Below are 94,841 nucleotides of genomic sequence, written 5' to 3'. Positions count from 1 at the left end.
TCGAGCAGCGTGTTGTTGACGATGTCGAGGGCCGGGGTGTCCTGGAGGGCCTGGTCGAGGTCGGCCTCCAGGCCGTTCTTCTCGCCGTCGATGATGCGGCGCTGGAGGCGCTCGTCCAGCGGCAGGGCGAGGAGTTCCTCGGCACGGCCCGCCTTCATCGACTTCATGTTGACGCCCTCGAAGAGCTCCATGAGCTTCTGCAGGGGGTCGTAGCCCTCGGCCCGCCGGTCGTGGATGAGGTCGAGAGCAACCTTGACCTGCTCCTCCTCCAGCCGGGCGATGGGCAGGATCTTGGAAGCGTGCACGATCGCCGAGTCGAGTCCGGCCTTGACGCACTCGTCGAGGAAGACCGAGTTCAGGACGACACGGGCGGCCGGATTGAGGCCGAAGGAGATGTTGGACAGGCCCAGGGTGGTCTGCACGTCCGGGTGGCGCTTCTTGAGCTCACGGATCGCCTCGATGGTGGCGATGCCGTCGCCCCGGGACTCCTCCTGGCCGGTGCAGATAGTGAAGGTCAGGACATCGATCAGGATGTCGGACTCGTGCACCCCCCAGTTGCCGGTGAGGTCGGCGATGAGGCGTTCGGCAATGGCGACCTTGTGCTCGACGGTGCGGGCCTGGCCCTCCTCGTCGATGGTGAGCGCGATCAGGGCGGCACCGTGCTCGACAGCGAGTTCGGTGACCTTGGTGAAGCGGGACTCGGGTCCGTCGCCGTCCTCGTAGTTGACCGAGTTGATGACGGCACGTCCGCCGAGCATTTCCAGACCGGCCCGCAGCACGGGCAGTTCGGTGGAGTCCAGGACGATGGGGAGGGTGGAGGCGGTGGCGAACCGGCCCGCCAGCTCCTTCATGTCGGCGACGCCGTCGCGACCCACGTAGTCGACACAGAGGTCGAGCATGTGCGCGCCCTCGCGGATCTGGTCGCGGGCCATCTCCACACAGTCGTCCCAGCGGCCGTCCAGCATGGCCTCGCGGAACTTCTTCGACCCGTTGGCGTTCGTCCGCTCGCCGATGGCGAGGTACGAGGTGTCCTGGCGGAACGGCACGGTCTGGTAGAGCGAGGCGGCGCCGGGCTCGGGGCGGGGCTCGCGGACGGCGGGGGTGAGCTCGCGGGCCCGCTCGACCACCTGCCGCAGATGCTCGGGCGTCGTACCGCAGCAGCCGCCGATCAGGGACAGTCCGTAGTCGTTGACGAACGCTTCCTGGGCCTCTGCCAGGCCCTGCGGGTCGAGCGGGAAGTGGGCGCCGTCCTTGGTCAGTACGGGCAGGCCCGCGTTCGGCATGCACATCAACGGCGTGCGCGAGTGGCGGGCCAGGTAGCGCAGGTGCTCGCTCATCTCGGCCGGGCCGGTGGAGCAGTTGAGGCCGATGAGGTCGATGCCGAGCGGTTCCAGGGCGGTGAGCGCCGCGCCGATCTCGGAACCGAGCAGCATGACGCCCGTCGTTTCGAAGGCGAGCGAACAGATCAGCGGCACGTTCACGCCCAGCGCGTCCATCGCGCGGCGGGCCCCGATGAGGCTCGACTTGGTCTGCAGGAGATCCTGCGTGGTCTCCACGATCAGGGCGTCCGCGCCGCCCGCGAGGAGGCCCTCGGCGTTCCGCTGGTAGCCGTCGCGCAGTACGTCGTAAGCGATGTGGCCGAGCGACGGCAGCTTGGTGCCGGGACCCACCGAGCCGAGCACCCAGCGCTGGCGGCCGTCCTCGGCGGTGAACTCGTCGGCGACCTCGCGGGCGATGCGGGCACCGGCCTCGGACAGCTCGACGATCCGGTGCGCGATGTCGTACTCGTTCGCCGCCGAGTGGTTGGCACCGAAGGTGTTCGTCTCCACACAGTCCACGCCGACCGCGAAGTACTCCTTGTGCACATTGCGGACGATGTCCGGGCGCGTGATGTTGAGGACCTCGTTGCAGCCTTCGAGGTCCTGGAAGTCCTCAAGGGTGGGGTCCTGTGCCTGGAGCATCGTGCCCATCGCGCCGTCGGCGACCACCACGCGGGTGGCGAGCGCCTCGCGGAGGGCTTCGATGCGGGTGCGGCTGTCGATGGAGGGGCTCGGCGACGAGGCCATGAAAGTACTCCCGGGGCTGCGACGGCTGTCGGCTTTGCGCCCGCTGAAGGAGGGCGCACCCGGCAAGGGTAGCCGGGCGGACTCCGTTCCGGTGCGGCATCCCAGCGGGCGGACGGCATCCTGTCCACGGGAAGATCCGGGGCGCGCGGTCTTGACAGATCCTCTCGATGGAGAGAGAAGGTCGGCATCGACCGATAGTGTTCAGCATTGTCGAACGTAGTGGAGGTCCGGGTCCGATGGCGAAGAACATCCAGTCGCTGGAACGGGCGGCGGCGATGCTGCGGCTGCTCGCGGGTGGCGAGCGCCGGCTCGGCCTGTCCGAGATCGCCTCCTCGATCGGGCTGGCCAAGGGCACCGCGCACGGCATCCTGCGCACGCTCCAGGCGGAGGGCTTCGTCGAACAGGACGCCACCTCGGGCCGCTATCAACTGGGGGCCGAGCTGCTGCGCCTCGGCAACAGCTATCTGGACGTGCACGAGCTGCGCTCCCGCGCCCTGGTGTGGACGGACGACCTGGCCAGGTCCAGTGGCGAGAGCGTCCATCTGGGGGTCGTGCACCAGCAGGGCGTCCTGATCGTCCACCATGTCTTCCGCCCGGACGACAGCAGGCAGGTGCTCGAGGTGGGGGCCATGCAGCCGCTGCACTCCACCGCGCTGGGGAAGGTGCTCTCGGCGTACGACCCGGTGGCGCACACCGAGGCCGTGGAGGGCGACCGTACGGACTTCACCCCCCGGACGATCACCGAATTGGTGGAGTTCGAGTCGGTGCTCGACCTGACCAGGGCGCGCGGCTGGGCCGCGGACATGGAGGAGACCTGGGAGGGCGTGGCCGCGGTGGCCGCCCCCATTCACGACCGGCGGCGGATGCCGGTGGGCGCCATCGCCATCACCGGCGCGGTCGAGCGGCTCTGTCCGGCGGGCGAACTCCGCTCCGAGCTGGTCGCGGCGGTCCGTGAATGCGCCCGCGCGGTTTCCAGGGATATCGGCGCCGGGCGGTTCTGAACCGAATGCCGGATCATCGGTACTGATCGAGGTTTCGGCCACTGAACCCTTGACGCCGCTGCACCACGGGGCAAAACTGCCGTTCAACGGTCGGCATTGTCGAACACTTACCGGTAATACAAGTTAGTGTGTGACAACGCCAAGGGCCGGTAGCCCTCGCCCGAGGGCGCGGACCACTGGTATGCGCCGGCGGTTTGTCTTTCCCTGGACGAAGGAGTCTCGGGTGTCCAACTTCGACATCTTCATAGGTGAGGTCACGGGCACCGCCCTGCTGATCCTCCTCGGTGGCGGCGTGGTCGCAGGCGTTGTTCTCAAGCGGTCCAAGGCACAGAACGCGGGCTGGCTCGCCATCAGCTTCGGCTGGGGCTTCGCCGTCATGGTCGGCGCGTATATGTCGGCCCCCCTCTCCGGCGCTCTGCTCAACCCGGCTGTCACCCTCGGTCTGGCGATCGAGGGCGGCGTCAAGTGGGCCGATGTCCCGCTGTACATCGGCTCCCAGATGCTGGGCGCGATGATCGGCGCCTTCCTGGTCTGGGTGGCCTACCTGGGCCAGTTCAAGGCTCATCTGACCGACCCGGAGATCCTCGCGGCGCAGCCCGCGGTCGAAGGGCTCGTGGACCAGAAGACGGCGCCCAAGGCGGGGCCGGTGCTCGGTGTCTTCTCCACCGGACCCGAGGTCCGGAACGCCCTGCAGAACGTACTGACGGAGATCATCGCCACATTCGTCCTGGTCATCGCCATCCTCACCCAGGGCCTGAACAATTCGGGCAACGGTCTCGGCACGCTCGGTGTCCTGATCACCTCCTTCGCCGTGGTGGCCATCGGTCTCTCGCTGGGCGGCCCCACCGGGTACGCCATCAACCCGGCCCGGGACCTCGGCCCCCGTATCGTGCACGCGCTCCTGCCGCTCCCGAACAAGGGCGGCTCCGACTGGACGTACGCCTGGATCCCGGTGGTCGCGCCCCTGATCGGCGGCGCGCTGGCGGGCGGTTTCTACAACTGGGCCCTCGTGTAAGCCCCCTTCACCCCCGCATCGAACAGGAGCAGACACCGTGAGCGACACCACCACCACCGGAACCTCCTCCCACGGGACGGGGCCGTTCATCGCGGCCATCGACCAGGGCACCACCTCAAGCCGCTGCATCGTCTTCGATCGCGACGGCCGTATCGTCGCGGTCGACCAGAAGGAGCACGAGCAGATCTTTCCCAAGCCCGGCTGGGTGGAACACAACGCCAAGGAAATCTGGACGAACGTCCAGGAAGTCGTGGCCCGTGCCATCGAGAAGGCGGGCATCACCTCCGCCGACGTCAAGGCGATCGGCATCACCAACCAGCGCGAGACCACCCTCCTCTGGGACAAGAACACGGGCGAGCCCGTCCACAACGCCATCGTCTGGCAGGACACCCGCACCGACGCGCTCTGCCGGGAACTGGGCCGCAATGTCGGCCAGGACCGCTTCCGCCGTGAGACGGGACTGCCGCTCGCGAGCTACTTCGCGGGGCCCAAGGCCCGCTGGCTGCTCGACAACGTCGAGGGACTGCGCGAGCGCGCCGAGCGCGGCGACATCCTCTTCGGCACCATGGATTCCTGGGTCATCTGGAATCTGACCGGCGGCACCGACGGCGGGGTGCATGTCACGGACGTCACCAACGCCTCCCGCACGATGCTGATGAATCTGCACACCATGGCGTGGGACCCGAAGATCCTGGACTCGATGGAGGTTCCGGCCGCGATCCTGCCGGAGATCCGCTCCTCCGCCGAGGTGTACGGGAACGCCAAGGGCGGCGCCCTGGACGGCATCCCGGTAGCCTCCGCGCTCGGCGACCAGCAGGCGGCGCTGTTCGGCCAGACCTGTTTCGCCGAGGGCGAGGCCAAGTCGACGTACGGCACCGGCACCTTCATGCTGATGAACACCGCGCACAAGCCGGTCAACTCGTACAACGGCCTGCTGACGACCGTCGGCTACCGCATCGGGGACCAGCAGGCGGTGTACGCGCTGGAGGGCTCCATCGCCGTCACCGGCTCGCTGGTGCAGTGGATGCGCGACCAGATGGGCCTGATCAACTCAGCGGCCGAGATCGAGACCCTGGCGTCGTCGGTCGAGGACAACGGCGGCGCGTACTTCGTCCCCGCCTTCTCCGGCCTCTTCGCCCCGCACTGGCGCCCCGACGCCCGCGGTGTGATCGCCGGTCTGACCGGCTATGTCACCAAGGCGCACATCGCCCGCGCGGTGCTGGAGGCCACGGCCTGGCAGACCCGCGAGATCAGCGACGCCATGACCAAGGACTCCGGCGTCGAGCTGACCTCGCTCAAGGTCGACGGCGGGATGACCTCCAACAATCTGCTGATGCAGACGCTCTCCGACGTCCTCGACGCACCCGTGGTGCGCCCGATGGTCGCCGAGACCACCTGCCTCGGCGCCGCCTACGCCGCGGGACTGGCCGTGGGCTTCTGGCCGGACACCGACGCGCTGCGCGCCAACTGGCGCCGGGCCGCCGAGTGGACGCCGCGGATGGACGCGAACACCCGCGACCGTGAGTACAAGAACTGGCTCAAGGCCGTCGAGCGCACCATGGGCTGGCTCGACACCGACGACAGCTGACCGATCGTCGGCCGACTCGCCGGTGAGCCGGTGAGATCCGAAGAGGAGTGAAGAATGAGCACCCTGCAGCGCGTTCCCGCCCTGGGGACGCACCCGGCCGGCGGTTCCCTGCCGACCCGCGCCGAGACCCGGGATCAACTGTCCAACGCGACGTACGACCTCCTGGTGATCGGCGGCGGCATTCTGGGCATCTCCACCGCCTGGCATGCCTCCCAGTCGGGACTGCGGGTGGCCCTGGTGGACGGCGGCGACTTCGCCGGCGCCACCTCCTCGGCCTCCTCGAAGCTGCTCCACGGCGGGCTGCGCTATCTGCAGACCGGCGCGGTGAAGCTGGTGGCGGAGAACCACTTCGAGCGCCGTGCGGTGTCCCGGCAGGTGGCACCGCATCTGGCCAATCCGCTCACCTTCTATCTGCCGGTCTACAAGGGCGGACCGCACGGCGCGGCCAAGCTCGGCGCGGGCGTCTTCGCCTACTCCGCGCTCTCCGCGTTCGGTGACGGTGTCGGCCATGTGATCAGCCCGGCCAAGGCGCGACAGGCCGTGCCCGAGCTGCGTACGGACAATCTGAAGGCCGTTGCCGTCTACGGGGACGACCAGATGAACGACGCGCGGATGGCGCTGATGACGGTCCGCGCCGCCGTCGACTCGGGCGCCACCGTGCTCAACCACGCCGAGGTCACCGGATTGCGCTTCACCCAGGGGCGGGTGACCGGCGCCGACCTCAGGGACCGGCTGGACGGTACGGAGTTCGGCGTCGACGCCCGGCTCGTACTCAACGCCACCGGTCCCTGGGTCGACCATCTGCGGAAGATGGAGAACCCCGACGCGGCGCCCTCCATCCGGCTCTCCAAGGGCGCGCATCTGGTGCTCAGGCGCACCGCCCCGTGGAAGGCGGCGCTCGCGACCCCGATAGACAAGTACCGCATCACCTTCGCCCTCCCCTGGGAGGACATGCTGCTGCTCGGTACCACGGACGAGGAGTACGAGGGCGAGCCCGGGGATGTCGCGGTCAACGAGAAGGACATCCGCCAGATCCTGGACGAGGCGGCCTTCTCGGTCCGCGACCAGCAGCTGACCCGCGATCTGATCACCTACTCCTTCGCGGGTCTGCGGGTGCTGCCCGGGGGGCCCGGCGACACCTCCAAGGCCAGGCGCGAGACGGTGGTGACCGAGGGCCGCGGCGGCATGCTGTCGGTCGCCGGCGGCAAGTGGACGACCTTCCGCCATATCGGCCGTACGGTGCTCGCCAAGCTGGAGTCCCTGCCGGGCCATCCGCTCGGCCAGGGCATGGAGCCCGTCTCCCGGCTGCCGAAGAAGCTGCCGCTGCCCGGTATCGCCAGCCCGAACGCGGTCGCCCACCGGCTGCTGATCGACGGCGGCGGTACGGGGCCGTCGATGGCGGTGGACACCGCCCGCCATCTCGCCACCCACTACGGCTCGCTGGCCTTCGACATCGTGCGGCTGGCGAACGAGTACCCGGCGCTGAGCGAGCGGATCCACCCGGACGCCCCGGAGATCTGGGCCCAGGTCGTCTACGCCCGGGACCACGAGTGGGCCGAGACCGTGGACGACGTACTGCGCCGCCGTACGACACTGACGATCCGCGGCCTGGACACGGAGGACATCCGCAGCCGGGTCGAGACGCTGCTCGCCGAGCGGTGCGGACTTTGACGACACGCTCTGGGTGCATCCGTACGAGTTGAGGGGTGCTCCCCGCCGGGGAGTGCCCCTCCTGGGCGTTCGGGGACGCATAATGGGGGCCGATACATCGGATGTATGGAGGACGCCCATGGCTGTCACCGACGAGGCCATCGAGAAGATCAAGGGAATGATCGTCTCCGGCGCGCTGCGCCCCGGCGACCGACTCCCCAAGGAGAGCGAGCTCGCCGCCGAGCTGGGGCTGTCCCGCAACTCACTGCGCGAGGCGGTGCGCGCCCTGTCGCTGATCCGCATCCTCGACGTACGGCAGGGCGACGGCACGTACGTCACCAGCCTCGATCCCCAACTGCTGCTGGAAGCGCTCAGCTTTGTCGTGGACTTCCACCGGGACGACACGGTGCTGGAGTTCCTGGCCGTACGGCGCATCCTGGAGCCGGCCGCCACCGCGATGGCGAGCACCCGGATAACCGAGGCCGAACTCGACGTGCTGAACGCCCAGTTGGACGCTCTGGGAGCACGGCCCTCGGTGGAGCAGCTGGTCGCCGCCGATCTGGAGTTCCACCGGGGGATCGTGCAGTCGTCGGGCAACTCGGTGCTCTGTTCGCTCCTGGACGGGCTCTCCGGTCCGACCACCCGGGCCAGGATCTGGCGCGGGCTCACCCAGGAGGACGCGGTCAGCCGTACGCTCCACGAGCACCGGGCGATCCTGGCGGCGCTCAGGGACCGGGACGCCGAAGCGGCCCGGTCCTGGGCGACGGTCCATATCGCGAGTGTGGAGATGTGGCTCAGATCCACACTCTGAGATCCACCCTCCGAGGTCCACGCTCGGAGGTCCCGCACCGAGGTCCCGGACCAGGGCCCGCCCTCCGAGGCGGGCCCCGGCGGGTCAGTCCTGCTTCTCGCCGCTCGCGAAGCGCGAGATAACCAGCGCGACGATGATGATCGCGCCGTTCAGGAACTGGTTCCAGAGCGCGGGCACACCCCCGAGGGTCATCACATTGACCACCAGCTGAAGGGTCAGCACGCCCGTCAGCGCCCCGAAGAGCGTGCCGCGCCCGCCCTTCAGGCTGATGCCGCCGATCACCGCGGCGGCGAAGACCTGGAAGATCCAGCCATTGCCCTGGGTGGCCGCGACCGAGCCGTAGTGGCCGGTGTAGAGGATGCCCGCGAAGGCCGCGAGCAGCCCGCCGATGGCGAGCACGATCCAGGTGATCCGGTCCACCCGGATCCCGGCGGCGCGGGCCGCCTCCGGGTTGCCGCCGATGGCGTACAGCGAACGGCCGTGCCGCAGCCAGGCGAGGGCCGCGCCGCCGATCGCGAAGAGCGCCAGACAGATCCAGACGGCAGCGGGGGCCCCCAGCCAGTCGGTCTTGCCCAAGTACCGGAAGGACTCCGGGACATCGGTGATCGACTTGCCCTCGGTGATGCCGATGTGGAGTCCGCGCAGCATGGTGAGCATGCCGAGGGTGGCGATGAAGCCGTTGACGCGAAGCTTCAACATCAGGAAGCCGTTGACCGCGCCGATGGCCATGCCGACCAGCAGACAGGCGGGGATGGCCATCCAGACCGGCAGCAGGTCGAGCCCGGCGAACCGGCCGCCCTCGGAGGGCAGTACCAGCCACATGGCGATGACCGGCGCGATCCCGATCGTCGACTCCAGCGACAGGTCCATCCGGCCGCAGATCAGGATCAGCGCCTGGCCGAGCACCAGCAGGCTCAGCTCGGAGGACTGCTGGACGACGCTGATCAGATTGCTGGAGGTGAGGAAGACCGGCGAGACGATGAAGCCGATCACCATCAGCACCAGGATCACCGGCACCAGGGAGAAGTCGCTCCACCGGATGAGCCGGAGCCGGTTCACCGGGCTCGCGCCGTCGGCCTCCTCGGCTACCGGCGGACGCATCGTCTCGGTCATTCCCGCTCCCCCACACCTTCCATGGCGGCGACCAGTTCCCGGTCGGTCCACCCACTTCCGAACGAAGCCACCACACGCCCATGGAACAGGGCGAGTACCCGGTCGCACACCCGCAGATCGTCCAGCTCGTCCGAGACGATCACGGCCGCGCTGCCCTCGTCCGCCACCCGGCGCACCACTCCGAGCAGCGAGTCCTTCGATTTGACGTCGACGCCCGCGGTGGGCCGCAGGGCGATCAGCGCGCTGGGCCCGCGCGCCAGGGCGCGGGCGACGACGACCTTCTGCTGATTGCCGCCGGACAGCCCCGAGACGGGCTGCTCGGGGCCCTGGGTCTTGATGTCCAGCGACTCGATCATGGCTCTGGCGAACTCCCTGGTCCGCGAGGGCAGTACGGTCCCCCACGGGCCGAGCTGATCGGTGACGGTGAGCGTGGCGTTCTCGGCGACGCTGCGGTCCAGAACGAGCCCCTGGCGGTGCCGGTCCTCGGGTATGTAGCCGATGCCCGCGTCCAGCGCGTGCGGAACGCTGCCCGGCTTCACCGTACGGCCTCGTACGGAGATCCGTCCCGAGGTCGCCGCGCGCATCCCGGCGAGCGTCTCGCCGAGCGCGGTGTTGCCACTGGCCGCGGCCCCGGCCAGGCCGAGCACCTCACCGGGCCGTACGGCGAGATCCAGCGGCTCGAACTCGCCCTCCAGCGCCAGCGCTTCGGCCTTCAGTACGGGCTCGGCCGCCGCGTCCGGGGCGTCCGGCGGGTCCGGGGCGTCCGGCGGGTCCGTCGCGTCCGCGTGCGCGGCGTGCCAGGAGACGGCCGTCCCCGCGGACTCGCCGGTCATCGCCGTCACCAGCTCCGCCTTGGACAGCTCGGCGACCGGAGCGGTCAGCACATGGCGGGCGTCCCGGTAGACCGTGACGGCGGTGCACAGTTCGTACACCTCCTGGAGATGGTGGGAGATGAAGAGGAACGCCACGCCCTGGTCGCGCAGTTCCCGCAGCTTGTCGAAGAGCCGCTGGATGCCGCGCGCGTCGAGCTGCGCCGTGGGCTCGTCCAGGATGATGAGCCGGGCGCCGAACGACAGCGCCCGCGCGATCTCGACGAACTGCCGCTGCTCGACCGGGAGATCCTTGGCGCGGGCGTCGGGGTCGACCTCGACCCCGTACCCGGCGAGCAGTTCGCGCGCCTGCCGGCGCAGCCCCCGCCAGCTGATGAGACGGCGGGCGCCGGACCCGGATCCCCGCACCCCGTAGTCGTTGAGGAACAGGTTCTCGGCGACGGTCAGATCGGGCACGACCATCGACTTCTGGTAGACACAGGCGACCTTGGACTGCCAGGCCGAGGTGTCCCCGAAAGCGGGCGCGGGCTCGCCGCCGAAGGTCACCTCGCCCGCGTCCGGCCGGTGCAGCCCGGTGAGCACGCTGACCAGGGTGGATTTGCCCGCGCCGTTGCGCCCGACGAGCGCGTGGGACTCGCCGGGCCGTACGGTGAGCCGGACACCGTCGAGCGCCACCGTGGGGCCGAAGCGCTTGACGATGCCTTCCGCGTGGACCGCGGCGGGGGCCCGCTGCTGCTGTTCCATGGCTAGCTCTTCTTCTCCAGCTGATTGGCCCAGAGCTTCGGGTCGTCCACGTTCTCCTTGGTCACCAGCGGCGCGGGGAGCTGGTCCTCGAAGCCGTTCGGGATCTTGATGATCGTGGAGTCGTGGTCGGTCGGCCCTTCCTTGGGCGTGGTGCCCGCCAGCGCCTGCTTCGCCCAGTACAGCGCGTACTTGGCGTACAGATCGGCCGGCTGGGAGACCGTGGCGTCGATCTTCCCCTCCCGGATCGCGTCCAGCTCCTCGGGGATGCCGTCATTGGAGATGATCGTGATGTGCCCCGCCTCGCCGGGCGCCTTGAGCAGCTTCTTCTGCTCCAGCAGGGCCAGTGTCGGCTGGAGGAAGACACCGCCCGCCTGCATGTAGATGCCGTTGATGTCGGGGTGGGCGGCCAGGGTCGACTGGAGCTTCGCCGAGGCCACATCGCCCTTCCACTCGGTGGCCAGCTCGAAGACCTCGATGCCGGGGAACTTCTCGTCCATGCAGGACTTGAACGCCTCGGAACGGTCACGGCCGTTGATGGAGGAGAGGTCGCCCTGGAACTCGGCGACCTTGCCCTTGCCCTTGAGCTGCTCGCCCAGGTACTCGCAGGCCTTCTCGCCGTACGCGCGGTTGTCGGCCCGTACGACCATGTAGACATCGCCCTTGTCGGGCCGGGTGTCGACGCTGATGACGGGGATCTTCTTCTCGCTCAGCGTCTGGAGCGTCTCGGCGATCGCCCCGGTGTCCTGCGGCGCCATGATGACGGCCTTGGCGCCCTGGTCGGTGAAGACCTGGACATTGGAGACGAGCTTGCCGATGTCGTTCTGCGAGTTGGTCAGGGAGAGCGCGTCGACCTCACCGTCCTTGACGCCCTTCTCGACGTACTGCTGATAGGAGTTCCAGAAGTCGCTGTCGCTGCGCGGCAGGTCGATACCGACCTTGCCGCCGCCTGCTGCGTCGCTGCCCTGGTCGCGGTTGCAGCCCGCCAGGGCGGTCACGGCCAGCAGCACGGCACAGGCCGAGGCGCTCGTCGTACGGAGTCTGCGAAGTGGGGGGCGCCCCACAGTGTGTCGCGGCATGGATTGTCCCGTCCTTTGTCCCTCATACATGCGTGAGTACGGCTCAGGTGGCGGGGCGCAGGCGCAGGCCCTGCATTCCGCCGTCGACCGCGAGCGCCGTGCCGGTGACGGCGGCGGCGGCCGGGCCGGCGAGATAGGCGACGGCGGCGGCGACCTCGTCCGCGCCGACCAGCCGTCCGGTGGGCTGGCGCGCTTCGAGGGCGGCGCGTTCGGCCGCGGGGTCCTGGGCCTGGTCGAGCAGTCTGCCGACCCAGGGCGTATCGGCGGTACCGGGGTTGACGCAGTTGACGCGGATGCCCTCGCGGACATGGTCGGCGGCCATCGCCAGGGTCAGCGAGAGGACCGCGCCCTTGCTGGCGCTGTACAGGGCGCGCTGGGGCAGCCCCGCGGTGGCGGCGATGGAACAGGTGTGGGTGATCGAGACGCAGCCGGGCCGCTCGGCCGCCGCACGCCGCAGATGGGGCAGCGCGTGCCGGGCGGTGCGGACCATGCCGAGGACATTGATGTCGAGGACTCGCAGCCACTCCTCGTCGGGGTTGTCCGCGACGGTGCCGACGGCGCCGATCCCCGCGTTGGAGACGACCGTGTGCAGCCCGCCGAACTCCTCGGCCGCCGCGTCGACGGCCGCCCGTACCGCCGCGTCGTCGGTGACATCGGCGGTGAGGGCCAGCGTTCCGGCGGGTGCTCCGGCACTCTCGCGGTCCAGCACGGCGACCTTGGCGCCCCGCGCGAGCAGCAGGGTCGCGACGGCCGCCCCGATCCCCGAGGCGCCACCGGTCACCAGCGCGCCGAGCCCCTCGAAATCCCGTACCTGTCCTGTCTCGACGGCGGTCATGCGCCGGCCTCCTCGGTGGTGCGACGAGCCTGCCAGACAGGCCCGTCCGGATAGCTGTGCGCGGCGATGGACTCGGGGAGCATACGGGCGGAGAAGCCCGGTGCGCTCGGTGCCAGATACCGCGCGGAGACGACCACCGCCGGATCGGCGAAGTGCTCGTGGAGATGGTCGACGTACTCGATGACCCGGCCCTCCAGGCTGCCGGAGACGGCGATGTAGTCGAACATCGAGAGATGCTGGACGAGTTCGCAGAGCCCGACCCCGCCCGCGTGCGGGCAGACGGGTACGCCGAACTTCGCCGCGAGCAGCAGGATCGCCAGATTCTCGTTGACGCCGGCGACACGGGCCGCGTCGATCTGGACATAGTCGACGGCGCCTGCCTGGAGCAGCTGCTTGAAGACGACCCGGTTGGCGACATGCTCGCCGGTGGCCACCTTGACCGGCTGGCCGGCCCGGATGGCGGCGTGGCCGAGGATGTCGTCGGGGCTGGTCGGTTCCTCGATCCAGTGTGGTTCGTACGGCGCGAGGGCCGACATCCAGCGCAGCGCCTCGGACACGTCCCAGCGCTGGTTGGCGTCGACGGCGATCCGGATGTCGGGGCCGACGGCGGCGCGGGCCAGCTTCATCCGCCGGACGTCGTCGTCGAGATCGCCGCCGACCTTCAGCTTGATCTGTTCGAAGCCGTCGGCGACCGCCTGCTCGGCGAGCGTCACCAGCTTGGCGTCGTCGTAGCCGAGCCAGCCGGGCGAGGTGGTGTACGCGGGGTAACCCTCGGCCCGCAGCCGGGCGGTGCGCTCGGCGCGCCCCGGCTCCGCGGCGCGCAGGATGTCCAGCGCCTCGTCCGGGGTGAGGGCGTCGGACAGATAGCGGAAGTCGACGAGCGAGACGATCTCTTCCGGCGTCATCGTGGCGAGGAACTCCCAGACGGGTCTTCCCGCGCTCTTCGCCGCGAGATCCCAGGCCGCGTTGATGACGGCGCCCGCCGCCATGTGCATCACGCCCTTCTCCGGGCCGAGCCAGCGCAGTTGCGAGTCATGGGTCAGCTCGGTGGAGAGCGCGGCCAGATCGGCCGCGGTGCGCGGGGCCGGGCGCCCGACGACATAGGGGCGCAGCGCCCCGATGGCGGCCGCGGTGACGTCATTGCCGCGCCCGATGGTGAAGCAGAGGCCGTGCCCCTCCGCGCCGTCGTCGGTACGCAGGACCACATAGGCGGCCGAGTAGTCGGGATCGGGGTTCATCGCGTCGGAGCCGTCGAGCTGTTCCGAGGTGGGGAAGCGAATGTCGTGAACCTCGAATCCCGTGACGGTCTGACTCATACACGCCCCTTGAAAAGAACATCGGATCTCTTTTGGTCATCCGATGTATAGCGTCGTAGTGGCCCGATCGTCCAGGGCCGGGACGAAAAATTACGATCACAGCTCGGATGAATCGTCGGTACGGGACCGCGATTCTTTGGGCTATGCCCCGGTACGGAGAAGTTCACCCTGCCGGGCACTGGGCTGCGGGCGGGCAGGTGTGAAGCCGTAAGGTTGGTGCGTACGAGAGGGAACTTCGGAAGGAGGCACTGGGTGATCGAGCTCGAGGGGGTTCCCGAGCTGATCGACCCGGTCATGGTGGCCGCGTTCGAGGGCTGGAACGACGCGGGCGACGCGGCCTCCACCGCGGTGGCGCATCTGGACCGGGAGTGGAAGGGCGAGGTGTTCGCGGCGCTGGACGCCGAGGACTACTACGACTTCCAGGTCAACCGGCCCACGGTCTATCTGGAGGGCGGCCTGCGGAAGATCACCTGGCCGACCACCCGGCTCTCCGTGGTGCGGGTCGGCGGTGAGAAGCCCCGTGATCTGGTGCTGGTCCGCGGGATCGAGCCGTCCATGCGCTGGCGCTCGTTCTGCAACGAGCTGCTGGGCTTCGCCCATGAGCTGGGCGTGGAGATGGTGGTCATCCTGGGGGCGCTGCTCGGCGACACCCCGCACACCCGGCCGGTGCCGGTCAGCGGGGTCACCTCCGACACGGACCTGGCCAGGACGATGGACCTGGAGGAGACCCGGTACGAGGGGCCGACCGGCATCGTCGGCATCCTCCAGGAGGCCTGTACGCACGCGGGTGTGCCCGCGGTGAGTCTGTGGGCCGCCGTACCGCACTATGTGTCGCAGCCGCCCAACCCGAAGGCCACGCTGGCGCTCCTCAACCGGCTGGAGGACCTCATCGGTCTCCGTATCCCGCAGGGTGAACTGGCCGAGGACGCACGGGCCTGGCAGCTGGGGGTGGACCAACTGGCCGCCGAGGACAGCGAGGTGGCGGAGTACGTCCAGTCGCTGGAGGAGGCGCGGGACACCGCGGAGCTTCCCGAGGCGTCCGGCGAGGCCATCGCCCGGGAGTTCGAGCGGTATCTGCGACGGCGTGACGGTGATCCCGGCCAGGGGCCGGGAAGCCATGCCTCGGAGAGTGGTGAAGGTCCGCCCTATCTGCGCGACGCTCCGGGTGGCAGGCGCCGCCCGCAGAAACCGCCGCGCGGTGGCCCCGACGCGGGCAAGGGCCCCGAGCAGGGTCCGGGACCCGAGCGGGGCTCGGGACCCGCGCCGGACGCCGGTCCTGACGGGGACACAGACCCCGAGGACGACGATCCGGCCGAGGACTGAGCGCGCCCGGGGACCGGGAAGTACGCCGGGACCCCGTGAGCAGGACACGAGAAGTACGCCGGGACCGGGAAGTACGGCACGAGAAGTACGGGAGCGGGGCGGCGCCTTCCCGGCACCGCCCCGCTCCCGTACCGCCGTACCACCCGGCTCCAACACCCGCCGGGACGAGGGTCCTTACAGCGCGACGCCCAGCAGCGCGTCGACCGCCCGCGACACCACTCCGGGCGCCCCCTCGTCCGTACCGCCCGCGGTGCCCTGAAGCGCCGCCCAGCGGTCGACGGCCGTGAGCGCCGTGGGGGCGTCCAGATCGTCCGCCAGCGCCGTACGGATCTCGTCGAGCACCACCTCGGCCGGAGGCCCGTCGGGCCGCGACACCGCGGCCCGCCAGCGCGCCAGCCGCTCCACGGCGTCCTGGAGCACCTGGTCCGTCCACTCCCAGTCGGAACGGTAGTGGTGCGAGAGGAGCGCGAGCCGGATCGCCGCCGGGTCCACGCCCTCGCGGCGCAGCGTCGAGACGAAGACCAGGTTGCCCTTGGACTTGGACATCTTCTCGCCGTCCAGGGCGACCATCCCGGCGTGCACATAGGCACGGGCGAACGGATATTCGCCGGTCAGCGCCTGGGCGTGGGAGGCGCCCATCTCGTGGTGCGGGAAGGCCAGATCGCTGCCACCGCCCTGGACGTCGAAGCCCATGCCCAGATGGTCCAGGGCGATGGCCACACACTCGATGTGCCAGCCGGGCCGGCCGCGGCCCAGGCTGCCCCCGTCCCAACTCGGCTCACCCGGACGCGCGGCCAGCCAGAGGATCGGGTCGAGGGGGTTCTTCTTGCCGGGCCGGCCGGGGTCGCCGCCGCGCTCGGCGGAGAGCAGCCGCATGGTCTCCGCGTCGAGGCGTGAGACCTCGCCGAAGTGCGGGTCGGCCTCCACCGAGAAGTAGACGTCACCGTCGAGTTCGTACGCGGCCCCCGCGTCGCGCAGCCGCTCCACCAGCGGCACGATGCCGGGTATCGCCTCCACGGCGCCGATGTAGTGCTGGGGCGGCAGCATCCGAAGGGCTGTCATGTCCTCCCGGAAGAGCGCCGTCTCGCGCTCCGCGAGCCCGACCCAGTCCTCTCCGTCGCGCTGCGCCCGCTCCAGCAGCGGATCGTCGACATCCGTCACGTTCTGGACGTACTGGACCTGCCGCTTGGTGTCGAGCCACACGCGCTGAACCAGGTCGAACGCGTTGTAGGTCGCCGCGTGACCCATATGGGTCGCGTCGTACGGCGTAATCCCGCAGACGTAGATACGGGCGACGGGACCGGGCTCAAGGGTGACTCGGCCATGGGTCGAGGTGTCGTGAATCCTGAGGTCGCGGCCTTTGCCAGGCAGGGCGGGGACCTCGGAAGCGGGCCAGGCATACATGTCATGAGCGTAACCGGATGGAGGTTCCGCATTCGAACCGGATGGGTGGTCCTGGCCGGTTGGGCACTCTTGCGCGATCCGCCGCCGGCTGATCCGGGCCTCCCGGCGGACCGGCGCCCGAGGTCACACGACCCGTGCCGGTGCCTGTCTCATGCCATGGTCAGACCGGCGGCCAGGGGATCGCGGGCCACTGGCCGGAGGGTTCCGGGTGGCGGCCCGTGTGGCGCAGTTCACCCACGCGCGACCGGATGGCGTCGGTCTCGGCCACGGTGAGCAGTTCGGCCAGCCGGGTGGCGAGGGGCGCGCCCTCCGTCAGGGCCTCCTCCAGCCTGCCGAGCACTTCCAGCACCGATGCGGGCAGGGGCTCGCCCGCCCAGCCCCACAGCAGGGTGCGCAGCTTGTCCTCGATGTTGAAGGTGACGCCGTGGTCGATGGCGTACAGCCGGCCCTCGGGCGCGGGCAGCAGATGGCCGCCCTTGCGGTCGCCGTTGTTGATCACCGCGTCGAGGACGGCGAGGCGCCGCAGCCGCTCGTCGTCCGCGTGCACCAGCAGGGCGGTCTCCCCCTCGCCGACCTCGGCGAGACCGACCGCCTTCCAGCCCTCGCCCGCCGCCTCCTCCTCGACGAGGGCCAGCAGCGGCGCCGCGGTCCCGTCCGTCTCCGCCTCGATCCACAGCTGGCACATGCCCTCGCCGTAGGGACCGTCGCGCAGCACGGTCGGGGGCACCAGCCCCCAGCCGGTCGCCTCGGAGACCTCGTACGCCGCCACCTCGCGCTGGGCCAGCGTGCCGTCGGGAAAGTCCCACAGGGGCCGCTCGCCCGCGACGGGCTTGTAGACGCAGTGGGCCTCCGCGCCCTCGTACGAGACGGAGCAGTAGAGCACCGCGTTGGACGCCTCGCGGATACGCCCGAGCACCGTCAACTCGCCCTTGGTGAGGAGATCGACCGCCGTCACGCTCCTCGGCGGTATCCGTTCTGGCGCGGGCATACGTGTCCTTCCGGATCGAGCGGCAGGCTGCACAGCGGGCACGGCGGGCGTCCGGCGTTGACCACGTCCAGGGCGCGTTTGGCGAAGGCCCTGGCCTGGGCGCCGGTCAGCCGGACGCGGAGCATCGGCGGACCGTTCTCCTCGTCCTGGAGCAGTCGCTCCTCGGCCTCGGCGAGATCCTCGTCGGTGTCGGCGTCCAGCTCGACGAGCGCCTGCGCCTCGACGATCATGCGCTGCTCGTCGCCGTCCCAGGCCAGCGCCATCGTGCCGACCCGGAACTCCTCCTCCACCGGGGCGTCGAGCGGCGCGGAGTCGGCGACGTCGGAGGGCGCCATGGCGGGTACGGGGGCATTGCCGCCGGTACGGCGTACGACCTCGTCGAGCAGCTCATCGATCCGCTCGGCGAGCGCGGCGACCTGGGTCTTCTCCAGGGCGACGCTGGTGACGCGCCCTGCGGCGGAAGCCTGCAGGAAGAACGTACGGCGTCCAGGCAGCCCGACCGTACCGGCCACGAAGCGGTCCGGCGGGTCGTAGAGGAACACCTGACGGGACACGTCCTGATCTCCCTTGGAAATCGTCGGTAACGGCACATCGGTCATGGCACTGGGCCGGGCATCGCGAAGGGCGGGCCGCGGGTCCCGGGAAGTCCCCGGATCGCGCGGACGGCGCGTCCACCCTACTGCGCTGAGCGATCACGGTGCTCCCGCTCCGCCTCCCACAACGCCGCTGCCGCCGCCGTTGTTCTCACGCGGCGCCAGCCCGGCGAGATCGCCGGTGTCGCCGAGCCGCAGCACGAACGGGCGCAGCCCGGTGTAGCGGACCGCCGTGACCGAGCAGGGATCCACATGGATCCGCTGGAAGAGATCCAGATGCATGCCCAGGGCGTCCGCCACGAGCGCCTTGATGATGTCTCCGTGCGAGCACATCAGGAAGGCGGCGTCCTCGCCGTGCTCCTCCTCGACGCGCGCGTTCCACTCCCGTACGGCCTCCACGGCGCGCGCCTGCATCGCGCGCATCGACTCGCCCCCGGGGAAGACGGCGGCCGAGGGATGCTGCTGCACGACCGTCATCAGCGGCTCGTCGGCCAGCTCGGCGAGCTTGCGGCCGGACCAGTCGCCGTAGTGGCACTCCCCGATCCGGTCGTCGGTCTGGAGCGCCAGCTCCGGCCGGGCGTCCAGCAGCGGCTGAAGGGTCTCCCGGCAGCGCTGCAACGGGCTGCTGACGACGGCGGCGATCGGCACCCCCGCGAGCCGTCCGGGCAGCCCGGCGGCCTGGGCGGCGCCGCGCTCGTCGAGGGCGACCCCCGGCGTCCAGCCGGCGAGCAGCCCCGCGGTGTTGGCGGTGGACCGTCCATGACGTACGAGGATCAACGTGGCCATGCCCGCCAGCGTAGGCGGTCGGTACGGCAGCGTCATGGGCGGTATATGTCCGGAGGATGCGCGCGGGAACCGGAAGAGGGAGAATGCGCGCCGTGATCGTGGACTGTGCCATCTACCGCGACGGACGCCGTACGGACGGCCCCGCCGACTTCTCCGACGCCCTCGCCGAGGCGCGCGCCACGGGTGACGCGTTCCTCTGGCTCGGGCTGCACGAGGCCACGGCGAAGGAGTTCGAGCTCGTGAGCAGCGAGTTCGGGCTGCATCCGCTGGCCGTGGAGGACTCGCTCACCGCCCATCAGCGGCCCAAGCTGGAGGTCTACGACGACTCACTGTTCGTGGTCCTCAAACCGGTGCAGTACGACGACGAGAACGACATCGTCACCTCCGGCGAGCTGATGGTCTTCATCGGCGACTCCTTCGTGGTGACGGTCAGGCACGGTGAGGGCTCTCCGCTGACCGCCGTACGGCAGCGGCTCGAAGCCGAGCCCGAGGTCCTCAAGCACGGCCCCACGTCGGTCCTGTACGCGGTCAGCGACGCGGTCGTGGACGACTACATCGAGGTGGCCGGGGAGCTCCAGGTCGATCTGGAGGAGCTGGAGGAGGAGGTCTTCACGCCGAGCGGGGGCGACGGCGGATCCAGGTCGTCGGGATCGGGGTCCGGGCCGGGCTCGGTGGCACCGACCGCGGAACGGATCTACAACTTCAAGCGGCAGGTGATGGAGTTCCGCCGGGCCACCGGCCCGCTGGCGGGACCGATGGCCCGGCTGGCGGGCCCCGGGGTGCAGTTCGTCGACGCGGGCTCGCAGCCGTTCTTCCGGGACGTCAACGACCATCTGCTGCACGCCAACGAGCAGGTGGAGGGGCTCGACCGGCTGCTCTCCGACATCCTGTCGGCGCATCTCGCGCAGATGGGGGTACGGCAGAACGGCGACATGCGGAAGATCTCGGCGTGGGCGGCCATGGCCGCCGTCCCCACGATGGTCGCGGGCATCTACGGCATGAACTTCGAGCACATGCCGGAGCTGACGTATGTGTGGGCCTATCCGGCGGTGATCGCCTTCATGGCGGTCGTGGTCTTCGGGCTGCACCGGGCGTTCAAGCGTCGGGGCTGGCTCTGATCCGCCGGTGCGTCAGGGTTCGCAGGACGCGGTGATGCGGAAGGCCGGCGCGGCTCGGAAGGGGGGCGCGGCTCGGAAGGCCGGCAAGGTTCAGAAGGCCGGCAAGGTTCAGAAGGCCGGCGCCGCGGTCGCGGTCCCGCCGAGTGCGTCGCGCCGCTCCGGCATCGCGAGCGAGACCATCCGGCGCCAGCCGATGAGCCGTTCGTACCCGTAGAGGGTGTGGATCCCCGCCGCGAGCGCCGCCGACTTGGGCGCGGGCCAGCCCAGGATCCGGCCCATCCGGCCCACCACGGCGAGGCTCACCTGACGGTAGACCTTGATCTCGGACAGCGCGCAGTGCCGTAGGGTGCGCTGGATCGTACGGCCATGGCCCGCGCGCGCCAGCCGCAGCAACTCCTCGTGGCAGTAGGCGAGATGGTTGTCCTCGTCATTGCTGATCATCTTGACGGCCTTGCCGACCTCGGGGTTGTCGCCGAAGTACCGGACGAGCATCACCATCTGGTCGGCGGCTCGCTGCTCGGTGATCCGGCTGTGCGAGAGATAGACGAGGATGTCCTCCTCGGTCAGCGGTTCCTCACGGCGCAGCTTGGTGTGGGTGAGCCCGATGCCCTGCCGCTCCAGCAACATGGTGTAGTCGGTCTCCGCGGGCACCGCGACCGGCTTGAGACCGCGCTTCCTCAGCAGTGCGTGGAAGATCCGCCCGTGCTTGTCCTCGTCGGCGCCGTGCCGGGCGATCTTCGGAGCGAGATCCCGCATGGACTCGGGCACCAGAGCGGCGATCCGGCCGTTCTCCCAGCCTCCCTGGGCCTCGCCGCTGGCCGCGATGGAGCAGAAGAGCCGGAAGGAACGATCGTTGTCCAGGATTTCCTGGAACAGGCTTCGGGCCGAGAGCATCACTGCCACCTCCGTGCAGACATCCACAGAAACCGAGTCAAATGGGGTGCGGGAGAACAGGCAACAGCTACGCCGGGCGGCTGAGCCGAAAGAAGGAGCGCGAAGGAAGCCCCCGCGCGTAACCGAGCGGGGCCCGGACGCGTTGTCGTACACGACGGCCGTGGCGGGGAAGACCCCCCGAGCCCCCACCACGGCCGCAGACTTCCGGCCGGGCCCCTTAGGTACGTCTCCGTGGACGTCGCGCAGTCGCGCGGGGGCACGTCGGCTCGGTAGCCCGTTCAGCCCGTGCCGACCGCCGCCGGGCAGGCGGGACCTTGAAGACAGGCCCTAGGACACCAGACCCGCGCGCTCCAGGGCTTCCGTGCCGACGCGGAGCGCCGCGATCCGCTCGTCGAGCGTGAAACCGCCCGGGGAGACGGTCAGCGTCGTGACACCGGCGGCGGCGTACGCCCCCATCCGGTCGGCGATCCGCTCCACGGAGCCGAGCAGCGTGGTCGAGTCGATCATCTCGTGCGGTACGGCCGCCGCCGCGCCTTTCTTGTCGCCGGCGAGGTACTTGTCCTGGATCTCGGTGGCCTCCTTCTCGTACCCCATGCGCCGCGCGAGCTGGTTGTAGAAGTTCTGCTTGCGGCTGCCCATCCCGCCCACATAGAGCGCGGTGTACGGACGGAAGACATCGGCCAGCGCGTTGATGTCGTCGCCGACCGCGATCGGCAGGGTGGGGCAGACGTCGAAGCCGTCCATGGACAGCCCGGCCTTCTCGCGGCCGGCCCGCAGATGCCGGATCGCCGTGTCCTCCAGATGCTCGGCGGACGGGAAGATCAGCAGCGCGCCGTCGGCGATCTCGCCGGTCTGCTCCAGGTTCTTGGGGCCGATCGCGGCGATGTAGAGCGGGATGTGCTCGCGCTCCGGGTGCACGGTGAGCTTCAGCGGCTTGCCGGGGCCGCCGGGCAACGGCAGCGTCCAGTGCTCGCCCTCGAACGACAGCCGCTCGCGGGCCATGGCCCTGCGGACGATCTCCACGTACTCCCGGGTGCGGGCGAGGGGCTTGTCGAACTTCACTCCGTACCAGCCCTCGGAGACCTGCGGTCCCGAGACGCCGAGGCCGAGCCGGAACCGGCCGCCGGAGAGGGAGTCGAGGGTGGCGGCGGTCATGGCCGTCATCGCGGGCTGCCGCGCCGGGATCTGGAGGATCGCGGAGCCGACGTCGATGCTCTCGGTCTGCGCGGCGACCCAGCTCAGTACGGTCGGCGCGTCGGAGCCGTACGCCTCGGCGGCCCAGCAGACGTCGTAGCCGAGCCGGTCGGCCTCCTGCGCGACGGCGAGGTTGTCGCCGTCCATCCCCGCGCCCCAGTACCCGAGGTTGATGCCGAGCCGCATAACCACTCCCTTACCGATGAGTAACGTCCCTGTGCCCCGGGACTCTAGCGCGCTGTACGGGGATCCGTCAGGGGCCGGTTGTCCACAGGCTCTCTCCGCGTGGGGCCATGGCCAGTAATCTCAGCAGCCATGGAGCAGAGGCATCTCGGCCGAACCGGCCTGCGCGTGTCCAGAATCGGGCTCGGCACCCTGACCTGGGGACGGGACACCGACGAGCACGACGCCGCCGACCAGATGAAGGCCTTCTGGGAAGCGGGCGGAACGCTGATCGACACAGCGGACGTGTACGGCGGTGGGGAGGCCGAATATCTGCTCGGTCAACTCGTCGAACGGCTCGTTCCGCGCCGCGATCTGATCATCGCGACCAAGGCCGGGAGTGTGCCGGATCCCTACCGGCGCTTCGACGGTTCGCGCGGGCATCTGCTCGCCGCGCTGGACGCGTCCCTGGAGCGGCTCGGCACGGACTATGTGGATCTGTGGCAGATCCACGCCTTCGACACCGGCACGCCCCTGGAGGAGACGCTCCACGCGCTGGACATCGCGGTCACCAGCGGGCGGGCCAGATACGCGGGGGTGTCGAACTTCTGCGGCTGGCAGCTGGCCAAGGCCGCCACGTGGCAGCTGGCCTCGCCCGGGATACGGACCCGGCTGGCCAGCAGTCAGATGGAGTACTCACTGCTGCAGCGCGGGGTGGAGCGTGAGGTGCTGCCGGCCGCGATCGACCTGGGGGTCGGGCTGCTGCCGTCGTCACCGCTGGGGCGCGGGGTGCTCACCGGCAAGTACCGGTACACCACACCGCCCGACTCGCGGGGCGCCTCCGAGCTGCTGGCCCCGTTCGTCGAGCCGTATCTGGACGAGGCGGCGAGCCGGATCGTGGACGCGGTCGCGACGGCCGCGGAGGGGCTCGCCACGACCCCGCTGGAAGTGGCGCTGGCGTGGGTCCGGGACCGCCCCGGGGTGGTGGCGCCGATCATCGGCGCGCGCAACGCGCAGCAGCTCACGGCCGCTCTGTCAGTGGAGAGCCTTAGTCTTCCTGACGAGATCTGCCAGGCGCTCGACGATGTGTCGGCGCCCGTGCACCGCTATCCCGACCAGGACTGGAGCACGCTGTGAGTACGGACCGCGACACCGCCGCAGGGGCGGCCGAGGGCGAGACAGCGGAGAGCGAGACGGCCGAGGGCGAGACCGAGACGGCCGAGGACGCGGTGACAGAGGACGCGGCGGCCGGGACCGCCGCGTCCGAGGTGTCCGAGGCCGCGGCCGAGCTGGCCGCTCAGCGGGAGCTGCGGGAGCGGATCGAGCAGCGCAAGGCGGAGAAGGCCGGCCCCATCGCCGCCGGTACGAAACTGAGCGGGCAGGCCGCCGATCTGCTGGCCGCCGTACGGGCCGTGGAGAGCGGCGCGCCCGTGGACCGGTCCCTGCTGGGCCCGCGCGCGTCCAACGCCCCTGAGCGCGCCCAGCCGTCCGCGCGCGCCGCTGAGCCCGCGTCGGCGCCCTCCACGGCTCCTTCCGCGGCTCCTGCGTCGGCGCCGCGGACCGTTCCGGCCGAGGCGGTGTCGGCCGTACGGGCCGTGCTGGCGGAGGGCGGTGCGCCGGAGGCGCTCGCCGGGCAGGCCGCCGCCGTCCTCGGGGAGCAGGCCGCGGAGGTGCTGCGCGAGGACCCGTGGCAGTTGCTCGCCGTCCCCGGGGTACGGCCCGAGCAGGCCGACGGGTTCGCGCGTGCCCTGCTCGGGGCGGCGTGCGGTCCGGGCGACGAACGGCGGGCCTCCGCGCTCGTCGGCTGGCTGCTGGAACGGGCCGCGCTCCAGGGACACACGGCGCTGGAGGCCGCGTCCGTACGGGGCACACTGGCCGAGCACGCGGTGCCCGACCCCCACGAGGCGGTGCGGCACGCGATCGCCGAGGGCGCGGTGCTGGTGTTCCAGGAGGGCGCGGAGGACCGCTTCGGAGGCGATTTCGAGGACGGCTTCGAGGACGGGTCGGACGATGGCGCGGATCGCGGCGGCGAGGCCGACGGGGCCGTGGGGGGCGAGCAGCCGACCGACGGTGCCGCGGACATGGCCGAGGCCGGTCCGCCGGCCCCGGTACTGCTCTGTCTCGACCGGTACGCGCTCGCCGAGGAGAGCCTCGCCGACGGGCTCGCGCGGCTGGTCAAGACCGGGCCCGACGACTCCTGGGACGAGGCCGCGGCGGCGGCCCCGCGCGCGGCGGCCGAGCTGATCCGCGCGGTCGCCGGCCATGGGCTGGTCCTGCACACCGGCGGTGAGGCCGCGCGCGCCGAGCCGGTCGCCCTCGCCGGGGCCGCCCGCGCGCTCGGGATGCGCGTGGTCGTCGCGGTCCACGGCGAGAACGGCCGTGAGCGGCTGGACGCGACGGCCGAAGCCGTCACCGTGGCCGGGCTGCTGGCGGGCACGGAAGGCCCCGGGCGGGACGCGGACGGCATGTTCGCGCTCGATCTCCTGGTCGTGCTGGACGCGCCACAGCTCGATGTGGAGACGGCCGCGATGATCGTCGAGTCGCTGCCCGACGGCAGCCGTCTGGTCCTCGGCGGTGACCCCGGAGTGCTGTGGTCGGCGGGCGCGGGCCGGGTGTTCGCCGATCTGCTGGCCGCCCGGGTGTGCCCGCAGCTCGCCTCCCGTACGCCCGACCCGGGGCCGATCGGCGAGCTGGTCTCGGGCATCGGCATCGGTGAGCTGCAGCAGGTCGAGGCCCCCGGCAAGGAGGTCGTGATCGTTCCGGTGCGGGACGCGGGCGAGGCGGTGCACCGCACGGTGCAGCTGGTGGCCGAGTCGGTGCCGCGCGCCTTCGGGGTGAACGCCGGGCAGACGCAGGTGATCACCGTGGGCCATGGCGGCTCGGCCGGCACCCGCGCCCTGAACGCGGCGCTCAAACAGCGGCTCAACCCCGGTCCCGGGCGGTTCGGCGGCTTCGATCCGGGCGACAGGATCGCCTACGTACCGTCGCCCGGCAGGACGCTCCAGGGGGCGGTGGTCTCCGCGGACGCCGAGGGGCTGCGCCTCGACTGCGGGGGCACGGAGGTCCTCGTCCCCAGGGAGCGGGTCGAGTCGGCCGTACGCCACGGCTGGGCGCTCACCGCACACCAGGCGGCGGGGATGCGCTGGCCCGCCGCGGTCGTGGTGCTCCCCGGCGATGCCGCACGGGGGCTGAGCCGCCCGTGGGTCTATACGGCCTTCAGCCGGGGAGAGCGACATCTGTCCGTGGTGCACGGCGTCGACCAGGCGCTGCCGCAGGCCGTGACGGACGTCCCGTCCCAGGAGCGGACGACCAGACTGCGCCCGCTGATCGAGAGCCTGCTGGCCCCGGCGGCGCAGCCGGGCTGACCCCAGCGGGGCTGACCCCAGCAGGGCTGATCCCGCGGCCGGGGGCCGACCGGGCCGGGACGTCCGTACCGCCCGCGCCGCGCCCACCAGGGCTCGGCATCCGCGCGGGCGGTACGGACGTCAGGCGTCCTGTTCCTCCAGGTCGTCGATGTCCGCGTCGAGATCGTCCTCGTCGAAGACCGCGCTGACGTCGAAGCGGCAGACGACCTGCTGGGGGTCGGCCTGGTCGAAGGGGGCCGAGAGCCACTCCCCCGGTTCCGGGAGGTCGTCCGCGGCCGACACCCAGAGGGTGGAGTCGCCCTCCTCAAGGCCGAACTCCTTGTGCCGGGAGGCGATCTCGTCCGGTTCGTACTCGCCGAAAAGCACACCGAGGGCGGCGTGCACACTGCCACCCGCCACTCCTCCGTTGTCGGTGTCCCCTTCCACATCGGCGATGCGCTGTGCCTGCGCGAGCAGCCGCTGCGGCTCCACGACCGCGTAGTCACGCCGGATCAGCACGCTGAGGGCGTTGGGCTCCTCGGGACCGTTGTAGGGCGGCAGTGAGTCGTCCGGGTCCGGGATCTCGAAGGGGGTGACTTCGTCGTACCGGTTGTAAAGCCGCTCGTCATAGACCTCGGCAGCGACGGCGAGGGCGTTGAACGCGTCGGAAACAGCCGGGTCGTCCTCACCCGTGCGGTGTTCGACCGCCGCGAGATGGCGGTCCAGAGCTACCTTGACCGCCTCGGCGGCAGCGCGTACCTCGGCAGCGGTGGGCTGCGCAGCATCAGACATAGTGCAGACGCTATCCGTACCAGGGCTCTGCCCGCACAATAGATGCGATGCCGGAATACGAATTTGTCGACGTGTACGTGCCGCGCGGGGTCTCCCGCAAGGAAGCGGCGCGTCTGCTCACCGACCACGCCGAGTACGGGCACTGGGAATTGGACCGTCTGAGCCTGCACCGGGACGGCAGCCGCAGAGTGCGGCTTCGCCGACGCATCATCCGTCAGGTGCGCGCCACCTGGTGAGGGTGAGGACGACGGAACGGGCCCCGCTGTTGCGAGGCCCGCCCCTGCCCTACCTTGTTCCGGTCCGGCTTGTTCCGGTCCGGCCTGCGTTCGCGCCGGCTCCCGTACGGTGTGCTGCCGCGTGACTACGCGACGGAACGGGACCGGGCGCGGCGGTAGAGGACGGTGCCCGCGAGCAGCAGTCCCGCGCCCGCCGGAATCGCGATCCCGAGCGCACCCGCACCGGTCTGCGCGAGGACGTCGGTGCCCTTGGGCTGTGCGACGGTCTGCGACTCGGGGGTGTTCGGGGCGCCGGGCTCACCCGGCGCCGGCGGGATCGCACGATCGGACGGCGGCGCGCCCGGCTCGTGTGGGGCGACCGGCTTCCCGGGCTTGCCTGGCTGCTCGGGCTCGGCCGACGGGTGGACGGGCGCGTCGTTCGCGCAGCCGTTGCCCATGGCGGGGTTGAGCAGGCCGATGACATCGACGGTGTTCCCGCAGGCGTTCACGGGGACGTCGATCGGCACCTCGATCGAGTTGCCGGAGCCGACACCGGGAGAGTCGGCCGCGCCGCCTCCCGCGTGGGAGCCGCCGTTGTGCGACCCGCTGTCGTGCCCGCCGCCGCCGTTTCCGCCGTCATGGCCCGAGCCGTGTGCGCCGCCGGCCGGTTTGCCGGACCCATTGGCGCAGTTGTTGCCGAAGGCGGGGTTGAGCACCCCGACGACATCGACGGTGTTGCCGCACACATTGACCGGGACATGCACCGGAACCTGAACGTTGTTGCCGGACAGCACTCCCGGGGAGTTCGCGGCGGTGCCACTCGCTCCCGAGTCCGCGTGTGCGTGGCCGCCGCCGAGCGCGAGTACGCCGCCTGCGGCCGCCACGGTGATCAGGCCCTTGCGCGTGACCTGTCTCATAGCTTCGATCCCTGCCTTCTGCCTTTCGGAGCTGCCCTGGCATCGGTGCCGGGGCAGGATGCCCAGTGGCCCCGGAGTGCATGGCGCGCACTCCGGGGCCACGTGGGCTCAGACCCTCACGGGTGAGAGAGGTACGACGTCAGTGGTTGATGCACACGTTGCCGAAGGCGGGGTTCAGCAGCCCGATCACGGAGATCGTGTTGCCGCACACGTTCACCGGAACGTGGACCGGAATCTGGACCACGTTGCCCGAGAGGACACCGGGAGAACCCACAGCGGCACCCTGCGCGCCCGCGTCGGCGACGGCCATGCCCGCACCCGCGAGCACCAGACCACCAGTAACAGCCGCAGCAGCGACGACCTTCTTGATCATTGTTCCTCCTTGTTGGCAAATGCGGTCCCAGCCGCGGACCGCACACCTGTAACGAAGAGGAAGTAATGAGGCTACGAGCGTATGGTCGCATTCACTCTTTTCAGTCGCGCGTGCACACGCTGTCGATTACCGGAACCCCCAACTCCCGTGTCAGCTGTGGTCGATGAAGCGGTCCAGCACCCGCACACCGAACTGAAGGCCGTCAACCGGTACGCGCTCGTCCACACCGTGGAACATCCCGGCGAAGTCCAGCTCCGGCGGCAGCTTGAGGGGGGCGAAACCGAAGCCGCGGATGCCGAGGTCGTCGAAGGACTTGGCGTCGGTGCCGCCCGAGAGCATGTACGGAACGGCCCGCGCGATCGGATCCTCCGCCGACAGCGCGGTCTGCATGGCGTCCACCAGCTTGCCGTCGAAGCTGGTCTCCAGGGCCTTGTCGCCGTGCACGTCCTCCCGCGTGACCCGCGGGCCGAGGATCCGGTCGAGGTCGGCCAGGAACTCCTCCTCGTACCCGGGCAGGAAACGGCCGTCGACATGCGCGGTCGCCTGGCCGGGGATCACATTCACCTTGTAGCCGGCGCCGAGCATGGTGGGTGCGGCGGAGTTGCGCAGGGTGGCGCCGACCATCTTCGCGATGCCGCCGAGCTTGGCGAGCGTGGCGTCCATGTCCTCCGGGTCGAGCGGGGTGCCCAGCGCGTCCGACAGCTCGTCCAGGAAGGACCGTACGGTCTTGGTCACCCTCACCGGCCACTGATGACGGCCGAGCCGCCCCACGGCCTCGCACAGCTCGGTGACGGCGTTGTCGTTGTTGGTCATGGAGCCGTGCCCGGCGGTGCCGTCCACGGTCAGCCGCATCCAGTGCATGCCCTTCTGCGCCGTCTCGACGAGATAGAGCCGCAGATTCTCGTTGACGGTGAAGGAGAAGCCGCCGACCTCGCTGATCGCCTCGGTGACGCCCTCGAAGAGCCCGGGGTGCTTGTCGACGAGATACCGCGCCCCGTACGTGCCGCCCGCCTCCTCGTCGGCGAGGAACGCCAGCACGATGTCGCGCGGGGGCTTGCGGCCGCTGCGCATCCTGTCCCGTACGACGGCGAGGGTCATCGCGTCCATGTCCTTCATGTCGACCGCGCCCCGGCCCCAGACGCAGCCGTCGGCGATCTCACCCGAGAACGGGTGGTGCTGCCAGTCCTCGGCGTTGGCCGGAACGACATCCGTGTGGCCGTGGATGAGCAGCGCGGGCCTGGAGGGATCCTCGCCCTCGATCCGGGCGACGGTGGAGGCACGGCCCTTGTGGGACTCGAAGATCTGGGGTTCGAGGCCCACCTCGGCGAGCTTCTCCGCGACATACTCGGCGGCGGCCCGCTCCCCGGGGCCCGAGTGGTCTCCGTAGTTGGTGGTGTCGATCCGGATCAGATCACGGCAGAGGTCGACGACCTCGTCCTCGCCCGAGACGGTCCTGCCCGCGTTCGGCTCGCTCACGCTGCTCACTCCCACGGTCGTTGCTGGTGGTTCTCGCTGCTGGTCCTCCATATACTCCCGCGCCCCGCCTCCGCACCCCAAGGCAGGCTCCGGCCTGACACACGCGCGTCACAAGGCCCGCCACCCCACCGCGCCCCATGGCCACCAACGGGCCGCTACCGTGCCGTCCCCCCGGATCGGGCCGTGATCGGGCACCGTCGAATGTTTGCTATGGTTTTCCACGTCGGAACGGCCCAGGGCCGCCCGGCAGACACCTGGTCCGGGTGGCGGAATGGCAGACGCGCTAGCTTGAGGTGCTAGTGCCCTTTATCGGGCGTGGGGGTTCAAGTCCCCCCTCGGACACAAGCGATACACCCACTTATGGTGCCGGCTGATTCTCGGTCGGCACCCTTTGTGTTTCTCGGACTGTGTTTCTCGGGCGAGCGGGAAGAACGGTAGCCCGGTCGCCCGTTGGGCACCCTGCCCCGGTTCGAGGCGCGGGGTCCCTCACGAGACGCGGCTTCCTCCGCCGACATCATCGCCCCCATGCGGTCGACTGCATACAATCGTAGCCGCGACCGTAGGCTGTCGGCGACGGATCATCTCAACGTGGAGGCGTCATGGGAGACTTGAACCCCGAAGTGATTCTCGCGATGGCGGCGGCAGCGCCCGACGGTCTGGTGATCGTCGATCGTGAAGGGCTGATCCGCTACTGGAACCGGGGAGCGGAGCGGATCTTCGGCTACTCGGCGGCCGAGGTCGCTGGTCGCAATCTGGATGTGATCATCCCCGAGAAGCACCGGCAGCGCCACCTGGACGGCTTCACGACGGCCATGGCGGCCGGCACCAGTAAGTACGGGGACGACGATCTTCTGGCGGTTCCCGCGCTGACGGCGGACGGTTCGACCGTCTCCATCGAGTTCAGCGTGGTGCTGCTGTCCGACTCCGAAGGCAACGCGAGCCATGTCGGGGCGGTCATCCGGGATGTCACCGCGCGGCGGGCCCAGGAGAAGGAGATACGCCGGCGGCTGCTGGAAGCCACACCGAACCACACGGCTCCCTGAACGTACTGGCGACCGTTCGGACAGGCGCCTCCGCCTTCGGTCACGGACCCGGGCCGCCACGTCGGCCGATGCGCACCGGCGGACGGGGACGCCCGTGACGGGGCGGTCAACGCACCCGGGGCGGCGGGGGTTTGGTACCGGCCATGAGGGGCGAGCGGGCCAGTTCCACACAGCCCGCCGCGATCAGCGCGACCCCGATGAGTTCGGGCAGCAGCCACCAGCCGGAGCGCAGGCTCTCGCCGAAGAGCGTCACCCCGTACGTGATGCTGATCAGCGCGTCGCCGAGGGTGAGCATCGGCTGGGACGCGACCAGCAAGCCCGCCTGGAGTGCGTTCTGGAGCAGGAACAGCGCCCCCACCCCGGCGACCGCCGTGCCGTAGAGCTGCCAGGCGGTCAGCAGTGCGAGGACGCCGCCGCCGCCGTCGAGCCGGGACACGGCGTCCTTCATCAGCGCGGCGGTCAGCGCGTATCCGCAGGCGGCGGCGAGACCGAGGAGCGCGGCACGGGCGTTGCCGCGCAGCCGCAGCGACCAGGTGATCAGCACGGCCTCGAAGACCCCGGTGAGGATCAGGGCGGGGATCCAGGCGTGCCCCGGGACGCTCTCGCTGCCACCGCCCGGCGCGGCGGCGGCCATGCCCAGGGCGAGACCGCAGGTCACCGCCGCCACTCCCAGCCAGGCGGACCGGCCCAGCCCGACACGGAAGACACAGCTCGCGATCAGCAGGGTGGCGGGCAGCTCGATGACGAAGATCGGCTGGACCAGCGCGATCGGTCCCGTGGCGAGGGCCACCGCCTGGCACACCGCGGCCACGAGCACCAGCCCGATCCCCGCCAGCCACACCTTCTTCCGCAGCAGGTGCTTGATCAGCGAGAGACGCATCGCCTCGGTGTCGGGCACGGTGGACGCGGCGCGGCGCTGGAGCACCGAGGCGGAGCCGTTGCTGATCGCGGTCAGTACGGCGAACAGGACACTGATCACCGGTCCATCATGCGGCTGACGAGTGCCTGGGCAGCTCTCATACCGGCGCGCGGGTCCGGGCGGGGGCCGAACGAGGGACGCCGGACGAGCTGCCTCCGGCCGTTCCGGCCGGTCGGGCGGCGGGGGGCCGTGTCCGGTCACGGCGAGACCTGATCGGCCAGGTCTCGCAGCAGATCGTCCAGCGCTGTCTCCTCCTCGACGCGGAGGCGTGGAGACGCGCGTGGTGAGATACGTGAAGGGAGCGTATTCGGTCCGTGCGGGTCGGTGGGCGACGTCGATGTCGTCGCCGGTCGTTCCCCCCGTTGGCGCGGGACGGCACACCGATCGCGCTCAAGGCACCGACCGCGAAAGACACAGGCCCCGTGGCACGCAGACACCGCACCCCGCCCCTCCCGCCCCTCCCCCAGCGGGACGGGATCGATCCGGTGCGGCTCCGGCTGCCCGTGGACGAGGCGGGTGAGTGGGCGACCGTGCGGGATCATCTGGTCGCGCGGTTCGGTGATGCCATCGGGGCCGGGCGGGTCGACGCGATGTTCCGGGAGGGGCGGTTCGTCGGGGTGGACGGGCCGGTGGGGGCGGCGGAGCCGTATGCCGCGGGGCGGTACCTCTGGTTCCACCGGGACTTCGCCGCCGAGGAGCCGGTGCCGTTCGGGATCGGGATCGTGTACCGCGACGAGCGGATCGTCGTCGCCGACAAGCCGCACTTCCTGGCCACCACCCCGCGCGGACGGCATATCACCGACACCGCGCTGGCCCGGCTCCGCCGGGATCTCGGGCTGCCCGCGTTGCAGCCCGCGCACCGGCTCGACCGGCTGACGGCCGGGCTCGCGCTCTTCGTCGTACGGGCCGGGGACCGGGGCGCGTACCAGACGCTGTTCCGGGACCGGCTGATGCGCAAGGAGTACGAGGCGGTCGCGCCGTACGACCCCGCCGTGGCGCTGCCGGTCACGGTGCGCAGCCGGATCGAGAAGGAGCGCGGGGTGCTGGCCGCGCGGGAGGTCCCCGGCGAGCCGAATGCCGAGAGCCGGATCGAGCTGGTGGAGCGGCGGGGCGGGTTCGGCCGGTACCGGCTGTCGCCGGCCACCGGCCGAACCCATCAGCTGCGGGTCCATATGAACCGTCTGGGGCTGCCGATCCTGAACGACCCGGTGTATCCGGTCGTCCGGGAGGCGGCGCCCGACGATTACGAGCGGCCGTTGCAACTCCTCGCGAAGGTACTGGAGTTCACCGATCCGGTGACGGGCGAGCCGCACCGGTTCGCGAGCCGGCTCACCCTGTCTCAGTGGCCGCGCTGAATCCACTCCGCCAGCTGCGGCGCCTCGGCGCCGATGGTCGTCGTATCGCCGTGCCCCGTACGGACCACCGTCTCCGGCGGCAGACCGAGCAGCCGGTCACGGATCGAGTCGATGATCGTCGGGAAGTGCGAGAACGACCGGCCGGTGGCCCCGGGGCCGCCCTGGAAGAGCGTGTCGCCGGTGAAGACCGATGACAGCTCGGGGGCGTACAGGCAGACCGCGCCCGGGGCGTGCCCGGGGGTGTGGAGCACGGTCAGGGTGATGCCCGCGACGGTGAGCGTGGCGCCGTCGGTCAGCTCGCCGTCCGGGACCTGCTCGGGGTACGTCTGCTTCCAGAGGGGCAGATCGTCGGGGTGCAGCAGTACGGGCGCGCCGGTGGCCGCGGCGAGAGCGGGTGCCGCGTCGATGTGGTCGTTGTGCGCGTGGGTGCAGACGATGGCGCGCAGTGTACGGCCGCCGAGCGCGGTCTCGATGGCGGCGGCGTCATGGGAGGCGTCGATGACGATCGCCTCGGAGTCGTCGCCGACGATCCAGACGTTGTTGTCGACGTCCCAGGTGCCGCCGTCGAGCGAGAAGGTGCCGGAGGTGACGAGATGGTCGATGCGGACGGTCATCAGAACACCACCACGGAACGCAGGACGTCGCCTTCGTGCATCCGGGCGAACGCCTTCTCGACATCGCCGAGTCCGATGGTCTCGGTGACGAACGCGCCGAGGTCGATCCGGCCCTGCTGGTGCAGGTCGACGAGCATCGGGAAGTCGCGGGACGGCAGACAGTCGCCGTACCAGGAGGACTTGAGGGAGCCGCCGCGGCCGAAGACGTCGAGCAGCGGCAGTTCGAGCGTCATCTCGGGGGTGGGGACGCCGACCAGGACGACCGTCCCGGCCAGATCGCGGGCGTAGAACGCCTGCTTGTACGTCTCCGGGCGGCCGACCGCCTCGATGACGACATCCGCGCCGAACCCGCCGGTCAGCTCGCGGATCGCCTCGACGGCGTCGGTGGAGCGGGAGTTGACGGTGTGCGTGGCGCCCATCGCCTTCGCCGTCTCCAGCTTGCGGTCGTCGATGTCCACGGCGATGATCCGGGCCGCGCCCGCGAGGCGCGCGCCGACGATCGCCGCGTCGCCCACACCGCCGCAGCCGATGACCGCGACCGAGTCGCCCCGGCCGACCTGGCCGGTGTTGATGGCGGCGCCGATGCCCGCCATCACGCCACAGCCGAGCAGCCCGGCGACGGCCGGTGAGACGCTCGGGTCGACCTTGGTGCACTGCCCCGCCGCGACCAGCGTCTTCTCGGCGAAGGCGCCGATGCCCAGCGCCGGGGAGAGTTCCGTGCCGTCCGTCAGTGTCATCTTCTGTGCGGCGTTGTGGGTGTTGAAGCAGTACTGCGACCGTCCGCGCAGACAGGCCCGGCAGTTCCCGCACACCGCACGCCAGTTGAGGATCACGAAGTCGCCGGGCTCGACCTCGGTGACGCCCTCCCCGACCGACTCGACCACGCCCGCGGCCTCATGGCCGAGGAGGAAGGGGAAGTCGTCGTTGATACCGCCCTGCTTGTAGTGCAGATCCGTGTGACAGACGCCGCACGCCTGCACTTTCACCACGGCCTCGCCGGGACCGGGGTCCGGTACGACGATCGTCTCGACCCGCACCGGCTCGTTCCTGCCGGGGGCGACGACCCCCTGCACCTGCTGCGCCATTGCCAGGACCTGCCTTTCCTCACACCGTCACGCGCTCGAACGCTCACACACCGAACGTTCCGTCATCCCCCACTATCCCGTGCCGAAGCGCCCTCCCGTGCGGGGGCGCGTGCGGAGGCGGATATGTGTGTGTCAGGGAGCCAGTACGTCCAACTCCTCCAGGGCGCCGACGGCGATCTCCCTGGTGAGTTCCTCGGCGCGGACGGCGTCGCCCTCCCGTACCGCCTCGGCGACCTGCACATGGAGGGTCACGGCGGCCGGGTCCGGGTCGTCGAACATCACCTGGTGGTGCGTACGGCCGGCGAGGACCTCGGCGACCACATCGCCGAGCCGGGCGAACATCTCGTTGCCCGACGCGTTCAGCACCACCCGGTGGAAGGCGATGTCATGGACGAGGTACTCCTCCAGCCGCCGCCCCCGGGAGGTGGCGACCATGCCGAGCGCCTGCTCGGTGAGAGCGGCGCACTGCTCGGGCGTGGCGTGCCGGGCGGCGAGCCCCGCGGCGACCGGTTCGACCGCGGAGCGCAGCACGGTCAGCGAGCGCAGCTGACGGGGCCGGTCGGAGCCGGCGAGGCGCCAGCGGATGACGCGCGGATCGTAGACGTTCCACTCCTCGGTGGGGCGTACGGTCACGCCCACCCGGCGCCGGGACTCCACCAGATGCATGGATTCGAGGACGCGGACCACCTCGCGGACGACGGTGCGCGAGACGTCGAAGCGCCGGGCCACCTCGTCCGTGCGCACCACACCGCCCTGCGGGTACTCGCCGGCGGTGATGGCGAGGCCGAGGGTGTCCAGCACACGGGTATGCAGGCCCCGGCCTTCAGTGGTCATGGGACAACCCTACGGGGCACGGCCCCGCCAAGGTTAAGTACGACGTTTTCATCACAACCCCTTGAATAAGTCGTACCTAATGGGTTTCAGTAGCGCGAGGCCCGACGCCCGGACCGCGACGGTCCCGATACCCGGGGCTGACTGAAGCCGATGTCGAGGAAGACAGCGAGGCATGCGATGAGCACCCCCCACGTCATCGTGGTGATGGGCGTGGCAGGAACCGGCAAGACCACGGTCGGCCCCCTGCTCGCCACCGCGCTGGGCGTCCCGTACGCCGAGGGCGACGATTTCCATCCGCCCGAGAACATCGCGAAGATGTCCGCCGGTATCCCGCTCGACGACGCCGACCGTTGGCCCTGGCTGGACGCCATCGGGGCCTGGGCGCACGGCAGGGCCGGGCTCGGCGGTGTGGTGAGCAGCTCCGCGCTCAAGCGCGCCTACCGGGACCGGCTGCGGTCGGCCGCGCCGGGCGCCGTCTTCGTCCACCTCACCGGCGACCGGTCGTTGATCGAACACCGGATGTCGGAGCGCAAGGGGCACTTCATGCCCACCGCGCTGCTGGACTCGCAGTTCGCCGCCCTGGAGGAGCTGGGCGCGGACGAAGCGGGCGTGGCCGTCGATGTGTCCGGTACCCCCGAGGAGATCGCCGAGCGGGCCGTCGCCGCACTGCGGAGGACTACGTCGGGCTGAGCGTCGGCCGGACGCTGAAGAGGCGGGTCACTCCTCTTTCCAGCGGGGGTGCTCCCGCTCCGCCCACGCGCGGTCCACCGAGCCGGTGCGCATCCCGCGCCGCGCCTGCGGATCGCCGTACGCCATCCCGATGTGCCCGACGAGCACGACGCCGATGGCCAGGGCCAGCCAGTCGTGGATGAACGTGGCGCTCGTGCGCCACAGGACCGGCGCGAGGCCGGTGAACCACATGAGCAGACCGGTGCCGAGCATCACCAGCACGGCGCCCGCGATCCACCCCGCGTAGAGCTTCTGCCCCGCGTTGAACTTGCCCGCCGGGCGCGCCTCGGGACGGGCGTCGCGCCGCCGTACCGCGCCCAGCCACTCCTTGTCGTACGGCAGGAACCGGTTGAGCCGACGCAGATCGGCGCGCAGAGCGCGGGAGACCAGGCCGAGCAGGAGCGGGACGGGCAGCAGCAGCCCCGACCACTCGTGGAGCGTGACGACGAGAGCGCGGCGGCCGACGAGTTCGGCGAGCTGGGGTACGTAGAGACAGGCCGCGGTCGCCACGCACAGCAGCATCAGCGCGCCGGTGACGCGGTGCACCCAGCGCTCCGCCCGGCTGAAGCGCCGTATCCGGCCGGCCTCGCCGGGAGCCGGGGGCTCAGACGGTGGGGGTGTCGCCTCGGCCGTTGGACCGGCCGACCCAGGCATCGACGTCATAGCCGCGCTCCTCCCAGTAGCCGGGCCTGACGTCGGAGGTGACGGAGATCCCGGAGAGCCACTTCGCCGACTTGTAGAAGTACATCGGCGCCACATAGAGCCGGACCGGACCGCCGTGGGCGTGCCCGATCGGGGCGTCCTTCATCCTGAGCGCCACCATCACATCGGCGCGGCGGGCCTGCTGGAGGGTGAGGCTCTCGCTGTACGTGCCGTCGAAGCAGGTGAAGCGGACCGCCCTGGCATCGGGCCGTACCCCGGCCGCGTCGAGGAGCCGCGAGAGCCGCACGCCCTCGAAGGGGGTGTGCGGGACGCGCCAGCCGGTGACGCACTGCACATCGTGCACGACCCGGGTCTGCGGCAGCGCGCGCAGCGCGTCGAGGGTGTAGGCGGCGGGCCGGTCGACCAGTCCGTCGACCGTCAGCCGGTAGGTGTCCGGGCCCTTGCGGGGCACGGAGGCCGCGACCGAGTAGTAGCGGAAGCCGCCGCCGTTGGGCAGCAGTCCGGTCAGACCGGTCGGGTCCTTGTCCGCGGCCGAGCCGAGGAAGGCTTCGAGACCGCGCTGGAGATACGGCGCCGTGACGAGTCCCGCGGCGCCGAGGCCGAGCATGGAGAGCACCAGGCGCCGTCCTACCGGCGCGCCCTCGGCCTCATTTGATTGATGGGTCACTTATTGAGGAGAACACCCGCGGCCCCGTGAAGCCAGGGACCGCGGGTGATCGTCATACTTTCGTCAGGAGCGTGCCACTGTCCGCCTCTCGGCGGGTCCGTCACGGCGGTCCGTCACGGCGGGTCCGTCACACCGTGCCCGCCCGTTACCTGACGGCTTTCGCGGCCGCCCGGCCCGCCGTACGGCCCGAGAAGATGCAGCCGCCGAGAAACGTGCCTTCCAGGGAGCGGTAGCCGTGGACGCCACCGCCGCCGAAGCCGGCGGCCTCGCCCGCCGCGTAGACGCCGGGCAGCGGTGCGCCCGCGGCGGTGAGGACGCGGGACGACAGATCGGTCTCCAGCCCGCCGAGCGACTTACGGGTCAGGATGTTCAGCCGTACGGCGATCAGCGGGCCCGCCCCGGGGTCGAGCAGGCGGTGCGGGGCGGCCGTACGGATCAGCTTGTCGCCCAGATACTTCCGGGCGCCCCGGACCGCCATGATCTGGAGGTCCTTGGTGAAGGGGTTGGCTATCTCGCGGTCGCGCGCGATGATCTCGCGGCGCAGCCCGTCCTCGTCGATCAGCCCTTCCCCGGTCAGGGCGTTCATTCCGCGCACCAGCGCGCTCAGGTCCTTCTCCACGACGAAGTCGGCGCCGTTGTCCATGAACGCCTTCACCGGTCCCGGGACATCGGCGCGCGCCCGCCCGATCACCCCGCGGACCGACTTCCCGGTCAGATCGGGGTTCTGCTCGGAGCCCGAGAGCGCGAACTCCTTGCCGATGATGCGCTGGTCGAGGACGAACCAGGTGTACTCGTGGCCGGAGCGCATGATGTGTTCCAGCGTGCCGAGCGTGTCGAAGCCGGGGAAGAGCGGTACGGGCAGCCGCCGGCCGCGCGCGTCCAGCCAGAGGGAGGACGGGCCGGGCAGGATACGGATGCCGTGCCCGGCCCAGATCGGGTTCCAGTTCGCGATGCCCTCGGTGTAGTGCCACATCCGGTCCCGGTTGATGTGCCGGGCGCCCACCGCCTCCGTGATGCCGAGCATCAGTCCGTCGACATGCGCGGGGACGCCGGAGAGCATCGTGCGCGGCGGCGTGCCGAGCCGCTCGGGCCACTGGGCGCGTACCATCTCGTGATTGCCGCCTATGCCGCCCGAAGTGACGATCACCGCCTGCGCCTTGAACGCGAAGACGCCGGTGGCCGTACGGCTGCTCGCGGTGCCGCGCGCGGCCTCGCTCGGCTCCAGGATCTCGCCGCTCACGGTGTCCACCACGCCCGCGGTGGTGGCCAGGGCGGTGACGCGGTGCCGGAAGCGGAACGTCACGAGCCCCTTCGCGACTCCCGCGCGCACCCGCCGTTCGAACGGCTCGACCACTCCGGGCCCGGTGCCCCAGGTGATGTGGAAGCGCGGCACGGAATTGCCGTGTCCGGTCGCGTCGTACCCGCCGCGCTCCGCCCAGCCCACCACCGGGAAGAACCGCATCCCCTGCCCGTGCAGCCAGGCCCGCTTCTCGCCCGCCGCGAAGTCGACGTACGCCTCGGCCCACTTGCGCGGCCAGTGGTCGTCCTCGGGACGGTCGAATCCCGCCGTGCCGAGCCAGTCCTGCAGGGCCAGTTCCCGGCTGTCCTTGATCCGCAGCCGGCGCTGCTCGGGCGAGTCCACGAGGAACAGCCCGCCGAAGGACCAGTGCGCCTGTCCGCCGATCGACCGCTCGGGCTCCTGGTCGAGGACGATGACGGAGCGGCCCGCGTCCACCAGCTCGGCGGTGGCGACCAGGCCCGCGAGCCCCGCCCCGATCACGATCACATCAGCGTCGTACGCCATGACTGCCATCCTTCACGGGCGGGATCGGTGAGGTCCTGTACGGGTGGTCCGATCTTCCGTACGCGCGAGTAACGCGTCAACTGGTTGGATGGTGTTCATGAGCGCTGCTGACGAGATCCTGGACATCGTCGACGAGGACGACCGCGTCGTCGGGCGGGCGCCACGCGGTGAGGTGTACGCGCGCGGCCTGCGCCATCGCGGCGTCCTCGTGCTCGCGCGGGACGCGGAGGACCGCGTCTTCGTCCATCGCAGAACCCCGGTGAAGCTGATCTTCCCCTCGCTGTACGACATGTTCGTGGGCGGTGTCGTCGGCGCGGGCGAGAGCTATGACGAGGCGGCGCTGCGGGAGGCCGAGGAGGAGCTGGGGGTGTCGGGGCTGCCCCGGCCCGTACCGCTGTTCACCTTTCTGTACGAGTCGGCGGACGGGACCGGGAGCTGGTGGTCGCGGGTGTACGAGGTGCGCTGCACGCTGCCGGTGCGTCCGCAGACGGAGGAGGTCGCCTGGTACGGCTTCCTCCCGGAGCCGGAGCTGGAACGCCGGGTCGCACAGGAGCCGGGCGGCTGGGAGTGGGTACCGGACGGGCTGGCGGCGTACGAGCGGCTCCGCGCGCTCCGCGCGTAGGGTGCGGCACGTGAGCGACTTTCTGCGCGGCATGCGGCTGTGGTTCACGCCCCGGCGTGTCGCCGACGAGGGCGAGACCCCCGACTACCGCTTCTCGCTTGCCAATGAGCGCACCTTCCTGGCCTGGATCCGTACGGCGCTCGCGCTGGTGGGCGGCGGGTTCGCGGTCGATCAGTTCCTGCCGGACCTGCGCTGGGGCGTACGGGTCGGGCTCGCGGTGGCGCTGCTCGCGGCGGGCGCGCTGTGCGCGCTGCGCGCGGTCAATCACTGGGTGCGGTGCGAGCGGGCGATGCGGCGCAAGGAGGATCTGCCCGTCTCCGCCTTTCCGACGCTGCTGAGTCTGGCGGTGGGTCTGGTCGCCGTCACGATGCTGGTCATCGTGGTGCTGGGGCGGGCCGGCTGATGACCGCACCGGCCGGGGACGGGGACGGGGACGGGAACGGGGCTCCGGTCAGGGATCCGGGGCTCCAGCCCGAGCGGACCCGGCTGGCCTGGCGGCGTACGACGCTCTCCTGCACGGTGGTCGCCGTGCTCGCGGCCCGGCAGGCGGTCCATGGCGGCGCCACGGCCGCCGGGCTGGCCGGCGCCGCGCTCAGCGCCCTGGTCTGGCTGGCCTTCCTGGGTGTGGCACACCGCCGCGCGCTGGCACTGGACGCCGCCGCGCCGGGGCCGCTTCCGCTGCGCGCGGCGATCGCCACGGCGGGCTGCACGGTCCTGCTGGCCCTGTTCGCGGTGGCGGTACTGGCCTGAAGATCGGGGCGGTGCGGTACGGGCCCGACGGTACGGCGGCGCCCCCTGGCACGCCCTCAGCTGGCAGGCTCGGAGCGTCCGTTCACTCGTGAGCCAAGGGGCCCCGATGCCTGCCACCGATCCGTATCTCGTCCGACTGGCACCCGAGGTGCACGCCTATGTCCAGCCGGACGGCGGCTGGTGCCTCAACAACGCCGGTTTCGTCAGCGACGGGGAGACGACACTCCTCATCGACACCGCCGCCACCGAGCGTCGCGCGCTGCTGCTGCGCGAGGCGATCCTGACGACCGGCGTCCCGCTCCCGCGTATCGTCGTCAATACGCACCACCACGGTGATCACACCTACGGCAACGGCCTGTTCGTGCCCGAGGCCACCGTCCTCGGCCATGACGCCTGTCGCGAGGAGCAGTCCGCCGCCGGCCATGAGCTCGGGCTGGCCTGGCCGGGGAAGGATTTCGGCGCCATCCGGATCACGCTCCCGACCGTGACCTACCGCGACCGGCTGACCCTCCATGTGGGCGGGACCGAGGCGCGGGTGATCCACCCGGGTGTGGCGCACACCCGGGGCGACTCGGTCGTGCACCTGCCGGAGCGTGGCATCGTCTTCACCGGCGATCTGGTCTTCCAGGGCGGTACGCCGTTCATCGCCGCGGGCTCGCTGCGCGGATCCCTGCGGGCGCTGGATCTGCTGCGTTCGCTGGACGCGAGTGTCGTCGTACCCGGGCATGGTCCGGTCACCGACCCGTCGGCGTTCGACGCGACGGAGGAGTATCTGCGATACGTGACCGATCTGGCCCTGGAGGGCCACACCAAGGGCCTCACCCCGCTGGAGACGGCGCGCACGGCCGATCCCGGGAGGTTCGCCGCGCTGCGGGAGAGCGAGCGGCTGGTGGGCAATCTGCACCGGGCGTACGCCGAGCTGGACGGGCTGCCCGAGGGCTCGCCACTGGACCCGGTCACCGTCTTCACCGACATCGCCGCGTTGAACGGCGGCGCGGTCCCGGCCTGCCACGCCTGACCGGTCCCGGGGTCCGGCACCGGCCGGTCCAGGTCTCGGGACCGGCCGGTCCAGGACCCCGGCACTGGACGACATACCGACTGGTCAGCATCATGAGTCATCGGTATCGGCCCCGACCACCCACGGAGGTACGCACGATGAGCCCAGTCCCCCCGCCAGGACTCGATCCCGAGCAGTTGCGCGGCCATCTCGACCGCGCGCTCCCCGGCCTGGTGAGCGGACCGCTCGACGCGGCGCTGATCGAGGGCGGCCGGTCGAATCTGACGTACACCGTCACCGATTCCGCCGATCCCGCCCATCGCTGGGTGGTCCGCAGACCGCCGCTCGGTCATGTGCTGGCCACCGCGCACGACATGAGGCGCGAGTACCGCGTGATCGAGGCGCTGCATCCGACGGCCGTGCCGGTGCCCGAGCCGCTGCTGCTCTGCGAGGACGAGTCCGTGCTCGGCGCGCCCTTCTACGTGATGGAGTACGTGGCGGGCACCGCGTACCGTACGGCCGAACAGCTCGCCCCGCTCGGCCCCGAGCGCACCCGCGCCGCCGTTCTGGCGCTGGTCGACACGCTCGTCGAGCTGCACGCCGTCGATCCCGTGGCGGTCGGGCTCGGCGACTTCGGCCGCCCCGACGGCTTCCTCGACCGGCAGCTGCGCCGCTGGGGCAAGCAGCTCGACGCCTCCCGCGCCCGGGAGCTGGCCGGTATCGACGAGCTGCACGCGGCCCTCGGCCGGTCGCTGCCCGTCTCCCCCGCGCCCACCGTGATCCACGGCGACTACCGGCTCGACAACGTCCTGCTCGGTGAGGACGACCGGATCAGGGCCGTACTGGACTGGGAGATGTCCACGCTCGGCGATCCGCTCACCGACCTGGGGCTGCTGGTGATGTACAGCAAGCCCCTGGAGCTGACGGGGTCCCCGATCAGTACGACGGCCGGGGCCGTGGGCCATCCCACGCCCGCCGAGCTGATCGAGCGGTACGCCGCGGGCTCGGGCCGGGACACCTCGGCGATCTCCTGGTACACGGCGTTCGCCTGGTTCAAGCTCGCCGTGATCCTGGAGGGCATCCACTACCGCTACACCCTGGGCCGGACCGTGGGACCCGGCTTCGACCGGATCGGCGCTCTCGTACCCGTCTTCATCCAGCACGGCCTCACCACCCTCCAGGAAGGCTGAGTACCCCTCATGGACTTCGCATTCGACGCCCGCACCGAAGAGCTGCGGGCCAGGCTGCTCGCCTTCATGGACGCCTATGTCCTGCCTGCCGAGGCGGTGGCGCACGAGCAGCGGTCCCTGCTGGCCGATCCTTGGGACACCCCGGCGGTCGTCGAGGACCTCAAGGCCGAGGCGCGTGCCCAGGGCCTGTGGAATCTCTTCTTCGTGGACCAGCACGGCTCGCCGGACCCGGAGTACGGCGCCGGGCTGACCAATCTCCAGTACGCGCCGCTCGCCGAGATCACCGGACACTCCCCGCAGCTGGCCCCCACCGTGCTGAACTGCGCCGCGCCCGACACCGGGAACATGGAGGTACTGGCCCAGTTCGGCACCCCTGAACAGAAGAAGCGGTGGCTGGAGCCGCTGCTCGCGGGCGAGATCCGGTCGGCGTTCGCCATGACCGAACCCGATGTGGCCTCCTCGGACGCGACGAACATCCAGACGCGGATCCGGCGGGACGGCGACGACTATGTCGTCAACGGCCGCAAGTGGTACATCTCCGGGGCGATGAACCCGGACTGCGCGATCTTCATCGTGATGGGCAAGACCGACCCCGACGGCGAGGACATCCGCCGCCAGCAGTCGATGATCCTGGTCCCCCGTGACACCCCGGGGCTCGAAGTCCGCCGCGCCATGCGGGTGTACGGCTACGAGGACCACTACCACGGCGGCCATGCCGAGGTGGTGTTCGACAATGTGCGGGTGCCCGCCTCGCATCTCGTCGGCGAGGAGGGCGGCGGTTTCGCGATCGCGCAGGCCCGGCTCGGCCCCGGCCGGATCCACCACTGCATGCGGCTGATCGGGATGGCCGAGCGGGCGATCGAGCTGATGTGCCGCAGGGCCGTGTCCCGTACGGCGTTCGGAAAGCCGATCGCCCAGCAGGGCGTCGTGCAGAACTGGATCGCGGACGCCCGGGTGACGGTCGAACAGCTGCGGCTGCTCGTACTGAAGACGGCCTGGCTGATGGATACGGTCGGCAACCGGGGCGCGCACACGGAGATCCAGGCCATCAAGATCGCCACCCCGCGCGCGGTCGTCGGCATCATCGACTCGGCCGTCCAGTTGCATGGCGCGGGCGGGGTCAGCCAGGACTTCCCGCTGGCCGAACTGTGGGCCGCGGCCCGGACCTTGAGGCTGGCGGACGGCCCCGACGAGGTGCATCAGCGGTCGCTGGCGCGGCGGGAGCTGAAGAAGTACCTCTGAGCCCGACGAGCATGAGCCCGAGGCACCCGGGACTGGACGAGTAAGAGGCCGCACCCGGGTCTCAGGAGTCCGGCGACGGCGGCGGGAGCAGACCGAGGGACTGGGCGCGCATGACCGCGGAGAGCCGGTCGCAGACGCCGAGCCTGCGGTAGATGCCCTCGATGTGCTTGTGGACGGTGCGCGGGGAGATATGCAGCCGGCGGGCGATCGCCGTGGCGGGCATGGCCTGCGCGAGCAGCGTGAGGACCGTGAGCTGACGTGGCGTGAGCCCCGCCTCCGCCGCCCGCTCGGCCGGGTCCGTGACGGAGGCGACACGGGACGGGGCGACACGGGACGGGGCGGGACAGGCGGGGGCGGCGCTGGTGGCGGCGGCGCGCCATCGCGCGAGGGCGCTGTAGTGGGAGTCGATGCTGACCAGCAAGGGCTGGACGCGGCGGGCGTACGCCAGCTCCTCGGCCGTGAAGTCGTCCTGCGGGTGGTGCAGTACGAAGCCCCTCGCGACCCCGGCCGGGGCGGGCAGCGGGATCCCGAGCATATGGGCACCGAGAGTCTGCCGGGCCAGGCGGTGGCTCCGGCTGCGCAGCCAGGAGCGCTCGCCCATGATCTGGCTCGCGGACAGCGGGGTGTGGTCCCGGGCGGAGGTGTAGTGGGCCACGAGGGGGTTGTCCGCGCGGAGTTGGCGGGCGGTCAGGGCGTCCAGATAGTCCTGCGAGAGCGCGTGCGCGGACTTCCACGCCACCACACGGCCGGTCCGCTTCGCGTAGCTGGCCTGGGAGAGCGAGACGGCCGACGCGTGCATGCCCCGGGCCAGTTCGGCGAGGACCGAGGACCAGGCGGGCTCCGGATCCGGGTGTTCCAGAACGGCGACAGCCAGACCGAGCATATGGGCGTAGTCACGCCACAGGACAGACCCCATCGACACCCCCGCGCCCCCGACGGCCGATGATGGCCGTACGCACCGACTCCGATACTCTCCGTGTTCATACTGCCGCACCCGCCGCTCGATGGGTAGACCGGTCGAGGGTGGATCGGCTTCACCACAGGGGGCTCCCGGGGCCTGCGCACAGCCGCTGCCCCGGGAGCCCTGGGCCGAGGGGGGTGCCCGCCGGTGAAGATGCCTCGGCCACGGCAACTTCAGCGGCGCCCTCCGGCCCGTCACGCCCTCGGGCCGTCGCTCCTCGGCCTTCACGCCACGGGAGCAGCCGGCCGTCGGGCCGTCAGCAGGGCACGACGAAGAAGACCCCCGTCCAGGTCGCCGTGCCAGTCTGGGGCGCCCTGGAGGTCCAGCGGACGCTGCGGTCGGAGTTCAGGAACCTCGCGGTGGTGCCGCGGGTCTGGTTGTTGTTGAACGTGCCGTTCCCGACCCAGGGCAGGCTGTATGTCCCGCACCGGTAGTAGTCACGTGAGTCGCCGGGCTTGTACAGACAGAGGTGTCCGTACGCACAGGCGGCGGGCGCCCGGCCGCTCGCTCCCGGCCCGGCCAGGTCGCGGGCGTACCGCTGGCCGGGAGCGGCGACGACGAGGTCGCCGCCCTCGGTCGCGATCCTGTTGGCGGAGACCTGCCTGCTGCCCGGCTCTTCGGCGAGATAGCCCTCGACCCGGTCCTGGAGCTCGCCGGCCTGGGCGGGTGTCAGCCCGGCCCGTTGCGTCTGCGCGGTGAACGCCTGGCGGCTGCCGTCCTGAGGGGTCTGCGCCCCGGCGGTCGGGGCCGCCATCAGGCCGGCCGCGAGCGTACCGGCGGCGAAGACGCCGACCGTGGCCCTCAGCATGAACGCACGGATCTTGTTCATTGATCCCCCTAAGTCATGTACGAGTGGTCGGGTACGCGGAGCGCTTCACATTCCGTATCCCGAACGACACTCATGGTGACCATGACGCGGATCGGCCGCAATGCGTACAAGTACGTAGGGGGAGCAACCGGCGTCGGCGCGCGGGGCGTTGGGCCGCCGGCTTACGGGCGCAGCGCCCGCAGCAGCAGATCCGCGAGATGGTCCGCGACCTGCTGCGGGGTGAGCGGGCCGTCCGGGCGGTACCAGGTGGAGAGATGGTGGACCGAGCCGAAGTGGTAGTCCACCACCAGATCGGCGGGGGTCGCGGTGGAGAAGACCCCGCTCCGCTGGCCCTCCTCGACCAGCGCGCGGAACCGCTCGTGGTAGCGGCGGCGCTCCGCCCGTACCTGCTTGTTCTTCCCCGGGCTGAGATGGTGCATGGAGCGGAAGAAGATCGCGGCGTCGTCCAGGTTGTCGATCGTCGTCACGACCACATCGGAGGCGGCGGCCCGCAGTCGCCGCTCCACCGGCTCGTCCGCGTCCGCGTAGGCGTCGAGACGTTCCTGCTGGAGGCGGAGGACGCGGGCGTAGACCTCCTGGAGGAGGTCCTCCTTGGAGCCGAAGTAGTGGTACAGCGCGCCCTTGGTGACGCCCGCCGCCTCGACGATCTCCTGGACCGAGGTGCGGTCGTAGCCGCGCTCGGCGAAGAGCCGGGTGGCGGCGGCCAGCAGTCGCTGGGGAACGGGGGTACCGTCCCCGTCCGTCGTTCTGGCCATCTGCCGTCACCTGCCTTTCGCTCCGTGCCGTCCCCGTGGCGTTCCCGTGCCGTTCCCGGGTCCGCAACGCCTACGGTGACGCCCACGACGGGGAACGCAGTTCCCGCCGAGGATCTTCCCATCCGCCGTCCCGGGCGGCTCGGGCAGGATCGCGGCCACGCGCGGACCGGCGTACGGGCCGGCCCGCCCGGTCACTCCCCGGCGGCCTCGCCCGTTCCGATCGCTTCCCACTTCTGCTGGACGCGGTTCATCGAGGTGAGCCAGCGGTCGGTGTCGCCGGCGCGCGCCCGGTGGAAGTCCGCCACCTCGGGATGCGGCAGGACGAGGAACCGGTCCTCCGCCATGGCGGTGAACAGCGCGTCGGCCACGGCGGGCGGCTCGATGGCGCTGGGGGCGAGCACCAGCTCGCCGGCGGTGCCGGAAGCGCTGAGCATGTCCGTACGCACGCCCTGCGGACAGATGGCGTGCGCCTTGAGCCCGCGGTGGCGGTAGGTCAGCGAGAGCCACTCCGCGTAGGCCAGGGCGGCGTGCTTGGTGACGCTGTACGGCGCCGCGCCGATCATGGTGAGCAGTCCGGCGGCGGAGACGGTGGAGACGAACCTGCCGCTCCCGCGCTCCAGCCAGTCGGGCAGCAGCGCCCTGCCGGCCCGTACGTGCGCCATGACGTTGACGTCCCAGGCGGCCGACCAGACGTCCTCGCCGCAGAGCGCGTCACCGGCCGAGCCGAGCCCGGCGTTGGCGCAGTAGATGTCGACGGTGCCGCCGAGCGCCTCGCGGGCGTCGTCGACGATCAGGGAGGCGTCGCCGGGGACAGCGACGGCGCCGATCTCGGCGGCGACGGCCTCGGCCTTCTCCGCGTCGAGGTCGTTGACCACCACCCGGGCGCCTTCGGCGGCGAATCTGCGGGCCAGCGCGGCGCCGATGCCACCCCCTGCTCCTGTGACCACAACCCCCGCGCCGTGCACCGAACTCATCGGGACCTGCCTTTCCGGCGTTCCGGTTCCTCGCCGACGGCCTCGTCGGCGTCGACAGACTAACCAGTCGGTATGTTATGGCGGAAGAGGCGGTGCCGGACGGGGCGGTGGTGCCACGTGCGGTTGGCCTCGTTCCGCCGGGCCGGTCGGCGCGCTAGCGTGCGTGGCCATGGCAGACGACCGAGGGCGCGGAGGTAGCGGGATGAGCCTGTCCAGACGGGGATTGCTGGCCGCCGGTGGCGCGATGGGTGCGGCAGGTGCGGCGGGTGCGCCGGCCGCGGCCCGGACCCCAGCCGCCGCGCGGTCGGCGGAGGCTGCCGGGCCCGCGCGCCCCGGTGGCGGCGCGCGGGTCCGTACCGGCTTCGACCGGCTGGCCGCCGACGGCTACCGGCTCCTCGCCGGGGAGAAGATCGGCGTGGTCACCAACCCGACCGGGATCACCTCCGACGTACGCCACATCGTGGATGTCATGCACGCCGACGCGCGGGTGGAACTGGTCGCCGTCTTCGGCCCGGAGCACGGCTTCCGCGGTACGGCGCAGGCCGGCGGCTCCGAGGGCCGCTACGACGACCCGGCCACCGGACTGCCCGTCTACGACACCTACCTGAAGAGCGGCCGGCCCCTCGCGGACATCTTCACGGCGTCCGGGGTGGACACCGTCGTCTTCGACATCCAGGACGCGGGCGCCCGCTTCTACACATACATCTGGACGCTGTACGACTGCATGGAGGCGGCGGCGCTCGCGGGCAAGCGGTTCGTGGTGCTCGACCGGCCCAATCCGGTGACCGGGCGGGAGGCCCTCGGGCCGGTCCTCCAGCGGGAGTTCGCGACCTTCGTGGGGCGTCAGCCGATCTCGCAGGCGCACGGGATGACCGTCACCGAGCTGGCGCGGCTGTTCAACGGCGAGTTCCTCACGCCGAATCCGGTGGAACTGGACGTCGTCACGATGGCGGGCTGGCGGCGCGGCGACTTCTTCGGCGCGACGGGCCTGCCATGGGTGCCGCCGAGTCCCAATATGCCGACGCCCGAGACCGCGTTGGTGTACGCGGGGACCTGCCTCTTCGAGGGGACGAACCTGTCGGAGGGACGCGGCACGACACGGCCGTTCGAGCTGCTGGGCGCGGAGGGCGTCGGCCGCGAGTGGGCGGCGGCGGTCAACGCGCTGGAGCTGCCGGGGGTGCGCTTCCGTGAGGCGTACTTCGCGCCGACCTTCTCCAAGTTCCAGGGCACGACGATCGGCGGGGTGCAGCTCCATGTCCACGACCGGGAGTCCTTCGATCCGGTACGCACCGGTATCGCGCTGCTGGTGACGGCGAAGCGGTCGTGGAGCGGGTTCGCCTGGCGCGCCGACAACTGGATCGACAAGCTGACCGGGTCGGCGAAGGTCCGCACGCTGATCGACGCGGGCGCGGACACGGACGAGGTGACCGGCGCGTGGCGGAGCGAACTGGCCGTGTTCCGTGCCGTACGGCGGGGATATCTGCTCTACCGGTGACCGAACGGCTTTACCGGTGACCGGACGGCTCCACGGGTGACCGAACGGCTCCACCGGCGACCGCACGGCCGATAACAGTCGGTAGCTCACCGATACCGGAGAGTGCCCAACAGGCGCCGTTGACCGTGCCGTTCATCGGCCGTGAAAGTGCCTGTCGTGATCGACGAAACTCTGTCCCCCACTCCCACAGCGCCCGCCGCGGACAGTCCGGAACACCGGGAGAGTCCGCGCCGGGTGGCCGTGGCGAGCTTCATCGGCAACACCATCGAGCTCTACGACTTCTTCATCTACGGCATGGCGGCGGCGCTGGTCCTCGACGACGTCTTCTTCCCCAACCTCTCCCCGCTCAACGCCACGCTCGCGTCCTTCTCCACCTACGCGGTGGCCTTTCTGGCTCGCCCGATCGGCTCAATCGTCTTCGGCCATTTCGGTGACCGCGTCGGCCGCAAATCCGTTCTGGTCATCTCGCTGCTGCTGATGGGGCTGTCCACGGCTCTGGTGGGGCTGCTGCCCGGCTACGCCACCCTGGGCAGTTGGGCGCCCCTGCTGCTCGTCACGCTCCGCTTCCTCCAGGGCATCGGGATCGGCGGCGAGTGGGGCGGCGCCGTGCTCCTGGCCGTGGAGCACGCACCGCGCGGGCGGCGTGGGCTGTACGCGGCGTTCCCCCAACTCGGCCCGCCGGTCGGCTTCTCCGCCGCCACCGGCGTCTTCTGGCTGGTGTCCGCGTCGCTCGACGAGGCGGCCTTCGCCAGTTGGGGCTGGCGTATTCCGTTCCTGCTGTCCTTCCTGCTGGTCGCCGTCGGACTGGTCGTACGGCTGAAGATCAGCGAGACCCCGGTCTTCGAGCGGTCCGTCGCGGAGCGGGCGGCGAGCAGGGCGCCCCTGATGGATCTCCTGCGGTGTCACACGCGCGAACTGCTGCTCGGCGCGGGCTCGATGGCCGTCGTGTACGCCCTCTTCTACACATCGATGACCTACGGCCTGTCGTACACCACGACGTCCCTGGGTGTGCCGCGCAATACGATGCTGGCGCTGTCCCTGGTCGCCTGCCTCTTCCTCGCGGCCGGTATCTGGTTCTCCGCCACGCGCTCCGACACGGACGGCCGACGCAGACTGGTTCTGTCGGGGTGCGGACTGGCCGCGGTCTGGAGCCTGCTGCTGTTCCCGCTGCTCGACACCCGGCAGCCGGTACTGATGGCGGTGGCCCTCGGCGGCGCGCTGTTCTGTCTGGGCGTGACGTCCGGCCCCATGGGCGCCTACTTGCCCGAACTGTTCCCCGCACGCGTCCGCTACTCGGGCGCGTCACTCGCGTACAACCTGGGCGGCGTCCTGGGCGGCGCGGTCTCCCCCTTGGTCGTACCGCGCCTCCAGTCCGGCTTCGGCTCGGCGTCGGTGGGCTGGTACGTCTGCGGGATGGCCGTGGTCTCGCTGCTCTGCGTGCGGGCGCTGCCGGAGACAAGGGAACGCGAACTGGGCTGACGCGAAACGCCGCGGCCCGTCCACGGGCGGTGCTGCCGCCCGGGGCCGGTCGCGGCGTCCGCGTCCACCACACGTGCCGTGTACAGCCTGCGTACCGGAGACCGCCTTCTACCGGTGGCTCGGGAACTCCACCACCTGCTGGTACGTCGGCCTGTTCTGCCAGTTGACCTTCGGGTGATTGATGCCGCCCAGCGCCCGGTGGATGATCGTGTCCGTGCACCACTGGTCGCCGGCCGCGCAGTTGTCGTCGCCCGGGTAGACCACACCGGCGGGCACCGCCGCCGCCGCTTTGAGGGTGGTGAGCAGCGCGTCACGGCAGGCGCTCAGGGAGCCGCCCCCGCAGTACGTGTCCGGTGTCGGGGCCTGGACCGGGTCGCCCAGGACCTGGCGGAGATCCTTGTCGACATATCCCCACCAGCCGTACTGGAACGCGGAGCCGCTGTGCGCGCCCGTCGGGCCATGGCTGGAGGCCGGGGACTCGTCGGTCGGGAGCGAGGCGGTGAGCGCCTGGTAGAGGCCGTCGCCGAGGGCCGGCCTGAACGCGGCCTCGACCAGCCTCGGCCACCACGCGTCCATGATCCGTACGGCGTCGGCGTTCCCGTACGTGTGCGAGCCCCGCGCCGTCTCCTTGCGCGGGGAGCCCGCCGCGCGCCAGGACTCCAGCTGCTGCACGGCGGTGTTGAGCTGGGGATCCGTGACGGGCGCCGAGCGCAGCACCTTCAGCAGTTCGGGCAGCACCTGCTCACCGCGCAGATCGGTCACGGCCGCCTCGGCCATCGCCCGGGTGAGGGACGCGCGGGTGACACCGCCGTCCGCGACCAGTTTCCCGACGCGGTCGTCCAGCAGATCGCCCCGGTGCACGGCGCCGAAGCCGAAGCCCGCCGTGTCGTACTCCTTCGCCTGCCGGTTGTTCCAGGAGATGTAGTAGTCCTGTCCGACCGACCGCGGATGCTGGGCGAAGGGCGTGTACGTGGCGGTGTTGTGCACCGCGTCGTAGCCCTGCCACTCGTACGCCTGCTCGGCCTTGACCGGCAGCGCCGGATCGACGCCCGCCGCGCGCACCGGGTTCGAGCCGCTGTTGAAGAACGCGGCCGTGCGCGAGTCCGCGTAGAACCAGTTGAAGGCGTAGCCGATGCGGTGCGCGGCCTGCTGGAAGGAGGCGGCGTCCTTGGTGTGCGCGGGGTCGTTGAGCATCTGGAAGCCGATGATCGAGTCGGCTTCGTGCCGGTAGGTGGTCCGCAATGAGGTGTACGCGACGGGCTTTCCGCCGATGGTCGCGCGGTGGGTGACCATGCCGTACTTGGTACGCCAGACCTGGAGCCGGTAGGAGCCCTCGGCGGTGGAGTCGGCGACGCTCGGCTTCCAGGAGTTGCCGCGTTCCATCTTCTCCATCGGGGTGCAGACGGAGCGGTAGAGGTAGTGCGTGGACGCCTTGGTGGCGGGCGAGCCGTTCGGTTCGCACAGCTCGATGGTGTACGTGTCGGTGATGTCCTGGCCCGCGGAGGTGGCGCTCCAGGCGTAGTCCTGGCCGCGGCCCATCTGGACGTACATGCCGACTCCGGCGAAGGCGACGCCGCGGGCGCTGATGCCGGGGCCCTGGAGTTCCTGGAGCATCATGAGCTGTGGCGCGAAGTAGCCGGTCTGCGGGCCGAAGACGGCCACGGGATTGCCGCTCGCGGTGTGCTGTCCCGAGACGAGCAGCGCGTTGGACATCCCGCGCTTGGCGGAGAGCGATCCCTGCGGGACGACGCCGTCGTCGAAGAGGCCCTGGAGCGGCTTGAGTTTCTCCGGGGCGGTGACCGGTGCCTTGGCGTTCGTAGCGGCCGAGCCTGTCCTGTCGTACACCAGCTGTTCCGCCTGGACCGAGCCGGCGTCGGGCAGGGCCGTGCCGCGCGGCTGGGCGGGCTTGCGCGCGTACGGGAAGCGGGTGCCGTCGTGGACGGTGAGCACGGCCTCGGGGTCGTCGCGCTGGCGGAACGACTCCCAGACCTCGGTGCCCTTGACGACGCCGTACTTCTGCTGGGCGGCGAGGAGCGAGAGCGCGGCCTGCACCTCGCCACCGCCTCCGCCGCCGAACTGGCCGCCGACGACCGACGCTATGGAGATCAGGTCGGTGAGCTCGAAGGGCTGGATCTCGCCGACGTTGGTGATCGAGTCGATCTTGCCGGTGAGTACGTACTCGCCGGGGAAGTAGCGGCCGTCCTTGGACTTCTGGCGGTAGGCGTTGATGCCGTCGACATACGCCTGCGCGTCCGCCATGGCCAGCTCGCCACGCTCGCCCTCGGTGGTCCTGATCCGCTCGATCTGGGCCTCGTACTCCGCTTCGGTGTACGGGGCCGAGGGCCAGAACTGCTGCTCAAGTCCCTGGTTGGCGAGCGCGCCGCCCGCGAAGGAGGTCAGCTCACCGCGGCCGATATGGCGGAAGAGGTCCATCATCCACAGCCGGTCCTGCGCCGCCGCGTAGCCCGCGCCGAACTCGGTGCCGTAGCGGGTGGTGCCCTTGATGTGCGGGACGCCGGTCTTCTTGTCGCGGGTGATCGTGACGTCGGCGCGCGGGGAGGTGACGGATTCGACCTGGTCCGCGGGGACCCCGAAGGAGGCGTCGTTGAAGAAGTCGGTGAGCTTCGCGTCGGTGAGTCCGCCATGACCGGCCACCAGCGCGTCGTACCGGCCGAGTTGGTCGGAGGCATGGGCGGGGAAGGTGCCGAACAGACGGTTGCCGAGGATATCGGCGAGGGTGGCGTTGCCGTTCTGGCCGGGCGGCAGGATGTCGGCGCACTGGCCCTGACAGTGATCGGTGACGGGGTCGGCCGCCGCGCCGCGGGCGTCCGCCGCGGGGGCGGGCGCCCGCGCGGGTTCGGCGGCAGCCTGTGGCAGCGGGGTCAGCAGAGCCGCGCCCAGCGCGAACACCGCCGCGGCGGTGGCGCTGGCGAGTCTTCCGGTGCGTCGTCGCATGGGAGCTCCTCGGGGAGGCCGGTGCGCCGGAGGTTACCGACGGTATGACCACTCGGTAAGATGAACATCAGTCACCTTTTTCGAACCGTCACATGCCGGTTCCTGTGAATCGCCATCGAATTCAGCTCGATAACAACCGGAATGTCGGAATCCATGGGTGCCATCTGATTTTTGATGGAGCCGAATGGGGCAGGCGTACGTCCATTCCTCAACGCCGATGAAGCGACGGAGGTGGCATGCGATGGCCGGATTCCGGAGTCTTGCGAGACAGGTGCGCGACCCGCGATGCGATCTGGCCTTGCGACGGTACTCACTGCGCAAGTGCCTGGAGCGATTTGCCCCTTATGGGCACCGGGCGACCTGGGATCATCTGTGCGCGAGGCACAGTATCGAGCCCGAGGACAGGGCGCCCGATCCAGTGCGGCTGATGGCCGCGCTGGACGAGTTGGAGGAAGCGCGGGCCGTATGGCTCGCGTACGAGAGGGAGTTCGCCGAACGGCGCAGGCGCGAGAAGCACGACGGGCTGCGGCGCCCCAAGAGCTTCGACGACTGGCACCGGCGGACCTGGGGCGGTAACGGCGTCGCCCGGTGCGAGAACCCGGCCGCCCATCCGTCCGAGTCGCTGGCCGAGGTGCTGCGCCGGCTGATCTCCGGGCTGGATACGGGCCCGGGGGCGAGCTGCCCGGTCTGCGCGGATCATGACATCGTCTGGCGTCCCGACCTGGCGGGCGAACCCTGGTCGGGACCGGTCTGCACGGGCTGCGGCATCGTGGTACCGCTGCCCGTCCTCACATCCGAGGCGCTGGACCGGGCGAAGCGGGCGCGGCTCAAGGATCTGGCGTCGGTGGCCTGAGCTCTGCGGGGGCGGACTCCGGAGACGGCGCGCCCCCGCGGTATCGGTGACCCGCGCGACGGTGACCCCGCGGTATCGGTGACCCGCGCGACGGTGACCTCGCGGTATCGGTGACCCGCGCGACGGTGACCTGCTCACGTGCCGTTGCGGCCACGCGTCACGTGCCGTTACGGCCGCGCGCGGGTGTCAGGTGCATTCGGAGTCCTTCGGAGCCCGGCGCTCCGGGAGCAGGCGCGAGCCCGTCATGCGCTCACCGAAGATGTCGTCAGGGTTGGACAGCACACAGGTTTCCAGGGACAGACAGCCGCAGCCGATGCAGTCGGTCAAGTGATCACGGAGCCGGCCGAGTTGCTTGATCCGCTCGTCCAGCTCCGCGCGCCACGCCTCCGAGAGCCGGGCCCAGTCGTCCCGGTTGGGGGTGCGCTCCTCGGGGAGTTCGGCCAGGGCCTCCCTGATGGTCGCGAGCGGGATGCCCACGCGCTGGGCGGCGCGGACGAAGGCCACGCGGCGCAGTGCGTCGCGCCCGTAACGGCGTTGGTTGCCGCTGGTCCTGCGGCTGCTGATGAGCCCCTTGGACTCGTAGAAGTGCAGGGCGGACACGGCGGCGCCGCTGCGCGCCGACAACTGGCCGACGGTCAGCTCATGGATCTTCTCGGGAATCTGTGGCACCTCGCCAACCCTAGAGCCTGTCTTCAAAGTCCCGCCTGCCCTTCGACGCCTGGCACGCACGCTCGCCGCGTTGTCGGGATCAACCCAGTACGTCCAGTACGGGGGCGACCCTCCGCCTCGCGATCGCACGCACCAGACGCCGCAGGGTCCACTCTCCGGGCGGACGGCGCTCCTTTGAAGGCAGGCCCTAGAGCTGCGAAGCCCCTCCGTCGACAGGGAACTCCGTTCCCGTCGAGAAGGTCGCACCGAACGCCAAGTACGCCACCGCGGCGGCCACTTCCTCGGACGTCCCCAGCCGCTGCATCGGGTTGGTGCTCCGGTAGGTGTCCTTCATCGTCTCGGCGACGTCGGCGGGGACGGAGCGGTCCAGGACGCCCGTGTCGGTCGGGCCGGGGCTCACGGCATTGACACGCACCTTGCGCGGCAGCAGCTCGCGGGCCAGGGTGCGCGTCATCGACCGCAGGGCTGCCTTGCTCGCCGAGTAGACACTTAGCGCGTCGAGGCCCAGGACGTTCACCACCGACGTGGTGAGGACCACGCCGCTTCCCTCGCGCAACAGCGGCGCCAACGCCTGCACCGTGAAATATGGGCCCTTGGTGTTGATGTCGAACAGCGCGTCGTACATCTCCTCCGTCGTCGAGTCGAACGGCGCGGACGCGGTGACGCCGGCGTTGACGAACAGCGCGTCCACCGCGCCGAACCGCTCCTGAACCGTGCCGGCCAGCGCCTTGATGTCCTTCAGGGAAGCGGCGTCGCTGCGGACGCCGACCGCCTTGTCCCCCAGCTGCTCCAGCGCGGTGTCCAGGGTGGATCGGGTGCGGCCGGTGATCAGTACGTGCGCCCCACCGTCCGCGAACAACCGGGCGGTAGTCAGGCCGATTCCGCTGCTTCCGCCCGTGATCACGATCTTCTTGCCGTCATAAGTGGTCATGCCCTCAAGCCAAATAGCTACCAGCACACCTTGTCCAAGACCTGTTCCGTATGCCGTCATGTCCCAGGCGCATGACAGCGCGCGACGTACGCTTGGCGGATGGACGTCGATCTGCGGCTCGTGCGCTATTTCACGGTCGTGGCGGAGTACGGCAACTTCGGCCGGGCCGCCACCAGGCTGCACCTGGCGCAGCCGTCGCTGAGCCGCCAAATCCAGCGATTGGAGGCTCAGCTCGGTGTCCGGCTTTTCGACCGCTCGCCGCAGGGCAGCAGCCTCACCGACGCCGGTCAGGCATTCCTTCCCAGGGCCCGGATACTGCTCCAAGAGGCCGAGCAAGCCGCTCGCACGGCCAGAGCCGCCGTGCAGCCTCGTACCGTCACCGTCGGCTACGCCGAAGGACTGGTCATCACCGCCTGTATGCAGGAACTGCGCCGCCGGCACCCTGAAGGCCAGGTCCGCACCCGGCACCTCGACTGGCGGGACACGCGCGCTCTCGCCGAGGGGCGGGTCGACGCCCTCGTCGCGTACAAGCCCCTGCCCTTCCCCACGGACGGCTTTCGGGTGACCAAGCTCCATGAGGAACCGCGGGTGCTCGTCACGTCGGCGAGTCATCCTCTGGCGAACGAGGAAGCAGTCAGCCTGCGGGCTCTGTCGGACGAGGAACTGGTGGCCTGCGTCAGCACTCCGGTTGTCTGGAGCACGCCCAAGCCGGTCGGCGACCGCCCGGCACCACCTCAGCCCGCGATCGACGACAGCTACGAGGACAAGCTGGAGCTCGTCGCCACCGGCCACTGTGTCGCGATCTTCCCTGCCGGCGATCGACGCGCCGCTGTGCGCGAGGACCTCGCCCTGGTGCCCGTCATCGACACCGATCCCTGCGAGGTCGTGCTCGTCACGCGCGCCGACGACCCGAACCCGCTGCTCGGATCACTGGAAGACGTCGCACGTACATTGCTCGGCACAGCCTCCCGGCGGGAGAACAGCGCGCTGCCGGTCAGCTGACCCCTTAGGCGGCGTCCTCAAACGATCTTGTGTGGTGGATCATGGTCGGATGATAGGTCGACATGAACTGTCGGATGCGGAGTGGGGGTTCGTCCTGCCGCTTCTGCCCGTGTCGTTGCGGGGCAGGAGGCGGTTGGACGACCATACGGTGCTCAACGGGATCGTGTGGAAGTTCCGTACCGGGACGGCTTGGCGGGATGTTCCCGAGCGGTACGGCCCGTGGGCCACGCTGCACACCCGTTTCCGTCGCTGGGCTCTGGACGAGACGTTCGAGCGGATGCTCCGGGCCGCCCAGGCCAGAGCGGACGCGGCCGGCGATATCGACTGGCTCGTATCGGTCGACTCCACCGTGGTCCGGGCCCACCAGCACGCCGCCGGGGCCCGAAAAGGGGGCTCCGCGGCCCCGGACTCGGACGGTCCCGGGGCGGCCTGACCAGCAAGATCCACCTCGCCTGCGACGCCCTGGGCCGCCCGCTCGCCTTCACCATCACGGGCGGTAACACCAACGACTGCACCCAGTTCACCACCGTGATGGAGTCGATACGGGTGCCCCGGACCGGGTCCCGGACGACCACGCGTGAGGCCCGATCATGTCCTGGGCGACAAGGGCTACAGCTCCAGGGCCATCCGGACCTGGCTCAGAGGGCGCGGCATCGCCCACACCATCCCCGAACGGGCCGACCAGCTCCGCAGCCGCCTCCGGCGCGGCAGCCGCGGCGGACGCCCGCCGACCTTCGACAAACAGCGCTACAAACAGCGCAACGTGGTCGAACGCTGCTTCAACCGCCTGAAGCAATGGCGCGGGATCGCCACCCGCTACGAGAAGACCGCCGAGTCCTACCAAGCAGCAGTCACCCTCGCATCGCTCCTGATGTGGGCGTGACATTTGAAGACAACTCCTGGAGCCTGTCCGGCGCCGCGAACGGCGAGCCCTGTGTCCGCGTTGACAGGAGCGCGCCCGCCCAACATGCTGAGCAAGCGCTTGGACAGACGCTCTTGACGGGCTTCACGGGCTTGAGAGGCAGGGAACAGGGACATGGCCGAGCCGAGGATCTTCACCTCCGCCGAGGAACTGCGCGCCGGGATCGGCGAGCAGCTGGGGCACAGCGAGTGGCTGGAGATCGACCAGAAGCGGATCGACCTCTTCGCCGAGGCCACCGGTGATCACCAGTGGATCCATGTGGACCCGGAACGGGCCGCGGCGGGGCCGTTCGGTACGACGATCGCGCACGGCTATCTGACGCTGTCGCTGCTGCCCGCGTTCGTGCCGCAGATCCTGCGGGTCGAGAACGTGAAGATGGGCATCAACTACGGGACCAACAAGGTCCGTTTCCCCTCCCCCGTACCGGTCGGCTCGCGGCTGCGCGCGTCGGCGGTCCTGACGGATGTGGCGGAGGCGGGCGGCGGGGTGCAGATCACCACGCTCGTCACGGTCGAGCGCGAGGGCGGCGAGAAGCCGGCCTGTGTGGCGGAGTCCGTCTCCCGGTTCTACTTCTGAGCGTTCCGCTGCCGCTTCCGAGTGTTCCGCCGCCGCGCGTGCTACTTCTGGGCGGCGACCATACGCAGGACGAGGTCGGCGTAGAGCGCGCCGACCTCGTCGGGGGTCCGGACGCCCGACGCGTTGAACCAGCGCGCCACATCGATACAGAGCGACAGCACCGCGAGCGTGGTGCCCGGCACATCGGGGACGTCGAACTCCCCGTCCCGTACCCCGTCGACCAGGATGCGCCGCACCGCCGCCGTACTGCGCCGCCGCAGTTGGACGATCTCGGCGCGGTGCTCGGGGCCGAGCGCGTCCAGCTCGTACTGCACGACCCGCGCCGTGGTGTGCCCCTCGGCGTGCCAGCGTACGAAGGAGTGGACGGCCTCGGCGAGCCGCTGCGCCGCCGTACCCTCGCCGTCGGCCGCGGCCGTCAGCAGCGCCAGGGCCTTGTCGTGGCCGATCCGGCTGATCCGGTGGAGCAGCTCTTCCTTGGTCTTGTAGTGGATGTAGAGCGCCGCCGGACTCATCCCCGCGCGGCCGGCGATATCGCGGGTGGTGGTGGCGTGGTACCCACGCTCGGCGAACGCCTCGACCGCGGCGATCAGCAGTTTTCTGGCCGCCTCCGGAGTGACCTCACCCCACGGCGCGTTCTCGCCGTCCGCTGTCCGCTCCGCCGCGCGCATCGCTCACCTCGTCCCGTTCCATCCGGCTCACCCGGCCCGCCCGGCCCACTGGGCGGGACGAACACCATACCCCGAGGGTGAGCAAGCGCTTAGAGCTTCTGGAAGGGATCGTGCTCGGCGAGGATCTTCTCCAGTCTGGCCTGGTCGACCCGGCTGACGATCTGCCCGGCCTCCTGGCGGTCCCTGACCACCTTGGCCAGCGTGAACGCCGAGGTCGTCAGATACAGGACGGCGATACCGAGAAAGCCACGCACCCACGCGCCGGCTTCGAGTTTGACGATGCCGACGGTCACGGCCGCCAGCGCGAGGCCGAAGGAGAGGACGGCCTGACCGTAGAAGGCCGCGGTGTTCTGCTGCTTGACGGGAGTCTCAGTCATACCGGACAGCATCGGGGGCTGTGGCGGGCACCACATCCGTATCCGTACTCAGCCGGTACCCAGAAGGCCGACACACCCGTCCCCGTCCCCGTCGCCATCGCCGGATTCCGCTCCCGCTCCCGCTTCGGCCCCCGCGGGCACCACCCTTCGGCCCGCGCCGAAACGTCCCTGACGCATCCTGGAGAGATGGCACGCACAGAGAGCTCAAGCCACTCCGGGCAGTCCGGGCAGTCCGGCCGGTCGCGGCCCCGGTTCGCCGCCCTGGCGTCGCTGCTCGCCGACGACACCCGCGCCGTCTTCTGTCTCGCCCTGCTGGACGGCCGGGCCTGGACGGCGGGCGAGCTGGCGCGGTACGCCCGCGTCGCTCCGTCGACCGCCAGCGAGCATCTGGGAAAGCTGGTCGCGGGCGGACTGCTCGCGGAGGAGCGACAGGGCCGGCACCGCTATGTACGGTTCGCCGACCCGCGCGCCGCCCATCTGGTGGAGGATCTGGCCGCACACACCACACCCCCGAAGGAGCGGCCCCGCACGCTGCGCGCGGCCGGGGCCAACAGCGCCATGGCCCGGGGGCGCACCTGCTACGACCATCTCGCCGGGCGCCTCGGACTGGCGATCACGGACGGGCTGACCGTACGCGGACTGCTCCGCCAGGACACCGGCTTCGCCCTCACCGACCGGGGCGTGGCGTGGTTCGGCGAGCAGGGCATCGGGCTGGAGCGCACCGGTCGCCGGCCGCTCGTACGGTCGTGTCTCGACTGGACCGAGCGGAAGCCGCATCTGGCCGGGGTGGCGGGCGCGGCGCTGTGCCGCCATGCGCTGGACGCCGGATGGTGCGTACGGATCGGCTCCGAGCGTGCGGTGAAGGTGACCGAGGACGGGGAGCGGGAGCTGTACGAGAGGCTGGGGATCCAGCCCGGGATATTGCGGTGAGAGCCGAAGCGTCGTCCGCGTACCTTCACCGTATGACGCACTCGACGATCTCCGCCCGTCCCTCCCCCGCGACCTGGCTGCCCATGGCCGCGGCGGGGGTGACGGTCGTGCTCTGGGCCTCGGCCTTCGTCTCGATACGGAGCGCCGGCGCCGCCTACTCGCCGGGGGCGCTGGCCCTCGGCCGGCTGCTCGCGGGCGCGCTCGTCCTCGGCACGGTCTGGCTCGTACGGCGTGAGGGGCCCCCGCCGCGCGCCGCCTGGCCCGGGATCGCGGTGTCGGGTCTGCTCTGGTTCGGCGTCTACATGGTGGTGCTCAACTGGGGCGAGCAGGAGGTCGACGCGGGCACGGCCGCGATGGTCGTGAACATAGGCCCGATCCTCATCGCCCTGCTCGGCGCCCGCCTGCTGGGCGAGACGCTTCCGCCCCGGCTGGTGGCGGGCATGGCGGTGTCGTTCGCGGGCGCGGTGGCCGTGGGGCTGTCGATGTCCGGCGAGGGCCATGCCTCGGTGCTCGGGGTGCTGCTGTGTCTGCTGGCGGCGGTGGCCTACGCGGGCGGGGTGGTGGCGCAGAAGCCGTCGCTGGCGAAGGCGAGCGCGCTCCAGGTGACCACCTTCGGCTGTCTCGTCGGCGCGTTCGCCTGTCTGCCGTTCGCCGGACAACTGCTCCACGAGGCCACGAGCGCCCCGCTGTCGGCGACGCTCAACATGGTCTATCTGGGCGTGTTCCCGACCGCGCTGGCGTTCACGACCTGGGCCTACGCGCTGGCCCGTACGACGGCGGGCCGGATGGGCGCGACGACGTACGCGGTCCCGGCGCTGGTCGTCCTGATGTCCTGGCTGTTCCTGGACGAGATCCCGGGCCTGTTCACCCTGGCGGGCGGTGCGCTGTGCCTGGCGGGGGTGGCGGTGTCACGCTCGCGTCCGCGCCGTAGCGCCGTGGTCGCGCGGCACGACGGCGGTACGGCCGCCGCGCCGGCGGACCCTCGTCGTGCCGGGAAACGCTGACACACGACCAGGGCCCGGTCTCCCCGGCCCGCGAGCATGTGCTCGAACGCCGCCGGGATGCGAGTTCTACGGCGCCGGGCACCCGGGCATCGAGGCATCCGGGCGTCCGAGCACCGGGCATCACATGTCCACGAGGCCCGGCATGTCCCTCGGCGCCGGGCAGATCCGGCGGCCGTTGTCGTCGAAGACATAGAGATGCGCGAGATCGACGAGGAGCGGCACCTGCGCGCCCGTCCGCAGCCGCATGTCGGGGCCGGTACGGACGACCAGATCGCTGGCCGCGATGGCGGAACGCTCCGGGCTGTACGTGGCCGGGCGCGGCGGTTCCGGGTCGTCGAGCACCACGACCGGTCCGCTGACCCGGCCGATCGCGCGCTCCTTGAGCCGCTCCAGCATTCCGGGGCCGCTCCTGCCGCGCCGCCGCACGGGCGACTTGGGCCGGGGGGATTCGAGATCGGCCACCACCGCGGGCCTGGAGCCGATGTCGAGATGCACCAGCGCCTCATGGCCCTGGTACTCCATGTGCTCGACGATGCCGCTCAGCGCCACCTCTCCGGGACGGGCCTGACTCGGCGGGGCGATACGGGCGGCCTCGGAGCGCAGCCCGACGATGATCTGCCTGCCCTGCTGGATACGGAGCAACTGGTGGTCGGAGCTGAGGGGTTCGGGCAGCGGGAGGCGCTGCCTGCCGAGGTCGATGGACATCCGTCCGTCCAGCGGCGCGAACACCACGGCCTGGAGCAGATTGATCCGGGGGGTGCCGATGAACGCGGCCACGAACACGTTCTCCGGCAGCGCGTACACCTCGCGCGGCGCGCTCACCTGCTGGAGGACTCCGCCGCGCATCACCGCGACCCGGTCTCCGAGCGACATCGCCTCGCCCTGATCATGCGTCACATAGACGGTGGTGACGCCCAGTTCGGTGGTGAGCTGGGCTATCTCGGCGCGCAGATGGCCGCGCAGCTTCGAGTCGAGATTGGAGAGCGGCTCGTCCATCAGAAAGGTTGAGGGCCGCCGGGAGATGGCCCGGCCCATCGCGACCCGCTGGCGTTCGCCGCCGGAGAGCTGGCTCGGATAGCGGTCGAGTACGCTCTCGATGCCGAGCATCCGGGCGGTGGCGTCGACTCGTTGAGTGCGGTCCTCGCGCGGATTCTCCAGCATGAGAGGGAAGCCGATGTTGTCGCGGTTGGTCATGTTCGGGTAGAGCGCGAAGTTCTGGAACACCATCGCCATGTCGCGTTCGCGGGGCGGGGCGTCGTTGGAGAGTTCGCCGTCCAGGAGCAGTTCGCCGTCGGTGATGTGCTCCAGTCCGGCGATCATGCGCAGCACGGTCGATTTACCGCACCCCGAGGGGCCGAGGAGCACCACGAACTCTCCTGGCGCGATATCGATCGAGAAGCGGTCGACGGCGCGTGTGGAGCGTCCGTAGACCTTGCTGACGCTGTGCAGAGAGATGGCGCGAGTCATGAATTGTTCCGCCCGGGAAGAAGAAAGGTGGAGCGGGTGCGACGCCTGAAGTTAGCCGACTACGCGCTGTCAGGGAATGACCCGGGCCAAGGTTGAGTGACCTTGAGGCACTCAACCCCTGTCGTCCGGCACAGGCCCTGACTCAGGACCCGTCGCGGGCCGGGGCGGGGAGCCGGCCGGGCTCGGCGCCGGTACCGGGCGGTGGGACCGCGGGCAGCCCGTCCGACGTGCGCAGGCCGAGCCCGGCCGCGCCGATCAGCAGCGCGCCGAGCATCACGAACGGCGCGGCCGGGCCCGCGATCCCGGCGACCAGACCGGCGGAGGCCGGGGCGGCGACCTGTCCGAGCCGGTTGCCGGTGAGCCGCAGCGCGAGGGCGGTCGAGCGGGCCTCGTCGGGGGCGGCCCGTACGACGGTCGTCATCGACAACGGCTGGCCGACGCCCAGACAGAACCCGAGCGCCGCGAGCATCAGCGCGAGCCCCCACACCGGTACGGGCAGGGCGATGCCCGCGCACAGCAGGCCGCCGAGCAGACAGGTGACGGTGAGCAGGACAGTACGGCCGAGCCACCGGATCATCGGGGTCATCACGAGCCGGCAGGCGATGGTGGCCGCGGCGCGCAGGCTGAGCAGGAGTCCGATCACGGTGGGCGCGATCCCCCGCTCCTCCCCGATGACCGGAAGGTAGGCGGTGAGGACGTCGGTCGCGGAGAGCACGGCCAGGCTGATGAACATGCCCGCCGGCACACCCCGGGTCCGCAGGATGCGGCGTACGGGGACCTTGGCGGAGCGCCGTGCGGCGTCGGTGGTGCGGGCCGTACGCGCCTCTATCCGCCACAGAGAGGTGAAGGAGACCGCTGCGGCGGCGGCCGAGACGAGCAGCGCGAGGGCGCTCGTACGGGCCATCTCGCCGCCCTGGCCGGAGACCAGCAGCCCGGCGGCGACCGGTCCCGCCAGTTGCCCGAGGGAGGCGCCGATGGTGAAGTGGCCGAAGTTGCGGTCCTGTTCGTCCGGGGCGCTGCGGCGGGCGACGATCGACTGGGCGCCGATGATGAAGCAGAGGTGACCGAGGCCCATCACCCCGCTCCAGGCGGCCAGTTCGAGCAGTGAGCCCGACGTACCGCTGAGCGCGCAGCCGGCGGAGATGAGGACCACGCCGGCCACCAGCAGAGGGGCGCACCGCCCGTGGTCGGTCCTGCGGCCGAGCGGTACGGCGACGAAGAGCGGCAGCAGCGCGTAGACCGCCGTGATCACACCGATCGCGCGCTCGTCCGCGCCCATGGAGAGCGCCCGGTAGGAGACCGCCGGCCGCGCCATCGACATCGCCCCCTGCGCGAAGCTGAAGGCGATGACCAGACGCAGGAGCCAGCCTCTCCCACCGGGCGCCCCCGACGGGGCCGGAGCGGGGACCATCAGATGATGCCGAAGAGGACTCCGGCGGCGAGCACCACCAGCGAGGTGAGGGCGGCCCACTTGACGGTGAACCTGGTGTGGTCGCCGAACTCGACCTTGGCCATGCCGACGAGGACATAGACGGCGGGCACGAGCGGGCTCGACATGTGCAGCGGCTGGCCGACGAGCGAGGCTCGGGCTATTTCCAGCGGGGAGACGCCGTGGGCGGCGCCGGCCTCTGCGAGCACGGGCAGGACTCCGAAGTAGAAACCGTCGTTGGACATGAAGTAGGTGAGCGGCACGCTCAGCACCCCGGTGACAAGGGCCATGTGCGGGCCCATGCCGTCCGGAATGGCATCGACGAGCCAGTCGGCCATGTGCTGGACCATACCGGTACCGGTGAGGACGCCGGTGAAGACGGCGGCGGCGAAGACCATGCCGGAGACGTTCAGGACATTGTCGGCGTGGGCCGCGATCCGGGCCTTCTGCTCGGCCATGTTGGGGTAGTTGACGGTGAGGGCGAGGGCCGCGCCGAGGAGGAAGAGGACCGGGATGGGCATCAGTTCCATGATCATCGCGGTGAGCAGTGCGACCGTCAGCCCGGCGTTGAACCAGTAGAGCCGGGGGCGCAGGGTCGCGCGGTGGGGATCGAGCCCCTGGAAGCCGTGGTCGTCGGACGTCCCGTCGTCGTCGGCGTCCGTACCGCTGCCGCCGGCGCTCCCACCCGTGGCAGCTCCCTTGCCCGGGCCGGTGCCGCCACCCTTGCCCGAGCCGGTGCCGTCGGCCGTCGTGCTCGTACCGCCTCCGGCCTCGACCAGTACGGTCCCGCCCGTGGTCCCGGTCTCCAGCGCCTCGTCGAGGGTGAGGACGCCCAGCCGCCTGCGCTCCCGGAGGCCCAGCACATACGCGAGGAAGAACACGGCGAGCAGTCCGACGCCGAGCGCCGGGATCATCGGGACGAACACATCGCCGGCGTCGACCTTGAGCGCGGTCGCCGCACGGGCCGTCGGACCGCCCCAGGGGAGGGTGTTCATCACGCCGTTCGCGGTGGCGGCGACGCCGGTCATCACGATCCGGCTCATCCCGAGCCGCTTGTAGAGCGGATACATGGCGGAGACGGTGATCATGAAGGTGGTGGAACCGTCGCCGTCCAGCGAGACGATCGCGGCGAGCACGGCCGTACCGACGACGATCCGCATCGGGTCGGCCTTGCAGAAGCGCAGGATGCCCCGGACGATCGGATCGAAGAGCCCGACGTCGATCATCACACCGAAGTAGACGATGGCGAACATCAGCATGGCGGCGGTGGGCGCGAGGTCGCCGACGCCCTTGATGACGTAGTCACCCAGCTGTGCGCCCTGCCCTACGAGGACGCAGAAGAGTGCCGGGATGAGCACCAGCGCCGCGATCGGCGACATCTTCTTCATCATGATCAGCACCAGGAAGGTGGCGATCATGACGAAGCCGAGGATGGTCAGCATGCAGGAGGCCCCTCACGTTCACCCTTGAACTCCCGCCGGGGCGGCGGTCCGGATGACGTTAGGGCCGGCCTCCCGCCCTTAACAAGATGTTGACACGCGAGCAATACGAGCAAAAGCCCAGGTCACGGCGGGGGTGGCAGGGGGGCTAAGGGAGCAAGGGGGTAGGGGGAGCTAAAGGAGCGGGGTGGCCGGCGACAGCTCGACGGGGAATCCGTTGAGCACCGCCGTGCCCGAGAGCGGGTCGAGCCGGGAGCCGTCGAGCAGTTGATTGACGTTGACTCCGGGCCGGGCGCTCGCCACCGAGGTGCGGGTGCCCGGACGGTCGTGGCCCCAGCCGTGCGGCAGGCTCACCACCCCTGTCCGTACCGTGTCGGTGATCTCCACCGGCGCCTCCAGCGCTCCCCCGTCGGCGGTGATACGGACCGCTCCGCCGTCCTTGAGACCGAGCCGGGCCGCGTCGTCCGGATGGATCTGGAGGGTGCAGCGGTTCGAACCGCCGTTCAGCGCCGGGAGGTTGTGCATCCAGCTGTTGTTGGAGCGCAAATGGCGGCGGCCGACGAGCACCAGTGAGGCGGGCCGCTCTGCGAGGGCGGCGCGCAGCCGGGGCAGATCGGCGGCGAGGGGCGCGGGCAGCAACTCGATCTGCCCGCTGCGGGTCTTCAGCGGCTCGGGGAGGCGGGGGCGCAGGGGGCCCAGGTCGATGCCGTGCGGATGCTCCAGCAGCCGTTCGAGACGGAGCCCCGGGACACGGAGCCCCGGGACGGCGGCGCTCCCGGTGCCACTGCCCGCTTCGGCGGCGAAGCCGTCGCCGTACGGGCCGAGCCGCAGCTTCAGATCGAGCTGCCGCTCGGGTCCGCTCGCGCCGGTGAGCAGCGCGGACAGTTCCCTGGGGTCGCGCCCGTGCACGGGTGAGTGCGGGTCGGCCACGGCCTTGGCGAGCACACGGTCGATCGCCATCTCGTCCACGGCCGAGGGGGAGGCGCCGTCCATGCCGCTCACCGCGAGGACCAGCCGGGCCAGGATCTCGCTCTCGTCGAGCCGGCCCTCCTCCAGCGGGACGGCGGCGCGGCTGTAGCGGACCTGGTTCCGTACGGCGAAGCCGTTGAAGGCGAAGTCGAAGTGCGCGCTCTGCGCGGGCGGCGGTGGCGGCAGGACGACATCCGCGTGGCGCGAGGTCTCGTTGAGATACGGATCGACGCTGACCATGAAGTCGAGGCCGGTCAGCGCCCGGTCGAGCCGGTCGCCGTCGGGCGCGGACAGCACGGGGTTGGTGGCGAGGGCGATCACCGCGCGGATCCGGCCCTCCCCCGGCGTCTCGATCTCCTCGGCGAGCGCGGTGAGCGGCAGTTCGCCCTTGGCCTCGGGATGTCCGCCCACCCTGCTGGTCCAGCGGCCGAGACTGAACCCCTTGCCGGGCGCGGGAATCCGGGGCGGCCGGTCGGTGGCGGAGAGGGGGAAGAGCGCGCCCCCGGGCCGGTCCAGGTTGCCGGTGAGAATGTTCAGTACGTCGACCAGCCAGCTGGCGAGCGTGCCGTACTCGACGGTGCAGCTGCCGATCCGGCCGTAGACGGCGGCGGTGGGCGCGGCGGCCAGCTCGCGGGCGATGGTACGGATCTCCCCGGCGGCCATGTCACAGGCCGGGGCGACCGCCTCGGGGGTGAAGTCCCGTATCGCCTCGCGCAGTTCGTCCACGCCCTCGACCTGTCCGGCGAGCGGCCCGAGGTCGGTGAGCCGCTCCTCGAAGAGGACGTGGGCGAGGGCGGCGAGCAGCAGGGCGTCCGCACCGGGCCGGATGGGGATGTGCCGGTCGGCGAGCCGCGCGGTGCGGGTGCGGCGCGGGTCGACGACGGTCAGCGTGCCGCCGCGCCGCCGCAGCGCCCTCAGCTTGCCGGGGAAGTCCGGCGCGGTGCAGAGACTGCCGTTGGAATCCAGCGGGTTGGCGCCCAGGAGCAGCAGATGGTCCGTACGGTCCAGATCGGGTACGGGGATGGCGAACGCGTCCCCGAACAGCAGCCCGCTGGAGACATGCTTGGGCATCTGGTCGAGGGTGCCTGCCGTGAAGAGATTGCGGGTTCCGAGCGCGCCCAGGAGAAGCTGCGGGTAGAGGGCCCCGGCCATCGTGTGGGCATTGGGGTTGCCGAGGACGACCCCGACGGACTGCGGCCCGTGCTCCTGGACCAGCGGCCGTATTCGGGCGGCTGTCAGCGCGAACGCCTCCTGCCAACTCGCCTCCCGCAGTTCCCCGTCCTCGCGGACGAGCGGAACACGCAGCCGGTCGGGGTCCGCGTCCAGTTCGCCGAAGGACGCTCCCTTGGGGCAGATGAAGCCCCGGCTGAAGACATCGTCGCGGTCGCCCCTGGCACCGGTGACCCTGGTCCCCTTGATGGTGAGGGTCAGTCCGCAGGTGGCCTCGCAGAGGGGGCAGATGCGCGGGGCCGTACGGATCTGCCCCGCCTCCGGGGTACGTGGTGCGTCTTCGGGATGCATGGGCCCTCCGGTCGGCGGCAGCGGTGACGCGCGAGCACCACCGAGCATACCGACCGGTACGGACAACACCAGAGACAAAGAGGAAGAGAAAAGGGGGAAGAGGGAAGGGGGGAATTGGGGAAGGGGAAGCGTCAGGGAGAAGGGGAACGGGACGCGAGAAGGGCCGGCCGGCCACACGCGTCAGTCGAACGTCCGCGCCAGATAGGCCCGCAGCAGCTTCCTGGTCTCCCCCACGATCCAGGGATCACCCGCCGGATCCGTACGGAACGCCAGCTGGAGCAGCGCGTCGGCGGCCTCGACGGCGACCAGGACCGTACGGTGCAGCGCCGGGTCGGGGGCCCGGCCGAGATGGCTGGACAGCAGTCCGGCGAGGCGTCTGGCGACCCGGTGGTTGGGGTCGGTCGCCGGGTCGACAGGGATACGGTCGAGGGCCTGCGGCCGGGTGCCCAGTGGGAGTTGGGCGCCGAAGTCCACGAGCGAGAAGCCGGGCACGGTGCGCTTCATGGAGAGGTACTCGTCCAGTACGGCGTCGATGGCGCCCCGCCAGTCATTCGGGTCGAGCGCCACGAGACGGTCCGCGATGCCCTCGGCATAGCTGTCGAGATTGCGCCTTCCGAGTGCGTCCGCCATGGCCCGCTTGTTGACGAAGAAGCGGTAGACCGAGCCGATGGGAACGCCCGCGCGGGCCGCGACGGCCCGGGTGGACAACTGCTCGTACCCGGTCTCGTCGAGAAGCGCCCCGCAGGCGTCGAGGATCCGGGCCAGCCGCTCCGTGCTGCGCTGCTGCACAGGCACTCTGCGGAGCCCTCCGACCTCGGATTCTTCGTCGGTCTCCGCGTCCACCCCGAGATCGGCGTCGGGGGCGGAATCGGGCTGGGGCTCGGGTTCGGCGCCGGCGCGGGGCTCGGCATCGGGCTTCGTATGCGTACGGTCGCGTGACACGGGATCCATGATGCCGCTCGGCCGCGTTGACGTAGCGCACCACTAATCCTACGGTTGTCCATAGGATTAACTTCCGGGATTCCTTGATCGAGGAGCGGACGCGGATGACGAACGACATCGGGCAGGCGCGGAAGACGGCCGGGGACCTGGACCACTCCTCCGGCTTCGGCAATGAGCACAGCTCCGAGGCCGTGCCGGGGGCGCTGCCGCTCGGCCGCAACACACCCCAGCGCGCGCCGCTCGGTCTCTACGCGGAGCAGCTGAGCGGCAGCGCGTTCACCGAGCCCCGCGCGCAGAACCGGCGGACCTGGCTGTACCGGATCCGCCCGTCGGCAGCGCATCCGCCGTTCGCCCGTATCGACAACGGCTCGCTGCGTGGGGCCCCCTTCACCGAGACCGTCCCCGACCCCAACCGGCTGCGCTGGAACCCGCTGCCCGAGCCCGCCCCCGGCACCGACTTCCTGGCCGGTCTGTGGACGCTGGGCGGCAACGGGGACACGACCCGGCGCACCGGGATGGCGATTCATCTCTACAACGCCAACTCCCCCATGACCGACCGGGTGTTCAGCGACGCGGACGGCGAACTGCTGATCGTTCCCGAACGCGGTGGCCTGCTGATCCGTACGGAGCTGGGCCTGCTCGCGGCCCGTCCGGGCGAGGTGGCGCTGCTGCCCCGCGGTATGCGCTTCCGGGTGGAGCTGCTGGACGAGACGGCCCGCGGCTATGTCTGCGAGAACCACGGCCGGCCCTTCGTCCTGCCCGACCTCGGGCCGATCGGCGCCAACGGCCTGGCCAACGCGCGTGACTTCCGCGCGCCGGTCGCCGCGTACGAGGACATCGAGCGGCCGACCCAGGTGGTCAACAAGTTCTGCGGCAATCTCTGGGCCGCCGCCTATGACCACTCCCCGCTCGATGTGGTGGCCTGGCACGGCAATCATGTGCCGTACGTCTACGATCTGCGCCGCTTCAATGTCATCGGCACCATCAGCTACGACCACCCCGACCCGTCGATCTTCACGGTGCTGACGTCGCCGTCCGAGACCCCGGGCCTCGCCGGAGTCGACTTCGTCGTCTTCGCCCCGCGCTGGCTGGTCGGCGAGGACACGTTCCGGCCGCCGTACTTCCACCGCAATGTGATGAGCGAGTACATGGGCCTGATCGAGGGCGCGTACGACGCCAAGGCTGAAGGGTTCGTCCCCGGCGGTGGCTCGCTGCACAACATGATGTCGGCGCACGGCCCCGACCGGGAGACCTTCGAGCGGGCGAGCGCCGCCGAGCTGAAGCCGCAGAAGATCGACGACGGCCTGGCCTTCATGTTCGAGACCCGCTGGCCGGTGACGGCGACCGCGCAGGCGGCCGGTGCCACCCATCTCCAGCGCGGTTACGACAACGTATGGCAAGGTCTGGAACGCCACTTCAGGCCATGACCCGTAGTTTCGGACATACAGTCGTGGAGGTGTCACCGTTTTGGAGTCGCCACAGTCGGGGAGTCGCCGGTGACCTCCTTCGCCCCGGACTCACTGATCCTGAACCGCAAGCTTCCGCTCTGGTATCAAGTCTCCCAGTCTCTGCGCGCCTCGATACTGGGCCGCCGGCCGCGCGACCCGCTGCGGCTGCCGACCGAGGAGCAGCTCGCCACGCACTACGGCGTCAGCGTGCTGACGATGCGTCAGGCACTCAAGGAGCTGGAGGAGGAGGGCCTGATCAGCCGGCACCGGCGGCGCGGCACCTTCATCGAACCGGGCGTCCGGCGCGGCGCCCCGCGCCGGCTGCTCGGCTCGATCGACGCGATCGTGGCCCAGCAGTCCGGTGAGCTGACCACGCTCCTCGGCCATGGCCCGGCCCCGGTGCCCGGCGAACTCGCGGAGTACTTCCCCGGGGCGGACGAGGTGATCGCATACCGCCGGCTGCGCTGCGACGGCGAGAGCGGCGAGCCCGTCAATTGGGCGGAGAACGCGGTCCGTCCGGATATCGCGGCGGGCATCGATGTGGCGGATCTGGAGCGCTGGCCGATGACGAAGGTGCTGCGCGACCTGGTCGGGATCCGGATCAGCCGGATCACGGACACGGTGGAGGCCCGGCTCGCGGACCCGGCCACGGCCGAGCTGCTGCGGGTGCCGCTGCTGAGCCCGATCCTGCACTACACGGGGGTGACGTACGACGAGAGCGGCCGGGTCGCGGACGTGGCGCGGATCCACTACCGGGGGGACCGGTTCTCCTTCTCCGTCACGGTGGAGGCGGACCTCATGGGTTAGTCCATGTCCGGTAAGTCCATGTCCGGTCCATCCCCAAAACCGCCCTTGCGGGGTGGCCGTTAGCATGGACGGGGCCCGAGCCGTGTCAGCCAGGCGGGATGTGTCGGACAGGGCCCAGGGCGCACAGACCGACGGGAGGGACGGTCCGCATGACGGCGACGCGGTCCGGGGCGACGGACGAGAGCCCGCTGCTGAGCGATCTCATGCCGTGGTCGACACCCCCGCTGCGGTTCGGCAGGGAGTGGGTCCTCGCCCCCGACAGGCCTTCCCTCACCTCCCGCTGGGACCGGCTCGTACGGGCCGAGGGCGCCGAGCGCGAGGCGCTGTTCGGGCCGACCCGGGCGCGTACGCCGAACAGCGCGGTCGCCGCGCTGCCGGGCCGGGCCACCGGCACCGGGCGGTTCGCGCGGGAGTCGGGGCGCTGCCCCGAGCCGGTGCGGGTGCTCCACGGGCCGTTCGACGAGCAGTGGCTGATCCCGGACCACCGGCTGATCGACGCGGCCCGCCCCGAGCTGTGGCGGGTCGCCGACGGCCACCAGGTCTTCGCTGTGGACCAGGGTTTCGTACCGCAGGCCGCCGGGCCGGCGCTGCTGGTCGGCGCGGTGCTCCCGGACGGCCGTTCCCCGGCCGGGCGGCCGGGCAGGATCCGGCCGCTCTACCGCCGGCCCGGCGGCGTGGAACCCAATCTGGCCCCCGGGCTGACCGCCCTGCTGACCGCCCGGTACGGCCATGAGGTCACCGCCGAGGAGCTGCTCGCCTGGGCCGTGGCGGTCGCCGTGGGCACCCCGGCCGGCTGCGCGGTGCCGCTGACCGCCGATCCCGCCGTCTGGGCCTCCGGGGTCGAGCTGGGGCGGCGGATGGTCCGGATCCAGTTGCGCGGGGCACATGGCGGTGAGCGGCCCCGGCTGCCCGGTGGCCGCCGCCCCTATGTGCGGGCCGCCGTTCCGGCCCGGCCGGAGGCCATCGACTACGACCCGGGGGACGAGGTGCTCCGGCTCGGCTCGGGCCGTATCTCGCCCGTACCGGCCGGGGCGTGGGAGTTCACGGTGGGCGGCGTACGGACGCTGGAGCTGTGGTTCGAGCGCCGTACCGGGCGTCCCGAGCCGGGCACGCTGGCGGCGATCCGCCCGTCGGAGTGGCCGCGGGAGTGGACCTCGGAGCTGCTTGAGCTGATCACGGTCCTGGCGCTCCTGGCGGAACTCCGCCCGCTCCAGGCGCGGTTGCCCGGAGCCGGTCCGGAGATCGGTACGGCGGAGCTGCGCGCCGCGGGCGTCCTGCCGGTCCCGGCGGCGGCCCGGCGGCCGGCCTCCGTACTGGACCATCACGAGGAGGGGCCGGAAGGCCAGTTCGCACTGATCTGACCGTCGGCGGCCCGCTTCAGGAGGTCTTCGGCAGCCGGGCGTCGAAGGCGTCCAGGACCCGTGCGAGCGCGCGGTTGAAGACGGCCTCCATGTCGATCGGCCCCGAGTCCTCCGCGAACGCCGCCGCCAGCCGGGGATAGCGGCCCGACGCGATCTCGCGGCCCAGGTAGGCCATGCGTATGGCGTGCTCCCGCTCCGCGGACCAGGGCAGGGACTTGGTGCGCTCGGCCGTCTGGAGCTCGTTGGCGACGTAGGTGGTCACGACACCGTTGATCATCGCCACCAGCTCCATTTTCTCGCCGTAGGGCACGTCGAGGGCGTCCAGGCAGGTCAGGCTGTATTCGATGTACCGCATCGTGTTCGGGCTGAATCCGTAGACCGCCGACATCAGCCGCGCCATCCAGGGGTGCGCGTGCATGATCGTGCGGGCGCGGTGCGCGAGGGCGGTCAGATCGGCCCGCCAGTCACCGGACGGCTTCTCGGGCAGGTCGTACTCGCAGGCGACCCGGTCGACCATCAGCTCGTACAGATCCTCCTTGCGCGGCACGTAGTTGTAGAGCGACATCGTGCCGCAGCCCAGTTCGGCGGCGACATGGCGCATGGTGACGGCGTCGAGGCCACCCGCGTCGGCGATACGGCAGGCCGCCGCCGCGATGTCGGCGCGGCTGAAAGCCGGCTTGGGACCGCGTCCGGACCGCTCGGGACGCGCCCAGATCACTTCGGGTTCAGCAGGTCGCCCCGCCATCGATCATCACCTCGCCCACCATCTTAGTTACGTACAACGTACGTAGTGCGGTACGGTGGGCCGCATGACAACTACGTACGCTGTACTTAGTGAAGGTCTGGAGAAGCGCTACGGCGCCGATGTGCACGCCCTTCGCGGTCTGGACCTGGCCGTCGCGGAGGGCACGGTCTGCGGGGTGCTCGGGCCGAACGGCGCGGGCAAGACCACCGCCGTACGGATCCTGACCACCCTCACCGCCCCCGACGCGGGCACCGCCCTGGTCGCCGGGCACGACGTCCTCGCCGATCCGCGCGCGGTACGCCGGTCGATCGGGGTCGCCGGCCAGTACGCCTCCGTGGACAGCGAGCTGACGGGCCGGGAGAACCTCCGGCTCTTCGGCAAGCTGCTCCGCATCCGGGGTGCGGCGGGCCGGGCCCGCGCCGATGAGCTCCTGGAGCGCTTCGAACTGACGGACGCGGCGGACCGGGCGGTACGGACCTACTCCGGCGGGATGCGACGGCGGCTCGATCTGGCCGCCAGTCTGCTGACCCGCCCCCAGGTGCTCTTCCTCGACGAGCCGACGACCGGGCTGGACCCACACAGCCGCAACCAGATCTGGCGGGCCGTACGCGAACTCGCCGACCTGGGCACCACGATCCTGCTGACCACGCAGTATCTGGAGGAGGCCGACCGGCTGGCCGACGACATCGTACTGATCGACCGGGGCCGGGCCGCCCACCGCGGCACCCCGGCCGAACTCAAGGCGCGCATCGGCTCGTACGCGGAGGTCGTCCTCGCCGAGGAGCCCACGGAAGCGGCCGCGGAGACGGCGATCCTCGCGGCGGCGGCCGTACTCGACCAGCTGACCGGCGCCGAGCCCGCGCTCGACCGGGAGCGCCGCACCGCGGGGGCCGTGGCGAAGGATCCGGCGCTGACCCTGCCGCGGCTCGTGCGGGAGCTGGACGCGGCGGGGGTGCCGGTGGCCGACGCCAGTCTGCGTGCGCCGACGCTGGACGAGGTCTTCCTGCGGCTGACGGACCGTACGGACCCCGGCGCCCCCCACCGACACGACGAGCCGGACGACGAGCGACACGACAGGCGCCACAACGGGCGACACGACAAGCGGGACGACGAGCGACACGACAAGGAGCACGCCGCATGAGCACTCTCGCGTACGACAGCGGTGCCGTCCTCGGACGTCACCTCCAGCGCATCAGGCACGCGCCGGGCGTGGTGATCCTCACCCAGGCCATGCCGATCAACATGCTGCTGTTCTTCGGCTATGTCTTCGGCAGCGCCCTGGCGATGCCGGGTCAGCAGTACCGCGCGTATCTCGTGCCGGGGCTGCTCGCCGCGACGGCCGCGGGCGGCATCATGACCGGGATGTTCCAGGCGTCCCAGGACGTGCAGCGTGGCGTCATGGACCGGTTTCTGACGCTGCCGATGAGCAGGGTCGCCGTACCGCTGGGCCAGACCGCGGCGGATCTGCTGACCACGGCCGCGGGGATGGTGCCGCTGCTGCTGGTGGGGATCGCGGTGGGGTGGCGGATCGAGGGCGGCGTACCCGGCGCGCTCGGCGCCCTCGGGCTGCTGCTGCTCTTCCGGTTCGCGGCCAACTGGGTCGGGACGTATCTCGGGCTGCTCATCCGAAATGAGGAAGCGGCCGGTCAGCTCGGCGCCACGACATTCATCCTGCCGCTGCTCTCCAACGCGTACATCCCGGCCGAGGGGCTGCCCGGCTGGCTGCGTGTGCTCGCGGAGTGGAACCCGATCAGCGCACTCGCCGCGGCCGTCCGCGATCTCTGTGGAAATGCCGCGTCGGCCGCGGACGCCGCCTGGCCGGTGGCGCATCCGGTGGCCGGATCACTGCTCTGGTCGCTGCTGCTGCTCGCCCTGTTCGTACCGCTCGCGGTACGGCGGTACTCCAGAAGCGACGCGTGAGGCGGAGGGTGCCGGGGCGGCCGGCCCGGACCGGTGTCGGGGAGTGGATTCACCGATCGGGGCCGCCGCCCGAGGAGAGATCACGCGCCGGGCGAACACTCCGGCGCACTGCTGCGGGCCGTTGGGGATGACGGACGAGTGGAGTGCAGCACTGCGCCGGGTGGCGTGATCACCCGCGCACGTTCGGGAACGCCCGCACACGCTCGGGCATGCGGTAACTCCGTGAGGCGGTCACGCGCTCACGGGGTGGCGTGCCGACGCCGTGGAGCCGCGAGGATCAGTGGCGGCTGCCGAACAGCGAGCGGCGCAGCCGCCGCAGCGGCGCGAAGAGCGAGACGCGCGCGCTCTTGCTTCCGTGTGTCTCCGAGCTGTCACGCGACGTCAGCTCGCGCATCAGCAGCGTCGCCTCGGCCGTCTCCCGCTGGGGCACGGCGGGACCGCCGAGCACCGAGAGATGGCGGTCGAGGCGCGAACTGGACGCGCTGCTCCCGCATGTGATCGCAGGGACTCGCGCCCTGCTGTGCGCCGTTATCTGTTCCATTTCACTCCCCACCCGTACGAGGGCACCCGGCCCGGGCAGGTTAACCCTATCGCCCCACCGGGACACCCGTGTATACCGCCTTTGCGATGGACCACACTCGTACGGGTTGCGACCGCCATCGCCCGATCCATCTGATTTCAGGGCGAGTTGGACACTTCGCCGCCTCAGGGACCCACGCGTGCGGCGGGGCCGGTTCCGGGTCTCACCAGGCCCCGGCCACCGGCCCCGCCATCCTCACCCGGGCGTCATACCGCCGAGCGGAAGACCGGCAGATAGCCGCCCGACTGACCGGCGGCGGTGGGGTGGTACGACTCACCGATGTCGAGCCAGTTCACGCTGTGCAGCCACGCCGAGCCGGAGCAGATCTCATGCCCGGTGAAGGCCCCGGCGACATCGGCGAAGGCGAAGCCGTAGTCGGCCGCCCGCTTGGCGGTCGCCGCGTTGAGGTAGTCGGCGGCGCCGTTGATCGCGGCGCGCTCCGTCTCGCTCAGCCCCGTGACGCAGGTGCCGTTCAGTTGGTAGAAGCGCGGGTACCCGAGGACGACCACTCGGGCCGAGGGCGCCTTGGATCTGATCGCCGTGTACACCGAGTTGAGGTTTCCGGGCAGGGTGCCGTCGACGAAGGCACGCGCCTGCGCGACCCGGTTGAGGCAGGTCGCCTCCGACTGGAGCACACAGGTGGTCATCACATCGGCGAAGCCGGCGTCGTTCCCGCCGATGCTGATGCTGACGAGATCGGTCCCGGAGTTGACCGGGCCCAGCTGATTGGCGGTCACATCGCCCGTACGGGCACCGGAACAGGCGGTGAACGCGAACGAGGAGGGCGCGTTCGCCGCCGCCCAGAGCGCGGGGTACGCCTTGGGTGTGCGTTTGCAGCTGCCGCTCGCGCTGTCGTAGCTGCCGGATCCGACGCCCGAGGAGTACGAGTCGCCGAGCGCCACATAGTCGACGGCCGCCGCCGAATCCGCGGCCTGGGCCGTGGCGGCTCCGGTGAGAGCGAGCACGGCGCCAAGAAGGAGCGAGGACGAGAACGCTGTGATGCGGGACAGTTTCATAAGACCTCTCCTAGCGGGATTGCTGCCTCAACTTTGTTACCAGGCAGTTCACTTGACCGGTAGTGTCCATGCCAAGAACATTTCCACGAGGCTTCCCCACCGGAGCGTCAGAGGCACATGTTTCACCCCTCTTCGAATAGATCTGATCGAGGAGGTTACGGATGTGACCGGCGATGTACGGCCAAAGAAGTGAAAAGCGCGCTCACGTTCCAGGTCTTGCCATAGGGTCCCCATCATCAATACCGTCTTACATCCGCCCGCATCGGCCCATCGCACGAGTGGCTCAAGGGGAGGGCTCAGGCGTCGCGTTGGCCTCCGGGGCGGGTCGCGGTAGGGGGGTGGCCGCACGCGGTAACCGTGTGCGGTGCCGAGTCGTGTGCCGCGCGACACGTTCCACAGCTCACCCGTCCAGCGGGAGTTCTCCGTTCCATGCCGTCATGGCCGGGGTGAGAACCCCCCTTTCGAACCGGAAACACAGCCGGACCGCCCGGGGGCGGGCGGTCCACCGGACGAGAGGGAAATCGACAAGTGAGCGCTATTCTGCGCCCGGAATCATCGGGTGAAGATCCGTTAGTCATTCCGTCGCGGCCCATGGTGAGTCAGACAAGTCCGGTGAGCGAGCGGGCTTATCGGGCGGTCTCCTCTCATCTCGCGATCGCTCCGCCCGTGAGCGTCGTGATACCGGCGATGAACGAGGCGCGGAACCTTCCGTACGTCTTCAGGTCCCTGCCCGACTGGATTCATGAGGTCGTGCTCGTGGACGGCAATTCGACCGATGACACCGTCCGGGTCGCCCGTGCGCCCAGGCCGGACGTGAAGGTCGTGGAACAGCGCGGCAAGGGCAAGGGCGACGCTCTGATCAGCGGCTTCGCCGCCTGCACCGGCGACATCATCGTGATGGTCGACGCGGACGGCTCGGCCGACGGGGAGGAGATCGTCTCGTATGTGTCGGCCCTGGTCTCCGGCGCCGACTTCGCGAAGGGCTCGCGGTTCGCCAACGGCGGTGGTACGGACGACATGACGCCGATCCGCAAGCTCGGCAACAGAGTGCTGTGCGCCGTCGTCAACGCCAAGTTCGGCGCCCGGTACACCGATCTCTGCTACGGCTACAACGCCTTCTGGCGCCGCTGCCTGGACGAGATCACGCTGGACTGCACCGGGTTCGAGGTCGAGACCCTGATGAACATCCGGGTGGTGAAGGCCGGGCTGAGGGTGCAGGAGATACCGAGCCACGAGTACGACCGGATCCATGGCGTCAGCAATCTGAGAGCGGTCCGCGACGGTCTCCGGGTACTGCGGGTGATACTGAGCGAGAGAGGCATCCCCCGGTCGGTGCGGGCGGTCCGCCGCCGTCCGGCCGGGCTCCGGTTCACCATCCCGGTGGTCCCTGTCGTCCCCGTGGCACCCACGATGCCCCGGGGAGAGGTGTTGTGACCCGCCCTCACCCGCACCACCGCCGGCCCCGTCACCCGCACCGTCACCCTGTCCGGCCGTTCTCCGTGGTGATCTGTGTCTATACCGAGGACCGCTGGGACGACATCCTCGCGGCCGTCGACTCGGTACGGCACCAGTCCCTGCCGGCCCTGGAAACGCTCCTCGTCGTCGACCACAACCCGGCTCTCCTGGCACGGCTCGGCCGGGAGTACCGGGAGCACGCGGCGCGCGGGGAGGTGCGGGTGCTCGCCAACGCGGGCCCGCGCGGTCTCTCCGCGGGCCGGAACACCGGGATCGCCGCCGCCCGCGGTGAACTGGTCGCGTTCCTCGACGACGACGCCGTCGCCGAGCGGGACTGGCTGCGCTTCTTCGACGAGGCGTACGACGATCCGCGCGTGCTGGCGGTCGGCGGGCGGACGATACCGGTCTGGGCCTCGGGGAGCAGGCCGGATTGGTTCCCCGAGGAGTTCGACTGGGTGGTCGGCTGCACGTACCGCGGGCTGCCGCACGGCACGGTGCGGGTACGCAATGTGCTCGGCGGGAACGCGTCGTTCCGGCGCACCGCGTTCGATGCGGCCGGAGGGTTCGCGACGGGCATCGGACGCGACGGCGACAGGCGTCCGCTGGGCTGTGAGGAAACGGAGCTGTGCATCCGGCTCGCCATGGCCGTGCCGGACGCGGTGATCCTGATCGACGACCGGTCGGTCATTCACCACAAGGTGCCCGCGGTCCGTGCGCGGCTCGGCTACTTCCGCACGCGTACCTACGCCGAGGGGTTGTCGAAGGCGCTGGTCGCCAGAAGCGTGGGCGTGGAGAAGGGGCTCGCGTCCGAACGCCGCTACACCACCCGTGTGCTTCCGGCGGGTGCGGTGCGCGGCGTGCGCGACGCGTTACGGGGGCGGGCGGGCGGTCTCGGCCGCGCCGGCGCCATCGTCGCGGGGGTGACGATCACGACCGCCGGCTATCTGGTGGGCCGCTTCCGTACCCGGGGCGGGGGCGTCGCCTTCTCGTCGGGGCCGATCGAGAGGGCCGCCGTGCCGCGCACCGGCCCTTGGGGGGCGATCGCGTGAGCGGGGGCGAGACGGGCACCGCCGTACCGATCCTCATGTACCACGCGGTCGGGCACCGGCCCTCGGCCGCCACGTACGCGCTGTCCGTCTCGCCCGAGGCGTTCGCGGAGCAGATGGACCTGCTGCACGAGCGCCGGTTCACCCCCGTCACCACGGCACGGCTCGCCGATGCCTGGCGCACGGGCGCGCCGCTGCCGGAGCGGCCCGTACTGATCACCTTCGACGACGGTTACGAGGGCGTGCACCGGCACGCGCTCCCGGCTCTCGTCCCGTACGCCTTCCCCGCCACGCTGTTCGTCTCGACGGGGTGGCTGCGCGGGCCGTACGACGAGGGCGGCGCGCCGGACACCATGCTGGACTGGGACCAGGTGCGCGAACTGGCCGCCGCCGGTACGGAGATCGGCGGCCACAGCCACACCCATCCGCAGCTGGACCAGCTCGACGACCGGCGGCTCGGCTTCGAGACCCGGCGCTGCCGGGAGATCATCGCGACGGAGCTGGGCGCCCCGCCCGTCTCCTTCGCCTATCCGTACGGCTACTCCAGCCGGCGCGTGCGGCGTACGGTCCGCGAGGCCGGGTTCGCGCAGTCGCTCGCCGTGCGGAACGCGCTCGCCCGCCGGAGCCAGGGCCCCTACGCCCTGGCACGGGTGACGGTGCGCCGCGCCACGGGCATCGAGGAGTTCGGGCGGCTGGTGGAGGGCAGGTCGGTAGGCCGCTCCTTCGCCGGGGACCGGATGCTGACCAAGGGGTACGCCGTGGTCCGCCGCGCCCGGCGGGCGGGCGTGATCGGCGAGGAGGTGACCCGTACGATCGCGGCCGGCCGCGGTGACGGATAGGGGTACGGACGAGGCCGGGGCGACCCAGGGCCTGTCCTGGGAGGGGCCCCGGAACGTTCGGCCACACGCAGCCGCCACAGGGCAAAACACCGTGCATCGGCCGCCCCCGTGCCGGATCATGGGCGACATGTCTGCCAAGCCTCAGGACGCCCTGCCGATCCGGCTCAACGTCGACGACAGCGACTCGCCCTCGGATGTGGTCGACGCGCTGTTCCTCGGCCGCTTCGCCACGGGCGAGCAGCCGTACTCCCACAGCTCCACGATCGACCGGGTCAGAACCGGGGTGACGCTTCTGCCGCCGGACGCGACCGTGCTGCGCTCCGCCCGCGACGACGACCGCAGCGCGACGCTCGCCGAGGGCGCCGGCTGGACGTTGCTGGTGTCCCGCTGGAACCGCGGCGCCGATGTCACGGTGACGGCGGTCAGCTCCGAATTGGCCGAGAAGATCCACCACCAGGTGACCGACGGCGCGCAGGACGAGCCGGAACCGCAGCCCGAGAACGTGACCATGGGTTTCTGGTACGTCTCACCGCGCCGCGGCCCGCACCGCACCACGCGGCAGATCGCGGCCGGTACCTGGGACGAGGTCAGGCCCAACTACACCGCGCCGGTGGCCGACGCGATGGACCGGCTGATGAAGGTGACGCCGGACGACATCGCGGGCCGGCTGCTCCTGCTGCACGGCCCGCCGGGCACCGGCAAGACCTCCGCGCTGCGCACGCTGGCCCGTTCGTGGCGCGACTGGTGCCAGGTGGACTGTGTGCTCGACCCCGAGCGGCTCTTCAACGATGTCGGCTATCTGATGGACATCGCGATCGGCGAGGACGACGGCTCGGCCAAGGGCCGCTGGCGGCTGCTGCTCCTAGAGGACTGCGACGAACTGATCCGCGGCGAGGCCAAGCACACGGCGGGACAGGCGCTTTCGCGGCTGCTGAACCTCACCGACGGACTGCTCGGCCAGGGCAGGAACGTCCTGGTGGGGGTGACGACCAACGAGGACCTGGAGCGGCTGCATCCGGCGGTGGTCAGGCCGGGACGCTGTCTGGCCAGGATCGAGGTCGGCTCGCTGACCCGTTCGGAGGCGCTGTCCTGGCTGAGCGGGGAGGACGGCGACTGGGAGACGGCGGTCGGCCGCGAGGGGGCGACGCTGGCGGAGCTGTACGCGCTGCGCCGTGGCACCGGCCCGGCGTCGGTGCCGGCCCAGCACGCGGGCGAGGACGCGGGCCTCTACCTCTGAACCGCCGACGCCCGGCCGCGCGCGCCCGTGGTCCGTTGGATCACGCGCCCGTCGCCCGGCCGCCGCCCCTGCCCCTTCCGGTCACTTGGCGTAGACGGCCCGTACCGCTTCCTCCACCGCGGCGAGCGCGGCGGCACGGCCGAGCCCCAGCCGCTGGGCGCGCTCCGCGTAGGCCCGTGCGGCCGCCGCGGTCTCACGTTCGGCGGCCTCTCCCGCGGCGGCGACGAACGTACCGTTCCTGCCCCGGGTCTCGATCACTCCGTCGGTCTCCAGCGCGCGATATGCCTTGGCCACGGTGTTGGCGGCCAGCCCCAGCTCCTCGGCGAGCCCCCGTACGGTCGGAAGTCTGTATCCGACCGGCAGCGCGCCGGACCGCGCCTTCGTGGAGATTTGGGTACGGAGCTGTTCGTACGGTGCGGTCGTGGCGGCCGGGTCGATCACGATCTTCAAGGTCACGGACCGATTGTCTCCCACGCCCCACCGCCACCGGGCGGTACACGGCAGGGGTGGCCGGAACGCGACGGAAGCGGGGCGGGTAAGGGGCGGCGCCACGGGGGTGCACGGTCACCCCTTCCTTAACCCCTCGTGCTTCCGGAGATGGTGGCGGTGGCGGTGGCGGTGGCGGTGGCGGTGGCGGTGGCGGTGGCGGTGGCGGTGGCGGGCAGGATGATCGACCGGTCCGGGGCGCCCGGGGTGTGGGCGATCGGGTCGTCGTCCTCGTGCCAGTGGATGACGAAGCGCTCGCCGGCGCGGTAGGCGTCGAATCCCGCGCGGCAGTAGGCGACCAGATCGTCCGGGAGCGCGGACAGCGGATGCCAGGAGAGGCCGGAACACTTCTCCGGCTCGCGGTTGTACGGCTCGCCCCCGGCGCCGTACGCGGCCTCGAAGAACCAGCCGATCCGGGGCTGCCCGGCCGGTCCCCGGTGCTGCATGACCAACGCGACGCGCAGATCGGCGAGGGTCAGCTCGACACCGATCTCCTCGTACGCCTCACGGATCATGGCCGTACGGACGTCCTCACCCTGCTCGACATGTCCGGAGGGGCCGTTGAGCAGGCCGTCCCCGTATCCCGTTCCGGAGCGGCGGGCGAGCAGGATCTCGTCGCCCCTGCGCAGGATCAGATGGACATCGACCACCTCGCCATGGCGCCGGGGCAGGGCCGACCGGGCGATCAGCGCGTACCGTTCGTCGTCCACCGGGCGGCCCCACAGGTCGGGGTCCGCGGAGAGCCGCTCGTGGTGGACGCGTTCGGTGAGCGGGGCGAGGGCGGCGGTGAGCCGGGCGGCGGGCAGGCCCGTACCGGACCAGACCCCTTCGATCAGCACCAGCCGGCCGCCCGGTCCTAGCAGCGACGCCCAGTGCCGCAGGGCCTCTTCGGGATCGGGCAGCATCCACACCACATGACGGGCCAGGACCACATCGAACGTCCGCTCCCCCACCGGCGGCCGCCCCGCGTCGCCGACCAGCACCTCGGCGTCCGTACCCGCCAGCTTGGACCGGGCCAGAGCCACCATGCGGGGCGAGAGGTCGACGGCCGTCACCCGATGGCCCCGCTCGGCGGCGAGCAGGGCCAGGCTGCCCGTACCGCACCCGAGGTCGAGCACCCGGGAGGGCGCCCCGGGCAGCCAGTCCCCCAGCCGGGCGTCCCAGGCTGCCCGGACGGCGGGGTCCAGCAGCCCGTGATCGGGCTCCTGGTCGAAGGAGTCGGCGAGGGAATCCCAGTCGATCGTGGTCATGTTCCGATGGTGCCAGCCACCACTGACAACGCCCCTGCCCTCGTGCCGAATACGCGCCTCCGCCCCGCGACCACCGGGGCGGCGGTCGCGGGGCGGAGGGGAGGGGAGGGGAGGGTGCGGCCATGCGTCACCCCCCGTACGTCACACCGTCACATCGCTGCGGTCACCACGGTCACCACGGTCACCACGGTCGCTACGGTCACCGCGATCACGGCGCAGCGCGATCAGCTTCTTCACCCCCGGCCAGGCGAGCAGCAGCACGATCACCGCGTACACCGTCACCGAGAAGGGCGTGTTGACCAGTCCGGTCACGCTTCCGTCGCTGATCTGGAGCGCGCGCCGCAGCTGCTGTTCGGCGGCCGGGCCCAGGATGACACCGATCACGGCCGGCAGCACCGGCAGTCCGTACCGCCGCATACCGAAGCCGATCAGACCGATGATCAGCAGGATGACCAGGTCGAGTGCCTCCCCGCCGACCGCGTACGCGCCGACGGCCGCGAAGAAGAGGATGCCCGCGTAGAGATAGGGGCGCGGGACCCGCAGCAGCTTGGCCCAGACCGGTGCGAGCGGCAGGTTGAGCGCGAGCAGCAGCACCATACCGACGAAGAGCGAGGCGATCAGGCCCCAGACCAGGTCGGGTTCGCGTTCGAAGAGCAGCGGTCCCGGCTGGATGCCGTACTGCTGGAAGGCGGCCAGCATCACGGCGGCGACGGCCGTCGTGGGCAGTCCGAGGGTCAGCATCGAGACCAGCGTCCCGGCCGCCGAGGCGGAGGCCGCGGACTCGGGTCCCGCCACGCCCTCGATGGCGCCCTTGCCGAACTCGTCCTTGTGCTTGGAGAGCCGCTTCTCCGTGACGTACGAGAGGAACGTGGGGATCTCCGCGCCGCCTGCCGGGATCGCGCCGAACGGGAAGCCGATGAGCGGGCCGCGCAGCCAGGGCCGCCAGGTGCGGCGGACGTCCTTCTTGCCGAGCCAGGGTCGGCCGACCGGAATCGCCTCGCCCGTGGAGCGCCGCAGATGCGCGGCGACCCAGAGGGCCTCGCCGATCGCGAAGAGACCGACCGCGACGATGACCACGTCGATGCCGTCGGCGAGCTGGAGCGTGCCGAAGGTCAGCCGCTGCTGTCCGGTCATCTGGTCGAGGCCGACCAGACCGAGGGTGAGTCCGATGAGCAGCGAGGCGAGTCCGCGGATCCGGGAGGAGCCGAGGACGGAGGTGACGGCGATGAACGCCAGCACCATGATCGCGAAGTAGTCGGGGGCGCCGATGTCCACCGCGAGCGAGGCGACGGTGGGAGCGAGGACCACCAGCAGGATCGTGCCGATCATGCCGCCGGCGAAGTGTCCGCCGGCCGCCGCTGCGAGCGCCTGCGCCCCCCGTCCGGCCTTGGCCATCGGATTGCCCTCGATGGCGGCCACGACAGCGGCGCTCTCACCCGGGGTGTTGAGCAGGATCGAGGTGGTCGAGCCACCGAACATCGCGCCGTAGTAGATACCGGCGAACATGATGAACGCACCGGTCGGTTCGAGCCCGTACGTCACCGGGAGCAGCAGCGCGACGGCCATGGCGGGGCCGATGCCGGGCAGGACCCCGATGGCCGTGCCGAGCAGCACGCCTATCGCGGCCCAGAGCAGATTCATCGGCGTGAGCGCCGTACCGAAGCCGTCGATGAGCGAGTTCAGGGAGTCCATCGGTTACAGCACCCCCATCAGCGGGCCACCGGGGAGGGGGACACCGAGCAGGTTGTTGAAGACGAAGTAGGTGACCAGCGCGAGACCCGCGGCGATCAGCGGGTCACGGTGGTAGTGGCGGCTGCCGAGCGCGTACGCCGAGCCCCAGAAGAGCAGGGCGCCGGAGATCGGGAAGCCGAGCGGGCCGATGAGGACGGCGTTCCCGAGGAAGACACCGGCGAGCAGCAGTACGGTCCGCCAGTCGCTGGGCTCCGCCAGGTCGATGTCCTCGCCGCCCTCCGCCTCGCCGCGTCCGCCGCGCAGGATGTCGAGGGTGAGCAGTACGGCGACGACGAGCAGGCCGATACCGACGACGACCGGGACGGTCTTGGGGCCGACGGGGCCGCGCTGGGTGATCTCGACGTTCATGGTGAGCGCGTCGGTGAGGACGAGGACACCGAGGACGAGCAGGAGGAGTCCGACGCCGAGCTCGGAGTGCTCGCGCAGCCAGGAGCGGGCGCCGGCGCCGGATTCGGGGCCGGGTTCTGGGCGGCGGCCGGATTCGGATGTTCCGGAAGCTTCCCGTACGTCCGGCGCTTCGGGCTCGTTCGGCGTTTCTGGCTTGTTCGGCGTTTCTGGCTTGTTCGGCGTTTCAGGCGTGCCGGTGGGCGTCGTCACAGTCCCAGCTCCTTCAGGACCGAGTCCACGCGGCGGTCTTCCTCGGCGAGGAAGTCACCGAACTTCTCGCCGGTCAGGAACGCGTCGTCCCAGCCGTTCTTCTTGAGGGAGTCCCGCCACTGGGGCGAGTCGTGGAGCTTCTCGATGAAGGCGAGAAGCTTGGTGCGCTCGGCGTCGGAGATTCCCGGCGGGGCGACGATGCCGCGCCAGTTGGTGAAGTCGGTGTCGAGGCCGGACTCGCGCAGCGTGGGGGCGTCCAGGCCGGGGACCCGCTCGGGGCCGGTGACCGCGAGGAGCCGCAGCTCACCCGATTCGATCTGGTCGCGGTACTCGCCGAGGCCGGAGACACCGAAGGAGACCTTGTCGCCGAGGATCGAGGCGAGGAGTTCGCCGCCGCCGTCGAACGGGACGTAGTTGACCGTCTTCGGGGCGATGCCCGCGGCCTCCGCCATCAGCATGGGGGCGAGATGGTCGGGCCCGCCGGGCGACGATCCGCCGCCGACCGGCACCTTGGCCGGGTCGGCCTTCCAGGCCGTCAGCAGGTCGTCGATGGTCTTGTACGGGGAGTTCTTGCTGACGACGACGATGTCCGGTTCCTCGGTGATCCGGGCGATCGGGGTCGTGTCGGCGAGGGTCTTGGGCGACTTGTTGGTGTGGACGGCGCCGACCACCCCGAGCCCCATGGACATCGCGAGCTTGCCGTTGCCGTGCTCACCGACGAGCCGGGTGAGCCCGACGGTGCCGCCTGCCCCGGGCAGGTTGAACACCTCGATGTTGTGGGTCAGTTCGGCGTCCTCGGCGTTCTTGGCCAGGGTGCGGGCCGTGATGTCGTAACCGCCGCCGGGGGTATTGGGGACCATGAAGCGCAGGCCGGGGATCTGCGTACCGGTGTCGGCGCCGTTGCCCGCGGTGAGCAGCGGAGGCCCCACCAGCACCAGCAACGCCGACCCGAGCAGGGCCAGAGGGGTGCGCGATCGCACGTGTGCCGCCTTTCGGAATGGTGTGCGCGGAAGATGCGCGAAGAGCTGTGAAGTGGGCCACATGTTGCCGTTGCGTTAAGAAGCTGTCTCTCTTCCGGAATCAACGGACGTTGTGGTCGTTGTGGTCGCGGCCTAGCGTGTCGGCGTGATGAAAGTGCTGGTGGTGGACGACGACTTCATGGTCGCGAAGCTGCACAGCCGCTATGTGTCCGCGATGGACGGGTTTACGGTCGTCGGAGTGGCCCACAGCGGTGCCGAGGCGCTGCGCGCCGCCGAGCGGTTGTGGCCCGACCTTGTCCTGCTCGACATCTATCTGCCCGATATGGATGGGATCGCCGTACTGCGCGAGCTGCGGGCGGCGGAGGAACGGGACCGTAGACCCAACAGCGTCGACGCCCTGTTCATCACAGCGGCGAGGGACGCGGGCGTGATCAGGGCGGCGCTGCGCGCGGGCGCCCTGCACTATCTGATCAAGCCCTTCAGCCAGGTGGCGCTCCAGGAGCAGCTGCGCCACGTCGCCTCCCTGCGCTCGCGCCTGGCCGGTCTGGGCGAGGCCCGCCAGGAAGACGTGGACCACATCTTCGGGACCCGCCCGCCCGGTAGCCGCGAGCTCCCGAAGGGCCTGGCCCCGCACACCGCCGACCTGGTCGAACGCGTCCTGCGCGCACACGCGGACGGCCTCTCGGCCACGGAATGCGCCGAGGCGGGCGCCCTGTCGCGGGTGAGCGCCCGCCGCTACCTGGAGTACTTCGCGACCACGGGCCGGGCGGACATCACGCTCCGCTACGGCGGCACGGGCCGCCCGGAACGCCGCTACCGCTGGCGGGGCTGAGCGCGTAACAGGTCCGGCGAACCGGCTCCGTGTGCGTGTGCGTGAAAGCGCTTCACTCGGCTTCCGCGCGCGGCATTGACGAAGCACGGAGACCGGCCCTAGCTTCATCGCGTCGTACTTCGTACGTCATATATGAGACACGAGACGTGGAGCGCCCATGGCCTTCGCCCCGAGTCCGATCCCCTCCCGCACCGAGTACGTTCTGGAAGCGGTCAAGCACGGCATCCTCACCGGCGGTCTCAGCCCCGGTCAGGCCCTGGTCGAGACCGAACTGGCCGCGCGATTCGGGGTGTCGAAGACTCCGGTACGGGAGGCACTGAAGACCCTGGCGGGCACCGGCCTCGTCGTGATGAGCCAGTTCAAGGGCGTCACCGTCCGTACGGTCGACGCGGCCATGGCCCACGAGGTGTATGACGTACGGCTGTTGCTGGAGCCGGAGGCACTCCGCCGCTCCCTGATCCGGCGCGCCTCGCTGGAGCCCGCCCGGGAAGCCCTCGTCAAGGCCGACGAAGCGGCGGACCGGGCCGAACGCTCCCTCGCCAACAGGGAGTTCCACCGGGCGCTGTATCTCCCCTGCGGCAATCCGCTGCTGGCCCGGATGCTCGACGAGGTACGGGACCAGGCGGCCCTCGTCTCGACCGTCGCCTGGGCCGCCGTCCCGTCCTGGGAGCAGGAGGCCGCGGAGCACCGGGAGATCCTGCGGCGCGCGCTCGCCGGTGACGCCGACGGAGCCGCCCGCGCTCTGCACGACCACATCGCCTCTTTCGTACAGCGGGCGTTCCCCGAGGGAGACCACGCATGACGACCAGCCCTGATCTCGCCTCCGCGCGGGACGCGCTCGCCGAGGTCGTGGCGATCCCCGTCACGCCGTTCGGTGACAACGGTTCGCTCGACCTCACCGCCCATCGCGCCCTGCTGCGGCGGCTGCTCGACGGCGGCGTACGCACCCTCACCCCGAACGGCAACACCGGGGAGTACTACGCGCTCGGCCCCGACGAGCGCCGCGTGGTCACCGAGCTGACCGTCGAGGAGGCGGCGGTCCGGGCCTCGGTGCTGGTCGGTATCGGTCTCGACCTGCCGACGGCGGTGGCCTCGGCGACGCATGCCCGTGAGGCCGGGGCCGGGATGGTGATGGTCCATCAGCCCGTGCATCCCTATGTTTCGCAGGCCGGCTGGATCGACTACCACCGCACCATCGCGGACGCGGTGCCCGAGCTGGGCGTCGTCCCGTACGTCCGAGATCCGCAGCTGAGCGCCGCGAGCCTCGCGACGCTCGGGGAGCTGTGCCCCAATGTCATCGGGGTGAAGTACGCCGTACCGGACGCGGCGCGCTTCGCGGCCTTCGCGCGTGACGCGGGTCTGGAGCGGTTCGTCTGGGTCGCGGGGCTCGCCGAGCTGTACGCACCCTCGTACTTCGCGGGCGGAGCCACCGGCTTCACCTCGGGTCTCGTCAATGTCGCCCCGGCCGTCTCGCTGGGGATGCTGGAGGCGCTGCGGGCCGGGGACTACGCGGCCGCCATGACGATGTGGGAGCGGATCAGGCCGTTCGAGGAGCTGCGGGCCGCACGGCGGTCCGCCGACAATGTGGCGGTGGTCAAGGAGGCGCTGGCCGCCCTCGGCCTGTGCCGACGCGATATCCGCCCGCCGAGCCGCGCCCTGCCCGAGGAGCGGCGCGCCGAGATCGCCGCGATGGTGGCGGGGTGGGCGATATGACCGTACGCCCCGAGGACCTGCGCAGCCACCGCTGGTACGGCGGCGACAGTGAGGGCCCGACCGGCCTCCGCTCCTTCAGCCACCGCGCCCGCACCCGCCAGCTCGGCTATCTCCCCGAAGAGCATCTGGGCAAACCGGTCATCGCGATCCTCAACACCTGGTCCGACATCAACCCCTGCCATGTCCACTTGCGGGAGCGCGCGCAGGCGGTGAAGCGAGGAGTGTGGCAAGCCGGCGGATTCCCGCTGGAGTTCCCGGTCTCCACGCTCTCCGAGACGTTCCAGAAGCCCACGCCCATGCTCTACCGCAATCTGCTGGCGATGGAGACGGAGGAGCTGCTCCGCTCCTATCCGGTCGACGGCGCGGTGCTGATGGGCGGCTGCGACAAGACGACACCGGCGCTGTTGATGGGCGCGGCGAGCGTCGATCTGCCGGCCGTCTTCGTACCCGCCGGGCCCATGCTGCCGGGGCACTGGCGCGATGAAGTGCTGGGCTCGGGCACGGACATGTGGAAGTACTGGGACGACAAGCGGGCCGGGCTGATCGGCGACGCCGAGATGGCCGAGCTGGAGAACGGTCTGGCCCGGTCGCCCGGCCACTGCATGACCATGGGCACCGCCTCGACGCTCACCGCCGCCGCCGAGGCGCTGGGCGTCACCATGCCCGGGGCCTCCTCGATCCCGGCCGTGGACTCCGGACACGACCGGATGGCCGCGGCCTCCGGCCGACGCGTGGTGGAGCTGGTACGCCACGATCTGCGGCTCTCGAAGATCCTGACCCGGGAGGCGTACGAGGACGCGGTGGCCACGGTCCTCGCGCTGGGCGGCTCGACGAACGCGGTGATCCATCTGATCGCGATGGCGGGACGCTCGGGCATCCGGCTCACCCTCGACGACTTCGACAGGACCGCGCGTACGGTGCCGGTGCTGGCGAACCTCCGTCCCGGCGGCCGGTATCTGATGGAGGACTTCCATTTCGCCGGCGGACTGCCCGCGTTCCTGGGGCGGTTGACGGACGTACTGCACCTGGACCGGCCGACCGTCGCGCACCCCACCCTGCGGGAACAGCTCGACGGCGCGCTCGTACACAATCCGGACGTGATCCGGCCGCGCGCGAACCCGCTCGCGCCGGAGGGCGGGGTGGCGGTGCTGCGCGGCAATCTCTGTCCCGACGGCGCGGTCATCAAGCACATCGCCGCCGAACCGCGCCTGCTCACGCACACCGGTCCCGCCATGGTCTTCGACGACTACCGGACGATGCAGCGGACCATCAACGACCCGCAGCTCGGCATCACCCCCGATCATGTGCTGGTGCTGCGCAACGCGGGCCCCAAGGGCGGGCCCGGAATGCCGGAGTACGGGATGCTGCCGATCCCGGACTATCTGCTCAAGCGGGGGGTGCGGGACATGGTCCGGATCTCCGACGCCCGGATGAGCGGCACGAGTTACGGCGCGTGCGTCCTGCACATCGCGCCCGAGTCCTATGTCGGCGGACCGCTCGCGCTCGTGCACACCGGCGACACGATCACTCTCGACGTCGGCGCCCGCAGCCTCCATCTCCATTTGTCGGACAGGGAGTTGGCGCGGCGGCGAAGCGAGTGGACTCCGCCGCCCGAACGCTGTCAGCGCGGTTACGGCGCTCTCTACAACGAACAGATCACCCAGGCCGACACCGGCTGCGACTTCGCCTTCCTGGCGCGGCCCGGCGAGGTGCCCGACCCGTACGTGGGCTGAGAAACGAGCTGAGAAACGGGCTGAGAATCGGGCCGGGAGATGGGATGGGAAGGCGGCCGGACGACCTCCCGTCCCTGCCCGTCACTGCCCGTCCCCACTCGTTCGCCCCGGCACTCCGCGGAGCCCGCCGCACTGCACAGAGCCCTGAGGAGCGCTCTGTTCGCACGGGACGGCGGGTCTGGTTCCGATGACCACGGTGGCGTACAGCTCCTCGGAGCTCGCCACCCTCGGGATCAGTCCGCTCCCGGCGACGGTCTCGACCGCGCGCGCCGCCTGGCGCTCGCTCGTCTCGACCAGCAGGCTGCCGCCCGGGGCCAGCCAGTACGGCGCCCGCGCGGCCACCCGCCGCAGGACGTCGAGCCCGTCCGCACCGCCGTCGAGCGCCACCCGCGCCTCATGGATACGGGCCTCGGGGGGCAGCAGTCCGACCTCCTCGGTGGGCACGTACGGCACATTGGCGAGCAGGACGTCCACGCGGCCGCGCAGTGTGGCGGGCAGCGGATCGTACAGATCGCCCTCGTACACCCGGCCGCCGAAGGCGGCGACATTGCCCCGGGCACAGCGCACCGCGGCCGGGTCGATATCGGCGGCGTGCAGCTCGGCCCGGTCCAGGATCCCGGCCAGCGCCGCGCCCAGCGCCCCCGAGCCGCAGCACAGATCGACCACGACAGCTCCGGGCCGGTCGAGGGCGGCGACGGCGGCCTGCCGCACAAGGAACTCGGTACGGCGGCGGGGTACGAAGACCCCGGGGTCCACGGCGATCCGCAGCCCGCAGAACTCCGCCCAGCCGAGGACGTGTTCAAGGGGCAGACCACCGACGCGCCGGTCCACCATGACGGCGAGATCGTCCGGCGTCGCCGCCGTGGAGATGAGCAGCCGTGCCTCGTCCTCGGCGAAGACACAGCCGGCGGCCCGGAGCCTGGTGACGATGACGGACTCGTCGGAAGAAGCCGAGGAGGAAGAAGAAGAAGAAGAGGAGGAGGCTGATGCTGACAAAGGAGCTGACATGAGCGGGGAAACCTTTCGGGATGCCGATGGGCACTCCCGGCGGTCAGCTATGCCTCGGGGACCGCGCGGCCGTGAGAAGGGAGCACCCGACCTGATACAGCGGTGATGGGTCTCGCCTCCTTCGGTAGGTACGTCCACAGCTCGCACTGCGACTGGTCACCCTACCCGAGCCGGACCCCGGGCCGCGGACGCATGCGCGACGGCCCGTCCCGAGGACTTCCCCGAGGACTTCCCCAGGGCTTCCTGAGCGGTCTCTTAGGGGCTCCTTAAGCGGAGCATAAGGATCGCTGTCGCCCTCTCCCAGCAGCCGATTCCGCGGTTCCGGGCGGCTAGTTTGCTGATCGCTGGGGCGGTACGGCGACGGGGAGGTCACCTGCCGCTCCGGCTGTCCCCTCCGGCTGTCCCCCTTCCCGTGCCGCCGCTCCGAAGGAGAACCAGTTCATGACCGTTCGACGTACGGCCACCGGGATCGTCGTCCTCGGCCTCGCCCCGCTCGCGCTGGCCGGGCTCGCCGCCGTGCCGGCCGCCGCCCATGGTTCGATGACCGATCCTGTCAGCCGGGTCGCCGCGTGTTTCGCCGACGGGCCGGAGAGCCCGCGGTCGGCGGCGTGCAAGGCGGCGGTCGCGGCCGGCGGTACGCAGGCGCTCTACGACTGGAACGAGGTCAACATCGCCAACGCCGCCGGGAATCACCGGCAGTTGATCCCGGACGGCAAGCTGTGCGGCGCGGGCAAGGACAAGTACAAGGGGCTCGACCTGGCGCGCGGCGACTGGCCGTCGTCCGAACTGGCACCGGGCAACCGCACCTTCCGCTACAAGGCGACGGCGCCGCACCGCGGCTCCTTCGAGCTGTATGTCACCAAGGACGGCTATGACCCGGGCAAGCCGCTGAAGTGGTCGGATCTGGAGGAGAAGCCCTTCCTCAAGGTCACCGACCCGAAGCTGGAGAGCGGCGCCTATGTCTTCGACGGCATCGTCCCGAACAAGTCGGGCCGTCATCTGATCTACTCCATCTGGCAGCGCTCGGACAGCCCCGAGGCCTTCTACACCTGCTCCGACGTGGTCTTCGGGCAGGACAACGGCGGTGCGGGCGGCGCCGCGTCGGCCGCCTCCGCGCCCACCGACGAGAAGATCGCGGACGCTTCGGAGAAGTCCACCGTCGAACACAACGGCCATGGCGATCTCGGTACCGACGCGACGAAGGTCTCGGCGAAGGACACCCCGGCCGCTCCGGAGACCTCGGAGACCTCGGAGACCCCGGAGAAGCAGCCGGACACGAGCACCGACGACGCCTACTCCGACACCCGTGCCGAGGCCGAGGCCAACTCCCCCGCGGCGAAGAGCGCCGACGGTCAGGACACCCTGGCCGCGACCGGTGGCGACAGCACCACCTCCTACCTCGCGATCGGTGGCGCGGCGGCGCTCGCCATCGGTGCCGCGGTGACCTTCGGAACCGCTCGCCGCAAGGCCGTATCGGCCGGGCGTCATAGCCGCTGACCCCCGCCGTACGGCACCGCGCACTGCCTTCCGCCACCGGGAAACTCCCGGCGGGCGGAAGGCAGTCGTGTGTCCGCGCGGGGGTACGGGTCAGCCGATCACCGAGAAGCAGGTGGTCGGGGTGGCACGGGCGGGATCGAGCGCGTTGGTCACCTCGTGGAAGGCGATCCTGTCGATCGTCCCGATCGCCACATGCTCGGAGAGATCGACCGGGCACAGATCCTGGAGCAGCACATTGCGCACGTCGGGGCCGGTCAGGAACTGTGACCGGTACGGGGTGACCACCTCGTCGTACCGGGTGGATATCACGGTGTAGCGCACCCCGGGGACGGTGTCGCCGCCCGCGTTGAGCTTGGTGAGGAAGGCGGATCCGGCCAGCTGGTCGGCGAGCCCCGGGGTCTTCTCGTTCAGCAGCTCACCCGCACCGGGGAAGTACGGCAGCAGCTCTGCCAGCCCGAGCAAGGTGCTGCCGCGGTTGGAGGGGGCGAGGCCGACCAGGGCGTTCACCTTCGCCGCCCCGCCGAGGAACTTCAGGTAGTAGCGGGGCATCATGCCGCCCTGCGAGTGGCCGACGATGTCGACCTTCGCGGCTCCGGTGGCGGCGAGCACCTTGTCGACATAGGTGGCGAGCTGTCCGGCCGAGGCGTCGATGGGGCCGAGACCGTAGAACAGCGGGACGCCGGGGAGCTGCCCGTAGTCGAGGGAGAAGACGCAGTATCCGCGGTTCACCAGATACGGGGCGAGGCCGAGCCAGTTGTCGATGGCGTTCGCGAAGGTGCCGTGGACGAGGACGACGGGACGGGGATGGGCGGCGGAGGGCTTGCAGGAGTAGTCGTTCCAGCCGCTGCTCGACGATGCGGAGACAGCGGGGGCGGACACCGAAGTGGGGGTGATGGGGGCCGCGGCGGGGGCCGCGGCAACGGCGGGGGTGGCCAGGAATGTCGCGGCCAGCAGCAGCGCGGTCAGTGGTCCGAGCGCGCGCTTCCAGGGCAGCATCGTGTGATCTCCTTGCGGCTCAAGGGAATTGGCGATGACTGTCAGCCCTGTGGCCCGGACCACAAAGATGCTTCCGCTATGAAGTTACGCATGGGTAAGGTAAAGAAGGGAAGTTACGCGTCGGTAAAAAGTGTGACGCGTAACGCCGTCCATTCTTCCGCGGCTCAGTCTCGCGTCAGCTTCCGGTAGGTGGCGCGGTGCGGACGGGCGGCATCCGCGCCGAGCCGCTCGATCTTGTTCTTCTCGTACGACTCGAAG

The 94,841-nt window shown here is 70.8% G+C and carries 87 protein-coding genes, 1 tRNA gene and 1 pseudogene; 42 read left to right on the top strand and 47 right to left on the bottom strand.

Going from position 1 to position 94,841, the window contains the following annotated elements; all coding sequences use genetic code 11:
- On the bottom strand, positions 1–2,066 hold a 2,066-nt coding region (locus tag ACIRQP_RS33635), incomplete at its 3' end, for a homocysteine S-methyltransferase family protein (RefSeq protein ID WP_403897026.1).
- Positions 2,067–2,302: 236 nt separating this feature from the next.
- On the opposite strand from ACIRQP_RS33635, the gene ACIRQP_RS33630 reads away from it, so the two are divergent.
- The 5 genes from ACIRQP_RS33630 to ACIRQP_RS33610 all read left to right on the top strand — a co-directional run bounded on the left by ACIRQP_RS33630 (position 2,303) and on the right by ACIRQP_RS33610 (position 8,131).
- Positions 2,303–3,067, top strand: coding sequence for an IclR family transcriptional regulator (locus tag ACIRQP_RS33630; RefSeq protein ID WP_403897024.1), 765 nt, complete (start codon positions 2,303–2,305; stop codon positions 3,065–3,067).
- Positions 3,068–3,290: 223 nt separating this feature from the next.
- Positions 3,291–4,082 carry an MIP/aquaporin family protein gene (locus ACIRQP_RS33625; RefSeq protein WP_403897022.1) on the top strand — a complete coding sequence of 264 codons (792 nt, stop codon included), beginning with the start codon at positions 3,291–3,293 and terminating at the stop codon, positions 4,080–4,082.
- A gap of 37 nt (positions 4,083–4,119) precedes the next feature.
- The gene (glpK, locus tag ACIRQP_RS33620) at positions 4,120–5,670 is read left to right on the top strand and encodes a glycerol kinase GlpK (RefSeq protein ID WP_403897020.1); all 1,551 of its coding nucleotides are present in this window, start codon (positions 4,120–4,122) and stop codon (positions 5,668–5,670) included.
- A gap of 54 nt (positions 5,671–5,724) precedes the next feature.
- The gene (locus ACIRQP_RS33615; protein WP_403897018.1) at positions 5,725–7,341 is read left to right on the top strand and encodes an FAD-dependent oxidoreductase; all 1,617 of its coding nucleotides are present in this window, start codon (positions 5,725–5,727) and stop codon (positions 7,339–7,341) included.
- A gap of 118 nt (positions 7,342–7,459) precedes the next feature.
- On the top strand, positions 7,460–8,131 hold the full coding sequence (locus ACIRQP_RS33610; protein ID WP_403897015.1) for a FadR/GntR family transcriptional regulator: 672 nt from the start codon (positions 7,460–7,462) through the stop codon (positions 8,129–8,131).
- Between the two features lie 84 nt (positions 8,132–8,215).
- On the opposite strand, the gene ACIRQP_RS33605 is transcribed toward ACIRQP_RS33610, so the two are convergent.
- From ACIRQP_RS33605 to ACIRQP_RS33585, 5 genes are read right to left on the bottom strand one after another with little or no spacing between them, the layout of a single operon-like run.
- Positions 8,216–9,244 (bottom strand): ABC transporter permease, encoded by a 1,029-nt coding sequence (locus ACIRQP_RS33605; RefSeq protein ID WP_403897013.1) that lies wholly within the window; start codon positions 9,242–9,244, stop codon positions 8,216–8,218.
- Entirely contained in the window at positions 9,241–10,818 is a 1,578-nt protein-coding gene (locus ACIRQP_RS33600) for a sugar ABC transporter ATP-binding protein (RefSeq protein ID WP_403897010.1), read from the bottom strand. Before ACIRQP_RS33600 ends, ACIRQP_RS33605 begins: the two co-directional genes overlap by 4 nt.
- 2 nt (positions 10,819–10,820) lie before the next feature.
- Entirely contained in the window at positions 10,821–11,894 is a 1,074-nt protein-coding gene (locus ACIRQP_RS33595; RefSeq protein ID WP_403897009.1) for a sugar ABC transporter substrate-binding protein, read from the bottom strand.
- Between the two features lie 43 nt (positions 11,895–11,937).
- The gene (locus ACIRQP_RS33590) at positions 11,938–12,729 is read right to left on the bottom strand and encodes an SDR family NAD(P)-dependent oxidoreductase (protein ID WP_403897006.1); all 792 of its coding nucleotides are present in this window, start codon (positions 12,727–12,729) and stop codon (positions 11,938–11,940) included.
- Positions 12,726–14,045: an enolase C-terminal domain-like protein gene (locus ACIRQP_RS33585; protein WP_403897004.1), complete on the bottom strand. Its 1,320-nt coding sequence runs from the start codon at positions 14,043–14,045 to the stop codon at positions 12,726–12,728. The genes ACIRQP_RS33590 and ACIRQP_RS33585 overlap by 4 nt, the downstream gene beginning before the upstream one ends.
- Positions 14,046–14,297: 252 nt before the next feature.
- Between ACIRQP_RS33585 and ACIRQP_RS33580 the strand changes: the two genes are divergently transcribed.
- Positions 14,298–15,368, top strand: coding sequence for a PAC2 family protein (locus tag ACIRQP_RS33580; protein ID WP_403897002.1), 1,071 nt, complete (start codon positions 14,298–14,300; stop codon positions 15,366–15,368).
- A gap of 174 nt (positions 15,369–15,542) precedes the next feature.
- Here ACIRQP_RS33580 and mshC read toward each other — a convergent pair whose 3' ends face one another.
- From mshC to ACIRQP_RS33560, 4 genes are all read right to left on the bottom strand, one after another.
- Positions 15,543–16,772, bottom strand: coding sequence for a cysteine--1-D-myo-inosityl 2-amino-2-deoxy-alpha-D-glucopyranoside ligase (gene mshC / locus ACIRQP_RS33575; RefSeq protein ID WP_403896999.1), 1,230 nt, complete (start codon positions 16,770–16,772; stop codon positions 15,543–15,545).
- 160 nt (positions 16,773–16,932) lie between these two features.
- Positions 16,933–17,760, bottom strand: a complete 828-nt coding sequence (locus ACIRQP_RS33570) for an SCO1664 family protein (RefSeq protein WP_403896996.1) — start codon at positions 17,758–17,760, stop codon at positions 16,933–16,935.
- A complete protein-coding gene (locus ACIRQP_RS33565; protein WP_382520093.1) occupies positions 17,724–18,314 on the bottom strand; it encodes a DUF3090 domain-containing protein in 591 nt (196 codons plus the stop codon). The genes ACIRQP_RS33570 and ACIRQP_RS33565 overlap by 37 nt, the downstream gene beginning before the upstream one ends.
- Before the next feature lie 138 nt (positions 18,315–18,452).
- The gene (locus tag ACIRQP_RS33560; RefSeq protein ID WP_403896993.1) at positions 18,453–19,139 is read right to left on the bottom strand and encodes a histidine phosphatase family protein; all 687 of its coding nucleotides are present in this window, start codon (positions 19,137–19,139) and stop codon (positions 18,453–18,455) included.
- 83 nt (positions 19,140–19,222) lie between these two features.
- Between ACIRQP_RS33560 and ACIRQP_RS33555 the strand changes: the two genes are divergently transcribed.
- Positions 19,223–20,257 (top strand): magnesium and cobalt transport protein CorA, encoded by a 1,035-nt coding sequence (locus tag ACIRQP_RS33555; protein WP_403896990.1) that lies wholly within the window; start codon positions 19,223–19,225, stop codon positions 20,255–20,257.
- A 108-nt stretch (positions 20,258–20,365) separates the two neighbouring features.
- Here ACIRQP_RS33555 and ACIRQP_RS33550 read toward each other — a convergent pair whose 3' ends face one another.
- Both ACIRQP_RS33550 and ACIRQP_RS33545 read right to left on the bottom strand, forming a co-directional pair.
- Entirely contained in the window at positions 20,366–21,151 is a 786-nt protein-coding gene (locus ACIRQP_RS33550; RefSeq protein WP_403896987.1) for a ferritin-like domain-containing protein, read from the bottom strand.
- 327 nt (positions 21,152–21,478) lie between these two features.
- The gene (locus tag ACIRQP_RS33545) at positions 21,479–22,531 is read right to left on the bottom strand and encodes an LLM class F420-dependent oxidoreductase (protein ID WP_403896984.1); all 1,053 of its coding nucleotides are present in this window, start codon (positions 22,529–22,531) and stop codon (positions 21,479–21,481) included.
- Between the two features lie 129 nt (positions 22,532–22,660).
- Between ACIRQP_RS33545 and ACIRQP_RS33540 the strand changes: the two genes are divergently transcribed.
- Positions 22,661–23,644, top strand: a complete 984-nt coding sequence (locus tag ACIRQP_RS33540) for an aldo/keto reductase (RefSeq protein WP_403896982.1) — start codon at positions 22,661–22,663, stop codon at positions 23,642–23,644.
- Entirely contained in the window at positions 23,629–25,872 is a 2,244-nt protein-coding gene (locus ACIRQP_RS33535) for a helix-hairpin-helix domain-containing protein (protein ID WP_403897047.1), read from the top strand. The genes ACIRQP_RS33540 and ACIRQP_RS33535 overlap by 16 nt, the downstream gene beginning before the upstream one ends.
- A 120-nt stretch (positions 25,873–25,992) precedes the next feature.
- Here ACIRQP_RS33535 and ACIRQP_RS33530 read toward each other — a convergent pair whose 3' ends face one another.
- Positions 25,993–26,643 carry a hypothetical protein gene (locus ACIRQP_RS33530; RefSeq protein ID WP_030354640.1) on the bottom strand — a complete coding sequence of 217 codons (651 nt, stop codon included), beginning with the start codon at positions 26,641–26,643 and terminating at the stop codon, positions 25,993–25,995.
- 47 nt (positions 26,644–26,690) lie between these two features.
- Between ACIRQP_RS33530 and ACIRQP_RS33525 the strand changes: the two genes are divergently transcribed.
- Positions 26,691–26,879, top strand: coding sequence for a DUF5703 family protein (locus tag ACIRQP_RS33525; protein WP_030354641.1), 189 nt, complete (start codon positions 26,691–26,693; stop codon positions 26,877–26,879).
- 125 nt (positions 26,880–27,004) lie between these two features.
- Here the strand turns inward: ACIRQP_RS33525 and ACIRQP_RS33520 are convergent, their stop codons facing one another.
- From ACIRQP_RS33520 to ACIRQP_RS33510, 3 genes are all read right to left on the bottom strand, one after another.
- Entirely contained in the window at positions 27,005–27,775 is a 771-nt protein-coding gene (locus ACIRQP_RS33520) for a chaplin (RefSeq protein WP_403896978.1), read from the bottom strand.
- Between the two features lie 139 nt (positions 27,776–27,914).
- Complete coding sequence (gene chpH, locus ACIRQP_RS33515) at positions 27,915–28,148, bottom strand: chaplin ChpH (protein WP_403896976.1); 234 nt, start codon at positions 28,146–28,148, stop codon at positions 27,915–27,917.
- Between the two features lie 150 nt (positions 28,149–28,298).
- Positions 28,299–29,624 (bottom strand): M20/M25/M40 family metallo-hydrolase, encoded by a 1,326-nt coding sequence (locus ACIRQP_RS33510; protein ID WP_403896974.1) that lies wholly within the window; start codon positions 29,622–29,624, stop codon positions 28,299–28,301.
- A gap of 257 nt (positions 29,625–29,881) precedes the next feature.
- On the opposite strand from ACIRQP_RS33510, the gene ACIRQP_RS33505 reads away from it, so the two are divergent.
- Positions 29,882–29,966 (top strand) — tRNA-Leu (locus ACIRQP_RS33505).
- A 257-nt stretch (positions 29,967–30,223) separates the two neighbouring features.
- Positions 30,224–30,667, top strand: coding sequence for a PAS domain-containing protein (locus ACIRQP_RS33500; protein ID WP_403896971.1), 444 nt, complete (start codon positions 30,224–30,226; stop codon positions 30,665–30,667).
- 106 nt (positions 30,668–30,773) lie between these two features.
- On the opposite strand, the gene ACIRQP_RS33495 is transcribed toward ACIRQP_RS33500, so the two are convergent.
- Complete coding sequence (locus ACIRQP_RS33495; protein ID WP_403896968.1) at positions 30,774–31,646, bottom strand: DMT family transporter; 873 nt, start codon at positions 31,644–31,646, stop codon at positions 30,774–30,776.
- Between the two features lie 362 nt (positions 31,647–32,008).
- Here ACIRQP_RS33495 and ACIRQP_RS33490 point away from each other — a divergent pair, with 362 nt between their 5' ends.
- Complete coding sequence (locus ACIRQP_RS33490; protein WP_403896966.1) at positions 32,009–32,941, top strand: RluA family pseudouridine synthase; 933 nt, start codon at positions 32,009–32,011, stop codon at positions 32,939–32,941.
- Here the strand turns inward: ACIRQP_RS33490 and ACIRQP_RS33485 are convergent.
- From ACIRQP_RS33485 to ACIRQP_RS33475, 3 genes are all read right to left on the bottom strand, one after another.
- Positions 32,926–33,555, bottom strand: coding sequence for an MBL fold metallo-hydrolase (locus ACIRQP_RS33485; RefSeq protein ID WP_403896963.1), 630 nt, complete (start codon positions 33,553–33,555; stop codon positions 32,926–32,928). The two genes, ACIRQP_RS33490 and ACIRQP_RS33485, sit on opposite strands and share 16 nt — an antisense overlap.
- Positions 33,555–34,640 (bottom strand): S-(hydroxymethyl)mycothiol dehydrogenase, encoded by a 1,086-nt coding sequence (locus ACIRQP_RS33480; protein ID WP_403896960.1) that lies wholly within the window; start codon positions 34,638–34,640, stop codon positions 33,555–33,557. Before ACIRQP_RS33480 ends, ACIRQP_RS33485 begins: the two co-directional genes overlap by 1 nt.
- 132 nt (positions 34,641–34,772) lie before the next feature.
- A complete protein-coding gene (locus ACIRQP_RS33475) occupies positions 34,773–35,474 on the bottom strand; it encodes a FadR/GntR family transcriptional regulator (RefSeq protein ID WP_403896957.1) in 702 nt (233 codons plus the stop codon).
- A 177-nt stretch (positions 35,475–35,651) separates the two neighbouring features.
- Here ACIRQP_RS33475 and ACIRQP_RS33470 point away from each other — a divergent pair, with 177 nt between their 5' ends.
- Positions 35,652–36,164, top strand: coding sequence for a gluconokinase (locus ACIRQP_RS33470; protein WP_403896954.1), 513 nt, complete (start codon positions 35,652–35,654; stop codon positions 36,162–36,164).
- A gap of 27 nt (positions 36,165–36,191) precedes the next feature.
- On the opposite strand, the gene ACIRQP_RS33465 is transcribed toward ACIRQP_RS33470, so the two are convergent.
- From ACIRQP_RS33465 to ACIRQP_RS33455, 3 genes are all read right to left on the bottom strand, one after another.
- The gene (locus ACIRQP_RS33465; RefSeq protein WP_403896952.1) at positions 36,192–36,866 is read right to left on the bottom strand and encodes a cytochrome b/b6 domain-containing protein; all 675 of its coding nucleotides are present in this window, start codon (positions 36,864–36,866) and stop codon (positions 36,192–36,194) included.
- A complete protein-coding gene (locus tag ACIRQP_RS33460; protein ID WP_403897045.1) occupies positions 36,808–37,473 on the bottom strand; it encodes a molybdopterin-dependent oxidoreductase in 666 nt (221 codons plus the stop codon). Before ACIRQP_RS33460 ends, ACIRQP_RS33465 begins: the two co-directional genes overlap by 59 nt.
- Positions 37,474–37,678: 205 nt before the next feature.
- Positions 37,679–39,337 carry an FAD-binding dehydrogenase gene (locus tag ACIRQP_RS33455; protein ID WP_403896949.1) on the bottom strand — a complete coding sequence of 553 codons (1,659 nt, stop codon included), beginning with the start codon at positions 39,335–39,337 and terminating at the stop codon, positions 37,679–37,681.
- Positions 39,338–39,434: 97 nt separating this feature from the next.
- Here ACIRQP_RS33455 and ACIRQP_RS33450 point away from each other — a divergent pair, with 97 nt between their 5' ends.
- The 6 genes from ACIRQP_RS33450 (at position 39,435) to ACIRQP_RS33425 (ending at position 44,138) form a co-directional block, all read left to right on the top strand.
- Positions 39,435–39,959, top strand: coding sequence for an NUDIX domain-containing protein (locus ACIRQP_RS33450; protein WP_403896946.1), 525 nt, complete (start codon positions 39,435–39,437; stop codon positions 39,957–39,959).
- 31 nt (positions 39,960–39,990) lie between these two features.
- Positions 39,991–40,362: a YidH family protein gene (locus ACIRQP_RS33445; protein WP_403897042.1), complete on the top strand. Its 372-nt coding sequence runs from the start codon at positions 39,991–39,993 to the stop codon at positions 40,360–40,362.
- Positions 40,362–40,709, top strand: coding sequence for a DUF202 domain-containing protein (locus ACIRQP_RS33440; protein WP_403896943.1), 348 nt, complete (start codon positions 40,362–40,364; stop codon positions 40,707–40,709). The genes ACIRQP_RS33445 and ACIRQP_RS33440 overlap by 1 nt, the downstream gene beginning before the upstream one ends.
- A gap of 106 nt (positions 40,710–40,815) precedes the next feature.
- A complete protein-coding gene (locus ACIRQP_RS33435) occupies positions 40,816–41,727 on the top strand; it encodes an MBL fold metallo-hydrolase (RefSeq protein ID WP_403896941.1) in 912 nt (303 codons plus the stop codon).
- Between the two features lie 137 nt (positions 41,728–41,864).
- A complete protein-coding gene (locus ACIRQP_RS33430; protein ID WP_403896938.1) occupies positions 41,865–42,896 on the top strand; it encodes a phosphotransferase family protein in 1,032 nt (343 codons plus the stop codon).
- A 9-nt stretch (positions 42,897–42,905) separates the two neighbouring features.
- The gene (locus ACIRQP_RS33425; RefSeq protein WP_403896935.1) at positions 42,906–44,138 is read left to right on the top strand and encodes an acyl-CoA dehydrogenase family protein; all 1,233 of its coding nucleotides are present in this window, start codon (positions 42,906–42,908) and stop codon (positions 44,136–44,138) included.
- 61 nt (positions 44,139–44,199) lie between these two features.
- Here the strand turns inward: ACIRQP_RS33425 and ACIRQP_RS33420 are convergent, their stop codons facing one another.
- The 4 genes from ACIRQP_RS33420 to ACIRQP_RS33405 form a co-directional block, all read right to left on the bottom strand.
- Positions 44,200–45,054 carry a response regulator transcription factor gene (locus ACIRQP_RS33420; RefSeq protein WP_403896932.1) on the bottom strand — a complete coding sequence of 285 codons (855 nt, stop codon included), beginning with the start codon at positions 45,052–45,054 and terminating at the stop codon, positions 44,200–44,202.
- A 301-nt stretch (positions 45,055–45,355) separates the two neighbouring features.
- Positions 45,356–45,928 (bottom strand): hypothetical protein, encoded by a 573-nt coding sequence (locus ACIRQP_RS33415; protein ID WP_403896929.1) that lies wholly within the window; start codon positions 45,926–45,928, stop codon positions 45,356–45,358.
- Between the two features lie 161 nt (positions 45,929–46,089).
- A complete protein-coding gene (locus ACIRQP_RS33410) occupies positions 46,090–46,683 on the bottom strand; it encodes a TetR/AcrR family transcriptional regulator (protein ID WP_403896926.1) in 594 nt (197 codons plus the stop codon).
- A 191-nt stretch (positions 46,684–46,874) separates the two neighbouring features.
- Positions 46,875–47,657: an SDR family oxidoreductase gene (locus tag ACIRQP_RS33405; RefSeq protein ID WP_403896924.1), complete on the bottom strand. Its 783-nt coding sequence runs from the start codon at positions 47,655–47,657 to the stop codon at positions 46,875–46,877.
- Between the two features lie 202 nt (positions 47,658–47,859).
- On the opposite strand from ACIRQP_RS33405, the gene ACIRQP_RS33400 reads away from it, so the two are divergent.
- Together ACIRQP_RS33400 and ACIRQP_RS33395 are read left to right on the top strand one after the other, a co-directional pair.
- A complete protein-coding gene (locus tag ACIRQP_RS33400) occupies positions 47,860–49,152 on the top strand; it encodes an exo-beta-N-acetylmuramidase NamZ domain-containing protein (protein ID WP_403896921.1) in 1,293 nt (430 codons plus the stop codon).
- A 159-nt stretch (positions 49,153–49,311) separates the two neighbouring features.
- Positions 49,312–50,631, top strand: coding sequence for an MFS transporter (locus ACIRQP_RS33395; RefSeq protein ID WP_403897039.1), 1,320 nt, complete (start codon positions 49,312–49,314; stop codon positions 50,629–50,631).
- A 108-nt stretch (positions 50,632–50,739) separates the two neighbouring features.
- On the opposite strand, the gene ACIRQP_RS33390 is transcribed toward ACIRQP_RS33395, so the two are convergent.
- Positions 50,740–53,586 (bottom strand): penicillin acylase family protein, encoded by a 2,847-nt coding sequence (locus ACIRQP_RS33390; protein WP_403896919.1) that lies wholly within the window; start codon positions 53,584–53,586, stop codon positions 50,740–50,742.
- A 241-nt stretch (positions 53,587–53,827) separates the two neighbouring features.
- Between ACIRQP_RS33390 and ACIRQP_RS33385 the strand changes: the two genes are divergently transcribed.
- The gene (locus ACIRQP_RS33385) at positions 53,828–54,439 is read left to right on the top strand and encodes a hypothetical protein (RefSeq protein WP_403896917.1); all 612 of its coding nucleotides are present in this window, start codon (positions 53,828–53,830) and stop codon (positions 54,437–54,439) included.
- Positions 54,440–54,625: 186 nt separating this feature from the next.
- Here the strand turns inward: ACIRQP_RS33385 and soxR are convergent, their stop codons facing one another.
- Both soxR and ACIRQP_RS33375 read right to left on the bottom strand, forming a co-directional pair.
- Complete coding sequence (gene soxR / locus ACIRQP_RS33380; RefSeq protein WP_403896915.1) at positions 54,626–55,108, bottom strand: redox-sensitive transcriptional activator SoxR; 483 nt, start codon at positions 55,106–55,108, stop codon at positions 54,626–54,628.
- 187 nt (positions 55,109–55,295) lie between these two features.
- Entirely contained in the window at positions 55,296–56,039 is a 744-nt protein-coding gene (locus tag ACIRQP_RS33375) for an SDR family oxidoreductase (protein WP_403896914.1), read from the bottom strand.
- 99 nt (positions 56,040–56,138) lie between these two features.
- Here ACIRQP_RS33375 and ACIRQP_RS33370 point away from each other — a divergent pair, with 99 nt between their 5' ends.
- The 3 genes and pseudogenes from ACIRQP_RS33370 (at position 56,139) to ACIRQP_RS33360 (ending at position 58,539) form a co-directional block, all read left to right on the top strand.
- Complete coding sequence (locus tag ACIRQP_RS33370; RefSeq protein WP_403896911.1) at positions 56,139–57,041, top strand: LysR family transcriptional regulator; 903 nt, start codon at positions 56,139–56,141, stop codon at positions 57,039–57,041.
- Positions 57,042–57,093: 52 nt separating this feature from the next.
- Positions 57,094–57,924 (top strand): annotated as a pseudogene (locus ACIRQP_RS33365) (IS5 family transposase).
- 153 nt (positions 57,925–58,077) lie between these two features.
- Entirely contained in the window at positions 58,078–58,539 is a 462-nt protein-coding gene (locus tag ACIRQP_RS33360) for a MaoC family dehydratase (RefSeq protein ID WP_403896909.1), read from the top strand.
- Positions 58,540–58,580: 41 nt separating this feature from the next.
- Here the strand turns inward: ACIRQP_RS33360 and ACIRQP_RS33355 are convergent, their stop codons facing one another.
- Both ACIRQP_RS33355 and ACIRQP_RS33350 read right to left on the bottom strand, forming a co-directional pair.
- Positions 58,581–59,207, bottom strand: a complete 627-nt coding sequence (locus tag ACIRQP_RS33355; protein ID WP_403896906.1) for a TetR/AcrR family transcriptional regulator — start codon at positions 59,205–59,207, stop codon at positions 58,581–58,583.
- A gap of 89 nt (positions 59,208–59,296) precedes the next feature.
- The gene (locus ACIRQP_RS33350) at positions 59,297–59,584 is read right to left on the bottom strand and encodes a YiaA/YiaB family inner membrane protein (RefSeq protein ID WP_403896903.1); all 288 of its coding nucleotides are present in this window, start codon (positions 59,582–59,584) and stop codon (positions 59,297–59,299) included.
- Between the two features lie 186 nt (positions 59,585–59,770).
- Between ACIRQP_RS33350 and ACIRQP_RS33345 the strand changes: the two genes are divergently transcribed.
- Positions 59,771–60,514, top strand: coding sequence for an ArsR/SmtB family transcription factor (locus ACIRQP_RS33345; RefSeq protein ID WP_403896900.1), 744 nt, complete (start codon positions 59,771–59,773; stop codon positions 60,512–60,514).
- Between the two features lie 32 nt (positions 60,515–60,546).
- Positions 60,547–61,518, top strand: coding sequence for a DMT family transporter (locus tag ACIRQP_RS33340; protein ID WP_403896897.1), 972 nt, complete (start codon positions 60,547–60,549; stop codon positions 61,516–61,518).
- A 120-nt stretch (positions 61,519–61,638) separates the two neighbouring features.
- Here ACIRQP_RS33340 and ACIRQP_RS33335 read toward each other — a convergent pair whose 3' ends face one another.
- From ACIRQP_RS33335 to ACIRQP_RS33315, 5 genes are all read right to left on the bottom strand, one after another.
- Positions 61,639–62,985: an ABC transporter ATP-binding protein gene (locus ACIRQP_RS33335; RefSeq protein ID WP_403896894.1), complete on the bottom strand. Its 1,347-nt coding sequence runs from the start codon at positions 62,983–62,985 to the stop codon at positions 61,639–61,641.
- A 142-nt stretch (positions 62,986–63,127) separates the two neighbouring features.
- A complete protein-coding gene (locus ACIRQP_RS33330) occupies positions 63,128–64,396 on the bottom strand; it encodes an MFS transporter (RefSeq protein WP_403896892.1) in 1,269 nt (422 codons plus the stop codon).
- Positions 64,396–65,856: a CitMHS family transporter gene (locus ACIRQP_RS33325; RefSeq protein WP_403896890.1), complete on the bottom strand. Its 1,461-nt coding sequence runs from the start codon at positions 65,854–65,856 to the stop codon at positions 64,396–64,398. The genes ACIRQP_RS33330 and ACIRQP_RS33325 overlap by 1 nt, the downstream gene beginning before the upstream one ends.
- Before the next feature lie 171 nt (positions 65,857–66,027).
- Entirely contained in the window at positions 66,028–68,343 is a 2,316-nt protein-coding gene (locus tag ACIRQP_RS33320) for a molybdopterin oxidoreductase family protein (protein WP_403896888.1), read from the bottom strand.
- A gap of 180 nt (positions 68,344–68,523) precedes the next feature.
- Positions 68,524–69,186, bottom strand: coding sequence for a TetR/AcrR family transcriptional regulator (locus ACIRQP_RS33315; protein WP_403897037.1), 663 nt, complete (start codon positions 69,184–69,186; stop codon positions 68,524–68,526).
- A gap of 203 nt (positions 69,187–69,389) precedes the next feature.
- On the opposite strand from ACIRQP_RS33315, the gene hmgA reads away from it, so the two are divergent.
- From hmgA to ACIRQP_RS33300, 3 genes are all read left to right on the top strand, one after another.
- Entirely contained in the window at positions 69,390–70,712 is a 1,323-nt protein-coding gene (hmgA, locus tag ACIRQP_RS33310) for a homogentisate 1,2-dioxygenase (RefSeq protein ID WP_403896886.1), read from the top strand.
- 69 nt (positions 70,713–70,781) lie between these two features.
- Entirely contained in the window at positions 70,782–71,540 is a 759-nt protein-coding gene (locus ACIRQP_RS33305) for a GntR family transcriptional regulator (RefSeq protein WP_403896883.1), read from the top strand.
- A 149-nt stretch (positions 71,541–71,689) separates the two neighbouring features.
- A complete protein-coding gene (locus ACIRQP_RS33300) occupies positions 71,690–72,901 on the top strand; it encodes a type ISP restriction/modification enzyme (RefSeq protein ID WP_403896880.1) in 1,212 nt (403 codons plus the stop codon).
- 16 nt (positions 72,902–72,917) lie between these two features.
- Here ACIRQP_RS33300 and ACIRQP_RS33295 read toward each other — a convergent pair whose 3' ends face one another.
- Positions 72,918–73,646, bottom strand: coding sequence for a TetR/AcrR family transcriptional regulator (locus tag ACIRQP_RS33295; protein WP_403896877.1), 729 nt, complete (start codon positions 73,644–73,646; stop codon positions 72,918–72,920).
- A gap of 64 nt (positions 73,647–73,710) precedes the next feature.
- On the opposite strand from ACIRQP_RS33295, the gene ACIRQP_RS33290 reads away from it, so the two are divergent.
- Positions 73,711–74,787 carry an ATP-binding cassette domain-containing protein gene (locus ACIRQP_RS33290; protein ID WP_403896875.1) on the top strand — a complete coding sequence of 359 codons (1,077 nt, stop codon included), beginning with the start codon at positions 73,711–73,713 and terminating at the stop codon, positions 74,785–74,787.
- The gene (locus ACIRQP_RS33285) at positions 74,784–75,566 is read left to right on the top strand and encodes an ABC transporter permease (RefSeq protein WP_403896873.1); all 783 of its coding nucleotides are present in this window, start codon (positions 74,784–74,786) and stop codon (positions 75,564–75,566) included. The genes ACIRQP_RS33290 and ACIRQP_RS33285 overlap by 4 nt, the downstream gene beginning before the upstream one ends.
- Before the next feature lie 277 nt (positions 75,567–75,843).
- On the opposite strand, the gene ACIRQP_RS33280 is transcribed toward ACIRQP_RS33285, so the two are convergent.
- A complete protein-coding gene (locus ACIRQP_RS33280; RefSeq protein WP_403896871.1) occupies positions 75,844–76,107 on the bottom strand; it encodes a hypothetical protein in 264 nt (87 codons plus the stop codon).
- Between the two features lie 245 nt (positions 76,108–76,352).
- Entirely contained in the window at positions 76,353–77,162 is an 810-nt protein-coding gene (locus tag ACIRQP_RS33275; RefSeq protein ID WP_403896868.1) for an SGNH/GDSL hydrolase family protein, read from the bottom strand.
- Between the two features lie 591 nt (positions 77,163–77,753).
- Here ACIRQP_RS33275 and ACIRQP_RS33270 point away from each other — a divergent pair.
- From ACIRQP_RS33270 to ACIRQP_RS33255, 4 genes are all read left to right on the top strand, one after another.
- Positions 77,754–78,596 carry a glycosyltransferase family 2 protein gene (locus ACIRQP_RS33270; RefSeq protein ID WP_403896865.1) on the top strand — a complete coding sequence of 281 codons (843 nt, stop codon included), beginning with the start codon at positions 77,754–77,756 and terminating at the stop codon, positions 78,594–78,596.
- Positions 78,597–78,664: 68 nt separating this feature from the next.
- The gene (locus tag ACIRQP_RS33265) at positions 78,665–79,666 is read left to right on the top strand and encodes a glycosyltransferase family 2 protein (protein WP_403897035.1); all 1,002 of its coding nucleotides are present in this window, start codon (positions 78,665–78,667) and stop codon (positions 79,664–79,666) included.
- A gap of 35 nt (positions 79,667–79,701) precedes the next feature.
- A complete protein-coding gene (locus ACIRQP_RS33260; protein ID WP_403897033.1) occupies positions 79,702–80,502 on the top strand; it encodes a polysaccharide deacetylase family protein in 801 nt (266 codons plus the stop codon).
- A gap of 127 nt (positions 80,503–80,629) precedes the next feature.
- Positions 80,630–81,739 (top strand): DUF5925 domain-containing protein, encoded by a 1,110-nt coding sequence (locus ACIRQP_RS33255; protein WP_403896863.1) that lies wholly within the window; start codon positions 80,630–80,632, stop codon positions 81,737–81,739.
- 81 nt (positions 81,740–81,820) lie between these two features.
- Here the strand turns inward: ACIRQP_RS33255 and ACIRQP_RS33250 are convergent, their stop codons facing one another.
- The 5 genes from ACIRQP_RS33250 to ACIRQP_RS33230 all read right to left on the bottom strand — a co-directional run bounded on the left by ACIRQP_RS33250 (position 81,821) and on the right by ACIRQP_RS33230 (position 86,804).
- Complete coding sequence (locus ACIRQP_RS33250) at positions 81,821–82,195, bottom strand: GntR family transcriptional regulator (RefSeq protein WP_403896860.1); 375 nt, start codon at positions 82,193–82,195, stop codon at positions 81,821–81,823.
- 119 nt (positions 82,196–82,314) lie between these two features.
- A complete protein-coding gene (locus ACIRQP_RS33245; protein ID WP_403896857.1) occupies positions 82,315–83,475 on the bottom strand; it encodes a methyltransferase domain-containing protein in 1,161 nt (386 codons plus the stop codon).
- Positions 83,476–83,616: 141 nt separating this feature from the next.
- A complete protein-coding gene (locus tag ACIRQP_RS33240) occupies positions 83,617–85,167 on the bottom strand; it encodes a tripartite tricarboxylate transporter permease (protein ID WP_403896854.1) in 1,551 nt (516 codons plus the stop codon).
- Between the two features lie 3 nt (positions 85,168–85,170).
- A complete protein-coding gene (locus ACIRQP_RS33235; protein ID WP_403897030.1) occupies positions 85,171–85,653 on the bottom strand; it encodes a tripartite tricarboxylate transporter TctB family protein in 483 nt (160 codons plus the stop codon).
- A 167-nt stretch (positions 85,654–85,820) separates the two neighbouring features.
- Complete coding sequence (locus ACIRQP_RS33230) at positions 85,821–86,804, bottom strand: Bug family tripartite tricarboxylate transporter substrate binding protein (protein ID WP_403896852.1); 984 nt, start codon at positions 86,802–86,804, stop codon at positions 85,821–85,823.
- A gap of 148 nt (positions 86,805–86,952) precedes the next feature.
- Between ACIRQP_RS33230 and ACIRQP_RS33225 the strand changes: the two genes are divergently transcribed.
- The 4 genes from ACIRQP_RS33225 to araD all read left to right on the top strand — a co-directional run bounded on the left by ACIRQP_RS33225 (position 86,953) and on the right by araD (position 91,082).
- Positions 86,953–87,636, top strand: coding sequence for a response regulator (locus ACIRQP_RS33225; protein ID WP_403897028.1), 684 nt, complete (start codon positions 86,953–86,955; stop codon positions 87,634–87,636).
- 157 nt (positions 87,637–87,793) lie between these two features.
- The gene (locus ACIRQP_RS33220) at positions 87,794–88,438 is read left to right on the top strand and encodes a GntR family transcriptional regulator (RefSeq protein WP_403896849.1); all 645 of its coding nucleotides are present in this window, start codon (positions 87,794–87,796) and stop codon (positions 88,436–88,438) included.
- Positions 88,435–89,349, top strand: a complete 915-nt coding sequence (locus tag ACIRQP_RS33215; RefSeq protein ID WP_403896846.1) for a dihydrodipicolinate synthase family protein — start codon at positions 88,435–88,437, stop codon at positions 89,347–89,349. The genes ACIRQP_RS33220 and ACIRQP_RS33215 overlap by 4 nt, the downstream gene beginning before the upstream one ends.
- The gene (gene araD, locus ACIRQP_RS33210) at positions 89,346–91,082 is read left to right on the top strand and encodes an L-arabinonate dehydratase (RefSeq protein WP_403896843.1); all 1,737 of its coding nucleotides are present in this window, start codon (positions 89,346–89,348) and stop codon (positions 91,080–91,082) included. Before ACIRQP_RS33215 ends, araD begins: the two co-directional genes overlap by 4 nt.
- Before the next feature lie 81 nt (positions 91,083–91,163).
- Here araD and ACIRQP_RS33205 read toward each other — a convergent pair whose 3' ends face one another.
- Positions 91,164–92,090 carry a putative protein N(5)-glutamine methyltransferase gene (locus tag ACIRQP_RS33205; protein ID WP_403896840.1) on the bottom strand — a complete coding sequence of 309 codons (927 nt, stop codon included), beginning with the start codon at positions 92,088–92,090 and terminating at the stop codon, positions 91,164–91,166.
- Positions 92,091–92,531: 441 nt separating this feature from the next.
- Here ACIRQP_RS33205 and ACIRQP_RS33200 point away from each other — a divergent pair, with 441 nt between their 5' ends.
- Positions 92,532–93,587, top strand: a complete 1,056-nt coding sequence (locus ACIRQP_RS33200; protein ID WP_403896838.1) for a lytic polysaccharide monooxygenase — start codon at positions 92,532–92,534, stop codon at positions 93,585–93,587.
- Between the two features lie 90 nt (positions 93,588–93,677).
- Here the strand turns inward: ACIRQP_RS33200 and ACIRQP_RS33195 are convergent, their stop codons facing one another.
- Complete coding sequence (locus ACIRQP_RS33195) at positions 93,678–94,583, bottom strand: esterase/lipase family protein (RefSeq protein ID WP_403896835.1); 906 nt, start codon at positions 94,581–94,583, stop codon at positions 93,678–93,680.
- Positions 94,584–94,841 lie beyond the last annotated feature (258 nt).

The sequence above is a fragment of the Streptomyces sp. NPDC102274 genome, from assembly GCF_044766385.1.
Taxonomy (GTDB): domain Bacteria; phylum Actinomycetota; class Actinomycetes; order Streptomycetales; family Streptomycetaceae; genus Streptomyces.
This window is presented reverse-complemented; position numbering and strand designations above follow the sequence as displayed.

Coding starts and splice junctions, on each gene's coding strand:
- ACIRQP_RS33630 (WP_403897024.1), top strand. CDS start 2,303: ATGGCGAAGAACATCCAGTCGCTGGAACGGGCGGCGGCGATGCTGCGG.
- ACIRQP_RS33615 (WP_403897018.1), top strand. CDS start 5,725: ATGAGCACCCTGCAGCGCGTTCCCGCCCTGGGGACGCACCCGGCCGGC.
- ACIRQP_RS33610 (WP_403897015.1), top strand. CDS start 7,460: ATGGCTGTCACCGACGAGGCCATCGAGAAGATCAAGGGAATGATCGTC.
- ACIRQP_RS33605 (WP_403897013.1), bottom strand. CDS start 9,244: ATGACCGAGACGATGCGTCCGCCGGTAGCCGAGGAGGCCGACGGCGCG.
- ACIRQP_RS33600 (WP_403897010.1), bottom strand. CDS start 10,818: ATGGAACAGCAGCAGCGGGCCCCCGCCGCGGTCCACGCGGAAGGCATC.
- ACIRQP_RS33595 (WP_403897009.1), bottom strand. CDS start 11,894: ATGCCGCGACACACTGTGGGGCGCCCCCCACTTCGCAGACTCCGTACG.
- ACIRQP_RS33590 (WP_403897006.1), bottom strand. CDS start 12,729: ATGACCGCCGTCGAGACAGGACAGGTACGGGATTTCGAGGGGCTCGGC.
- ACIRQP_RS33585 (WP_403897004.1), bottom strand. CDS start 14,045: ATGAGTCAGACCGTCACGGGATTCGAGGTTCACGACATTCGCTTCCCC.
- mshC (WP_403896999.1), bottom strand. CDS start 16,772: ATGTATGCCTGGCCCGCTTCCGAGGTCCCCGCCCTGCCTGGCAAAGGC.
- ACIRQP_RS33570 (WP_403896996.1), bottom strand. CDS start 17,760: ATGCCCGCGCCAGAACGGATACCGCCGAGGAGCGTGACGGCGGTCGAT.
- ACIRQP_RS33560 (WP_403896993.1), bottom strand. CDS start 19,139: ATGGCCACGTTGATCCTCGTACGTCATGGACGGTCCACCGCCAACACC.
- ACIRQP_RS33555 (WP_403896990.1), top strand. CDS start 19,223: ATGCGCGCCGTGATCGTGGACTGTGCCATCTACCGCGACGGACGCCGT.
- ACIRQP_RS33550 (WP_403896987.1), bottom strand. CDS start 21,151: ATGCTCTCGGCCCGAAGCCTGTTCCAGGAAATCCTGGACAACGATCGT.
- ACIRQP_RS33545 (WP_403896984.1), bottom strand. CDS start 22,531: ATGCGGCTCGGCATCAACCTCGGGTACTGGGGCGCGGGGATGGACGGC.
- ACIRQP_RS33540 (WP_403896982.1), top strand. CDS start 22,661: ATGGAGCAGAGGCATCTCGGCCGAACCGGCCTGCGCGTGTCCAGAATC.
- ACIRQP_RS33530 (WP_030354640.1), bottom strand. CDS start 26,643: ATGTCTGATGCTGCGCAGCCCACCGCTGCCGAGGTACGCGCTGCCGCC.
- ACIRQP_RS33525 (WP_030354641.1), top strand. CDS start 26,691: ATGCCGGAATACGAATTTGTCGACGTGTACGTGCCGCGCGGGGTCTCC.
- ACIRQP_RS33520 (WP_403896978.1), bottom strand. CDS start 27,775: ATGAGACAGGTCACGCGCAAGGGCCTGATCACCGTGGCGGCCGCAGGC.
- chpH (WP_403896976.1), bottom strand. CDS start 28,148: ATGATCAAGAAGGTCGTCGCTGCTGCGGCTGTTACTGGTGGTCTGGTG.
- ACIRQP_RS33500 (WP_403896971.1), top strand. CDS start 30,224: ATGGGAGACTTGAACCCCGAAGTGATTCTCGCGATGGCGGCGGCAGCG.
- ACIRQP_RS33485 (WP_403896963.1), bottom strand. CDS start 33,555: ATGACCGTCCGCATCGACCATCTCGTCACCTCCGGCACCTTCTCGCTC.
- ACIRQP_RS33480 (WP_403896960.1), bottom strand. CDS start 34,640: ATGGCGCAGCAGGTGCAGGGGGTCGTCGCCCCCGGCAGGAACGAGCCG.
- ACIRQP_RS33475 (WP_403896957.1), bottom strand. CDS start 35,474: ATGACCACTGAAGGCCGGGGCCTGCATACCCGTGTGCTGGACACCCTC.
- ACIRQP_RS33470 (WP_403896954.1), top strand. CDS start 35,652: ATGAGCACCCCCCACGTCATCGTGGTGATGGGCGTGGCAGGAACCGGC.
- ACIRQP_RS33465 (WP_403896952.1), bottom strand. CDS start 36,866: ATGACGTCGATGCCTGGGTCGGCCGGTCCAACGGCCGAGGCGACACCC.
- ACIRQP_RS33460 (WP_403897045.1), bottom strand. CDS start 37,473: ATGCTCGGCCTCGGCGCCGCGGGACTCGTCACGGCGCCGTATCTCCAG.
- ACIRQP_RS33455 (WP_403896949.1), bottom strand. CDS start 39,337: ATGGCGTACGACGCTGATGTGATCGTGATCGGGGCGGGGCTCGCGGGC.
- ACIRQP_RS33450 (WP_403896946.1), top strand. CDS start 39,435: ATGAGCGCTGCTGACGAGATCCTGGACATCGTCGACGAGGACGACCGC.
- ACIRQP_RS33445 (WP_403897042.1), top strand. CDS start 39,991: ATGCGGCTGTGGTTCACGCCCCGGCGTGTCGCCGACGAGGGCGAGACC.
- ACIRQP_RS33440 (WP_403896943.1), top strand. CDS start 40,362: ATGACCGCACCGGCCGGGGACGGGGACGGGGACGGGAACGGGGCTCCG.
- ACIRQP_RS33435 (WP_403896941.1), top strand. CDS start 40,816: ATGCCTGCCACCGATCCGTATCTCGTCCGACTGGCACCCGAGGTGCAC.
- ACIRQP_RS33430 (WP_403896938.1), top strand. CDS start 41,865: ATGAGCCCAGTCCCCCCGCCAGGACTCGATCCCGAGCAGTTGCGCGGC.
- ACIRQP_RS33425 (WP_403896935.1), top strand. CDS start 42,906: ATGGACTTCGCATTCGACGCCCGCACCGAAGAGCTGCGGGCCAGGCTG.
- ACIRQP_RS33420 (WP_403896932.1), bottom strand. CDS start 45,054: ATGGGGTCTGTCCTGTGGCGTGACTACGCCCATATGCTCGGTCTGGCT.
- ACIRQP_RS33415 (WP_403896929.1), bottom strand. CDS start 45,928: ATGAACAAGATCCGTGCGTTCATGCTGAGGGCCACGGTCGGCGTCTTC.
- ACIRQP_RS33410 (WP_403896926.1), bottom strand. CDS start 46,683: ATGGCCAGAACGACGGACGGGGACGGTACCCCCGTTCCCCAGCGACTG.
- ACIRQP_RS33405 (WP_403896924.1), bottom strand. CDS start 47,657: ATGAGTTCGGTGCACGGCGCGGGGGTTGTGGTCACAGGAGCAGGGGGT.
- ACIRQP_RS33400 (WP_403896921.1), top strand. CDS start 47,860: ATGAGCCTGTCCAGACGGGGATTGCTGGCCGCCGGTGGCGCGATGGGT.
- ACIRQP_RS33390 (WP_403896919.1), bottom strand. CDS start 53,586: ATGCGACGACGCACCGGAAGACTCGCCAGCGCCACCGCCGCGGCGGTG.
- ACIRQP_RS33385 (WP_403896917.1), top strand. CDS start 53,828: ATGGCCGGATTCCGGAGTCTTGCGAGACAGGTGCGCGACCCGCGATGC.
- ACIRQP_RS33375 (WP_403896914.1), bottom strand. CDS start 56,039: ATGACCACTTATGACGGCAAGAAGATCGTGATCACGGGCGGAAGCAGC.
- ACIRQP_RS33370 (WP_403896911.1), top strand. CDS start 56,139: ATGGACGTCGATCTGCGGCTCGTGCGCTATTTCACGGTCGTGGCGGAG.
- ACIRQP_RS33360 (WP_403896909.1), top strand. CDS start 58,078: ATGGCCGAGCCGAGGATCTTCACCTCCGCCGAGGAACTGCGCGCCGGG.
- ACIRQP_RS33355 (WP_403896906.1), bottom strand. CDS start 59,207: ATGCGCGCGGCGGAGCGGACAGCGGACGGCGAGAACGCGCCGTGGGGT.
- ACIRQP_RS33350 (WP_403896903.1), bottom strand. CDS start 59,584: ATGACTGAGACTCCCGTCAAGCAGCAGAACACCGCGGCCTTCTACGGT.
- ACIRQP_RS33345 (WP_403896900.1), top strand. CDS start 59,771: ATGGCACGCACAGAGAGCTCAAGCCACTCCGGGCAGTCCGGGCAGTCC.
- ACIRQP_RS33340 (WP_403896897.1), top strand. CDS start 60,547: ATGACGCACTCGACGATCTCCGCCCGTCCCTCCCCCGCGACCTGGCTG.
- ACIRQP_RS33335 (WP_403896894.1), bottom strand. CDS start 62,985: ATGACTCGCGCCATCTCTCTGCACAGCGTCAGCAAGGTCTACGGACGC.
- ACIRQP_RS33330 (WP_403896892.1), bottom strand. CDS start 64,396: ATGGTCCCCGCTCCGGCCCCGTCGGGGGCGCCCGGTGGGAGAGGCTGG.
- ACIRQP_RS33325 (WP_403896890.1), bottom strand. CDS start 65,856: ATGCTGACCATCCTCGGCTTCGTCATGATCGCCACCTTCCTGGTGCTG.
- ACIRQP_RS33320 (WP_403896888.1), bottom strand. CDS start 68,343: ATGCATCCCGAAGACGCACCACGTACCCCGGAGGCGGGGCAGATCCGT.
- hmgA (WP_403896886.1), top strand. CDS start 69,390: ATGACGAACGACATCGGGCAGGCGCGGAAGACGGCCGGGGACCTGGAC.
- ACIRQP_RS33300 (WP_403896880.1), top strand. CDS start 71,690: ATGACGGCGACGCGGTCCGGGGCGACGGACGAGAGCCCGCTGCTGAGC.
- ACIRQP_RS33295 (WP_403896877.1), bottom strand. CDS start 73,646: ATGGCGGGGCGACCTGCTGAACCCGAAGTGATCTGGGCGCGTCCCGAG.
- ACIRQP_RS33290 (WP_403896875.1), top strand. CDS start 73,711: ATGACAACTACGTACGCTGTACTTAGTGAAGGTCTGGAGAAGCGCTAC.
- ACIRQP_RS33285 (WP_403896873.1), top strand. CDS start 74,784: ATGAGCACTCTCGCGTACGACAGCGGTGCCGTCCTCGGACGTCACCTC.
- ACIRQP_RS33280 (WP_403896871.1), bottom strand. CDS start 76,107: ATGGAACAGATAACGGCGCACAGCAGGGCGCGAGTCCCTGCGATCACA.
- ACIRQP_RS33275 (WP_403896868.1), bottom strand. CDS start 77,162: ATGAAACTGTCCCGCATCACAGCGTTCTCGTCCTCGCTCCTTCTTGGC.
- ACIRQP_RS33270 (WP_403896865.1), top strand. CDS start 77,754: ATGGTGAGTCAGACAAGTCCGGTGAGCGAGCGGGCTTATCGGGCGGTC.
- ACIRQP_RS33260 (WP_403897033.1), top strand. CDS start 79,702: ATGTACCACGCGGTCGGGCACCGGCCCTCGGCCGCCACGTACGCGCTG.
- ACIRQP_RS33255 (WP_403896863.1), top strand. CDS start 80,630: ATGTCTGCCAAGCCTCAGGACGCCCTGCCGATCCGGCTCAACGTCGAC.
- ACIRQP_RS33245 (WP_403896857.1), bottom strand. CDS start 83,475: ATGACCACGATCGACTGGGATTCCCTCGCCGACTCCTTCGACCAGGAG.
- ACIRQP_RS33240 (WP_403896854.1), bottom strand. CDS start 85,167: ATGGACTCCCTGAACTCGCTCATCGACGGCTTCGGTACGGCGCTCACG.
- ACIRQP_RS33225 (WP_403897028.1), top strand. CDS start 86,953: ATGAAAGTGCTGGTGGTGGACGACGACTTCATGGTCGCGAAGCTGCAC.
- ACIRQP_RS33220 (WP_403896849.1), top strand. CDS start 87,794: ATGGCCTTCGCCCCGAGTCCGATCCCCTCCCGCACCGAGTACGTTCTG.
- ACIRQP_RS33215 (WP_403896846.1), top strand. CDS start 88,435: ATGACGACCAGCCCTGATCTCGCCTCCGCGCGGGACGCGCTCGCCGAG.
- araD (WP_403896843.1), top strand. CDS start 89,346: ATGACCGTACGCCCCGAGGACCTGCGCAGCCACCGCTGGTACGGCGGC.
- ACIRQP_RS33205 (WP_403896840.1), bottom strand. CDS start 92,090: ATGTCAGCTCCTTTGTCAGCATCAGCCTCCTCCTCTTCTTCTTCTTCT.
- ACIRQP_RS33200 (WP_403896838.1), top strand. CDS start 92,532: ATGACCGTTCGACGTACGGCCACCGGGATCGTCGTCCTCGGCCTCGCC.
- ACIRQP_RS33195 (WP_403896835.1), bottom strand. CDS start 94,583: ATGCTGCCCTGGAAGCGCGCGCTCGGACCACTGACCGCGCTGCTGCTG.